Source organism: Corynebacterium kroppenstedtii DSM 44385, assembly GCF_000023145.1.
Lineage (GTDB): Bacteria > Actinomycetota > Actinomycetes > Mycobacteriales > Mycobacteriaceae > Corynebacterium > Corynebacterium kroppenstedtii.
Genome location: NC_012704.1, coordinates 57,672 through 173,014 on the forward strand (window position 1 = coordinate 57,672; position 115,343 = coordinate 173,014).

General features: G+C 58.2%; 77 protein-coding genes and 3 rRNA genes (2 of these 80 cut by a window edge). 47 read left to right on the forward strand and 33 right to left on the reverse strand.

Annotated features, from left to right (window positions below; all coding sequences use genetic code 11):
* Together gltB and CKROP_RS00260 are read left to right on the forward strand one after the other, a co-directional pair.
* On the forward strand, positions 1–4,379 hold the 3' portion of the coding sequence (gltB, locus tag CKROP_RS00255) for a glutamate synthase large subunit (RefSeq protein WP_012730735.1). The gene continues 235 nt to the left of window position 1, outside the view; only the last 4,379 of its 4,614 coding nucleotides appear in the window; its start codon lies off the left edge, out of view; the stop codon is at positions 4,377–4,379.
* Complete coding sequence (locus tag CKROP_RS00260) at positions 4,379–5,917, forward strand: glutamate synthase subunit beta (RefSeq protein ID WP_012730736.1); 1,539 nt, start codon at positions 4,379–4,381, stop codon at positions 5,915–5,917. The genes gltB and CKROP_RS00260 overlap by 1 nt, the downstream gene beginning before the upstream one ends.
* A 16-nt stretch (positions 5,918–5,933) precedes the next feature.
* Here CKROP_RS00260 and CKROP_RS00265 read toward each other — a convergent pair whose 3' ends face one another.
* Positions 5,934–6,542 carry a malonic semialdehyde reductase gene (locus CKROP_RS00265; protein ID WP_012730737.1) on the reverse strand — a complete coding sequence of 203 codons (609 nt, stop codon included), beginning with the start codon at positions 6,540–6,542 and terminating at the stop codon, positions 5,934–5,936.
* A gap of 177 nt (positions 6,543–6,719) precedes the next feature.
* Positions 6,720–7,322: an ArsR/SmtB family transcription factor gene (locus tag CKROP_RS00270; protein ID WP_237698427.1), complete on the reverse strand. Its 603-nt coding sequence runs from the start codon at positions 7,320–7,322 to the stop codon at positions 6,720–6,722.
* Between the two features lie 265 nt (positions 7,323–7,587).
* On the opposite strand from CKROP_RS00270, the gene CKROP_RS00275 reads away from it, so the two are divergent.
* From CKROP_RS00275 to CKROP_RS00305, 7 genes are all read left to right on the forward strand, one after another.
* On the forward strand, positions 7,588–8,964 hold the full coding sequence (locus CKROP_RS00275; RefSeq protein WP_148209595.1) for an MFS transporter: 1,377 nt from the start codon (positions 7,588–7,590) through the stop codon (positions 8,962–8,964).
* A gap of 626 nt (positions 8,965–9,590) precedes the next feature.
* A complete protein-coding gene (locus tag CKROP_RS10425) occupies positions 9,591–10,022 on the forward strand; it encodes an alpha-amylase inhibitor (protein WP_052292299.1) in 432 nt (143 codons plus the stop codon).
* Positions 10,023–10,045: 23 nt separating this feature from the next.
* Positions 10,046–10,384 (forward strand): hypothetical protein, encoded by a 339-nt coding sequence (locus CKROP_RS00285; protein WP_041628703.1) that lies wholly within the window; start codon positions 10,046–10,048, stop codon positions 10,382–10,384.
* A 27-nt stretch (positions 10,385–10,411) separates the two neighbouring features.
* Positions 10,412–10,852, forward strand: a complete 441-nt coding sequence (locus CKROP_RS00290; protein WP_012730740.1) for a hypothetical protein — start codon at positions 10,412–10,414, stop codon at positions 10,850–10,852.
* Between the two features lie 273 nt (positions 10,853–11,125).
* On the forward strand, positions 11,126–12,517 hold the full coding sequence (locus tag CKROP_RS00295) for an FtsX-like permease family protein (RefSeq protein WP_012730741.1): 1,392 nt from the start codon (positions 11,126–11,128) through the stop codon (positions 12,515–12,517).
* 5 nt (positions 12,518–12,522) lie between these two features.
* Positions 12,523–13,245, forward strand: a complete 723-nt coding sequence (locus CKROP_RS00300; RefSeq protein WP_012730742.1) for an ABC transporter ATP-binding protein — start codon at positions 12,523–12,525, stop codon at positions 13,243–13,245.
* Between the two features lie 26 nt (positions 13,246–13,271).
* The gene (locus tag CKROP_RS00305) at positions 13,272–13,661 is read left to right on the forward strand and encodes an SdpI family protein (protein WP_012730743.1); all 390 of its coding nucleotides are present in this window, start codon (positions 13,272–13,274) and stop codon (positions 13,659–13,661) included.
* Between the two features lie 548 nt (positions 13,662–14,209).
* Here CKROP_RS00305 and CKROP_RS00310 read toward each other — a convergent pair.
* A complete protein-coding gene (locus tag CKROP_RS00310) occupies positions 14,210–15,799 on the reverse strand; it encodes an ABC transporter ATP-binding protein (protein WP_012730744.1) in 1,590 nt (529 codons plus the stop codon).
* Between the two features lie 1,847 nt (positions 15,800–17,646).
* On the opposite strand from CKROP_RS00310, the gene CKROP_RS00315 reads away from it, so the two are divergent.
* The 3 genes from CKROP_RS00315 (at position 17,647) to CKROP_RS10430 (ending at position 19,079) form a co-directional block, all read left to right on the forward strand.
* Positions 17,647–17,874, forward strand: coding sequence for a hypothetical protein (locus CKROP_RS00315; protein WP_041628705.1), 228 nt, complete (start codon positions 17,647–17,649; stop codon positions 17,872–17,874).
* A gap of 69 nt (positions 17,875–17,943) precedes the next feature.
* On the forward strand, positions 17,944–18,237 hold the full coding sequence (locus tag CKROP_RS00320) for an RNA-binding S4 domain-containing protein (RefSeq protein WP_041628978.1): 294 nt from the start codon (positions 17,944–17,946) through the stop codon (positions 18,235–18,237).
* Entirely contained in the window at positions 18,237–19,079 is an 843-nt protein-coding gene (locus tag CKROP_RS10430; protein WP_012730747.1) for a VOC family protein, read from the forward strand. Before CKROP_RS00320 ends, CKROP_RS10430 begins: the two co-directional genes overlap by 1 nt.
* A gap of 1,593 nt (positions 19,080–20,672) precedes the next feature.
* Here the strand turns inward: CKROP_RS10430 and CKROP_RS00330 are convergent.
* The gene (locus CKROP_RS00330; RefSeq protein ID WP_052292300.1) at positions 20,673–22,298 is read right to left on the reverse strand and encodes a sugar transferase; all 1,626 of its coding nucleotides are present in this window, start codon (positions 22,296–22,298) and stop codon (positions 20,673–20,675) included.
* A gap of 430 nt (positions 22,299–22,728) precedes the next feature.
* Between CKROP_RS00330 and rfbA the strand changes: the two genes are divergently transcribed.
* Positions 22,729–23,628, forward strand: a complete 900-nt coding sequence (gene rfbA / locus CKROP_RS00335) for a glucose-1-phosphate thymidylyltransferase RfbA (RefSeq protein WP_012730750.1) — start codon at positions 22,729–22,731, stop codon at positions 23,626–23,628.
* 33 nt (positions 23,629–23,661) lie between these two features.
* Here rfbA and CKROP_RS10435 read toward each other — a convergent pair whose 3' ends face one another.
* Positions 23,662–24,141 (reverse strand): hypothetical protein, encoded by a 480-nt coding sequence (locus CKROP_RS10435; RefSeq protein WP_169302933.1) that lies wholly within the window; start codon positions 24,139–24,141, stop codon positions 23,662–23,664.
* A gap of 118 nt (positions 24,142–24,259) precedes the next feature.
* Here CKROP_RS10435 and CKROP_RS00345 point away from each other — a divergent pair, with 118 nt between their 5' ends.
* The 6 genes from CKROP_RS00345 to CKROP_RS00370 all read left to right on the forward strand — a co-directional run bounded on the left by CKROP_RS00345 (position 24,260) and on the right by CKROP_RS00370 (position 32,264).
* Positions 24,260–25,291 (forward strand): glycosyltransferase family 4 protein, encoded by a 1,032-nt coding sequence (locus CKROP_RS00345; protein ID WP_012730752.1) that lies wholly within the window; start codon positions 24,260–24,262, stop codon positions 25,289–25,291.
* Between the two features lie 168 nt (positions 25,292–25,459).
* Positions 25,460–26,752 (forward strand): hypothetical protein, encoded by a 1,293-nt coding sequence (locus CKROP_RS00350; RefSeq protein ID WP_012730753.1) that lies wholly within the window; start codon positions 25,460–25,462, stop codon positions 26,750–26,752.
* Positions 26,753–28,639, forward strand: a complete 1,887-nt coding sequence (locus CKROP_RS00355) for a polysaccharide biosynthesis tyrosine autokinase (RefSeq protein WP_012730754.1) — start codon at positions 26,753–26,755, stop codon at positions 28,637–28,639.
* A gap of 15 nt (positions 28,640–28,654) precedes the next feature.
* Entirely contained in the window at positions 28,655–29,239 is a 585-nt protein-coding gene (locus CKROP_RS00360) for an arsenate-mycothiol transferase ArsC (RefSeq protein WP_012730755.1), read from the forward strand.
* A gap of 49 nt (positions 29,240–29,288) precedes the next feature.
* Positions 29,289–29,867 (forward strand): YdcF family protein, encoded by a 579-nt coding sequence (locus tag CKROP_RS00365; RefSeq protein WP_012730756.1) that lies wholly within the window; start codon positions 29,289–29,291, stop codon positions 29,865–29,867.
* Between the two features lie 189 nt (positions 29,868–30,056).
* Complete coding sequence (locus CKROP_RS00370) at positions 30,057–32,264, forward strand: PTS sugar transporter subunit IIABC (protein ID WP_012730757.1); 2,208 nt, start codon at positions 30,057–30,059, stop codon at positions 32,262–32,264.
* Between the two features lie 74 nt (positions 32,265–32,338).
* On the opposite strand, the gene CKROP_RS00375 is transcribed toward CKROP_RS00370, so the two are convergent.
* A complete protein-coding gene (locus CKROP_RS00375; protein ID WP_012730758.1) occupies positions 32,339–34,630 on the reverse strand; it encodes an MMPL family transporter in 2,292 nt (763 codons plus the stop codon).
* 287 nt (positions 34,631–34,917) lie between these two features.
* On the opposite strand from CKROP_RS00375, the gene CKROP_RS00380 reads away from it, so the two are divergent.
* Positions 34,918–36,234 carry a hypothetical protein gene (locus tag CKROP_RS00380; RefSeq protein ID WP_012730760.1) on the forward strand — a complete coding sequence of 439 codons (1,317 nt, stop codon included), beginning with the start codon at positions 34,918–34,920 and terminating at the stop codon, positions 36,232–36,234.
* Positions 36,235–36,285: 51 nt separating this feature from the next.
* Here the strand turns inward: CKROP_RS00380 and CKROP_RS00385 are convergent, their stop codons facing one another.
* Together CKROP_RS00385 and CKROP_RS00390 are read right to left on the reverse strand one after the other, a co-directional pair.
* A complete protein-coding gene (locus CKROP_RS00385; RefSeq protein ID WP_012730761.1) occupies positions 36,286–37,527 on the reverse strand; it encodes a hypothetical protein in 1,242 nt (413 codons plus the stop codon).
* Between the two features lie 71 nt (positions 37,528–37,598).
* Positions 37,599–39,776, reverse strand: coding sequence for a M13 family metallopeptidase (locus tag CKROP_RS00390; RefSeq protein WP_012730762.1), 2,178 nt, complete (start codon positions 39,774–39,776; stop codon positions 37,599–37,601).
* A gap of 306 nt (positions 39,777–40,082) precedes the next feature.
* Between CKROP_RS00390 and CKROP_RS00395 the strand changes: the two genes are divergently transcribed.
* The 4 genes from CKROP_RS00395 (at position 40,083) to CKROP_RS00410 (ending at position 44,785) form a co-directional block, all read left to right on the forward strand.
* Positions 40,083–40,919 carry a hypothetical protein gene (locus tag CKROP_RS00395; protein ID WP_012730763.1) on the forward strand — a complete coding sequence of 279 codons (837 nt, stop codon included), beginning with the start codon at positions 40,083–40,085 and terminating at the stop codon, positions 40,917–40,919.
* Positions 40,919–41,833 carry a PrsW family intramembrane metalloprotease gene (locus tag CKROP_RS00400; protein WP_012730764.1) on the forward strand — a complete coding sequence of 305 codons (915 nt, stop codon included), beginning with the start codon at positions 40,919–40,921 and terminating at the stop codon, positions 41,831–41,833. The genes CKROP_RS00395 and CKROP_RS00400 overlap by 1 nt, the downstream gene beginning before the upstream one ends.
* Positions 41,834–41,991: 158 nt before the next feature.
* Positions 41,992–43,416, forward strand: a complete 1,425-nt coding sequence (locus CKROP_RS00405; RefSeq protein ID WP_012730765.1) for a glycoside hydrolase family 25 protein — start codon at positions 41,992–41,994, stop codon at positions 43,414–43,416.
* 46 nt (positions 43,417–43,462) lie between these two features.
* Positions 43,463–44,785, forward strand: coding sequence for a glycerate kinase (locus tag CKROP_RS00410; protein WP_012730766.1), 1,323 nt, complete (start codon positions 43,463–43,465; stop codon positions 44,783–44,785).
* 47 nt (positions 44,786–44,832) lie between these two features.
* On the opposite strand, the gene CKROP_RS00415 is transcribed toward CKROP_RS00410, so the two are convergent.
* The 3 genes from CKROP_RS00415 to CKROP_RS11850 all read right to left on the reverse strand — a co-directional run bounded on the left by CKROP_RS00415 (position 44,833) and on the right by CKROP_RS11850 (position 52,565).
* A complete protein-coding gene (locus CKROP_RS00415; protein WP_169302934.1) occupies positions 44,833–48,414 on the reverse strand; it encodes an arabinosyltransferase domain-containing protein in 3,582 nt (1,193 codons plus the stop codon).
* A 60-nt stretch (positions 48,415–48,474) separates the two neighbouring features.
* Positions 48,475–50,571: a galactan 5-O-arabinofuranosyltransferase gene (locus tag CKROP_RS00420; protein ID WP_052292301.1), complete on the reverse strand. Its 2,097-nt coding sequence runs from the start codon at positions 50,569–50,571 to the stop codon at positions 48,475–48,477.
* Between the two features lie 74 nt (positions 50,572–50,645).
* Positions 50,646–52,565: an NYN domain-containing protein gene (locus CKROP_RS11850; RefSeq protein WP_012730769.1), complete on the reverse strand. Its 1,920-nt coding sequence runs from the start codon at positions 52,563–52,565 to the stop codon at positions 50,646–50,648.
* A gap of 247 nt (positions 52,566–52,812) precedes the next feature.
* Here CKROP_RS11850 and CKROP_RS10445 point away from each other — a divergent pair, with 247 nt between their 5' ends.
* From CKROP_RS10445 to CKROP_RS00475, 10 genes are all read left to right on the forward strand, one after another.
* The gene (locus tag CKROP_RS10445; RefSeq protein WP_012730770.1) at positions 52,813–53,718 is read left to right on the forward strand and encodes a hypothetical protein; all 906 of its coding nucleotides are present in this window, start codon (positions 52,813–52,815) and stop codon (positions 53,716–53,718) included.
* A 7-nt stretch (positions 53,719–53,725) separates the two neighbouring features.
* A complete protein-coding gene (locus CKROP_RS00435; RefSeq protein ID WP_148209597.1) occupies positions 53,726–54,622 on the forward strand; it encodes a hypothetical protein in 897 nt (298 codons plus the stop codon).
* A gap of 665 nt (positions 54,623–55,287) precedes the next feature.
* Positions 55,288–56,808, forward strand: a 16S ribosomal RNA gene (locus tag CKROP_RS00440).
* Between the two features lie 409 nt (positions 56,809–57,217).
* A 23S ribosomal RNA gene (locus CKROP_RS00445) occupies positions 57,218–60,292 on the forward strand.
* Positions 60,293–60,400: 108 nt separating this feature from the next.
* Positions 60,401–60,517 (forward strand): 5S ribosomal RNA (rrf, locus tag CKROP_RS00450).
* Together the 16S, 23S and 5S rRNA genes form the textbook arrangement of a ribosomal RNA operon.
* A gap of 161 nt (positions 60,518–60,678) precedes the next feature.
* The gene (locus CKROP_RS00455) at positions 60,679–61,107 is read left to right on the forward strand and encodes a DUF2871 domain-containing protein (RefSeq protein ID WP_012730773.1); all 429 of its coding nucleotides are present in this window, start codon (positions 60,679–60,681) and stop codon (positions 61,105–61,107) included.
* Positions 61,108–61,399: 292 nt separating this feature from the next.
* Positions 61,400–63,031 carry a peptide ABC transporter substrate-binding protein gene (locus CKROP_RS00460; RefSeq protein WP_012730774.1) on the forward strand — a complete coding sequence of 544 codons (1,632 nt, stop codon included), beginning with the start codon at positions 61,400–61,402 and terminating at the stop codon, positions 63,029–63,031.
* 36 nt (positions 63,032–63,067) lie between these two features.
* Positions 63,068–63,994, forward strand: coding sequence for an ABC transporter permease (locus CKROP_RS00465; RefSeq protein ID WP_012730775.1), 927 nt, complete (start codon positions 63,068–63,070; stop codon positions 63,992–63,994).
* On the forward strand, positions 63,987–65,072 hold the full coding sequence (locus tag CKROP_RS00470; protein WP_012730776.1) for an ABC transporter permease: 1,086 nt from the start codon (positions 63,987–63,989) through the stop codon (positions 65,070–65,072). The genes CKROP_RS00465 and CKROP_RS00470 overlap by 8 nt, the downstream gene beginning before the upstream one ends.
* Positions 65,073–65,149: 77 nt before the next feature.
* Positions 65,150–66,907 (forward strand): dipeptide ABC transporter ATP-binding protein, encoded by a 1,758-nt coding sequence (locus CKROP_RS00475; protein WP_041628994.1) that lies wholly within the window; start codon positions 65,150–65,152, stop codon positions 66,905–66,907.
* Between the two features lie 1,029 nt (positions 66,908–67,936).
* Here CKROP_RS00475 and CKROP_RS00485 read toward each other — a convergent pair.
* Genes CKROP_RS00485 through CKROP_RS00500 form a run of 4 tightly spaced genes read right to left on the reverse strand, consistent with a single transcriptional unit; the run spans position 67,937 to position 74,757 of the window.
* Positions 67,937–70,555 carry an ABC transporter permease gene (locus CKROP_RS00485; protein WP_012730778.1) on the reverse strand — a complete coding sequence of 873 codons (2,619 nt, stop codon included), beginning with the start codon at positions 70,553–70,555 and terminating at the stop codon, positions 67,937–67,939.
* The gene (locus CKROP_RS00490) at positions 70,552–71,319 is read right to left on the reverse strand and encodes an ABC transporter ATP-binding protein (RefSeq protein WP_012730779.1); all 768 of its coding nucleotides are present in this window, start codon (positions 71,317–71,319) and stop codon (positions 70,552–70,554) included. Before CKROP_RS00490 ends, CKROP_RS00485 begins: the two co-directional genes overlap by 4 nt.
* 8 nt (positions 71,320–71,327) lie before the next feature.
* Positions 71,328–73,622: an arabinofuranosyltransferase AftB family protein gene (locus tag CKROP_RS00495; protein WP_012730780.1), complete on the reverse strand. Its 2,295-nt coding sequence runs from the start codon at positions 73,620–73,622 to the stop codon at positions 71,328–71,330.
* Between the two features lie 52 nt (positions 73,623–73,674).
* Entirely contained in the window at positions 73,675–74,757 is a 1,083-nt protein-coding gene (locus tag CKROP_RS00500) for a pseudouridine synthase (protein WP_052292302.1), read from the reverse strand.
* Positions 74,758–74,941: 184 nt separating this feature from the next.
* Between CKROP_RS00500 and CKROP_RS00505 the strand changes: the two genes are divergently transcribed.
* The 3 genes from CKROP_RS00505 (at position 74,942) to CKROP_RS00515 (ending at position 78,044) form a co-directional block, all read left to right on the forward strand.
* Positions 74,942–76,102 (forward strand): LLM class flavin-dependent oxidoreductase, encoded by a 1,161-nt coding sequence (locus CKROP_RS00505; protein ID WP_012730782.1) that lies wholly within the window; start codon positions 74,942–74,944, stop codon positions 76,100–76,102.
* A gap of 241 nt (positions 76,103–76,343) precedes the next feature.
* Positions 76,344–77,243 (forward strand): universal stress protein, encoded by a 900-nt coding sequence (locus CKROP_RS00510; RefSeq protein ID WP_012730783.1) that lies wholly within the window; start codon positions 76,344–76,346, stop codon positions 77,241–77,243.
* A 180-nt stretch (positions 77,244–77,423) separates the two neighbouring features.
* The gene (locus tag CKROP_RS00515; RefSeq protein WP_012730784.1) at positions 77,424–78,044 is read left to right on the forward strand and encodes a TetR/AcrR family transcriptional regulator; all 621 of its coding nucleotides are present in this window, start codon (positions 77,424–77,426) and stop codon (positions 78,042–78,044) included.
* Between the two features lie 39 nt (positions 78,045–78,083).
* Here CKROP_RS00515 and CKROP_RS11395 read toward each other — a convergent pair whose 3' ends face one another.
* Positions 78,084–78,236, reverse strand: coding sequence for a hypothetical protein (locus CKROP_RS11395; RefSeq protein WP_012730785.1), 153 nt, complete (start codon positions 78,234–78,236; stop codon positions 78,084–78,086).
* A gap of 12 nt (positions 78,237–78,248) precedes the next feature.
* Complete coding sequence (locus CKROP_RS00525; protein WP_012730786.1) at positions 78,249–79,214, reverse strand: class E sortase; 966 nt, start codon at positions 79,212–79,214, stop codon at positions 78,249–78,251.
* A gap of 217 nt (positions 79,215–79,431) precedes the next feature.
* Here CKROP_RS00525 and yidC point away from each other — a divergent pair, with 217 nt between their 5' ends.
* Positions 79,432–80,775, forward strand: coding sequence for a membrane protein insertase YidC (gene yidC / locus CKROP_RS00530; RefSeq protein ID WP_012730787.1), 1,344 nt, complete (start codon positions 79,432–79,434; stop codon positions 80,773–80,775).
* Between the two features lie 39 nt (positions 80,776–80,814).
* Here the strand turns inward: yidC and CKROP_RS00535 are convergent, their stop codons facing one another.
* The 3 genes from CKROP_RS00535 to CKROP_RS00545 form a co-directional block, all read right to left on the reverse strand.
* Positions 80,815–81,471 (reverse strand): DUF2020 domain-containing protein, encoded by a 657-nt coding sequence (locus CKROP_RS00535; protein WP_012730788.1) that lies wholly within the window; start codon positions 81,469–81,471, stop codon positions 80,815–80,817.
* A gap of 145 nt (positions 81,472–81,616) precedes the next feature.
* The gene (locus CKROP_RS00540; protein WP_012730789.1) at positions 81,617–81,985 is read right to left on the reverse strand and encodes a histone-like nucleoid-structuring protein Lsr2; all 369 of its coding nucleotides are present in this window, start codon (positions 81,983–81,985) and stop codon (positions 81,617–81,619) included.
* A 519-nt stretch (positions 81,986–82,504) separates the two neighbouring features.
* The gene (locus CKROP_RS00545; RefSeq protein WP_012730790.1) at positions 82,505–83,131 is read right to left on the reverse strand and encodes a DUF6474 family protein; all 627 of its coding nucleotides are present in this window, start codon (positions 83,129–83,131) and stop codon (positions 82,505–82,507) included.
* Positions 83,132–83,337: 206 nt separating this feature from the next.
* Here CKROP_RS00545 and CKROP_RS00550 point away from each other — a divergent pair, with 206 nt between their 5' ends.
* Positions 83,338–85,299: a ribonuclease H-like domain-containing protein gene (locus tag CKROP_RS00550; RefSeq protein WP_052292304.1), complete on the forward strand. Its 1,962-nt coding sequence runs from the start codon at positions 83,338–83,340 to the stop codon at positions 85,297–85,299.
* Here the strand turns inward: CKROP_RS00550 and CKROP_RS00555 are convergent.
* Positions 85,292–88,201: a multicopper oxidase domain-containing protein gene (locus CKROP_RS00555; protein ID WP_012730792.1), complete on the reverse strand. Its 2,910-nt coding sequence runs from the start codon at positions 88,199–88,201 to the stop codon at positions 85,292–85,294. The two genes, CKROP_RS00550 and CKROP_RS00555, sit on opposite strands and share 8 nt — an antisense overlap.
* A 115-nt stretch (positions 88,202–88,316) precedes the next feature.
* Between CKROP_RS00555 and msrA the strand changes: the two genes are divergently transcribed.
* Entirely contained in the window at positions 88,317–88,979 is a 663-nt protein-coding gene (gene msrA / locus CKROP_RS00560) for a peptide-methionine (S)-S-oxide reductase MsrA (RefSeq protein ID WP_012730793.1), read from the forward strand.
* Here the strand turns inward: msrA and CKROP_RS00565 are convergent.
* Entirely contained in the window at positions 88,956–90,191 is a 1,236-nt protein-coding gene (locus CKROP_RS00565) for an MFS transporter (protein WP_012730794.1), read from the reverse strand. The two genes, msrA and CKROP_RS00565, sit on opposite strands and share 24 nt — an antisense overlap.
* 162 nt (positions 90,192–90,353) lie before the next feature.
* Entirely contained in the window at positions 90,354–90,959 is a 606-nt protein-coding gene (locus tag CKROP_RS00570; RefSeq protein WP_012730795.1) for a superoxide dismutase, read from the reverse strand.
* Between the two features lie 486 nt (positions 90,960–91,445).
* On the opposite strand from CKROP_RS00570, the gene CKROP_RS00575 reads away from it, so the two are divergent.
* From CKROP_RS00575 to CKROP_RS00590, 4 genes are all read left to right on the forward strand, one after another.
* Positions 91,446–92,432: an L-lactate dehydrogenase gene (locus tag CKROP_RS00575; RefSeq protein ID WP_012730796.1), complete on the forward strand. Its 987-nt coding sequence runs from the start codon at positions 91,446–91,448 to the stop codon at positions 92,430–92,432.
* Between the two features lie 42 nt (positions 92,433–92,474).
* Positions 92,475–94,514 carry a pyruvate kinase gene (locus CKROP_RS00580; RefSeq protein ID WP_012730797.1) on the forward strand — a complete coding sequence of 680 codons (2,040 nt, stop codon included), beginning with the start codon at positions 92,475–92,477 and terminating at the stop codon, positions 94,512–94,514.
* A 38-nt stretch (positions 94,515–94,552) separates the two neighbouring features.
* Positions 94,553–95,296: a glycerophosphodiester phosphodiesterase gene (locus tag CKROP_RS00585; protein ID WP_012730798.1), complete on the forward strand. Its 744-nt coding sequence runs from the start codon at positions 94,553–94,555 to the stop codon at positions 95,294–95,296.
* 99 nt (positions 95,297–95,395) lie between these two features.
* Positions 95,396–96,316: a DUF5926 family protein gene (locus tag CKROP_RS00590; RefSeq protein ID WP_012730799.1), complete on the forward strand. Its 921-nt coding sequence runs from the start codon at positions 95,396–95,398 to the stop codon at positions 96,314–96,316.
* 61 nt (positions 96,317–96,377) lie between these two features.
* On the opposite strand, the gene CKROP_RS11620 is transcribed toward CKROP_RS00590, so the two are convergent.
* From CKROP_RS11620 to CKROP_RS00610, 4 genes are all read right to left on the reverse strand, one after another.
* A complete protein-coding gene (locus CKROP_RS11620; protein ID WP_012730800.1) occupies positions 96,378–97,835 on the reverse strand; it encodes an LCP family protein in 1,458 nt (485 codons plus the stop codon).
* A gap of 10 nt (positions 97,836–97,845) precedes the next feature.
* A complete protein-coding gene (locus CKROP_RS00600; protein ID WP_012730801.1) occupies positions 97,846–100,824 on the reverse strand; it encodes a glycosyltransferase family 87 protein in 2,979 nt (992 codons plus the stop codon).
* Positions 100,825–101,061: 237 nt separating this feature from the next.
* Positions 101,062–101,832 carry a CPBP family intramembrane glutamic endopeptidase gene (locus CKROP_RS00605; RefSeq protein ID WP_052292307.1) on the reverse strand — a complete coding sequence of 257 codons (771 nt, stop codon included), beginning with the start codon at positions 101,830–101,832 and terminating at the stop codon, positions 101,062–101,064.
* Positions 101,807–103,270 carry an amidase gene (locus tag CKROP_RS00610; protein WP_012730803.1) on the reverse strand — a complete coding sequence of 488 codons (1,464 nt, stop codon included), beginning with the start codon at positions 103,268–103,270 and terminating at the stop codon, positions 101,807–101,809. Before CKROP_RS00610 ends, CKROP_RS00605 begins: the two co-directional genes overlap by 26 nt.
* Positions 103,271–103,384: 114 nt before the next feature.
* Here CKROP_RS00610 and pheA point away from each other — a divergent pair, with 114 nt between their 5' ends.
* From pheA to CKROP_RS00625, 3 genes are all read left to right on the forward strand, one after another.
* Complete coding sequence (gene pheA / locus CKROP_RS00615) at positions 103,385–104,572, forward strand: prephenate dehydratase (RefSeq protein WP_081429365.1); 1,188 nt, start codon at positions 103,385–103,387, stop codon at positions 104,570–104,572.
* 100 nt (positions 104,573–104,672) lie between these two features.
* A complete protein-coding gene (locus CKROP_RS00620) occupies positions 104,673–105,599 on the forward strand; it encodes a histidine phosphatase family protein (RefSeq protein ID WP_012730805.1) in 927 nt (308 codons plus the stop codon).
* A gap of 75 nt (positions 105,600–105,674) precedes the next feature.
* Positions 105,675–106,343: an aminodeoxychorismate/anthranilate synthase component II gene (locus CKROP_RS00625; RefSeq protein WP_012730806.1), complete on the forward strand. Its 669-nt coding sequence runs from the start codon at positions 105,675–105,677 to the stop codon at positions 106,341–106,343.
* A 105-nt stretch (positions 106,344–106,448) separates the two neighbouring features.
* On the opposite strand, the gene pknB is transcribed toward CKROP_RS00625, so the two are convergent.
* The 6 genes in view from pknB to CKROP_RS00655 are tightly spaced (at most 14 nt apart) and all read right to left on the reverse strand, a layout consistent with a single transcriptional unit that may run on beyond the window.
* Complete coding sequence (pknB, locus tag CKROP_RS00630) at positions 106,449–108,590, reverse strand: Stk1 family PASTA domain-containing Ser/Thr kinase (protein WP_012730807.1); 2,142 nt, start codon at positions 108,588–108,590, stop codon at positions 106,449–106,451.
* A 3-nt stretch (positions 108,591–108,593) separates the two neighbouring features.
* Positions 108,594–110,480, reverse strand: a complete 1,887-nt coding sequence (locus CKROP_RS11555) for a serine/threonine-protein kinase (protein WP_012730808.1) — start codon at positions 110,478–110,480, stop codon at positions 108,594–108,596.
* A 3-nt stretch (positions 110,481–110,483) separates the two neighbouring features.
* Entirely contained in the window at positions 110,484–111,947 is a 1,464-nt protein-coding gene (locus CKROP_RS00640; RefSeq protein ID WP_012730809.1) for a penicillin-binding transpeptidase domain-containing protein, read from the reverse strand.
* The gene (locus CKROP_RS00645) at positions 111,944–113,401 is read right to left on the reverse strand and encodes an FtsW/RodA/SpoVE family cell cycle protein (RefSeq protein ID WP_012730810.1); all 1,458 of its coding nucleotides are present in this window, start codon (positions 113,399–113,401) and stop codon (positions 111,944–111,946) included. The genes CKROP_RS00640 and CKROP_RS00645 overlap by 4 nt, the downstream gene beginning before the upstream one ends.
* Complete coding sequence (locus CKROP_RS00650; RefSeq protein ID WP_012730811.1) at positions 113,402–115,060, reverse strand: PP2C family protein-serine/threonine phosphatase; 1,659 nt, start codon at positions 115,058–115,060, stop codon at positions 113,402–113,404.
* Between the two features lie 14 nt (positions 115,061–115,074).
* Positions 115,075–115,343, reverse strand: partial view of an FHA domain-containing protein FhaB/FipA gene (locus CKROP_RS00655; RefSeq protein ID WP_041628708.1) — the 3' portion only. It continues 232 nt past the right edge of the window; 269 of the gene's 501 nt are visible here — the last part of the coding sequence; its start codon lies beyond the right edge, outside the window; the stop codon is at positions 115,075–115,077.

Genomic DNA, 115,343 nt, shown 5'->3' on the forward strand with positions numbered 1-115,343 from the left:
CCAAGCAGGACATTGAACTCCCACCCGCCGGCCAATACGCCACCGGCATCGCCATGCTGCCGGCTGCCCGGATGGCGGCGCTCGACGCAGTGCGCTACGTCGAAGACATCATTAAAGAAGAAGGCCTAACGCTCATCGGTTGGCGCGATTGCCCCGTCGACGATTCATCCATCGGCGCCATGGCCAGGGACGCGATGCCGCTGTTCCACCAGGTTTTTATTTCGGGAACCAAGGATGACGGCACCCCCCTCGAGGGCATTGACCTGGACCGGGCCGTGTGGTTCGTCCGCAAACGCGCCGAACGCGAACTCGGCAGCAAGGGTGCTGGTGCCGGATCGGGCGAGGACACCGTGTATTTCCCCTCGTTGTCCGCCCGGACCGTTGTGTATAAAGGCATGCTGACCACCCCGCAGTTGCGGGAATTCTACCTTGACCTGCAGGATCCCGAGGTGGAGTCCGCCATTGCGGTGGTCCACTCTCGTTTCTCGACGAACACATTCCCATCGTGGCCGCTGGCCCACCCCTACCGCATGGTCGCACACAACGGCGAGATCAACACGGTCCGCGGTAACGAGAACTGGATGCGCGCCCGTGAATCCGTGATCGATTCCGAGGTGCTGGGCTCTATCGACCGGGTCCTCCCGATCTGTGATCCGGGCGGTTCCGACACGGCTCGTTTCGACGAGGCCCTGGAGCTTTTGCACCTGGGCGGGCGTTCTCTGCCCCACGCGGTGCTCATGATGATCCCGGAGGCCTGGGAGCACAACGCCGATTTATCCGACGACGTCCGCGCCTTCTATGAGTACAACTCGTGCCTGATGGAACCGTGGGACGGCCCCGCCGACGTTGTCTTCACCGACGGCACCGTCATCGGCGCTGTATTGGACCGCAATGGTCTGCGCCCTGGTCGTATCTGGATTACCGACGACGGCCTGGTCGTCGGCGCATCCGAGGCCGGAGTCCTGCCCATCGACCCAGAGCACGTGGCGGAACGCACCCGCGTGAAGCCGGGCGAGATGTTCTTGGTGGACACCTCCCAGGGCCGCGTTGTCCTGGACGAGGAGATCAAAACTGACCTCGCGTCCCAGGCGCCCTATGGCGAGTGGGTCTCGCACAACCTTGTGCGCAAGGAGGATCTTCCTGACGCGGATTACCACTGGATGCCTCACCACCGGGCCGTGTTGCGCCAGCGTGTGTTCGGTTTCACGCAGGAGATCGTGGACATCATCGTCAAACCCATGGCCCTCAATGGTGCAGAGGCCATTGGTTCGATGGGCACCGATACGCCGATCGCGGCGCTCTCCGACCACCCGTCATATCTGTTCGACTTCTTCAAGCAGCGGTTTGCGCAGGTCACGAACCCGCCGCTGGACTCCATCCGCGAGAAACTCATGACCTCGCTGTTCACTCACTTGGGTGCGCAGCGGGACATCATGCACCCGGATGCGGACGCGGCGAAGCTCATCCACCTGGACGACCCCATTTTGCGTAACCGCGATTTGGCGCGGCTGGTTCACGCCAACGATGGGGGCGAGTTCCCGCAGTTCGACGTCGCCATTATTTCCGGGTTGTATGCCGTGGCTCACGGTGGTCGCGGAATTCAGGAAGCGTTGCGACGCATCCGCCGCGAGGTGTCGGACGCCATTGCCGACGGTAAAACGCTGATCGTGCTGAGCGACCGCGAGTCGGATGAGCGGTTTGCGCCTATTCCGTCGCTGCTGTTGACCTCCGCCGTCCACCAGCACTTAGTGCGTGAGCGGACGCGTACTCGGGCGTCGTTGATCGTGGAGGCGGGCGATGTCCGTGAGGTCCACGATATCGCCATGCTGATCACTTTCGGCGCCGACGCCATCAACCCCTACATGGGCTTTGAGACGATCGATGAGCTGCGTAAACAGGGCTCCTTGGGTGATATGGACCTCGAGACCGCGTTCGATAACTACACGAAAGCGGCGGTCAAAGGCCTGCTGAAGGTGATGTCGAAGATGGGCATCGCCGCGGTCGCGTCGTATCGCGGCGCGCAGCTGGCTGACGTCGTGGGCCTGAACCAGGAATTTCTGGACGAGTACTTCACGGGTAGTTTCGCCCCGATCGGCGGCGTTGGTTTGGAGGCCATTGCGGAGGCCGTCGGGGACCGCCACCGCGAAGCGTTCCTGCCCCGCCCCGAGGAGCAAGCACACCGCGAGCTGGAATTGGGCGGCGAGTACAAGTGGCGTCGTGAGGGTGAATACCACCTGTTCAACCCGGAGACGATTTTCACCCTCCAGCACGCGACGCGCACGGGCCGCTACGAGGTCTTCAAGCGCTACACCGAGAAGGTCAACAACCAGTCCAAACGGTTGGCCACGATCCGCGGGTTGTTCAAGTTCAACCCCAACCGTCCGCCGGTGGATATTGACGAAGTTGAGCCCGTGAGCGCGATTGTCAAGCGCTTTTCGACAGGTGCGATGTCGTACGGCTCGATTTCTGCCGAGGCCCACCAGACCCTCGCCATCGCGATGAACCGCCTGGGCGGCATGTCCAACTCAGGCGAAGGCGGCGAGGACTCCGACCGCTTCACGAAGGACCCGAACGGCGATTGGCGTCGTTCCGCCATCAAGCAGGTGGCGTCGGGCCGGTTCGGCGTGACAAGCCACTACCTGAACAACTGCACGGACATCCAGATCAAGATGGCCCAGGGCGCCAAGCCCGGCGAGGGGGGGCAGCTGCCCCCGCACAAGGTGTACCCGTGGATCGCGGAAGTGCGCATTACCACTCCCGGCGTCGGGTTGATTTCGCCGCCGCCGCACCACGACATTTATTCCATCGAGGACCTCGCCCAGCTCATCCACGACCTGAAGTGCGCCAATCCGGATGCGCGCATCCACGTGAAGTTGGTGTCGGAGCAGGGTGTCGGCACGGTTGCCGCGGGTGTGTCCAAGGCGCACGCGGATGTGGTGCTGATTTCCGGCCACGACGGCGGCACCGGCGCCTCTCCTCTGGGGTCCCTGAAACACGCGGGTGCCCCGTGGGAGCTGGGCTTGGCGGAGACGCAGCAGACCTTGCTGATGAATGGTCTTCGCGACCGGATCACCGTGCAGTGTGATGGCCAGCTGAAAACCGGCCGTGACGTCGTCATTGCTGCCCTCTTGGGCGCGGAAGAGTTTGGTTTCGCGACGGCTCCTCTGGTGGTTGAGGGCTGCATCATGATGCGCGTGTGCCACCTGGACACCTGCCCGGTGGGCGTGGCCACGCAGAACCCGGACCTGCGGGCGAAGTTCAGCGGCCGCGCCGAGTACGTCGTGAACTTCTTCCAGTTCATCGCGGAGGAAATCCGCGAGTACATGGCGGAACTCGGTTTCCGCACCGTCGACGAGATGGTGGGCCACTCCGAGATCCTGGGCGTGAACCGTGAAGTGGCAGATAGGCACCCGGATGCGGCGAAGCTCGATCTCTCGCCGATTTTCGCGCAGCCGGACAGCCCGTTCATGTATCAGGACAAGCACTGTACGAAGAAGCAGGACCACTCGCTGGACAAGGCGTTGGATAACCAAATCATTCGCGACGCGCGCGAGGTCATCGACGCGAAGAGTGAGTGCGAGCCCCTCGAGCTGTCCTACCGGATCTCCAACGTGGACCGCTCTGTCGGCGCCATGGTCGGATCGGAGATTTCCCGCGTTGGCGGTGCCGACGGCCTGCGTGAAGGCGCCTTGACCGTGGAATTTGAGGGATCGGCAGGTAACTCCTTCGGCGCATTCTTGCCCCACGGAGTCACCCTGGCCCTAACCGGCGACGCGAACGACTACGTCGGTAAGGGACTGTCGGGCGGACGCATTGTCGTGCGTCCCGACCCGCACTATGTCTCGGCGGTGGAAAAAGCTGGCCGTGACGTGTCGGGCGACATCATCGCCGGCAATGTTATTGGTTATGGCGCGACCTCGGGCGAGTTGTTCGTCCGCGGCACGGTGGGCGAGCGGTTCTGCGTGCGCAACTCGGGCGCGACCGCCGTCGTCGAGGGCATCGGTAACCATGGGTGCGAGTACATGACCGGCGGCCGCGTGGTTGTCCTTGGTCATGTGGGCCGCAACTTTGGTGCTGGTATGTCGGGTGGCATTGCATTCCTTCCCGACGACGGAATCCCCGCTGGTCAGGGCGGTATCCGTGACCGTATCGATACGGCGCTGGCTGATATTGAGGAGCCTACCGCGGAGGACGTGGCCTGGCTGGATCAGACTGTTGCAAGTTATCGGGAGTGGACTGGTTCGACGACACCAGTCGGCACATTTGTGAAGGTGATGCCACGGGATTACCGCCGTGTGCTCACGATTATGGAGAGTTGTCAGGCTCAAGGACGAGATGAGGCAGCAACTGCCGAAGCGATTATGGAGGCTGTGCACTGATGGCTGACCCACATGGATTTCAAAAGTATTCCCGCCACGACAAAGCCCACCGGCCGGTTCCGCTTCGGCTACTGGACTGGCACGAGGTGTACGAAAAGCAGGACTTAACCGATCTGCGCCAGCAGGCAACCCGGTGCATGGATTGCGGGATCCCCTTCTGCCACGACGGTTGCCCGCTGGGGAACATCATCCCCGAGTGGAACGACCTGGTCCGTTTGGGCCGGTGGCGTGAAGCCTTCGACCGCCTTCACGCGACCAACAACTTCCCGGAGTTCACGGGCCGTTTGTGCCCCGCGCCGTGTGAAGGGGCGTGCGTTCTGGGCATCAACGATGACCCCGTCACCATCAAGAATGTCGAGTTGGAAATCGTCGAATATGGCTTTGAACATGACTTTGTGAAGCCCATTCGCCCTTCATTCTCGACGGGCCAGTCGGTCGCCGTGGTGGGCTCCGGCCCTGCCGGGTTGGCGGCCGCGCAGCAGCTCACCCGCGCCGGCCACGACGTCACCGTGTTCGAGCGTCACGACCGCCTGGGTGGTCTGATGCGCTACGGGGTGCCTGAGTACAAGATGGAGAAGAAGTGGATCAACCGCCGCCTGGAACAGATGGTGGCGGAGGGAACCCAGTTCCGCACTAACATTTCCCCATCCGTGAGTGACCTGCAAGGCTTCGACGCCGTCGTGTTGGCGATCGGTTCGACCATCGGCCGCGACCTGCCCATTGAAGGCCGCGACTTAGAAGGCGTCTACCAGGCGATGGAGTACCTCCCGGAGGCCAACAAGGTCCAGGAAGGTGACAGAGAAGTATCGATGATCGACGCCCGCGGAAAGAACGTCGTGATCGTTGGTGGTGGCGACACGGGCACGGACTGCTTCGGAACGGCATTGCGCCAGGGCGCGAAGAGCGTCGTGCAGTTCGATATCGGCCCGAAGCCACCGCGGCCACGGGCGGCATCGACCCCGTGGCCAACCTTCCCCCGCAAGCTTCGCGTCGCAACGGCCCACGAAGAGGGCGAGTACGAGGTCTCCGGCGAGGAAGAAAAGGAACTCGTGGAGAAGCTCGGCCTGGACGCCCGCGTGAAAGGGCACCCGCTGGGCAACCGCCAGTGGAAAACGAACACGGTGGAGTTCATCGGCACCGACGGGAAGATCACGGGGCTGAAGGGCACCCTGGTGGACCGCACCCCGGAGGGCACGATCCCCATCGAGGGGTCCGATTTCGAGATCGACGCGGACCTGGTGCTGCTCGCGATGGGATTCGCATCTGTGGATCGCGCCGGGATTGTCGACGAGTTGGGGCTGGAGATCGACGGCCGCGGGCGGATTGTTCGCGACGAGAACTTCCGCGCGGAGGTGCCGCTCACGGCTGGATTCCGGGCGCCGGTCTTTGTTGCTGGCGACGCGGGGCGCGGGCAGTCCCTCATCGTGTGGGGGATTTCGGAGGGCCGCTCGGCTGCAGCCGCAGTGGATCGCCAGCTCATGGGCGAGTCCAGTTTGCCGACCGCTATCGTGCCGACGGACGTGCCGATGCGGGCGTAGCTGCCGACTAGTCGGACTAGTCGGCGATGCGGAACACGTCGGCGTCGTCCATCCGTGGTCCGCGCGGGTGGTGCGCGTCGGTGTCAGCCGGGACCCCAGCGATGATGACCATGATGGCCTGTTCGCCGTCGCGAAGGAATTCCTTGGTGACGGCATCGGCATCAAAACCGCCCATCGGGCCGACGCCTAGTCCGACGGCGCGGAGGCCCAAGATGAAATAGGCCGCCTGCAGGTTGGCGGACTGAAGAGCGACGGCGGTGCGCACCTCTTCGTTGCCCTCGAACATGTCGCGAGGGCCATCGCCGCCGGCGGGGAACTGCTGGGGCAAGTGGTTGTGGAAGTTCGTGTCTGCGGCCAAGACGAAGGCGAGGGGTGCCTTTTCGGTCTTGGCTTGGTTGTTGCCCATCATGTGTGGGACGAGGCGGGAACGCTTGTCCTTGGGGACCTCGATGATGCGCAGTGGTTGCCCGTTCATCGACGTCGGGCCCCACTTGACGAGGTCACGTACGGATTTAATGACCTCGGGGTCGATGCTGGTGTCCTCAAAAGCGCTGGTGGTGTGGGCGTCGCGGAAGAGGACGTTGAGGGCTTCGTCGTTAATGATGAATGGTGCTGTAATTGACATGTCATTTATGACTACGCGGGTGGGGAGGGCGTGTCAACTGGAATATTCCCTGGAGGACGATCGCGGGTTTGTGATCGTGAGTTTAAAAGGGAGTATCTTCCAGCCGAATTCCCGCATGCGCCAGGGTTGCTCGGCCCGAGTCAGTTAAACGAACAGCGCGAGTCTCCTTAATACGTTTCACCCACCCATATCGAAGAATGTGGTGCACAATTCTTTACCAAGGGACCCCGCGATATGGAAGCGTCGCTCGGTCGAGTCCATGCACGGAGTGGCAGTCAAGGAATCCGGGTGGGGAAGTTCCCATGTAGACAGCAATTCGCAGCCCGTGGGCGTGAGCTCCCATGTCTTGGTTAGATATTCCCGGCTGGAAAACTGTTCAGCCAGCTCTACTCCAAGTCTGCCTGCGAAGTGCTTATAGCACGTGCGACCAGCCCTGAACCGATCAGCTGAGTTGGAAGCCCGGAGGCTGTGTGCAGTATCAAGCTTTCTCTGAGTGAGGACCCCTAACTTCTCGATGGCATGGGCAACCTCATCGCTAGCAAGCCGGACATAACGATGTCGTCCTTGGTGGATATCAACCACTAGCCCCTGGTCAGCGAGGATGTTGACGTGTGCCGAGGCAGTGGAACGTGCAAGGACACAGTAATTAGCTAGTTCCCCTACAGTCCATGCGCGCCCATCCATAAGAGCTGCACACATAGCTGCACGGGACGTGTCAGCTAGCGCACCGGCAGTCTGTGAAATATCCGGAAGAGATTCAGGGAACGTGCGCATATCCATCGCTCCAGTGTGGGGCTCAATTAGTTCGGTGCTCGCCGAACTGTTCCTAGGTCACACTTGACCGTATCAATTTCGACGAAAACCAGGGGAGTGATGACGGTGAGCACGCAAGGTTCGCGGTACAGGGACACTTATGACGGCAGCTTCTACCTGGGCTTACGAACTTATTACAGTGCGCCACCTCAACGCTCAGCGCCGTAACACCGCTGTTCGAGCTATTTATCACTAAAAGAAATCGTCTGAGATGACATGGAAGGGGCAAGCGGTGGCCGTACAGCGAAAAACCGGGGCATTGGTGTCTGTGGTACTGGGATTTTTTATCGTCATGCTCGACACCACCATTGTGAATGTTGCACTTCCCAACATGGCCACTTCGTTGAATACGAATGTGGTGACGCTGCAGTGGGTCGTCGATGCCTACACATTAGCTTTTGCCGCACTCCTGCTGTCTGCGGGTGCTGCTTGCGATCGCTTGGGAGCTCGCGCAGTCTACGTCTTCGGACTGGTCGAATTTGGGGTGCTCTCTCTTGTTTGTGCCTTGTCATCAAGCGGGGGTGTCTTGATTATTGCTCGGGCACTTCAAGGAATCGGTGCAGCGGCTATCGTGCCCGGTTCACTGGCATTATTAGCAACGGTCTATCCTGACCCTGCTGAGCGCGCACGTGCGATTGGTCTCTGGGGTGGAGCCGGTGGCATCGCTTCCGCGTGTGGTCCGGTACTTGGTGGGTTGCTTGTATCTGCGGTTGGGTGGCAGACAGTTTTCTGGGTTAATTTACCGATCATTGCATTTGGTTGCTGGTTGACCTTTCACAGTATCGATGCTTCCCCTCATGATCGCACGCATAGACTGGATCCCGCTGGGCAGGCGCTTTCGATTGGCGCGCTCGTGGCTATTACTTACTCTGTTATCTCTTCTGGGGAGCGGGGATGGACGCAGGAGCAACTCCTGGTCCTCTGGATCGGCGGTGTACTGAGTCTACTTTTCGTATGGGTGGAATATCGTCATCCAGATCCCATGCTGCCCATCGGTCTCTTTCGGAGCCCACGGTTTTCCGCCGCAACTCTTGTCGGCTTCGCGTTGAATGTCAGTTTTTTCGGGCAGCTATTTGCTCTCTCATTATTTTCCCAGACTTATCGGGACTATGAACCGATTATCGCCGGGCTTGCTCTAGCTCCTCAGGCCTGCAGTGCCGTAGTCGCTTCTCCCTTGGGTGGCCGGGTGGCAGCCCACATTGGTGCATTTCCAGCTATGTTCATCGGGCTTCTGATTGGAACAGTTGGATTCGGAAGCTTAGTCATTTTGTCCTCGACAACGCCATATCTTTTAATCGCCATCGTGTCCTTCATTGCAGGTTTTGGTATGGCATTCGCGATGCCTGCTGCTACATCCGCAGCTGTGACGACGGCACCGCCTTCATACACAGGTGTCGCTGGTGGAGTCATTAATGCTGCCCGTCAGACCGGCAGTGTTTTTGGTGTCGCAGTTCTAGGCGGCATGATTGCTGGAAAAGATACTTTTCTAGCCGGATTTCATCAGGCTGTGGGAACCGCAAGTGCCGTATTTGCTGTAGCAGCTGTACTGGTCCTCATTTTTCTGGCAACAACTCGTGCGCCAGTATCGAACAAGGCTCGCACCCATTGATTTCGTGATGTCAGGTATTATGGCTTGGACAAGACCGGTTCCGCTGACCAGAGGGTAGCCCAGGGCCAATCCTCATTTTTCTTTCGCTTCCCGACTTTGGAGGTTACACGAGGAACAAGGGGCGAAAAGGAGGTGTGGCAACGATGTCGTAGGAAACATCATGCTCGGTACGAACTTCAGGATTGCGTGCGCGCAGGATAGCTACTGCGATTTTTGAACGGTTTCGGTTCGATCTCAAACGCCGCCGCTTGCTCGGTTCGTTCTTCGACGGTCCTGTGCATCGCGAGGTCATCGGTGGTTCTTCTAACGGCGTTATAGCTCATTCGATTAAGGAACCCGTTAGTGTTTACCCATAGACTGTTCACTATCTATTGCTCTGGGTAGAAAGACTCGTTATCTCCACGAACATCAACAACAATAACGGTAACGTGTTCATTCAGTCTGGCAAACTTATCTGCGGTCTAGGGGTGTGGGGCACGTTCGTCAACTTAGAGCTGCCTGACAGTATTGGTAACAAGGTCCCTTGTTTAGAGACAAGCTGATAGCCTGGACCTCAACTGCTCCATACCCCTAGTCCAAGCGGCCACGTTCATATGATCGTGTCCCCAAGTACGAGGAGATCGACGATGAATATCTTTCATTCAACAGCTGTAGCAGCTTTAGCTCTAGCGGCGACGGTAGTCGTTCCGGCGAATGCTTACGCTAGTGAGGCACCTGATGCACTATCGGCAGATTCCGTAAGAGAAACAGTACTGGCTCCAGGCGAAAGCGCTGTTTTTCAAAAAGGCGACATTGCTAGGGTTGAACTAATCCCATCTGATCTGTCAAGGAAAAGGCAGGCTAGATCGGCTGATTTAGCGACGGCGCCGAACTGTATTGTCGCGAAAGCCGAAAAAGGATTTGTTCAGGTGTATAACAATTGCGGTGGGAAAGAACCCCAACGCATTAAAGTCAAGTTAGCCTTTGGCCCCGACACGGCATGTAAAGCAATCCAGCCTGGTACCCGTTCTAACGTCGGCCCTGCTATTGGTCGGGTCGACGGAGTCTACCTCTGCTAGAGAGTAAAGATCAGGAAGAAGACATGAAAACACTACGCAGTAAAATCGCTTCCGGAGTGATTGTGGCTCTTACTTTTTCCACATGTTTCGTGCCTCAGGCTGGCGCATTAGGGAAAAGCGATCCCCGTCACAAGGATAGTATCGGGACATACACGGTAAAATGTCAGGTGCATGAGAATGCTCCGGGGAACCCCGTCAGTGGTTTTGTATTCGGTAATCACTCCAGCGATCCTGATGAAGCCGAGAAGGATGCCGATCTGTTCGTCTCTAAATTCGGCTCAAATCATACAAAGCGTCATTGTAAGACGCAGAAGAAATACCAGCCTCGAGGCGCTTACACAACGTCTATGGATGTCATGTAGTCCCTCATGCTAGAGAAAGGAAGTGGCATGGACGAGGTTGAAACGTGGTGCTTTTTTACCAAATTCGTATGCCGCTACGACGATCTTGATCAGGCAAAAGCACGGCATCAAAGATGCGTCGATGCCCTCCGCATAACGAACACGGTGCATTTCTCCTCCGAGGACGCCTATCAAGCCGGTCACACTGAACCGACTTTTAGACTCCTGTTAACAGAGATCATTCCACCGGGCAAGGAGATCACCCCTGAGAAAAAAAAAGAATATAAAGAAGAATATTCAGTCTTTGTTTTTGTCACAATTGTGGATATCCCCAACACCCCTGATTCAGACGGTGATGAAGTGAGGATTGTCGGCGAGAAATTAGAGATCGATTTCGAGGAAGGACTTCCTGCGAGATTCCCCAGCCGAACACGTGGTATCCGAGTCAGCCGAACCGGGAATGAAATTAATGGCTGCATCTACCAATAGCTTATGTAAAAATTTCGCAATGTATTCGCGTACACACCGGATACTACCTTCACATGGATATAGCTTCATAGCCGCTTACGTCCAATGGGTTTAGGCTAATGTTTGCTTAAACCGTTTTCGGTGTTGCATCAGGCCTTCTGTAGCCTATTGGTGATTTGAGGAGCAAAACGCGGGGGTGCACTTTTTGGACGTGTCACGTCATCATAGTCTGTGGACGTGTTCGTTATGTTAGTCTAATTAGTATTTGTTGTTTGCTTTTCTATTGGTCTGTATATGGAGAAAGCTTTCACTGTGCTCAAAGAGCTGAGAGATCTGCACCCGATGGCGGCGTCAATCCTCATTGTGACTGCGGTGTCCTCCTGGATGCTCACGCTGTCATTAGGTTTGACCATTGTTGGCGCTCAAGCTTCAGGGACTGACGCTGGGGAACAGTTCGCTGCAATAGGCGGCTTGCAGATTGCCTTAACGTGTTTGTCCGTCATCTTGTGTGCTCCCAGTGTGGTCCGCCTCGCGATTCGTCAAGATTCCCGGCGAGTGGCATTGTGGCAGGTTATCGGAGCGTCACCGCGTCAAGCCCGGTGGCGCTATGTGCTCTTGGCTTCTCTGTCGTCCCTAGTCGGATCGTTGCTAGGTGCATTTCTCGGTTATGTTTCGTGGCCTGCCTTCACTGATCTGGTGAGGCGGACCGGTTTCTTACTGACGCCGGGGTTAGAGTCGAAGTCGATTAACATCGGTGCCCTCCTATCTGGCCCCCTGAGTGCCTTCGGAGTTGTCCTCTTAGCGACACTCTTTGGATCGGCAGCTATGTCTAAGATCGATCCAGTTCAAGCTGTTGCAGAAACTCCTGAGCAACGAGGCAAAACCGGGTTCCTACGCTTATTCCCTTCGATAGCGATCGTTGCTGGTATAGCTGTCGGCTATATAGCAATCGCTAATACCTCACCGGTCACCAAGCCAGATAGTTTAAGTGGCCTGATTTCTGCATATTGGGGAGCGGCCCTCGGCTTACTGTTGGCATATGGCATCTCTGACAAGGCGTTGGTCCATCCTGTTGTGAGACTTGTCGGGGCTTTGTTTTCATTTACGAAGTCCGATTCGTGGTTTATTGCTAAGACATCCGCGTGCCGACGATCGATTGTCTCAACGTCGGTGATTACCCCGTTAGTTGTTGCTGCTGCCTCTGTTGGGTCTGTATTTGGCATGGTCGCTCAAACCAAGAACGTTTCTGTCGCCCTCGGTCAAAGCGAGGAGGATTTACAAGTTAGCCCTCCCGGACAAATTATTTTAGTTTTCGGCCTGCCAGTGATTATTGCTGCCTCGTCCGCGATTGTCTCTGTATATTTGACAAGCCGACTGAGAAATCATGACATTACACTTCTTGAGGTCCTCGGAGCCCGGCCCTCAACAATCCGTGTTGCAGCAGTCTGTGAATCGCTCATTTATTATTTATCTTCGACTGTCATAGCATTCCTCATGCTAGCGGTTAACGCGTTTTTTATGGGCAAGGTACTCGCTGCAGGTCCTGTTCCACATGCGTCTCCAGTTTGGTTCGGGAGCGAGACGTTTCTCTTACTCACCGCAAGTTTCATACTCTTGTCGATTTCAATAATTGTACCGACCATGCGAAGCTCTTCAGAGTTGAACGTCACGACATTAACGAGGTAAATCCCATGATGAATAGTCTCGTAGAGGTTTCAAACCTCAAGAAATCCTTCCAGATAAATAGACGGGATTATGACGAAATTCTCAAGGGGATTAATTTCTCCGCGGGGGAGGGTGAATTTGTTTCGATAGTTGGCCCGTCGGGTTCAGGAAAATCCACGTTTTTGTATTGCATATCTGGATTAGAAACGTTTGACTCCGGAAAATCAATACTCTGTGGTAATGACCTTGGCTCTATGTCGAGGAACGATCGAAGTCGTGCACGCCGACGCAATGCTAGCTTCATATTCCAGGATTACAACCTCATCGACTCCATGACCGCACTTGAAAATGTGGAGTTGAGTCTAAAGTTCTCGAAGAAACGAGTCTCCAAGAGAGATATCCGAAGAGAATTTGAGCGTTTTGGGATCGACGACAAGCTCAAGTTTTATCCAGCACAGCTATCAGGTGGTCAGCGGCAGCGCGTGGCGATCGTTCGAGCTCTCCTTGTCAGACCGCGTGTTCTTTTTGCTGATGAGCCCACCGGCGCGCTCGACTCATCGTCCACCAATGTGGTGATCGGTGAGCTTTCTCGGCTGTCGTCTCGGGGTACAACGGTGATCATGGTTACTCACGACCTGGAAATTGCGGCTCAGGCAGACAGGGCAGTCGTCATCTCCGATGGAAAGCTCGTTAGGAACTTGGTTTCGCCGACAGCTGCGTCGTTGTTCTCCGCAATCGAATCCAGATAAGTGAGTGAGAGGACAAGAGGAACAACATGCCAGTGGTAGCAGCTTTGATCGCGTCGGTTGGTCTTGTGATCGTGAGTATTCTGTGCTTGACCATCCCCGAAAACGCGGTCTCGGGAAAGGTTCCGAGAAACTCGGCGATCGGTATCAGAACGGCAGAAACGAAAAAGTCTGACGAAGGTTGGGATGTTGGACACCGTGCAGCAGCACCGATTCTCAAAAGAACGGGCATCGTCGCATTAATTCTTACAGCAGCACTTTTCTTGTCTTCTTTCTTCGGAGGTGAAATGAGCGTCGTGGCCGTCACTTGCGGAGTGCTTGGCTACGCCGTGATCATTGGTGGGCTGTGCTGGGCGGCTGTAGTCGCCAACAACGCAGCCAAGGAGATCAACGACCAAATGGAAGCGGAGGGGGTATAAGTCGTCTGCTTCCGTCACGGGGCTTAGACGCGTGTGATTCTTCGCTTGCTGGGCTCTCCGAACGTGAGGGCTCCATGTCTGTCAGGGATGACGATATTATTCACTAGTGTTAAACACCGGGTTTACGTCACACACTGTCTCACACAACTCACTATTATGTCGTGCATAAATCCCCGTAGCCGCAAAGAGAACCACGGATGGAGATAATCGTTTTACTCTCGGGTTCCGAAAGGTAACCAGGATAATACTGACAACGTTCGGCTCATCTCTCACGCGATGGGGCACAAAAACCCTCAGAGAGGGAGGGCTTTTATGACGACGTGGAAAGCTAGCAGCGGTACTTCTTTTACGGACGAAGATCTTGAAAAGTGGGCCAGGATTCAGGAGTCTGATGAGCCGTTTACTGGAGGACACCTTGGCTCTTCCCGTCCGGGTAGCCTAGTAAGCATTGGTAATCAGACATTTCCGGATAGTTACCTGCCCTGAGATATCGGAGCGCGAGGATACCCATGCGAATGCCGCATCATAACCCTCCCGCAATAACCGGGTTATTCATTAATACCTTTCTCACTTGCCGGAACGTCGTCTTCGACAAGTTTGCCACCGGTAAGTCGTAGAACACGGTCCGCTCGTTTAATGACATTCCTATCGTGCGATGCGAAGATGACCGTCGCATCAATGTTTAGGAGACGTTCCATTGCCAGCTCTGCTGAACTTGCGTCAAGAGCTGATGTTGGCTCATCGACCAAGACGACCGACGAGTCTTGCAAGATTGCACGGATGATTGCTACCCGCTGACGCTCGCCTCCTGATAGACCGCTGTTGCTATAGCCCACTGGGCGGTTCAAGCCGTCGGAACTGGCGAATTTATCTAGCCCGAACTGCTCGAGCAAGGTGATTAGGGTGTCATCCGAGGGAGCATGATTTGTTCCCAGAATTAAGTTGTTCCTTAGGGATGTCGGCAGTAGGTCAGGTTCTTGCTCGACATAAGTTATCGCCTTCCGCAAATCCCGCATACACCAGTCTTTGAGGGAACGGCCACCCACACGAATGTCACCGGCGGACGGATCGTAAAAACGAAGGATAAGTCCGAACAAAGTGGTTTTTCCGCTCCCGGATACCCCTGAGAGTGCTATCTTTTCACCGCGTTTAATCGCTGCGGATACGTCATTCAGTATTGTTTGGCCGTTACGAAAATAAGAGACAGATTCGAATTCAACGGCGCCTTCGACGCTGACATCACGCGAGCGGGTGAAACCATCCTCATCCCGATTTTCGATATCGAGGCTGAAAAGATCGTCGATTCGTTCCAGAGCCCCCTTAGCCTCGAATAAGGTGCCAAAAGACTGGGTTACCTGCGCAACGGGAGCGAGCATTAGAAATAGAGCCGTAACGAAGATAGTAAGGGTCTCTGCCGATAAATCTCCGTTGTTCAATCGGATCGAACCGACGAGAGCAACCGTGACGAGCGCTAAGTACGATGCGACCGTACTGAGGGGCTCAAGGACGGCCTCGACAAGGCTCATTTTTCGCCGATGCTGGTAGGCATGGTCAATCTCAACGGATATGTCTCTCGCAACCTTCGATTCAGACCGAAAGGCCTTAATCGTGCGGAATGCCGATAGAGCCGGCTGCAATATATCTCCCAGGGCGGCGAGGTGATCTTGCACTCTCGATGAGAGGCTCCGGAGGGAACTCGAAACGAGCACGATGATTACCAAAGCTATCAGGAGAACCGCGATGACGACGAGAAGTAACTTCCAGTCCACAACCGCCATGTAAACGAGCGAACCGATGATGACTGTGAAGCCACCAACAAAGTCGATGACCGTCGACGAAAAGGCGGTGCTGACGATCGAGGTATCCGACGTAATACGACTAGTGAAACTGCCGGCCCCTCTTTTCTCAAATTCGCTCATTTTCAAATAGAGAAGATGATCTGTGATCTTCTTGCGCATGTCACGGACAGCTCGATCTGCCGCAATAGAAGTCACATAGGTGGTCGAGGCTGTAAACACTGATGTCGCCAGAAGCGTCAGCAATAGTGGTGTAAGCGGCTTATAGAAATTACCTTCACTCACGCTAGACAGAAGCTGACTGACGAGTGCGGCAAAAGCAGAGTTGTTGCGGTGGCGCATAATGAAAGAGCAAGGCCCAGCGTTAATAGCCCGGCAATACCTCGAAGGAGAGAACTAATCGTCATAGATTTATATTTCCTTGGCGATCTTTGTGGGAGTGTTTACGTTGGCCTCACGCCGAAGTTGAGTGATCTCGTTTAGTACTGCGCAGCGGATGTCGAAAGTGGACTATTTCTGGTGTTCATAACGTGCGCAACAAACGCGCAGTGCGTCTTGCTCTTAAAGCATCATTATCCCCCGGTCAACGATGAACGCCTGTATGAGCCGGCCCGTGTGGAAAAGCCTCGATGGTGTGTAAAACTCATACTGACCAGTGTCTGGACAGTAACGGAGTTCAAAACTCGAATCTCCAGGCAGAGTGAATCTGCACATTGACAGGCGTTGCTCTCAAGGCAATTGTGGTAGTAGCAGATGCTGCCGTTATTCGTGACAGGAACTTACAATCTGGCCCCATTCACGATTTATCCAGAGCAAGCGCTTAAAGCTACCGTGTATGCAAACATATACCACATCAAGGCAGGGCTTTAGAGAAATAGTTACTGAGGTTAGGTGCAGCACAAAGGGTACGGCGGAAGATGAGAAGCACTAGGTTCGGGCTACCTCTGATGTGGCCGCGGAGTCCCACTTAGGCCATTAATTCATGGTTTCCTTGAGGTCGTCTCCACATCCGGCACCGATTTCTCGGCTTGGTGGCAGCAGTCCGTCATGCGGCAGGATTAGGGTCTGGCTATAGCGGAGTTCTGTCGTTGGTACAGGGGATAGGTGAGGCAAGTGGCGAAATTGGGGAGGGTGGCTGCTTCTTCATAGTGTCGGTGTCAATGGCAGGCGACTTCGAGGGCGCTAAGAAGATAATTTTATGAACGCCGCTCCACCTTGAAAACCAATTCGGTGATTGATGCGCGATTACTTATTTTCTATTGAGTGAAGCTAATACCTCGACTATCCTCCTCACTGAGGGCGATTGATTAGAATGTATTCGTTTGTGCAGGCACCCTTGTCGTGTGGCCGTGGATGCTAGGCCTCTTCAATGGCCATAAGCCATCCCATTGGAGGGAAGACATGAACCGCGGAAAACTTTCTCCAAACGCCATTATTGTTCTACTTTTCGGAGTAGCTATATCCCTTTATCTAGGGTTTTCCCATCATTCCGTTGTGGGAGCAGTCATATTTCTCGTCATCACTGCTATAGGAGCTTTCCTGGTAAATAGGTCTAAAACAGGACGAGGATGAGATCGGGAGCGGTCCACTCGTCTTCGCTGTAGGAGACGTGCGCGGGGCCTACCCATGTCTGGAGGAAGTGACATCCTGGTGCCGGCCACTACTACCACACGACGTTTGCGTAAATTAAAACAACAAGCTAAACAGCAAGAGAAACAGCCAAAATAACAGCGACGGCAATAAGAAGCGCCACAACTACATTTTTAACGTTCAGCCTTTCCTTTGATGCAAAGAGGCTAATTAATGCTACTGCCATGCACGGATACACAATTTTAACGTAATTGTCATGGACCCATCCGGATTGTGAAAAACAGTCGCGAATACAAGGCACACCAAGGCTAGAACGAATATGAACCGACGTATATTATCGCTCGTAAATGTTTGAGTGCTCGTACGATGATTTATCAATGGTTTTCCTTCCTCAGTGTCCCTAGGTGACGGCTGCTGGTTAGTGGCAGTCAGCAGCTCACAGAACCCAAGTATAGGCTACACAATATTAAATTAGTATAGTTTGCGAACGGGTTTTTGGTTAGCATGTACATCAGAGATGGCTACTGCCTTAAATATCACCCAACCGGGTTTCCGGCCTCACCACACATAAGAGAGACGGACAGGAAAGGATGCGTACTATGAGCAACCAATCCAACCATCCACCCGCGCAGCGGATTACTCGAGCAATGCTCTTAGTCCTGGTCATCGCCGTGGGCGTTATGGTCATTGAGTGGTTGTTGCTCAGTGCGCTGAACGTCGGGAACCGCGTCACGGTTTTCGTCATCGTGGCGGCTATTACCTCAGTAACAATTGGATCCGTTGTAGGGCAATGGACTCGAAAGCGGTGGCACAAAGAAAAAGCCTAAATACACTCTTGCAGGAGTCTAGTGCGGCACCATCTCTGCCACACGCACGTGCTCGCATACACTAGCGGCATGAGTTCTTTTCCGGTGACGGCTATTCGCGATTCGTCAATTAAGCTCGGTCAATTCATTAAACTGGCCAGCCTCGTTGAAACCGGTGGTGAAGCAAAGGAAGTGATTTCCGCGGGGCGCGTCGAGGTCAACGGCCAGGTTGAAACCCACAGGGGGCACACCCTGCATCACGGTGACGTCGTCACTATCGGTTCTATAGGAGCAGAAGTGGGTGGCCCCGATAACGAGGATGACTACTTCGATGAAGCCACCGCCGACGACGATTTCGACCCGGAAAAGTGGAGGAACATGTAATGCCCGCCTTTTTCGCTAGTGAAGGCATGCCCTTCTGGAACGAATTGCGCACGTATGACCTCGAGCGCTCCTCGGACTTTTACCGCGGCTTGTTCGGCTGGGAGATCGACAGCGCGGACAACAGCGCAAACAGCAGCGGCTACTACTACGCACGCAAGCAGGGAATGCCCATCGCGGGCATCATTCCGGTGGCATCAGACATCGGTAGCACCGCCCAGCATCAACCGAACCAATGGATGCTGTCTTTCCTTACCGACGACGTTCGCGCGGTAGCCGACCGATCTCGCGAACACGGCGGAACCGCCGGTGAGCCGGTCGACGGGCCGCGGGGACCGATGGTGGCCGCGACGGATATCGTCGGCGCACAGTTAGGGTTCATCCATCCGGCGTCGGAACCATTCATCGCTGGCGGGGAGCCAGGCACGCCCGTGTGGCATGAGCTCGCGGCCATTCTCCCCGACGGGGTGAGCATCGATGACGTCGCGACGTATTACACGCAGGTGGCGCGGTGGAACACCATGCGTCACGGGGAGGGTGCCCACACGGTCATCACTGCCGTGAGTGAAGGGGGCGCCTACGCCGGGGTGTGGTTCCCCGGGGAGCAAGGAGCCGCCGAGTTGAATGCGTCGGGGTCCCGATGGACGACGTATTTCGGGGTCGAGAACATTGTCGACGCCGCCGAGTACGCGCAGGCACACGGTGGGGACATCATCGTCCAGCCGCAAAACACCGAGTTCGGCCAGATCGCGATCCTGGCGGACCCCACTGGCGCTGCGCTGACAGTATGCGAGGCCCCGGAGCATGTGGAGGAACCGCATGAAGGGGACAACATTTTCGGCTAACTAAAATGCGCGGAGCCTCCGCCCGCATGTCCCGTTGAGGTACACCTCAATGAGGTAGATGACGTTGGGGGTGCGTGTTCGGGTGGCGGTCGGGACCTAGACCTAGACATGGCAGCGACGGAAGCTCGGCGACGATGGCGATGCATTCTTGGTCATTTTCCGACCAGGACACGTGGTAGGTGTATTTGTGGATATCCACCTAGATTGGGTCTGTTCCCCAACACTCAGGGGCACTTTACTATTGAGTGTTACAGGGGTGCAGGTTTACGGTGCACTTAAAGTTGTAAACCTGTAAAACTCCCACTGGTACGGTAAAAGACATAGCCCATGATTAGCGACTTAGTGACGATCAACGCGAAAAACGGCTTGTGAAACCCCCAACTGTGGATATGGCGCGGAAGCTCCCTAAAACGCTCGATACGTGCGTCTGCTCACCTATCAGCAACTTCGGCCAAAGAGAAAAGTTAACACCAGGAATAACGCCACCGGATAGGCGCGCCAGCGACTAGTCTCGGCGGGCTTGGTGGTGGATATAGTGAGGTGTCTAATCGGCGGTACTGCACGTTGGCGCCTGAATCAAGAGGTCACGGCATTTTTCTTTGGTGTTCTTCGCCGAGGTTGCGGATCGTTATCTCGGAGAAACAGATCCTAGAGGGAACCCTCTGCCATCGCTTGACAAATTGACGGCGTTTACGTGACTGGTAAATTCCCTAGGTACTGTCTCTTCACCCAAAGCCAAGTCATACCATAGCCTGGATACATTAGCTCCTTCGCTGGCGGGTTCGTCAACGTCTTTAGCCACACATGAAAGGCTATATAAACCCCATTCAGATTCATCAAATGGGTAAGTGCCAAAGTCTCGCATGTCCCTACGGAAATCTAGCATCATGACTTCGCGATATAATTCATCTCCTCCACGTGTAATCTCGTCAGTTACATAGAGTATCTCTGTGATTTCTCGAGCCTTATCTATCCTTTTTAAATACTGTTTATGAAATCGTTCAAGGTCAGACTCTCGAGCGAGGAAATAGGTTGTAAAAAGAAGGGTTTCGCCTAGCATATTAAATCGGATCACCGCCTACAGTGAAAGCTCCAGAATTTGTATACCTAGACTGAGTTTGACAGTGCCTTTTATGCGCATTTTTTCCGAATTTATTCGTGTATAAATCCGCATCTTTCTCAGCTTTTTTAGCACTCTTAGGATGATTACCGTAAATCAATCCTACTTTTGGGTTTCCTGGTCCGTTCTTCACTACTTGGCACTTCACTGTGTACATGCCCAGTTCATTTTTTGTCTCAGCCGAGAAAGCTGGAGCTGGGCTAACGAGCGGTAGCGAAATGGCAACCGGAATAGAGATAATCCACCTGGAGGTTTTAGACATACTTCTTAGCAAAGTTCTACCCTATCTACTCTCAGGTTTCCGCGGATGATCCATTTAACATTTGACCTGATACCTGGAGCAATCGTCTTACAGACGCTGTTTTTAGCGCCCAAAATCGGTACACCTTATGCGTTATTTACCTTAGGTTGGTCGAAATCGACTATGTCTGTGGAAATGATGGGGTACATTCCCACTCGCACCTCGCCTGAACTCAGTACGCCCCGTCGGAGGTGAGCACGGCCCGTCCCGTCTTCCACAGAATCATCAGGTCTGCCATGAAGCTCCAGTTCTCGACGTAGTTGAGATCCAGCGACACTGACTCTTCCCACGAGAGGTTGGACCGTCCCGATACTTGCCACAGGCCAGTCATTCCGGGGAGGACCAGCATCCGGTTGCCCACCAGTCCGGTGTACTGCTCGACCTCACGCCGCAGCGGGGGACGTGGCCCGACCAGGCTCATATCGCCCCTCAGAACGTTAAATAGCTGCGGCAGTTCGTCGATACTGTAGCGACGCAAGAACGAACCCACCCGCGTCACTCGCGGATCATTTTTCATCTTGAACAGCACGTCGTTGCCGTCGCTCTGGTCCTTCAACTGGGCCACCATTTGATCCGCGTTCTGCACCATCGACCGGAACTTGATCATCCCGAACGGCTTGTTGTTCTTGCCCATTCGTTCCGCGGTGTAGAAAACCGGGCCGCCGTCGTCGAGCTTGATAGCCAGCGCACAGACCAGCAGCAGGGGAGAAGCCATTAGCAGCAGAAGGGCAGCCACCACGCGATCAAACACGATTTTCGCAACGCAGTGCGTGCGCGCGTGCTGGGGGTGCTCCAGCTTGAGCAGCGGGACCCCGGCAATAGGCAGCATCTGGACGCGTCGGCCCGTGACATTGGCAACCGCCGGTGCGACCAGCAGCTCAAGATTAAGGCCATCCAGGCGCCACATGAGTTCGCGCATATCGTTCATACCGATCTGGTTACTGACGGTGACGATCACGGAATCGGCCTGCAGCAAGGACACCATGACGTCAATCTGATGCCAGTTATCGTGGATCTCCGCGTCAGGGAAACGACGCTTGAGCTCCGCGAGCTGCTCCTCACTGTGCTCATCCGACTGTGTACTGCAGAACCCGACGATGTCGAACCTATTGTCCAATTGCCGACGGAGTGTGCCGTACACCTCGGAGATGGAGTGCGGGTCGCCGATGAAAATGACCCGCTGGCTGAGCTTCTTGTGATCCAGCTGCCAGCAGTAGACCCGACGCCACCCGTACCGGATGAGCCGCAGCGTCACCAGGCCGACAGGGTAGGTGAAGACGAGGAACCGGAAGCCGGAGGTGTACTGAGTCAACTCGCACAGGATGGCGAAGAGCCCGAACGCGAACGTCGCCGCCCGGGCGATGCGGGAGTACTCCAACGCACCCTGGCCCAGGACTGCTATATCTGTTGTGCGCATCATGCGCCCAACCATCATCCAGAGAGCGAAAAGAATGACCTCAGGGACGAACATCGGGACTGTGCCCGTGCACGACCCGAGAGCGAACGCGCGCGCATTATGAGCCGTGAACGGCAGGAAATCGGCGGCCGCAATGAGCAACACCATAGCGATTCCCTGGCTGATCAGGATGAATGTCCCGATTCGCGATGCGTGCGCACATCGTATCGACTCCCGTTCGGAGGGGGTATCGGTCTCGACGCAGTCGTCGGCGCTGGACGCTGGAATTTCGTGGTGGGGCACGCGCAGCTCAGGTCTAGCGGAATGCTCGTCAGTGTGGCGTTCTCGGGCGCGGGTGGGTCGTTCCGCGAGACGAAGGCCAGTGATGTGTAACAGGCTCATGGGCACCGCCGATAGGGAGGGTAGGAGTCAGGAGCATTGCAATGGGGAGCGGTGGGTTGATCCTCATAACAATTTGATAACGCCCATATAGTAGGACCTATTGGTCGAGTTTTCATGCTTCTGGTTCTGTTGTTAACCAATCCTTTACATAGGGGCTTCATAACGACGAAAAAACAGCGATCCTGCCGCTCCATCTGCACGTCGCGGGCTATTTTTTGCGACATTGCGTCCTATGTAGTTGGTGCTGTTAATGCCGATTTTTAGATGCGGATTAGTGGATCATCGAGGGTCGCTTGGGGGCATTATGAAGATAATTCTATAAATTATCGACGCCCATTTGTGAGGTTGGCCACAATGCGGTTGTGGGGGCTGCAATATAGGTGCAATATTCACCAAACCCTAACTACGGAAGCTAGGTACGCTGGTAACTGTGAAGGGCATCATTTTGGCGGGCGGGACCGGAACCCGCCTACATCCAATTACGTTGGGCACGAGCAAGCAGCTCACGCCCGTCTACGACAAACCCATGATCTACTACCCGCTGTCTACCCTTATTCTGGCGGGTATCACTGACGTCCTCGTCATCACCACCCCTCACGACGCCACCGCGTTTCACCGACTCTTAAACGACGGATCCGCCTTCGGCATTTCGATCTCCTACGCGGTACAGCCCTCACCAGCAGGCATTGCCCAAGCGTTTGTCCTGGGGGAGGAACACATTGGCAATGAGCCCGTGTGCCTCATCCTCGGGGACAATATCTTCTACGGGCCAGGCATGGGCACTCAGCTCCGGAGGCACACCGCACCTGACGGCGGCGTTATTTTCGCCTACTGGGTGAAAGATCCCACCGCATATGGCGTCGTCGAATTTGAACATCAGGGTGATGCGCCCCGTCAGCACACGTCGGTCTCGCAATTCCGCGCCCTGGGGATCGAAGAAAAGCCAGCGCACCCGAAATCTCACTATGCCGTCCCTGGCCTCTACTTCTATGACAACGATGTCGTTGATATGGCTAAGGACCTTGCTCCGTCGGCCCGTGGGGAGCTGGAAATCAGCGACATTAACCAGCGATATCTGGATGCGGGGCGGCTTACGGTCGAGGTTCTTCCTCGGGGGACGGCGTGGCTGGACACGGGCACGCACGATTCGCTCCTGGATGCGGGGAACTTTGTGCGCACCATTGAATCGCGGCAAGGGCTGAAGATCGGTAGCCCGGAAGAGGTTTCGTGGCGGATGGGCCATCTGACTGACGATCAACTCCGCGAGCGGGGCGAAGCGCTGGTTAAATCCGGATATGGTTCCTACTTGCTGGACCTACTCCGCAGGTAGCTTACGCGGATAGCGCTGATTGCTCCCGGTCGCTTACGCAGATAACTCGTGCGCGGGGATGCCCACCAGCACGGCCTCCGGGCGCTCGCACGACTTTGTCACCACAGCATTTGCTCCGACGGACACATCGTCGGCAAGTGAAAGAGGCTTGATAATCCGACAACCTGCACCTAAACGGACATTGTTGCCCAGGACCGTCTCCTGTCCGCGCGGGGCCTCGGAGATTGTGACAGAGGATTGCACCTTCAGATTGGCACCGGCTTTGACCCGACGGCCCATCACAACGCCGGTGGGGTGGTACAACATAAAACCGGGTCCGACGGAGACTTCCCACGCCAGGTCGGCGCCCGTCACGACATGATTAATTTGCTTAACCACAGACCCCAAGAGAGGTACACGCTTCCCCGCAACCTGAGAAAGCCGAAATATCACGACAGCAAGAAAACCGACATTGAGCAGACCGTGCAACCCATTTTCGGACCTGCGTGCTGGTGCATCCTGGAAGATGAACATATCGAGGATCATACGTGAGTACGCACTGCACCTGCGCAACTATCAGCCCCGCCATGAACGCGGGGAGCAGCCCCGCCACCTGCCCAGACCGTAACGAGAACCCCACGAACCAGAGAACATGAAAATACTCCACGTCACAGAGTGCTTCGCCGGAGGCGTCGCCACGGCCATCAACATGTATGCGTCACTCGTGCCCGAACACGAGCACATGGTGCTCCACACCGCCCGTCGCGCGAATTCACCAGCCGACCCCGACCCGGAATTATTCAGCCGGTCGTGGCGCCTTCCGGACGAGCACCGGGCAGCCATCGACACAGTTCGACGAGTGCGCGACGAGATTGCGCCGGATGTGATCCACGCTCATTCCAGCTTTGCCGGCGCGTACGTCCGCCTCGCCCGCTTGCGCGGAAGTAGGCGCCGCACACCCACGGTGTACACACCCCACGGTGTGGCCTTCGCGCGGAAAGACATCTCGGCGCTACACCGCGCGGTGTTCTATTCCGCCGAATGGGCATTGTCGTGGGGAACTTCTGTCTTCGCGCCCTGTGGCCAGTGGGAAGGCGACGTTCTCCGGCGGCTCAACCGCCGAATACCGCAGGTCGTGATACCTAACGCCACGATGCCTACCGGGGTGACATGGAACCCCACCGGCGCCCCCACGGTGGGGATTTCCGGGCGCGTCACACCCCAGCGCAGCCCCGAACTCTTCGCCGCGATCGCGCGCCGGGTGCATGAAGAGCGGCCCGACGTCGAGTTCCAGTGGCTCGGTGGTGGGGACGCTGACCTCACCGCGTCGTTGCAGCGCGCCGGGGTTCACGTTACGGGCTGGCTCGATAAAGACGATCTGTATTCGCGCCTGGCGGGGGTTAACGTCGGACTTCATACAGCTTTGTGGGACGGGTACCCCATGGCCGTGCTCGAGATGAATGACATCGGTGTGCCTGTCCTGGTTCAAAACATCCCTGCTCTTCGGGAGTGCCCGGCTGAGGCGCGTTTCGATGGGGTTGACGACGCTGCTCGCAAAGTTATCAGGGCGATCGACGAGCCCGAGTCACTTCGGAATGCGTGGGAAAAGGTCCAGGACAATCACAGCGTGGCGACTCTCACGGACGCGCTCCATGTGTGCTATTCGAAAGCGGGGGGAAATTAAGGGTAGAATTACCATCGGTTTTCAGGTAAATAAAACTTATTAATTACCGCGTACCGACGTTACCGACCCAATTCACCCCCGATATCCGCCGCGATCCGAACCTACGCATGAGTACGACGCGCGATATCCGCGCTAATAAATATCCATTAATAACCGAAGGACACGAGAATGCGGGCTGCTCCCTCCACTGATCTCGGTGGTCGTCGCAGCTCTACGCCTCGAAGCCGTGTTCGCGACAATCACATGTTTTTTTCGCCCGAGGACATCATTGTGCTCTGGTTCCTCGGGCTTCTGTGCTCCTTGGTCATCAGTGGTTTGCATTCACATTTATTACCGCCGAAATTCGACCGCGACGCACAAGTCATTCAGAACCTCCTGGCGAAACCAGGCCTCGTGAGATACGAGGACTACGGATCCTTTGCCACCATCACGTCGGTGTATCACGCGCTCGGCTTAGCGAACTCACCGACGCTGGCGGGATTCTTTGGCGTCATTATTGCGCATTGCGCATTAGCCGTCGTCCTGTGGAGGATGAGACCAATCCGTGTGACCGCCTTTAGCGTCTGTGCGCTTGTTCTCTACTCGCTCCTTGTGGGCGTCTACCAGGGCGTTTATACCAAGGAAATTATTATCAGCACCGTGGTTATCGTCGTCGCGGCCGTGCCGACGGGCCTACAGTCAGCGTGGATATGGGACTGCGTTCTCGCCGTCGTCATGGCTGCGTTGGGCCACTATTTCCGCCCATATTGGGTGCTCATCGCCGTCTTCTTCTTTGGGCTCCGACTCTTCGTCTCTAACACCGCGCTGTCCCGCCGGTGGATCACAACCCGCAGATTCGTTCTGCTGATGGTGGCGTGTTCCTTGGTGGCGTCGTTAGTCATTGTGGCTCGTGGTTTCCCCGCGGACCACTACCGCACCTTGGTCAACGCGGGCCGAGGAGCCGACACCGGGTCCCTGATCGGCCGTTTTGTCGAGCACCCCGAACCGATCGCGGGAATAGTCAATGTTGTGCTCTCGACGGTCATGCTGATGTTCCCCGTGACCCTGGCGGCCAAACTATCGCCCTACTACCTGGTGATTTTCGTAGTCATCGCCAGTTTTTGGGCGAGCTACTTTTACGCCGTCCGGCAGTGGCTGCGCAGCGACCACCGGCCCCCGCTCGTGGGGCGGGCAGTGTGCCTGATCGCCGCATTCGCCGTTGTGCAGGGGCTTTTCGAGCCAGACTACGGGTCCGCACTCCGCCACCTCACGCCACTGATCCCGTTGTTCTTCATTGTTGCGGCAGGGGAGCGAGGCGCTGAACGTGTGGCAGAGCACGGTGTGCCAGGCGGCAGTCGTGCCGGACGCGGTGTGACAAGTCCACCATTGCCGACGCCAACCCAGCTATCGCCGCCAGCCCACCCTCCTTCACCACCCAACCGACCGAGTGACCACCCTTCAGCCCGTCAAAGTGAGAGCTAAATGACTTACCCGCAGTACAGTGACCACGCCGATGCCTACCCACACCCCGCGGGTGTCGCTATGCCTCCCGAAGAGGATCGGACTCAGATCGTCCTACGAATATGGGCAGTAATCCGGCGTAACACCTGGATCCTTGCGCTGTTTATCGTCCTGGGTGTCGCCGGCGCATGGGGTGTCTCCATGCTGATGCCGACGAAATACACGTCGACAGCGTCGGTTTTCGTCTCAGTGGATAGTGATGGATCTATTTCCGACGCCTACCAAAGCACCCAGTTCGCTGAACAAAGAATGCAGTCCTATGCGCAGCTCGTCAGCGGTGACGTCCTTGCCGAGCAGGTCATCAAAGACCTCAACTTAGACATGACGCCGCGGGACCTCACCAAGGAACTCGAGGCGACCGTCGTTCAAGACACCGTGGTCATGGAAATCTCTGCCACGGACACCGACGCTGCGCAGGCGCAAAGAATCGCGTCGGATGCCGTGAAGGTTCTCTCCAACCAGGCCGAGCAACTCGAAGCGCGCACCGACAACAACGACAACGGGAATTCGAGATCGCGTACGTCGTCGAACCAGCAGTCCACGACGACCCCCAGGATCTCTCTGATCAATAGCCCCGAAAAAGCGACGCAGCCATCGTCGCCAAAAATGGCGATGAACCTGATTCTCGGTGGTGTGCTTGGGTTCCTGGTGGCGTGCATCCTTGTTGCGCTGCGGTTCTTCCTGGATCGCTCGGTGCGGTCGAGCGAGGAACTCGAGCGGCGAACGGGCCTGCCGAAGCTCGGGAGCGTGCCCGTCATTCCAGAAGCTCAGCGCACCAAGCCCCTTGACTTTAACGACGATCGCGTCCGGCCGGCCGAAGCATTCCGCGAGCTGCGCGTTAACGTGCGGTTTGTCAATGTGGATAACCCGCCGCGCGTGATTTCCGTGACGAGTGCGCAAATCGGCGACGGCAAGTCCATGACCAGCCTGAACCTGGCAGGGGCTCTTGCCGCTGACGGCGACACCGTGTGCCTGGTTGATGCGGACATGCGACGCTCGAAGATGACAACCTACTTCGGTGGTGCCATCCACAGTTCCGTGGGACTCTCGACAGCGTTGGCTGGCGACGCCGACGTGGCCGATGTGCTGCAGGAAACCGAGATCACGGGCCTGGACGTCCTTGCTGCAGGTGTGACACCCCCAAACCCTGGCGAGCTTCTGGGCAGCCAAGCATTCCGCCACATTCTCGACGAACTACGAGAGCGCTACGACTGGGTGATCGTGGATACGCCGCCAATCCTGCCTGTGACCGATGGTGCATTGGTTGCTACCACTGTCGACGCCGTTATCGTCGCTGTTCGATACGGGAAGCGGAACTACGATGACGTCACCCGCACGCTTGCGTCTTTGCGGGCCGTGCACGCGCCGATCATCGGTACTGTTCTAACGGCCGTGCCGCAAAAGTCCGATGAAGGGCGATACGTGGGGTCCTACTCCAGGTATGAATCGGGAAGCGACCATAAGGCTGTGGCTGCGGCTCCTGCATCTTCGACGACCAGCGTCGGGGATGAAGACAAGTCTGAAAAGGATAAGTCTGACGTTGTTGAGCAGCCGGATGTTGACGAGAGCAGTACCGCTGAGGACGATGCTGTTGGGGATGGGACGAGTGCCGACGAGGGCGCGGCGGGTGCCGACGTTGATGAGGATGCTGCCGACGAGACCGTCAAGGCTGACACGAGTGAGGACACCGCGGAGGCTGAAGCCAACGGGAGCGATACCGTCGACGACACCGCGGAGGCTGAAACCGCTGTGCAAGTAGACACCGAGGCCACCGACGACACGTCCACGGACGACGCGGCTAAAGAGGGCACCGAGGAAGCTAAAGAAGACGACGGGAAGGACGACTGACTAGGGTAGAGGCCTATGAAGATCGTCTTCGTCTGCACCGGCAACCAATGCCGGTCACCCGTTGCCGAATATGTCGCGCGTTCGTTTGCCAATGAACTCGCCGCCCAGGCGAAGACAAAGGGCCCGCAACTAGCCGATTCGTCCTCACTGACACTCGAATTCGCCAGCGCAGGAACACACGCCCACCGCGGAACGCCCATGGACCCACGGGCCTTGCGCTTCCTCGCCGCAGAGGGCATTAACTCCGACGGCTTCTCCTCAACGCGCCTCAATAGGGCAGCTCTCGCGGGCGCGGACATCGTCGTTGGTATGGAAACCGCCCACGTCGAACACGCACTCCGGATCGCACCCACGCTCCTCAAGAAAGCAGCCACACTGAGGCAACTCGCAGCTTGGTCAACGATCGATTCAGTCCACTTCCCGGACGACATCGCACACCTTCGCGCTACCCGCGCCGGCAAAGAGATACTCGATGCCCACGGCCCTGACATCCCAGACCCTGCGGCAGGGAACGACGACGACTTCATGCGCATCAGCCGTGAAGTCCGCGACGACATAAAAGCACTGGTCAAGGCCTTTGTTAATGGCCAGAATGCCTAGTTTCACGCCCGCTGTTTCACGTCCGCCCCAAACACCAAGCCGAGGTTGAATGCGCCCGTCTCATCGTTCCCACATACGGCGGCACCACCCCGTACGCCGCGCTATCGCGGTTATCGCTGCGATCGTCGTCGCATGGTGCGTTTTCGCATCGCGCTTTTTATGGTTCCCCCACGTCGATAAACAACCCGCCCACGTCGACGCCATTGTGCAACTCGGCGGCCCCCACGGTGGCGTCGATACTTATGAAGCAACACGAAATATGGCGCGTGAGTACACCACGAACCTCGTCATTTCAGACCCCTATACCGAAAAACCCGATCTCGGTGCACGGATCTGCGCACCCGAACCCGGCGTCGCCGTGTACTGCATTCATCCCGACCCGAGTACGACGCGGGGCGAAGCGCAGGCCATCGAACAGCTCGCCGAGGAACATGGGTGGTCGCACATCATGGTGTACGCGACCGGGAAATACCACGTCGCCCGCGCTCGGATGATCATCGGACGGTGCTACAACGGCGATCTAAACGTCGGATATCATAAAACCTCTCTGAGCTGGAAAGACACCATATGGGAGTGGGCATATCAGACCGGGGGCGTCGCAAAGGTGCTTGTTTATCGAGGGTGCTAATGCGTGCTGATGGGCATCGCCAGAATACGTGACGACGGCGCACTACTGTGCTTACCTCACCGTGCTCGCGTAACCGACACTGCACTGTGTCCGCCCCAAGACCGGATGCGAGGTCAGAGTGCCACGTTGTCTATGGGTAAGCTGGCAGAGACAAGTCTAAGAAGGCTCATTTATTCAGGAAGTAGACACATGACAGATACTCCTTCCGAGCGCCCCTCCGAGGACGTCACGACATCGCAAACCGCGCCGCACAAAAGCGCGACGGGGAAAGACAATGTCGTTGAAATCGTTGCTCCCGTGTCCGGACGAGTCATTCCCATTGAAGACGTCCCCGATCCCATGTTCTCCGAAAAAGTCGTCGGAGACGGACTAGGAATCTCCAAGCCGAAAAGCGGGAAGATCCTAGCGCCCGTATCGGGGAAAGTCATGATGGTCGCCAAAACCGGCCACGCATTCGCGCTCAAAACCGAAAACGGGCTTGAAGTCCTGGTCCACCTAGGGATCGACACCGTCGAGCTCAAAGGTGAACCCTTCGATATGACGATCTCCCGAGGTGATCAGCTCCACGCTGGGGACAAAGTCGGCATCATGGATGTCGACGTCATTAAATCGGCGGGTAAAGACACCACCGTCATTGTCGCGATCACCAACACGGCGAAGAAGCTCGACGACCTCAAAGTTACGCACAAGGCCGTCACATCAGGTGACCCCGTTGCTGCTGCCACCCTGAAAAAGCCGAAGTCTGCCGAGAAATCGACGACGAGCGGTACGCAGGGAAGTAGTGCGGCCGGTGCGGCTGGGGGAGCTGCAGCAGGATCCACACCGGCATCCGTACCCGCAGCATCCGGCGAGGGTGCCGACGCCGAACAAGGCAACGCTGCTGAACAGGGCAACGTTGCCGCCGAACGTCCCGCTGATCTTTCCGGCTACGACGCCACCGCATGGGACGTCATCAACAATATTGGCGGAAAAGAAAACATCAGCTCGCTGACGCACTGCATCACGCGAGTGCGCTTTTACCTCAAAGACGAATCCAAAGCCAACGATGACGCCGTCCGCGACACCGATGGCGTGATCGACGTCGTCAAAGCAGGTGGACAGTACCAAGTTGTTATCGGCCCCGCCGTCGAAGATGTCTACGATGCTGTGACCAAGCAGCTCGGGGACGTCGAAACAACAGACGCAGCCGATGCCGAACCCAAAGAACGCCCCACCACTCTCTGGGGCTGGGCCAAACTGGGCTTCAGCTCACTGATCGGCGTGATCACGGAATCCATGATTCCCGTTATCGGCCTGTTGGCTGCCGCCGGTATTTTGAAGGGCATCCTTGCGCTATTAGTGCAGGCAGGGTGGGTAGATGACAGCACCCAGACCTACATCATCATTGATGCTATGGGCGACGCTGTCTTCTACTTCCTGCCCATCTTCGTCGGGTTCACCGCCGCCCGAAGACTTGGATCAGACCCCATCATCGTTGCCATTGTCGGTGGTGTTTTGGCCTATCCGACGTTGGTAGACATGGCCTCAAAGCCAGGGGATAAATCTCTGCTTGGGATGTCGCTGAATGCCGAATTCTTCGGTCTGCCATTCCACATGGCGTCGTATAGCTACTCGATTTTCCCTATGATCGTCGCCGCGTGGCTGGCATCCATTGTGGAACCGTGGCTGAAGAAGGTCATTCCGACTGTGCTGCGCATGATCTTCGTCCCGCTGTGTGAAGTCGTTATCGTATCGCTGGCCATCATGTTGATTCTTGGCCCAGCCGTCATGTTTGTCTCGGAAGGCATTGCGTCGACTCTGATGTGGATCTACCACCTCTCGCCCACGATTTCTGGGCTTATCATCGGTGGTTTTTACCAGTGCCTCGTCATTTTCGGTCTGCACTGGGCGGTTATCCCGATTGTTACGGACCAAGTTTCCGGCCCTGGTGGGGATTCCCCGATCAACGCGATCATTTCCGCGACCATGGTCGCCCAGGGTGGTGCAGTGCTCGCCATCTTCCTGAAGACCAAACTCCTCAAGATCAAAGAGCTTGCAGGTCCGGCAGCGATCTCCGCGTTCTGCGGAATTACCGAGCCGGCCATGTACGGTATCAACCTGAAATACGGCCGCGTGTTCATTATGGCTTCAATCGGTGGTGCAGCGGGCGGAATTCTGACTGGCATGTTCCACGTAACCATGTACGCATTCACCGGTGCGCTTGTTGGTTTCCCGTCGTTCCTCCCGCCGGGCGTGGGTATCGGCGCGAACTTCTGGGGTTACCTCATAGCCTCGGTGACGTCACTGGTCGTCTCGTTTGTGCTGACGTACTTCTTCGGCTTCAAAGACAGCGACGTCGAAAATGGTCGCGAAGTCAAGAAGGTGCGGCTTGGTCGTCGTGACCCGGTGCAGAAATAACGCGGTACATCGATAGGCTGGCGCTGGAGAGACCCAACGTAGGAATGCCCCAGCGCCGGAATCGGGAACGTGCATTAGGCCGACGTGTCCGTGGTCGTACTGCCTGACTTCCGTGACAGGCGGGACGGCCACCACACTCGTCGGCCAATTAATTCGACAATCGACGGCACCAAGAACGTCCGCACGATAAACGTGTCGATAAGCACGCCCAACGAAATGATGATCGCCAGCTGAACCAGGAACTGAATCGGGATCACGAAGAGCGCGGCAAATGTGGCCGCCAGCACAAGCCCGGCACTGGTAATCACCCCGCCCGTGGAGACGAGCGAACGACGCATACCCTCGCGAGTGCCGGCACCAGGAGCTTCCTCGCGGACCCGCGTCATCAAGAAAATCGTGTAGTCAATAGCTAGCGCCACTAAGAAAATGAATCCGTACAGTGGCACCGTCGGATCTGCGCGATCCAAACCCACGGCCGTGAACAGCAACGACGCCACACCAAGCGCCGCGCCATAACTCAGCACCGTGCACAGCACCAGGACCAGCGGTGCGAGCAGCGAGCGCAACAACGCAGCGAGCAAAATTGTGATCAACGCCAGAACAATCGGAACAATCACTTTCCGATCATGTACCGACGTTGCGTTGGTATCGACGTTGATCGCGGTAGTGCCACCGACTTCTGCATTCATGCCTTTCAATTCGTGACGCAACGTCGTGACCGTCTGTTGCGCGTCATCCGAATACACCGGCGACGTTAACGTGGCCGATAGCAAGACGTAGCCATCAACGACAGTGGGCGAACCGGACTGGCTAGGTTGAGAATTCGCTGTTCCTGCATCCATTGTTCCCGCCTGCACTGTCCCGTCGGGGGAAAGAGGGAGCGAGCCCGACGGAGAATCCGTACTCGACACCGATACCGATTCAACCCCCGTCGTTCCCTGAATAACGCGCACTGCAGACGCCATCTTTTCTTCGGGAACCACGACGTATGCTGGAGAGCCCGAGCCTCCCGGGAAGTGCTCATCCAGCACAGCCTGGCCGTCGCGTGCCTGGCTGTCGCCCAACACGAATTCACTTTGGGGGACACCGTCGGCATGAAGCGTCGTCACCCCCACACAGCCGGCGGCCAACACGACCGATACTCCCACAGCCAACTGCCACGGGCGGCGCGACACAGTTTTCGCGACCCACGACCACACTGGTGACGCGGCGTCAGCTTTGCCCTCGGACGGCGTCGGCACGCGAGGCCAGAACACACGGCTGCCCGTAAGGAATAAAACAGCAGGTAGGAACGTCAATGAGATGACCATGGCGCAACCGATCCCGACCGCCGCGACCGGGCCCAGACCAGAGTTCGAGGCCAAGTCAGAGAACAGCAAGCACAGCAGGCCGGCAGAGACCGTCCCGGCCGAGGCAAGAATCGGACGCCACGAACCTAGCCACGCAGCGCGCGTCGCTTGCCATGCCGACCCGAGACGCGTATCCGAAGGCGGGAGCTTGCGTAATTCCTCCCTGTAGCGGGCGGTGTATAAAAGGCCGTAATCCGTCGCCGCGCCGATGACCAAAATGAAGAGAATGCCCTGGATCTGGCCGTTAATCATGACGACCTCCGACGACGCCAGCGCAACGTTAACCCCGACCGCGGCCGCCAATGCGATCATGGAGCCGAGTAGGACGAGGAACGGGAGGAAGGGCGACCGGTAAACGGCCACCAAAATGACCAACACGGCGGCCACCGTCACGAGCAGAAGTAGGCCGTCGATGCCGCTGAACGCGTCCGATAGATCAGCCGTATAGCCAGCTGGGCCCGTCACCCAGCCTTTGACGTCGGAGGGAAGATCGGACTTCAACGTCGATGTGAGGTCTTCCACCGCATCCGTCGGGTTGCTGTCGGATGGAAGCAGAACGAGCATTTGAGCAGCGGTTTTGTCGTCAGACGGAATGAAAGGGCTCGCCGAGTCGTCCCCTCCCGCAGCATCACGAAGTTGTTGAGTAACCGGACCCAGTGCGGAGATATCCAAGGGCTTCCCGTCGGACTGCTCAACAACAATGATCGCCGGGAGCCGATCTTGATCCCCGAACTCCTTGATCTTCTCCTGGACCTGCGCAGATTCCGACGATTGCGGCAGAAATGACGACTGGTCGTTCGTTGCAACGTTGCTGAGGTTGCCGAATTGTGGCCCGCCAAAGGACGCAATTCCCAGCCAGATCGCAATAATGATCACGCTGAGAGCGACGAGCTTCCCGGTTCGGGGCGATGTGCCGTTCTTTCCTACCGACGAGCTACCCCGCGCCGGGGTGGCCGGTGAAGTGGTGTCTCCCTCGGAGCGCGGAGAGCCGCCTGGGGAATGTGGAGTTGTCTTCATGTGGGCCGACCTCGGGAAACTGGGGGATATAGCTGGGGAAACGCGGGTGAATAGCTCTGGGAATGCGGAGACTACGGTCATCTTTCAAGCAGTGGTTCCCAGTCTAGGGGAGATGGTTAGGGAAGATGCCTGAGTCCAGCGTCGACAATAAAAAAGTTGGTAGGAAAGATAGAGGGGATAACGCACAGCAGTCACTGTCGTGGGCAGTCGCTGCAGGCGCATAAATTAGTTACACAAGTTAAGCCCGGCGCTGGACTGCAGGGTGCTGAACGAAGGAAACGGATAATATGACCATTCCCCGAGATAGAACGACGCTCCGCCGCCGCCTTACGAGCCTTTTCCAAGATTGGCGGTGGGACGGAACCTGGTCCCTGCGCACGATTCCCACCGACGGGCGTGCTCCTTTATTTGGCGACGACGCACAATGCCAACGCCACCGTCGCGTGATTACCGACATGATCACGGAAGGCTTCCCGGGGACCGACGTTCACTTTGTGAACCTAGAGAGTTCAGCGGCGGAGCCGGATGCGTCCGATGACCCAGCCGCGCCTGCCTGCCTCATCACCCTGATGTGCCACGACCTCGCCGACAAGGACGAGCGGCCGCTGACGCAGATCTTTGTGTATCAACTCGGAGTGTGGCGGGGGTTCGCGATCCACCACATGTGGGGCGACGGGCCCACGATGCGGGATCGGCTCGGGAGTGTGTATGCATATGTGGGATCCCTATGGCCGTGTGGGCGTTTTGCCAGCGTCGGCCATGACCAGCCGGAAAACGGCAAGCCCACGGTGGCACCGCGAAAACTTACCCGTAACGATGCCACCTTCCTCATGCAATTCGGTGCGTGGGTGGAAACGCTGATCAGACGACCGCGAGCAACGTTGCGCAGCGTCAAAGATGTTCTGAGCGCTGAAAAAGCGTCGTCGGATAATCACGCGAACGACCAGCAGGCCATGAACCGGCAGCCGGTGGACGCGGGCCCGGCGGAGTTACTCACCACCACCTTGACGTACACATGGGAAGGTCAGGAGGGAGAGAAACCAAGGGCTATTCCTCTGGCGTGGGATTGGTGGAATGAGCTGAACAACCAGCTTGATGAGGGCGACGGTTATCTCGATCCCAACGAGTTTTGGCTCATCGTTGGGCTGCGTCGCAACAGTAAAATTCTGGCTCACCGCGGCGGGAATCTCCTTGTGAGATCGCGGATTACCGTTGGGGGTTCACGCGATACCGACATTGCAGCGACAAAAGAACGCTTGAAATCGCCGTTCGCGGTCACCCGCGCAGCTCTGAGCGCCGCGCCACAATTAGTGAAGCAACTTCTGCAGTTGCCGCGCACGGTTTCTTTGCCCCCGATGGATATCCGATCCGCTACCAGCCCGTCCTCGATCACCACCATGTGGACCTATAACCGTCTGGCCACCGATGAACCCCAAGAAGTCGCCGTCGGAACGCAAGGGCTCGGAACCCTACTGGTCGGCAGTTTTGAAGAAGGCCACACTTATCGCGTCATCATTTCTGGATTCGTGTCCCAGAAAGTGCACCGCGCCGGGGTGGAAGCGTTGGATCGCGTCGTAAAAGACGCAGGTTATACGCGGGTATAACGGGCCGCCGCGGTACGCGCTCAGCCTGCACGCGCCACGCTACGCTCCCCCTCAGACCTGAGCGTGCCGCCCCTGCGTCGACACTGGAGAACACAAGTATGGCACCGCGACAATGCTCACCGTCATAATCGCGCAGAACAGATAAACAACCGGCCCACCGTGTAACACGAGCGGGGCAAGCATGAATAACACGGCGCGAGCACCGCTCCACACCATGTACCCTCGCTGTTTGCCCACGATAACCGGGTACTTCGAAAGCATCGCGGAGACCATTCCCGTCGTCGCGTACAACGAAAGCGCAATAAACAGTGGAAGATAGTCCGCCCCCAGGTACGCGCGATCATTCCACACAATGGCCGCATACTGGACCAAGGCCGTCCCCACACCGAGTACCACGGCCACAATCGTCGCAATGCGCAACTGCACGCGGTAACCGTCGGGGTCGTTGTTGCGGATCGCCTTCGACGCGGGAGCCTCAAAGCTGGGGGAGACAACCTGCTGTGCCAGCGTCAAGAACCCACCGTAGAGACGGACAACAATTGCCCATGCGTTCGCATAGGAACCCAGGACCGGCGTGACCATTCCCTGAATCTGGAAGCCGATATCGCCGAAAAAAGTGCCTGTTGTCGCTTCCTTGTGTTCCCGGATGTAGGACCGCAAGGGCGAGGCAAACACCGACGGGAACGCCACCAATGACGACCACTCCCGCTTAATCGCTGCCCCCACCTGCTGGTTCGTCGCCCGGGCCAATAACACCGCGCCCACCACGTAGTTCAGCGCGGCGACATAAATGAGGCCCTCACGGACGGGGACGAGGAACACAACCACGCAGGTCGCCACAATGTTCACTACGCCGTAGAGAAAACGAACCCGCGAATACACGTCCATTCGGTCTTCGCGAATCGTGATCGCCACGTACATGTTGTACACAGTGATCGCCACGGTCGCGAGCATCGCCCACAGCACCCGCGCCGACCACGCAGGATGGAGCCACATCAGCGCAACGCCCACAACACCCAGCATGACCGTGCCAACCATCGCCATAAAACCCGAGGCAGCCGTCGAAAATGACAGTCGGTCGTCGGGAAGGCGGAGATACACACTGTGGTAACTCAACGTCATCGTGCGGGACACGATCATGCCCAGGGACACCGGAAACAGCATGTAGGCCACCATCCCCGGCTGCTTGGCCACCACCGGCACCACCATGGCCACGAAGTTCAGCGCCTGGCCGATGAGGGCTGGGCCGAAGCGTGAATACAGCTGCCGAAGACGCGTTAAGGCGTTCCCCATCCGTCACCTCATTATTTCTTCACTCGCCATCGACAACCGTTGAGCTCACAGCGGTACGCCACCACAGACGGCTACCAAATCTGGACGCGGTCCTTCGGATCCAGCCACATTCCATCGCCTGGGTGGACGTCGAAGGCCTCAGCAAATTCGTTGATATTTCTGGCTATGACATTACATCGGAACTCAGACGGCGAGTGGGGATCGATCGCCAAGTACTGAGCGCTCAGCTGCGGACGGATGGCGGTGCGCCACACGTTTGCCCAGGCCAGGAACAGTCTCTGCATGGCCGTGAAGGTGGGGGCGTCGTCGTAGTTCATGCCCGTGTCCCCGTCCGACTCCTTGCCCAGCGGTGCCAGGGCGGTGCCGTCGGTAAGAAGGAAGGGCATCTCCAGGGACGTTTCGGGTGTGAGCCCCTGGTCCTCGAGGTACAGGCGGTAGGCCACCACAGCAATGCCCAAGCCACCGAGGTCGCCGATGTTCTCGCCGAGGGTGAAACGACCATTGACGTGCTGGGCAGTCAGCCCGCGCTGCCCAAGACCCTTCGGGATGAGCGGGTTGAACTGATCCACCAACTTCCCTGTCAGCTTTTCAAAGGCTTCGCGATCTTCCGACGTCCACCACGAGTTCAAATTGCCCTCGCCATCGAACTGGGAGCCTTGGTCGTCGAAACCGTGGCCGATTTCGTGGCCGATCACCGCGCCAATACCGCCGAAATTCTGGGCCATATCCGCGTCGGGATTGAAGAACGGCGGGCGAAGGATCGCAGCAGGGAACGTGATGTCATTGACCACCGGGTTATAGAAAGCGTTGACCATTTGGGCCGGGGCCACCCACTCGGACCGGTCCGTCGGGTTCCCCACCTTGGCGATCTCATACCGGTGGCGCCACGCCGCCGCACGTCGGGAATTAGCTACTAAATCCTCGCCATGAGGGGAAAACTCCAGGTTGTCGTAGGTTTTCCACTGATCTGGGTAAGCAATTTTCGCGCGGAAAGTTCCGAGCTTCTCCAGCGCGCGATCCCGCGTATCCGGCGTCATCCAATCGAGGTTGCTAATTCGCTGGCGGTACGCCTTCAGCAGGTAATCCACCAGGGACAGCATCTTCTGCTTGTGCTCGGGTGGGAAATGGCGTGCGACGAACTCCCGGCCGATATCGTCGGAAATGCTGCCATCAAGGAAGGACACCGCTCGCTTCCACCGGGCCCGCTGCTCGGTCGAGCCCGACAACACGCGCCCGTAGAAGTTAAACGACTCGCGGCTCACGTCCTCGGCCAGCAACGACGCGCGCTGCGTCAAGATCTGCCACCCGGCCCACAGTTTCAGCACGGACAGATCCGTTTCCTGGGCCAGCGTCGCCACATGCTCCAGGTAGCTAGGTTCGCTGACCACGATCGTGTCCGTCGACAATTCTGTCGCTTCCAGCCATGTTTTCCACGGGAAACCGGTGGGCAAATCGTCCACGGGGGTGGGGTTATAGGTCTTGAGCGCGTCGCGAGTGTCCTCCACATTCCAGTGCCCCTTCGCGAGGCGCGTCTCGAAGTCAATGATCGCCTCCGCCAACTTCTCATTCGACTCGTCGGCGAATTCTGCCGGGACCAGGGGAGAGTCCTGCCACTCTGGGCCGCTGGTGGCATCGCGAGCCATCGTCAGCATCGTCGCAATGTGCTCTTTGAGCTTGTCGACGATGGGCCGGTGAGCGTCTTCGCGGTAATAGGCCTCATCGGGAAGGCTGAGCCCGCCTTGATTCAAATAGGCCGCGTCGACGGGGGAATCCGACGCCTTCGCCACGTAATAACCGGCTAAACCACTAATCCCGACGACGTCTAACGCGCCGAGTGCCCGCGCAAAATCCTCAAGATTATCGACGTTGATACGTGTGAGATCCTCCTTCATCGGAGCAAACCCGGCCTGGTTGACGCTCTTGTCGCCGTCGACGTCCATGAAGCTTGTGAATCCCGCGCCGATCCGCGTGGTGGGGTCGGCGTCTTTGATAATCGCGTTGACATCTTCTTCTGCCTGGTCGCGGAGGGTGTGGAAGGTGCCGTCGACGGGGCGATCGTCGGGGATGGGGTGGTGCGATAGCCAAGGGCCGGACACGTACCGGTAGAGATCGTCGCGGGGTGAAGGACGAGAAGCTGGGACCTCTGAAATGTTGTCAGGAATCGATGTTTCGCTCGCGTGGTTGTTCTGCGACGGCTCGTTCTGTGCTGATGCGTTGCCCGATGGTGCCGTGGGCTCGGGATTGTTCACGGTTATGACCTTCCTTTCATCTGTGAGGAACGATAGCGGGCGGGTGGGACATGCAGACACGCAACCATAGTGGGTAACGCGGCCGGTCTGGGGTTGTCGACATCCGTTTATGGTGAGTTGTGGGCTGCACAGCCCAGGTGATTTTGGTTACAAAACAGGATTTTATTAGCTATAAGAAGTGGGGAAATGGGCAGGTCATCACCCAGATACTACTCACCGGTCGTCATTCTGTGGTGCTTTCCGTACAAAAACTACGCGCGCAGGCACCCTGATGTCTCACTGTGCTGTTATTGTCTTTCGTCATGAGTGGCGAGAATACACACGACATACCGCCGTGGGGGGGAAGCACCGCAAGAGGGGCAGCCACCCACGAGCAGCTCCGTCGCAGGCGTCGACGGAGGCGTCGGGGAAGGTCAAAATCCTGACACTGCCGGCGACCTTGACACGGCCCGGGAGCTTGACGCCGACGCATCCCGTTATCAACCCCTTCCGCAGGGGTCCAAGAAAACCGCTATTTGGGCAGCGTCGTTAATCATCGTCGGAGGGCTACTAGCCGCACCGGTCATTATCGATAAAGGCGCACCCGGTGACTACCCCGGCGACAAACACGGCGGGGATATCACCGTCGGAATGAAGGACAGTACGAACTTTACCGGTCCTAACCTGGGAGAATGCTACGACCAGTCGGACGATAACCCGTACGGATCCACCTACAAGTGCGGCAATGTCAACATCGATACGGCCACGATGACGGGCAACGACGATGTCGACCACGTGTTCCGCCGTGGAATCCGGGCTACCGCCCACGTCAAAATCAACGGCGACCTGCCCACCACGGAGGCCTCCAATGGCGAATGGGACGCGCGCGTGACAGCCCTGGAGCCGAAGGAATCCGTCACCAACCCGAATGCGAAGAAAGTGGTGTCGGCGGCTTTCACCAAGAAGGACGATAAGTCAACAACAATTATCGCCACCGTGAGCAGTGCCGACGACGAGGCCCTAGCTAACACGATGAGCAAAATTGTTTCCGCGCGTGGCCTAAAAACCGATGCCGTGCGCATGGCGCTGACGAAGTCGGCCACCAGTGACAATGACTCTCGCGGAGAGTCCGACGAACACTTACCACACACGGGGGAGGCGTAATGCGAAAAGACGTATTCACCTGGACATACATCGTTCTGGCGGTGGTATGCCTGGTCGCTGGCGGTCTCATGTCTGCCATGACTCTCGCGGAAACACCCGACGCTGTTGCAGTAGGCGTGGTGGGAGCCGTGATCTACCTCACTGTGTTCTTCGTCATCATGCGATTCCTGCCGATCTGGAGAAAAGGCAGCCTGATCTGGGTGATCGTGAGCCTCTACTGGGGAGCGTTCATGGTCATCTCGACGGTCATGATCACGGAGCTCGCGTTCTCTGACATCCTGAAGGAAGCGGGCTTGGGTCGGTTTGAAGCCTCCGCAACCGGCGCGATCCCGGAGGAGCTCGCCAAGGCGCTCGGCGTTTTCGTCATTCTCTTTATGGCGCGACGCGTGTGGGATAGGCCGTGGCACGGACTGTTGGCTGGTCTTTCTGTCGGCATGGGGTTCGAGGTCATGGAAAACTTCGTCTACAGCGGTGGTGGAGCCCTCTATAACGCGACATCCGACGTGCAGGGTGCCACCGAAATCTGGATTCTCCGCACCGGGTTGGGGTTCGGCTTACACCCCATGTGCGCAGGTCTGGCCGGTTTTGGAATGGCCAGCGCCCTCATGCTGACCAACAAATCAATGCTGTGGCGGTTGATGGTGGGCATCGGCAGTGTGCTCGCCGCGATCGCGTTCCATGGATGGTGGAACTTCCAATGGCCGAGTTCACTCCAGCTCGTCGCCGTCATCGCCGATTGGCTTGTGCTGTTCGCGGTGACCATCGTCATTCTGGTTAAAAACTGGTCGAAGGCGAAGAGGGATAAGAAACGACCCCTGCCTAGCCATAAGGAAGCGTGGGATCTGATTCCTGTGCGCGACACTCCATATCCATCGGTGCCGGATCCATCAGTGCCGACGAGCGCTGCGGAATAGTGCTGCATAATGAGGCGGAAGGCGGTGCTTTCGTCGGCACTTGTTGTGCCATGTCAAGCACCCGCTATGCCATGTAGAGAAAGTGATGATACGCAAGTAGTCGCATGAGTAGCGTGTTTCGCCTGTTGTTTATGTGTCTAATGAGTTAAAGTGTAGCCATGTCTGACTTGCGTAAGCCCTCCGTCGCACGTTCGCGCACCCGGTTTCGTCGAATCATCCCGGGGCTCAACCCGTTCCCGAAGACGATGAAGCACCGGAGATTCGCCGGCGCAGCCCTTATGACAGGCTCATTACTGACGACGGCCGCCCTCGTGTCCACAGCGACAGGGTTTACGCCAGCCGATGCCCTCAACGGCATCGACGTCTCGAGCAACAACCACTTCGGTGGGCAGGCGATCGACTGGGATTCAGTGGCTAACGACAACCAGTCGTTCGCGTTCATTAAGGCCACGGAAGGTACGAGTTACACCAACCCGTACTTCGCATCGGACTCGAAGAAAGCTAAAGCCGCTGGCCTGACGATCGGTTCGTATCACTACGCCCGGCCCGGCGGAGATCCGCGGCAAGAGGCGCAGTTCTACACGAAAGAACTAGCCAGCCAGCCGCAGCCGTCGCTGCCCCCAGCTCTAGATCTGGAAGAAACGGGCGGTCTGAGCCCATCCCAGTTGCAAAAGTGGGTACTTGACTGGGTTGATGAGGTCGAGAAGCAAACCGGCCGCACACCGATCATGTACACCTACTACAGCTTCTGGATTAACAACATGGGGAACACTACCGAGTTCTCCGACATGCCACTGTGGCTGGCATATTACGAGGATTCCTTGCCATCGACGATCCCCGGTGGCTGGAACCATGTGACATTCTGGCAGCACTCCGGTTCGGGGTCCGTCGACGGTGTTAACACCGAAGTCGATTTGAACAAGTACGACGGATCCGACTCCGAGCTCGCGTCGCTGGCGAAGAGCATGAAGGAAGACACTCCAGTTGGCGGCGTGGCCACCACGGTGAAACCAGCCGTCGACGCTGATGTGGCGTCGGCAAGCGTGTCCAACGACATCCAACACCAGCTGCAGACCAGCTCTAACCCGGTTCTCAAGACCATTGGCAATTCGTTTAACGTTCCCATCCCGGATTCGGTTCTGGTGGCGACGCTGGGCGTTGCGGCTGGAACGGTGTCGCTGTCACAGCTGTGGGACACGATCCGTGAAGAGGGTTTCGGCGGCCAGCTTGCCGATCAGCTCGTGCGGGCCGTGAGCGAAGTATCTCAGAACGGCGGGCTTCCGAAAGACAAGCTCCAAGGGCTGTTGGGCGAGAATGCGGGGACCACCCTAGGACAGCTAGAAAAGGCACTGTCTGATGCGATGGTTGCCCTGGGCAGTGGCGGAGCGCCCGATAGCGACGGTTCCGATGCGAATTCGTCGGGATCGTCGGGAAGTGCGGATGCTTCGGGAAGTGCGGGAACGAGTTCCAGCGGTTCAACTGCGGGAAGTTCCGACACTTCGGGTAGCGCGAGCGGTTCGACTGGTTCGACTCAGCTCGACCAGGGGCAGCAGGTTCAGTCCGTTCCTGGCTCAAATTCATAGCCTCACCAGCAGCATTCGGTAGAACCCGGTTAACACAGGGACGGCCATGATGCGCGTACTGATAGCCCCGGACAAGTTCAAGGGATCACTCACCGCTGCGGAGGCAGCTGAGGCCATGGAACGCGGGGTGAAGCGAGCTTTACCGCGAGCCGAGTGCACGACAATTCCCGTGTCCGACGGCGGCGAAGGCCTCATCGAGGTGGCCCTGTCAACTTCCCGACGAGGTCGTGTTAGTGGTGGAGATAACGCGCATGCTGGTCATGACGGTGGCTCGGCTTCGTACGCTGATTACGACGCTGACCTGCGTGTAACGCGAGTACGCGGCCCACTTGGCGACGACCACGACGCACGTTGGGTCCTTATAAAGCCCGCACACTCCAATGGCTCTCACGCGGGTCGAATAGATGAATTCACCGAGTCCTCTGGTAGTCCCGACGGAAACGAAGGCCACGATTCCATTGCCGTCATCGAAATGGCGGAAGCCAGTGGATTGGCATGGATCACCCCAGGGCCAGATGCTTCTCTTAGAGCGGACAGTTACGGTACGGGTCAATTAATTCGTGCGGCGGTGGACGCCGGTGCCACAACCATTATCTGTGGTATTGGTGGATCTGCCTGCACCGATGGTGGAAGTGGAGCACTCCGAGCGCTCGGCGCCCGGATCCTCGATGGCGACGGCAATGACGTTGCATTCGGAGGTAAAGGCTTGTGCGACGCCAGCGTGATTGATACGTCGAACCTGATCCCCGACCTTCGCCTCCGCCATTCCGACTCCGAAACTCATCAGGTCCGCATCATCATTGCCACGGACGTCTCCAACCCTCTCCTAGGAGACGACGGCGCGGCAGCCGTTTATGCACCTCAAAAAGGTGCAGGGCCCGAGGAAATAGATGCACTGGAGAAAGGGCTATCCCAATGGGCCACGTGCCTATCTCGCTTCAACGCAGACTTTGACCCGGCCAATGAAGGAATGGGCGCGGCGGGCGGTTTCGCGTCCGGCTTGACGGCGCTGTGCTCTGCTGTGACCGTTCCCGGTTTCGACGCCGTGGCCCAGCTCAACGGTTTTGACGACGCTTTAGGAGCCGGAGCTGATCTTCTGATCGTCGGCGAAGGGTCCCTAGACAAACAGACGTTGTCGGGGAAAGTCCCCGTCGCAGCAGCGCGCCGGGCAGAGGCGCGTGGCATTCCGGCGGTGGCTGTTGCAGGAGCAGTGAACGTTCAGAAGGACGAGCTTGCGGACGCCGGAATATCGGATGTTATCGGACTCGCCGAGATATCAGACCGAGCAGGCGACAAGGACGACACCATTCAGCACGCCGCCGAGTACGTCGAACGCGCTACCGAAAAGCTTGTCCGACGGTTCCAGTAGGGTGGCACACACCCGGCCGGCACACACCCGGGCTACACACACTCGGCTTAGGCGGATGATCCCTGGTCTTTGTAATTCATCGGGCCAGGGGTCCATAGACCGGAACGGGTTTCGGTCTTTTCGGTAATGTGCCCGGGTTTAATCTGCTTCTTCTTCGAGTTAGCAGGTGGCAGGAGTAGGTCGAGCTCACCCCAGTCACGTCCCCAGTCATCCCTGAAGTAGGTCGGCAGAGCCATGGGAACGGTGGTTGTTTCGACGAGGCCGAGGGATCCACCCCCGCTGTAGTCCATCCATCCACTGTTGGCGCGTTGCGAGTCATAGCTAGGCGCTATCCGGTACTTCGGCAACTCTGTGACTCCTGCCCAGTGATCATATTGACGCTGGCAGGGGAACTGCAGCGGTGTCTCCCATTCGAGGAACACCGGGTCCTTGCGTCCCACGTAGGAGTTGAGGGTCTCAAGTTGCGGCATCCGCGGCGGTGTGAACGCTAGCCAGTCCCGCCGCGCTAGTTCTTTATCTTTAGCGTGTAGGCGGAGCACATTAGCGTCGTCGGGAATGTCTGAAGTGAGGAACCGGAGGTTTCGCCACATAGGGGCCGGGCCGGGATCAATGGGGAGGAGTTCACCCGTGTTGGTGACTTTGCCGCTGTCATCTCTATGGCCGTACTCCAACACTAAGTCGAGGCCCGGCTGGACAACTCCGTTGCTGTCGATGTGCTTAATAGATCCCGCAGCCGAAACGACGATCAGTGGCGATGTGCGCTCGTCCAGCTTGTACCACGAAGTTTTGGTTTCAGCGGGCACCTGGATGCCACTGCTGTATGAGCCGACAACAGGGATTTTCTTGGGATCAAGTCCGAACGGAAGTGCAGCTGCAGAATCATTGATCCCGCGTGTGTGCTGGGTGCCGCCCTTTGTGCCAGCGGAGCTCGTGGTATTGGTGGTTGAACTGCTAGATCCTCGAGCATTCGCTTTTTCAGAGTCGCCGGCCCCCGCTTCTCCGCGGCTTGTTCCTGATGTTTGTGAACCGTTGGTCGATTTATTTGTACTCTGGTCGGAACTATCCGTGTCGGTTGAGTTGTTAGTCGAGTTCCGTGACTTGTTGTTCTCCGCCTTTTCTTTTTCCGCAGCATCGACGGTGTCGACTGTGTTGAAGTCGATGTCAGGGTAGATGGCTGCCGGAATATTATTCGCGCCGAAGTTTTGGTTGTTGTCGGCGGTCAACGAATCCTTAAATTTGCTGCCGTCGGCAGTAGAGAGCATATTGCTCGACGGGTGTTTTTCTACCTCAACATAGTCCGCCATTTGGCAGGTTTTCCCTGCGAGAGTGCGGATATTTCCTAGCCCGACGGAGTACGCGGGGTATTGCTTGATAAAAGCTTTCCCCATAGCTGCACAGTTAAAGACGACGACGACCGCGCAGAGAACAGCAATGGGTGACGACGTCAAAGCAGCGAACCGTTGTGCTCGCGCGCGTTCACGTTTTTCTAGTGCTTCGCTCTCTGAGTTGGTTTCGGCCAGTGTCTCTTGGATGTCCAACCGGAAGGATTGAATAACTCCCCACGCCATGATGAGAAGCGCAATCACCAACACAATGGTGGACACTTGGGTGTCTTTGATCGAGATGGGTTTGTCGTACCACGGGACACCCAGCGAGGAGACATACCACCAGCCGTTAATACCCGCCAGCGCGAGGGCTCCCAGGAAAACTGTGATACCGAGGTAGAGGAACCGGTTACGGACGGATCGCGCGGCAAACTGCGACGCGGCCACCGAGGCCAACGCGGCAACGGCAGCCCCCACCCCTGCGTAGACGCCGAAGTGGTGAGTCCATTTCGTCGGCGTGAATGCCATGAAGAACGCTGTTCCGATAACGACGAGGACGAGCCGCTGTGCCGGCCCAGGTCGTGCGCCCAACACGGTTTTGTGGCGCAGCATGGCGGCGAGCACCGTGCCGAGGGCCAAAATCACCATGAAGATGGGGAATCGGCGTGAAAAAGATCCGTTTTCTGTCGCGGAAAAGAGCGCTTCGTAGCGAACCGACTCTTCGTACCAGTGGAGTGATGGGCCGATAAACCCTCGCAGTTTGATCGATTGCATCACGGTGGAGAGAGTTTGATCTCCGAAGACTGCGACGAGGATCGCGGTCCCCACTGCGAGGAATGGGGCTAGTAATGCTGTGACTCCTCCAACAACCGCTTTCTTGCTCGATGACTTCGGGGTACCCAGCGCGTCAAGGCGGTGGATGACGATGCGGAAAATGCCAGACAATGCGGCCAGGAGTGCAGCCACAGCCATGAGCCCGGTTGGTCCCGCAGCGAGTGAAATCGACGCCACGATAACGGCGAGGGCTGCCGGGGCCAAGCGGTCTGTGCAAATGGCCCGTTCCAGAAGGACCCATGTCAGAATTGCACCGAGCGCGATGACTGGCTCGGGGCGCAGACCGTTGTTGTAGGCCATCCAGACGGCCAGGAACACGAAGCCCGCGGTCCAGTAGGGGACTTTTCGGCTCGCGATTTCTGGCCCGAATCGGGGGATGACACACCGTGAGAGCAAGAACCAGGTGAGGAATGCGGCAATAATTTCGGGTAGCCGCATCCACGTGGATGTTGTACCGACCCGGGCCATGAGACCGAGAAGGTCATAGTACGGTGCTCCGAACGGAGATTCCGGTACACCAAACCACCGGTAGTAGTTGGCCATGTAGCCGGAATGTTTGGAGGCCCTCGCCATTGTGAGCAGGTAGCCGTCGTCCGACGTATTCGCACCGAAGAAGTACCAGTAGATCAGTACGGTGCTGACTATGCCGTCGAGGGGGGTGAACTTCTTCCAGTTTTTCGGCAGTAGCGGCACACGGTCGTGCGTGCCGACCTTATCTAGTCTGCAGAGTGCGGCAAGGGAGACCAACGCCAAGACGAGTCCCGCGATCATCACGACGTACTTCACCAGGGTCGGCCGCGACGTAAACCGCGAATCGATAGTCGCATGCGCATGGAATCCGGCGTTAATCGCGTCATTCTTGGCGCTCGACGAGACCTCGGTGTAGACACCGGTCATCTGTGGGCGCCTGTCCCCGTCGACAGTTGTCGATAGCTTTTTCCCATTCTTGTCGGTCTGTCCGGGCACATCAACGGTGGTCGACGTCGCGTCGGAGTGAACCTTGAGGGTGGCGTCGTCGGGCAGCGAGTCCAGTGTCGAGTTCGTGATCTGAAGGATGACCTGGCTGCGGTTAATGACGTCAACACCGTCGTCAGTGGCGCGAACAATCAGCCCTCGTGACGCGACGAATCGTGAATCGTGCGGGAGGGTGGAGAGAAGGTCCGTCTGGTTGTCGTTGAGGTTGTCAGCCAGGGAAAGCGGGACCGTGAAGTCGAGCGACTCGGGGGAATAAGAAATCAGGGGTGCGACAACGGAGTTAATGTTGTCGTTCTGCGGCCAGTCAATGGACGATTGTGTCTGTTTGACCGGCAGGAGGGGGGTGAGGATGAACAGCAGGAAGGCGGCAATACCGGTGACCGCCGCCACTATTTTGGTACGTCGAATACGGGAGTCGCCGCCTGAGCCTTCATTGTCTGGCTGCTGTGAGGCGGGACTGCTTCCTTTATTGCCGTCAGTTTTCACCCGTGACACGTGTTGGGAGTCTACGTCACGTTCCTGTGAGGAGACCATTCTGGTTACATCACCTGACATCTATTGGGGTCTAACAGCGACGATAAATGGTCCGACTTGTGTCACTGTCCAGTCACTGAATGCTTCGGGGTGGAAGTGTATGGAGCGGAAATGCACATTGGGGTCGCTGGGGTACACATCATCAGCGACGTTCAGCGCCCAGTCGTCATCGTCGACGGAGCCGCGGAAGAGGATGGCGTCGGGTTTCCTCCAGGGCATGTCGTCCATGGCGGAGTTGAGTTCCTCGGGGGTTTCGGCCTCTGACCACTTCTCGATGGCTGCGTTCCGTTGCACAAATTCGCCGAGCGGGTTGGCGTAGTGAGCGGTCAGTGCCTGGAAGTCCAGGTAGGGGCGGTACGCCATGAAGGCCTGTTCGTCTGCAAGAAGAACCGTGTCGGTGGGTTCGCGTCCGATGGTGTCGGCGACTTTCTGGTAGTAGGTGCCGGAATCTGCGGGGACTCCGTCGTTGCGATGCCCGTCGCCGTCGGTGTCGGAGTAAGCGGAATTGATCGAGTGGGAGATGGACCAGGGGATTGTTGCCGCGAATTCGGTGGCTGCAATCCCAACGAGTACGCCGATGACCAGCGTGATTGTGGGTGCCGCGGTGGCAAACCGCTCGGGGTATATAGTGGGTATTCCATGTGCGAGGGCGTCACGGAGTCCGAGCACACCGGCGGTGGCGAGCAGCATAGTGATCGGCGGTTCCATGCGGAACCCCAGCAGCGTCGTCCCGTGGAGTGTGGCGGCCATGGAGAGCAACACCCAGGCGTAGTAGGTCAGCACAGCGATGGCGATCGGCATGGCAATGGGATGGGTGAAGCGCACGATGAGCCAGACGACGCCGACGAGGCAGAGGAACCCCAGAATGGTCATGTGGAACATGGGCGTCGGGATTTGTGTCCCGTCGGCAGGCAGGTAGTGCTGCGCTGTATCCGTGCTGCCATGTGGTTTGGTCAGCAGGTCCTTGATATAGGGAGCCCAGACCGTCGCTGCGATCAGGAGGGAGCCCATGCCAATGCCCGCGAGCCGGATGATCGGTAAGAAAGATTTCCGACGGATGGCTATGACGAGCCCAATAACGACGATGGCGAGGGCGTTGACACCGGTGAACAGGGTGTAAAGGGTTGCCGATGCGCCGAGGAAGAGCGCTGTTGCGAGGGCTGACCAGCGGGCTCCGTTGATGGCCCGCCACGCGAACACAGCCGCGGCGGGGATCCCCATGCCGACGATGGCCGCGTAGGGTTCGAACGATGACAGGGACAGCATGATGGCCGTGGTGGTCAGCGCAATAGTGGTGGCGAGCGGCAGGCTGCCGGTGATGCGCTGCCATACGGGCACGAGCATGCACGCTGTTGCACTGAGCGTAATGATGGCCCACGGCTGGAATGCGGCCCATCCGGCGAGTCCGGTGTAATGGGCGAACCGCCCGCCCGTGATGAACCAGCCGGCGGGGTAGAAGGTGGGGATGTCCGGGTATGCCATGTCGTGGAGGCCAAATTGCGCGGTCATCCGGGTGAGGAATTGCGTCCGAAATGCCTGGTCTACGGAGATTCCGTCGAGGTACAGGCGGGTCGCGGACAGGGGGATGGTGAGCACCGTGCCTACTAGTCCGGCGGGGGACATGTAGGTGATGATGTATGTCAACCAGACTCGCCATCGGGGGCGACGAACAGCGGGGGAGTCGGCTCCATTTCTTGCACTGGAGTTTTTCGCACCGTTGTTCGTGTCGACGCTGCCACGTCCGGCTTGTTTTTCGTCGTGAACCCACCAGATAAGGAGGGCAGCAACGACCACAATGAGAATGGCCGAGGTCAGCGTGGAGAGCGCCTTGAGAACGTTGGAGTTGCTAAACGCCGGATAGTGCGTGGTCTTCATGAGGCGCCAGAAAACCAGCGACATGATCGCGCCCCCGACCACCGCCAGGGCCATATTTATGAGGGTCCGACTAAGCCCAATGTGGTCGGCGGTGCGGTTTGTAGCAGGCAGAATGGGATCTGCGGATGCGGCTGCGTCGGCGTTATCGACACTGTCCGCGTCATGGGTTGTCGTGGTGGAATCCGCAACTGGCGTGGATGCTGGATCCTTGTGCGACGTATCGCTCCCCTTTTTCGATGCCATGGGGTAGATCATGGCATATCGGTGGGACAGAGGGGATATTGCCACGCGTCCTCGTCGGCAATCCCCGTCAGCGATTAGTCGTCGCCAGTGATCAGGATCGCGCGAATTCCGGTGTGGAACCCGTCGCGCAGGCTGACGCGCTGCGATTCACTCAGCGTGTATTCGTGCAACGATTCGCACGCGAATTGCAGGAGCGGACGATCCACATTCGGCGGGAGCCCTCCGCCAGAGAGAACGTGCGCGCTGTCACGCTGTTCCTCGGTCGCGACGTGATGGAACCACCATGTCGCATACTGTTGGCCGACATCAAACGGCGTCTGGAATCCCGTGGTCGTCCAGATCTCGTTGGGCAGCGGTACGTACCGAGACCGGAGCTTCCGCCGTGGCGCCATCATCGACGGCTTCGGCGCAGGCTTGGACTGCGGCGCGGGCGTTGCAGTTTCGGAAGCATTGTCATCGTTCGAGCCATTGCCTGAATCTCCGCCTGACGTGGCGTCGGCACTCCCATCCGATGCCTGCTGTGATGCCGCAAGATGCGCTGCTTGATGCCGCGCAGCGACACTCCCCGGGGTTGCAACAGTGGCCGGTCGATCCGCCGATCGCGGATCCTCAGGTTTGCTGTCGTCCTTCGGCGCCGGGGTATCGGCAGCCTCCGTAGTGGAGCCTTCATTTGCCGCCAAGGCTCCCCCGACTGCTTCAGCCGGTTGAGTGGTTCGTTGCTTGCCGACGCTGGACTCCGGAATTCGTGTCGCGGGTGCTCCTCCCGACGGCGAATGCTCCGTTTGCCCTGGTACCGCCTGGTCAGCGTCGGCGGCGCGGGTCTGTGACGGCGTGGTGCTGGCGTCGGGTCCGCCATTTCCATTGCTCCGACGATCCGCTGCGTTAGCGCTCCGTCGGGCACAGGCCATCATGTCGGCCGGCGTCGGACGTGATGGAGATGACTCCGCTGAGTGGGATTCGTGTGCGGATGTTGAGTGGTCACCGTGCTCGCCATCGGCGGCAGCGTTATTTCCGCGCACGCGCCGGGATGTCCACGTCTCGTCGCTGGTGTTCGCAGGTTGGCCGCCCTTTCCGTGCCGATCGGCCTCATGAGCGTTCGCCTCATGGGCATGGTTGGAGTCCGGGCATGAGGAATGGTCCTCGTCACCCTTGTTTTTCGCCAGCTGGCCGTTATATCCTGACCGCCCATTGCCACTGGGCTTTCCAGCATTGACGTGGGTTTCGGCCGTGGACGATGTTCGTGTACCAGACGTTGAGGTGCCGGAATCAGAGACGTCGGTCCCGGCCTCAGAATCACCGTTGCCATCGGTAGCTTCACCCGAAGCGTCCCCGGCCGAAGCATCCCCATTCGTCGCGCCACCGGACGTCTCATTTTCCGCTGTGTGTCCGTCGACAATCGGATCCTGCGCCTCCAGCGGGCGCGGGGGAATGGACGGCGGAATGGGCCCCTCGAGCGGCTGGATCTGCATGGTATCGGCGAAGTCTTCGCGCGGGTCCAGCACGGTGATCGAGTCGCATTTGTGCCGGAGCGCGTTGGACATCGAGTCCCAGCTGAACCCGTAGAGGTGGACCCGCACTCCCATCGCGGACGCTTCAACAACACCGGGGATCATGTCTTGGTCGCCGGACACAAGCACCATGTCGGAACACTGTTGGCGGACCGCCGCCAGAATCATATCGGCAACGAGCCTGGTATCGACCGCTTTTTGCGTGCGCCGCTGCCCAGTCTCGATCAGCAGCCCCGCGCGCAGCTGAACCCCGTCGACTGTCCGGAGTGCGCGTTGGTACCGGTGAGGCCCGGAATCTGGGATGCCGTCGTACCAATTTTGTCGCTGTACAGGCTGGCCAACATGTTGCGTAATCATTCGGTCGAGCACTGAACAGACTTCGGGTAGATCAATTTCGAGCTGTGTTCGGGCACCTTCCTCCCATGAGTTGTAAAAGCTTGCTAGAAGATAAGAGGTATCGACGAAAACTAAGGTGCGTTCGAGCATCGTTCACGGTTTCCTAACTAAAAATTTATCTAACTTTTTGTAAGAGGTTCTGGGACTCAGGTTAGCGATTTCTAGTCACTAACGCCGACTCACGCGCCCGCATTCTAGTGCATTTTACGGGGAGCCCCCACTGTATTGGTTCCCCCAACTATCCAATAGTAGTTCGCTATGTATCACCTTAACGGGGGCTTGTCGACGCTCAATGTCGGGTTTCTCCGCGCGCCCGTAGTGGAAAAGGTGGTAAAGAGTGGAAGGTATGGACTTGCGTTCGACGGACCCGACGGCAGATGCGCGCGATGGTTCTGCTGGAGAGTGGCGGGAATGGGATCCCGCCGACGCTCCGATCGCGTGGATGCGGAAGGCTATGGTGGCTGAGGCCCGCCGCGTCTGGTCCGTGCCGTGGGAGGCTCGGCGTCGCAAGGATGCTTCGGTTCTCGTGCGAGACTGCAACTTAGCGTTGCACGAGGGCTTGATCTATTCATTCGTGGGGGACGCTGCGGCTGGATCCGCTGGTAGCCGGACCACAGCCGCTCCCACCGCAACCAGTAGCCCGACCACCACCAGCAGGCCGACCACCGCCACTCCGAACGTAGCTACTCCCAGCCCGTCGGCGTCGGCAGCCAGTATTTTGCATGTCCTCGCTGGTCAAGAGGGCATTTCGGGCGGAATCATCTCCGTTTTCGGCGAGGCCCCCTACGACAACGCCCGCACAATGGACAGCACCGTCATGGCCGGGATGTCGGTTCGGTACCCCGCCCAGTGGCGTGTCGACCGGGTGCTTCGCACTGCGGCGCGTCGCTACCCAAACTGGGACGACGATTATGCGGAAATGGTGTCTCGTGCATTCCAGCTGGATCTCTCTACCAAGGTCAACCACTTATCGACGCAGGCCAGGACGCTGTTGTCGGCGGTCGTGGCTGTGGCGGCGCGTGCGCCGTTGACGTTGTGGGATAGGCCGTGTGAGGGGCTGAATCCGGAGCGTCGGAAGTTAGTGATGCAGACTCTCGTGGCTGATTGTGCTGCACACCCGAGGACAGTGGTGATGAATCAGGCAGATCGTCGTGCCGACAACCTGGTGCATGCGTCCGCGGATCGTCTCCTCGTTGTCTCTGGCGGCACGATTGTCGGGGACTTTCCAACGGATGACGCGTAGGGGGGGTGTGATGCAGGTTCGTGACCGTTTGTCCTTGGCCGATGTGTCAACAGGTACCCGATGGTTAGTGGACCTGATGGTTGTCCTGGCTTTATGGATGGATGCGTCGCAGCCCGTGTTCGGCGTGGCGACGGCGATGGTGTGGTGCATCCTCACGCCGTATGGGAACCCGCGCTTGTTGGCCTATCGAGCGTTTGGCCTGACCATTTCCCGCTATGTCCGCGATTATGTGCTGGTTGCCGCGGTTCGTTCGGTGGCTTTGGTTGCGGTTGGCTGTCTGATCGGTGTCCTTGTCCGACGCGGCGTCGCAGGGTGGAGCTTGCCGCCTTTCCTTGGTTCTTCCCAAGCAGAATCTGTGACTCCATTTATCGTGTATCTGCTGGTCGTGGCGTTTGCCGGCGTTGTCCTGGGGCTCGGCTTTAACGCATTCGCGGGGTCGCGGACGATGTCGATGCGGCAGTATCCGGGGCTTGGTGGCGAGCAAAAGTTGGACGGCGACCGCTATGCAGAATCAAGATTCGTCGGCGAAGGCGCAGGGTTATCGGATCTAACGGTGGAGTTGTGGGGCGGACGTTCTTCGGCTGAAACACCTCGTACAGAGGAAGAGCAGCATAACTTGACCTGGCACTTCCTACCTACGCGCGAAACCTGTTGGGGAGTTTTCGCTGTAGCCTTGCTTCTATGCGGCATCAGTTTCGCGACTGGCTCGATGATCGTTGTCGTTGTCGGCCTCCTTGTGACCTGCGTCCTTGTTGGGCTTGTGCTCGTCGCCATCGCTCGGAACGCAATTAGCTTCGGCGTCCCGCGAGCCATTATGTGGAGAAAAAACTCAGTTCTCGCCCTCGGTCAAGCCGTGTGGATAGCTGTTCTGTTCATCATCACCGCAGTGTCGATCGCAAGCTAACTCTTTCCACCACCTCACCGCTTGCCTGGCACGCAGCTCACAGTTCCCCCTCCGCCTTTAGCTCACGGCCTTAACTCGTGGACTCACTGTTTCATTGCCGACGATGGAGCGAACGGAAAGGGATCGCGTGTGCGGTCCCTTCTTTTGTTTTCTGTTGGTGTGTTTTGTGGTGTTGTGCTGGGGGTTTGTGGTGTGTGGGTGGGGTGTGTAGTGTTCTTTGTCGTCGCCGAGACAGCCGCCGGGTAGCTGGAAAGTTAGTTGCTTGGTTGTTGGTTGTGTTGGTGGTTGGGGTGGAGATTCTTTCACTTTTTGTTGGCTGGTTTCAGATTGCGTGTTTGCGTCTGGCTGGTTGTGGTGTTAGGGTTTCTGCTTGCTGCACATGCTGGTGCACTGATTGTGGTGTGCTTGGTGTTGTGTGTGCGTGTGTTGTGTGAGAACTCGATAGTGTGCCAATGTACTTTTGTGTTGGTCGCAGCAGGTGCCACAGTGTTGTGGTGGTTGCTTTGATCATCATGACAAGACTTTTAACACCTAATTTTTTGGTGTGCTTGTGGTCTGCCTTCCCCGTTGGTGGGCTGCAACAACTATTTTTTCGGATTCCGATACGGGATTTTTTGTGTCGGGGTTTGTTTTTTGCTTGGTTTTCAGGCTTTTTGTGCTTTGTTTGTATGGAGAGTTTGATCCTGGCTCAGGACGAACGCTGGCGGCGTGCTTAACACATGCAAGTCGAACGGAAAGGCCCTGCTTGCAGGGTGCTCGAGTGGCGAACGGGTGAGTAACACGTGGGTGATCTGCCCCTTACTTTGGGATAAGCCTGGGAAACTGGGTCTAATACTGGATAGGACCATGCTGTAGGTGGTGTGGTGGAAAGATTTTTTCGGTAAGGGATGAGCTCGCGGCCTATCAGCTTGTTGGTGGGGTAATGGCCTACCAAGGCGTCGACGGGTAGCCGGCCTGAGAGGGTGGACGGCCACATTGGGACTGAGATACGGCCCAGACTCCTACGGGAGGCAGCAGTGGGGAATATTGCACAATGGGCGCAAGCCTGATGCAGCGACGCCGCGTGGGGGATGACGGCCTTCGGGTTGTAAACTCCTTTCAGCCATGACGAAGCCCTTGTGGTGACGGTAGTGGTAGAAGAAGCACCGGCTAACTACGTGCCAGCAGCCGCGGTAATACGTAGGGTGCGAGCGTTGTCCGGAATTACTGGGCGTAAAGAGCTCGTAGGTGGTCTGTCGCGTCATTTGTGAAAGCCCGGGGCTTAACTCCGGGTTGGCAGGTGATACGGGCATGACTGGAGTACTGTAGGGGAGACTGGAATTCCTGGTGTAGCGGTGAAATGCGCAGATATCAGGAGGAACACCGGTGGCGAAGGCGGGTCTCTGGGCAGTAACTGACGCTGAGGAGCGAAAGCATGGGTAGCGAACAGGATTAGATACCCTGGTAGTCCATGCCGTAAACGGTGGGCGCTAGGTGTGGGTTTCCTTCCACGGGATCCGTGCCGTAGCTAACGCATTAAGCGCCCCGCCTGGGGAGTACGGCCGCAAGGCTAAAACTCAAAGGAATTGACGGGGGCCCGCACAAGCGGCGGAGCATGTGGATTAATTCGATGCAACGCGAAGAACCTTACCTGGGCTTGACATGCACTGGATGCGGCCAGAGATGGTTGTTCCCTTTGTGGCTGGTGTGCAGGTGGTGCATGGTTGTCGTCAGCTCGTGTCGTGAGATGTTGGGTTAAGTCCCGCAACGAGCGCAACCCTTGTCTCGTGTTGCCAGCATTTGGTTGGGGACTCGCGGGAGACTGCCGGGGTTAACTCGGAGGAAGGTGGGGATGACGTCAAATCATCATGCCCCTTATGTCCAGGGCTTCACACATGCTACAATGGCTGGTACAGAGAGTTGCGATACCGTGAGGTGGGGCTAATCTCTTAAAGCCAGTCTCAGTTCGGATTGGAGTCTGCAACTCGACTCCATGAAGTCGGAGTCGCTAGTAATCGCAGATCAGCAATGCTGCGGTGAATACGTTCCCGGGCCTTGTACACACCGCCCGTCACGTCATGAAAGTTGGTAACACCCGAAGCCGGTGGCCTAAACTCGTTAGGGAGCCGTCGAAGGTGGGATTGGCGATTGGGACGAAGTCGTAACAAGGTAGCCGTACCGGAAGGTGCGGCTGGATCACCTCCTTTCTAAGGAGCTTTTTTCTTTTGTGTGTTGGCGCAAGCGCTGGCCGGTGGCTGGTGTGCGCCAATTGTTTGTTTTTGTGGGTGGATGGCTTGCTTCGGCACGCAAGTGTTGCGTGCGGCGCCACAATCATCGGGTATTGGTATCTGGTGGTGGGTGGTGTGTGGCTGACACAGAGTGTTGGGGTGCGTTGGTGCATTGTTGGGTGTCTGGGATGGCACATGGTTGTTGTTCCTGGCCCGGCTACATGTGGTTGCTGTTTTGTGGTGGCTTTGTGTGGTGTGGGTGTGTTGTGTGAGAACTGGATAGTGGACGCGAGTAATCTTTTCTTTTTGTATTTTGTCTGGTTTATTCTTACTCCGTCACACAGACAGTGCTTTGTGTGTGTGGTGGGGTAGTGTGTTGCCTTTTTGTTGTTGTTTGTTGTAGGGGCGCACGGTGGATGCCTGGGCACATTACGCCGATGAAGGACGTGGAAGGCCGCGATAGTCCTCGGGGAGTTGTCAATCAAGCGTTGATCCGAGGGTGTCCGAATGGGGTAACCTTGCCGTAGTTGTGTGCGGTGACCTGCTGGTGAATGTATAGCCGGTGTGGGGGTGACGCGGGGAAGTGAAACATCTTAGTACCTGTAGGAAGAGAAAATAATAATGATTCTGCGAGTAGTGGCGAGCGAAAGTGGATGATGGCTAAACCATATGCGTGTGATACTTGCTAGGGGTTGCGTGTGTGGTGTTGTGGGGCCGTGGTGTTGGGTGGCTAGTGACGCCCTCCTGCGTGTGGTGTGTTAGCGGAAGTGGTTTGGAATGGCCTGCCGTAGACGGTGAGAGTCCGGTACGTGAAAACACATGGTGCGTGGGGTGCTGTGGTGCCCGAGTAGCAGTGGGCTCGTGGAATCTGCTGTGAATCTGCCGGGACCACCCGGTAAGCCTGAATACGTGATGTGACCGATAGTGGATAGTACCGTGAGGGAATGGTGAAAAGTACCCCGGGAGGGGAGTGAAAGAGTTCTTGAAACCGTGTGCCTACAAGCCGTCAGAGCCTCCTTGTGGGGTGATGGCGTGCCTTTTGAAGAATGAGCCTGCGAGTCAGCGGCGCGTCGCGAGGTTAACCCGTGTGGGGTAGTCGTAGGGAAACCGAGTCCTAATGAGGGCGTGTTAGTGGCGTGTCCTGGACCCGAAGCGGGGTGATCTACCCATGGCCAGTGTGAAGCATCGGTAAGACGTTGTGGAGGCGCGAACCCACGTAGGTTGAAAACTGCGGGGATGAGTTGTGGGTAGGGGTGAAAGGCCAATCAAACTCCGTGATAGCTGGTTCTCCCCGAAATGCATTTAGGTGCAGCGTTGCGTGTTTCTTGTTGGAGGTAGAGCGACTGGATGGTTTAGCGGGACTATCATCTTAGCGACATCAGCCAAACTCCGAATGCCAGCAAGGTGAGAGCGTGGCAGTGAGACTGCGGGGGATAAGCTCCGTGGGTCGAGAGGGAAACAGCCCAGATCGCCGGCTAAGGCCCCTAAGTGTGTACTAAGTGGAAAAGGATGTGGGATCGCGAAGACAACCAGGAGGTTGGCTTAGAAGCAGCCATCCTTGAAAGAGTGCGTAATAGCTCACTGGTCGAGTGGTTGTGCGCCGACAATGTAGTGGGGCTTAAGTGCACCGCCGAAGCCGCGGAAACCATGCTTTTGTGTGTGGTTTGGTAGGGGAGCGTTGTGTGCTCGTGGAAGCTGCCAGGTGACTGGTGGTGGAGGGTATGCGAGTGAGAATGCAGGCATGAGTAGCGAATGACAAGTGAGAATCTTGTCCGCCGGATGACTAAGGGTTCCTGGGTTAAGCTTTTCTTCCCAGGGTGAGTCGGGGCCTAAGGCGAGGCCGTCAGGCGTAGTCGATGGATAACGGGTTGATATTCCCGTACCCGTGCATGCGCGCCCATGGTGAATCAGTGATACTAACCGCCCTGAAGCACGTGCAATGATCTTTTGGGTTGTTGTGTGTGTGGATGCGTGGGGCCTGATCTGGTAGTAGTCAAGTGATGGGGTGACGCAGTGTGGTAGCCGAGCCACTTATTGGATTGTGGTGTAAGCGTGTAGCCCGGCATCTAGGTAAATCCGGATGCTGTTGTGGGTGAGGCGTGATGCGTACCCGTTGTGGGGATGTTGGTGATCCATTGCTGTCGAGAAAAGCCTCTAGCGATGTGTGTGTGCGGCCCGTACCCGAAACCGACACAGGTGGTCAGGTAGAGAATACTAAGGCGACGGGTGAACTGTGGTTAAGGAATTCGGCAAAATGCCCCCGTAACTTCGGGAGAAGGGGGACCACTGCTGGTGACAGACTGGTTGAGCTGGTGGTGGTCGCAGAGAGTAGAGGGAAGCGACTGTTTACTAAAAACACAGGTCCGTGCGAAGACGTGAAGTCGAGGTATACGGACTGACGCCTGCCCGGTGCTGGAAGGTTAAGAGGACCTGTTAGGCCACGTTGTGGTCGAAGCGGAGAATTTAAGCCCCAGTAAACGGCGGTGGTAACTATAACCATCCTAAGGTAGCGAAATTCCTTGTCGGGTAAGTTCCGACCTGCACGAATGGCGTAACGACTTCTCTGCTGTCTCAACCACAGGCCCGGCGAAATTGCAGTACGAGTAAAGATGCTCGTTACGCGCGGCAGGACGAAAAGACCCCGGGACCTTCACTATAGCTTGGTATTGGTGTTTGGTTCGGTTTGTGTAGGATAGGTGGGAGACTGTGAAGCGGCCACGCTAGTGGTGGTGGAGTCGTTGGTGAAATACCACTCTGATCGTATTGAGCATCTCAACCTCGGCCCATGATCTGGGTTAGGGACAGTGCCTGGTGGGTAGTTTAACTGGGGCGGTTGCCTCCTAAATGGTAACGGAGGCGCCCAAAGGTTCCCTCAGCCTGGTTGGCAATCAGGTGGTGAGTGTAAGTGCATAAGGGAGCTTGACTGTGAGACTGACGGGTCGAGCAGGAACGAAAGTTGGGACTAGTGATCCGGCACTGGCTTGTGGATGCGGTGTCGCTCAACGGATAAAAGGTACCCCGGGGATAACAGGCTGATCTTCCCCAAGAGTCCATATCGACGGGATGGTTTGGCACCTCGATGTCGGCTCGTCGCATCCTGGGGCTGGAGTAGGTCCCAAGGGTTGGGCTGTTCGCCCATTAAAGCGGCACGCGAGCTGGGTTTAGAACGTCGTGAGACAGTTCGGTCTCTATCCGCCGCGCGCGTGGAAACTTGAGAAAGGCTGTCCCTAGTACGAGAGGACCGGGACGGACGTACCTCTGGTGTGCCAGTTGTTCTGCCTGGGGCAGGGCTGGTTGGCTACGTACGGGAGGGATAACCGCTGAAAGCATCTAAGCGGGAAGCCTGTTTCATGATGAGGTTTCTTTTGAGGTTCCCCAGAGATGATGGGGTTGATAGGCCGGATCTGTAAGCATTGTGAGGTGTTGAGGTGACCGGTACTAATTGACCGAACTAAACAACAACAAAGTCTTGTGGCGGAATACGATGGTTTGTTGGTTGCTTGCGTCTGCTGTTTGGTGTCTTGTGCAGCACACCACCCGGTGTTGGGTGTGTGTTGTCCCTATAGGTTGTGTTGGTGGTTAGTGCGGTGGGGTCACGCCCGGTCCCTTTCCGAACCCGGAAGCTAAGCCTGCCTGCGCCGATGGTACTGCACCTGGGAGGGTGTGGGAGAGTAGGTCGCCGCCAACCGTAACGTAGTTAATTTAATATGTTGTGTGTGTTTGTGTGTGGTGCGGCCGAACCCGGTGGGGGTGGGCCACACCACACACTTCCGTATATCTAGACGGCTTCGTCCGTCCCTTCTTATCCGAATGAATTCCTCATAGAAAGCTATTGCTAGCCTGGGGGCTATGAGGAAGTTGTATATTGCTGCCACCGTTTGGCTGGCGATCGGGCTCATCGCCGGAGTGTTTTATCGCGAATTCACCAGAGCCCATGATTTCGAAGGAGCCACTCAACTATCTGTGGTCCACACGCACTCACTTATTCTTGGGATGACAATGAACCTTCTGTTCCTTGTCTTCGCCCTGTTACTGCGAATCGACAAAGATCGGCGCTTCACCGCGTTTTTCTGGGTCTATAACGCGGGAGCCGCCTGGACTGTCGGATTTCTCGCTTTTCACGGCATCTGCCAGGTTCTTGGTCAAGACTTTCCCGAATCCTTGGCCATCGTCGCAGGTATGGGCCACATTATTATTACCGTTGGATTCGTCCTCTTCTTCGTCATCTTGAATAAATATCTCAAAAGGTGGCAAAAGAAAAATAACGTATCGCAATAAGTCGGTCGTTTTCTGACCAGGCAATTCCAGCTGGTCAAGCCGAGGTATTCATCCTTTCGGGTGTGATGGAAAGTTTCCTGGACGTTAAATCTTCCCAACGAGATAGGTAATCACGGCAATTACACGTATTCTAAGTTCCGTAATTAAACAATCTCGTTCGCCGTTACCCGCGGCCACCATCGTCGTTTATAAAATTCATACAAAACTGCCGCGTTTAAGCTATCCGGTTCTCTCGAAGCCCGCGCGTAACTTAAAAGTGGCTTTAGCTGTGCTGTTTAAAGGAGCCCTCATTATGCGTCTACGTTCAGTGGCTGCAGCTATCGCAACTCTGGCGTTATCCGCAACCGGCCTTGTTGCCTGCGGTGATGGGGGTGGAGCTACTCTCGACGGAGCGGGCGATCCCAACATTGTCCGGACCGCGGCATCAGAACCCCAAAACGGACTCATCCCCACCGATACCAACGAATCAAATGGTTCCCAGGTCCTCGAGCTTCTGTATCGCGGCCTTGTGTCCTACGGCGAAAATGGTAAGTCGCATAACCAAGTCGCTGACTCCATCACAGCTAATCCAGACAACACAGAATTTACCGTCCGACTCAAAGACGGTTGGACGTTCACCGATGGAACACCCGTCACCGCGGATTCCTTCATCGACGCCTGGAATTACGGCGCAGCTGGTAAAAATGCCCAAAAACAACAAGACTTCTTCTCAAATATTAAAGGGTTTGACGAGGTCAAAGATCCCAGCAGTAGCGTCGAAAAGCTGTCGGGGGTGCAGAAAGTGAATGATAAAGAATTCACGATTACGCTCTCCGATCCGGACTCCCAGTTCCCCATCAGCCTCGGAGCCACGCCATTCTTCCCGCTCCCGCAATCGTTCTTCGACGATCCGAAGAGCTTCGGTGAGCATCCCGTCGGCAATGGGCCATATAAATTAGACGGCCAAAATGCCTGGACTCATAACAGTTCGATTCGAACGGTAGCGAACGACAAATACGCTGGTGACGATAAGCCGAAGAACGGCGGTGTCACCTTTAAGCTGTATGAAAACCTCGATACGGCGTACACCGACCTGCAGGCGAGCAACCTAGACATCATCGGTCTCACCGTCCCGCCGACGGCGATGCAAACCTTCAAAGATGATTTCCCGTCGACGCACCTGATTAAATCGATCGCTTCTAACGGCGGCTTCGTCATTCCGCAATGGCTGGACCACTTCGGCAACGATGAAGAGGGGCACTTACGTCGGCAAGCGATCTCTATGGCGATTAACCGGAAACAAATTTCCGACAAAATCATGAACGGTACGCGCGTGCCAGCGAAGGACTTTACCGCGACCACGCTCGGCGACGTACCGAACGTCGAAGGCAATGAAGCCCTGGACTACAACCCCGACAAGGCCAAAGAACTGTGGAAAAAGGCCGATGAGATCAAACCGTACAGCGGGAAACTGGAGATCGCGTACAACTCGGACGGCGGCCACAAGGAATGGGTCGAAGCCGTATCAAATAGTATCCACAACGTGTTGGGAATCGACGCCGCGGGCAAGGCGTACCCCAACTTCAAAGCACTCCGAAACGAAGTATCGAGTGGGTCGATTCACACCGCTTTCCGAAGCGGCTGGCAGGCAGACTTCCCCTCACAAGCGAATTTCCTCCAACCCCAATTCGCGACGAATGGAGCGTCGAATGACGGTAAATACACCAACACGGAATTCGACAATCTCCTGAAAGATGCGTCGAAGGAAAGCAACCCAAAGAAAGCGCAGGAAATCTACGCGAAGGCGCAGGCGATTCTCATGCGGGAGCTCCCCGAAATCCCGCTGTTCTACTACACCGCGTCTGCCGCGTGGACTACCTCGCTGTCGAACGTGAATTACGACTGGAAAGGCGTCCCCATCTTCACGGATATCACGAAGAGCTGACCCATTGATAAGGCTCCCCCACGATAAGGACCCCTCATGTTTTGGTATATCGGAAAACGATTATTACAGATGGTGCCCGTCTTTCTCGGCGCAACATTTCTCATCTACGCCATGGTGTTCCTCACCCCCGGCGACCCCGTCGCAGCACTTGCAGGGGATAAACCCCTGAGCCCAGAGATTATCCACTCCATCCGCTCGCAATATCACTTAGACCAGCCATTTATCGTCCAATATCTCCTGTACCTCAAGGGGATTTTTACCGGTGACCTGGGACAAACGTTCTCCGGACAAAGCGTCGGCACCGTTCTGGGAAATGCCTTTCCTGTCACGATTCGGCTGGCGCTGATGGCCATCGTTATTGAAACCGTATTTGGTATTGGTTTCGGTGTCCTCGCCGGTTTGAAGAAAGGTGGGCTGTTCGACTCCACCGTCCTCGTTATCTCTCTGTTCATTATCGCGGTGCCGATCTTCGTCATCGGTTTCGTCGCCCAGTTCCTCTTCGGCATTAAATGGGGAATCTTGCCAGCCACCGTCGGTGCGCAAGGTGACTTTAAACACCTCCTCATGCCCGCATTCGTGCTGGGGCTTGTGTCCTTCGCCTATGTGTTGCGTTTGACCCGATCCGAAGTAGCGGAAGCATTGGGCCGGGACTTTGTGCGCACCGCGTATGCCAGGGGAATGAGCAAACCGCAGGTCATTCTCCACCACGTTTTGCGGAACTCGATGATCCCCGTCGTGACGTTCATCGGTGCTGACCTCGCAGCGCTCATGGGTGGGGCGATCGTCACCGAAGGCATCTTCAACATCAATGGCGTGGGCGGTCTGGTCTATCACGCTGTGATGTTGGGCGAGGCGCCGACTGTCGTGTCCGTCGTCACGGTCTTAGTCATCATCTTCGTCGTATCGAATCTCCTTATCGACCTGCTTTACGCACTTCTTGACCCGAGGATCCGCTATGCCTAATCCATCACACACACCCGCTCACAGGTCATCAGCAGGGAAAACATCGAGAAAATTGCCGACGTCTCACGGGGCGGATTCATTGGCAGCGGAAACACCCTCGCCGACGGTGGGACGCCATGAGGGCCACGGGGCCGGGCTGGTTACGTCGTCACGAACGGAACGGTGGGTCGCTGAAACAGTCGCCGCGGATGAACCATCGCGTGACGATCTCCTGGCGGACAAAAAACCACTGAGCACGTGGGCGGAAGCCTGGCAGCGATTGCGGCGTCGGCCCCTGTTCTGGGTATCAATGGTGATTATTCTAGCGGTGCTGTTGGTCACGTTCTTCCCCGGGCTGTTCACGTCGACGGACCCGAAAACTGCTGATCTGAGTAAATCGCTGGAGGGGCCCGAAGCCTCGCACCCCTTTGGTTTCACTCGACAGGGTTACGACGTGTATTCCCGCACCTTGTACGGTGCGCGTGCCTCGGTCGTGACCGGTGTGTCCGTCACAGTTGTTATCACGATTCTGGGGACGATCATCGGGTCGGTGGCCGGCTATGTCGGCGGCTGGTTGGACGCGGTGTTGTCCCGCCTGACCGATATTTTCTTCGCGATACCGCTGATCCTTGCGGGCATCGTTCTGATGCAGCTGTTCAGCGAACGCAACACACTGACCGTTATCTTGGTGCTGTCTGCATTCGGTTGGCCACAGATGGCGCGTATTGTGCGCGGCGCCGTCATGACGGTGAAAAACAACGATTATGTCATGGCGTCGCGTGCGCTTGGTCTTTCGCAGTGGAAGATTCTGCTGCGCCACATCATTCCCAACTGCCTCGCGCCCATTATCGTTATGGCAACAACGTCGCTGGGCATCTACATCGTGGCGGAAGCAACGCTGTCCTACCTGGGCATTGGATTACCACCGCAAACGGTGTCGTGGGGCAATGACATTTCCACGGCACAAAACACCCTCCGAGCAGCGCCGTCGACCCTGTTCTACCCCGCGGGCGCCCTGGCCATCACGGTGCTGGGCTTCATCATGCTGGGGGATGCGTTAAAAGATGCCCTCGACCCGAAGGAGCGTACGGCCTCATGACATCGATCCCATATTCCGCACCCCGACACTCCGCGGAGGCGCAATCGGTGGAGACACAATCCACGACGGCTCGTTCGGTGAAAGCAGAATCCACGAACAAACCGAAGCACAGCGTCGGCACGCAAAATTCCAGCGACGATGCCAGTCCGCTGCTGCAGATGCGTGACGTCGATATCGCCTTCGGCGGAAAGAAGCGGCCGATACCGACGGTGTTCGGCGTCAACCTCGACATTTACCCGGGGGAGACTGTCGCGATCGTCGGTGAGTCTGGGTCGGGTAAATCCACGACGGCGCATTCGATCATCGGTTTGCTCCCTGGTGGGGGGCATGTCACTGGCGGCACCATCACTTTCGACGGTCGGGATATCACGCACGCGTCCCCTAAGGAGCTGACAGCGCTGCGCGGTGCGGACATCGGTTTAGTCCCGCAAGATCCCATGTCGAACTTGAACCCCGTGTGGAAAGTAGGTTTTCAAGTTAAGGAGGCTCTGAAGGCCAACAACGTCGCGACGGGGTCCGCTGCCCACAAGCGGGCTGTTGAGCTGCTTTCGGAGGCTGGACTACCCGACGCCGATAAGCGCGTGAACCAGTACCCGCACGAGTACTCGGGTGGCATGCGTCAGCGCGCGTTGATCGCGATCGGTTTGGCGGCGCGTCCGAAACTACTCATTGCCGACGAACCGACGTCGGCACTGGACGTCACCGTGCAGCGGCACATTTTGGATCACCTGGATTCGCTGACCCACGAACTGGGAACAGCCGTGATGCTGATTACGCACGACCTCGGTTTGGCGGCCGAGCGCGCGGACCGGATCGTCGTGATGAGCCAGGGGCGCGTCGTGGAATCGGGCCCTGCGCAGGAGATTCTTCAAGATCCTCGGCACCCCTACACGCAAAAGCTGGTGGGGGCGGCTCCGTCATTGCGGGCGCGGCGTCATGATGTCATCGAACAGCGTGAAAAAGTGGCCCACGAGGCCGAAGAGAGGGCCCTCGAGCGCACCACTGGACCGCACGCGGCGCAGGACGGCGACGTCGAGCACATTATCGAAGTCCACGACCTGGGGAAGGATTTTCCGATCCCGGGTGGCCCGCCGTGGAAGAAGAGCATGTTCACGGCTGCTGCGGATGTGAATTTCTACATCCGACGCGGGACCACAACGGCGCTGGTGGGGGAGTCTGGTTCAGGCAAGTCCACCGTGGCGAAGATGATCCTCGGTCTGCTGCAGCCGACGCGGGGTTCGGTCACGTTTAATGGGCGCGATGTCACCGCTTTGAACCGAAAGCAAGAGCTTGCCTTCCGACGCAGGGTGCAGCCTATTTTCCAGAATCCGTTTGGGTCGATCGATCCGATGTATTCGGTGTTCAACACGATCGCGGAACCGCTGAAGATTCACAACATTGGGAATCGAGCGAGCCGCGAAAAGAAGGTCCGCGAATTGTTGGACCGCGTGGCCATGCCGGCGGCGATGATGCACAGGTTCCCGTCGGAACTATCCGGCGGTCAGCGGCAGCGCGTTGCAATTGCGCGCGCATTAGCCCTGGATCCCGACGTCGTCATCTGCGATGAAGCGGTGTCTGCACTGGACGTGCTGGTGCAGTCCCAGATCCTGAACCTGTTGAATGAGCTGCAGGCGGAGATGGGGTTGAGCTATTTGTTCATCACCCATGATCTTGCGGTGGTCAAGCAGATTGCCGACGACGTGCTGGTGATGCGCCAGGGGCGTTTGGTGGAGCGCGGAACAACGGATGAGCTGTTCGACCATCCGCGTGAGGAATACACGCGTAGCCTGATTGATTCGATCCCGGGCGGGAGTATCGACCTGGGCGGTGCGTAGCGGGTGCGGGCTTTCTCTGGTCATGCACCCGCCTTGTAGTGGGGGGTTAAATGAAGGCAGCTTTCAGAGTGCTTGTTGCGGGTGCTCTCATTTCCGAGATAGCAGTACTCGTTCTCGTCAATACGGGGGTGGGCTTGGCGAGCTGGTGGGCGCTGGTCCCCATCGGCTTGGTTGGCGTAGCGCTCTCGCTGCTTTATGGGGGTATGTGGCGGGATTATCGCAACAGTGAAGGCTCGTGGGCAGCGTCGCTTCCTACGACGGCCCGGAGATTTGGGGTACCCCGTAAAGCGTTAGCGCTACTTGTTTCAGAGGTTGGCTACCTTGTTTCTGCCCCCAGTATCTTTAGGCCCTTTAGTGGTACTCACGATGGCAGCAGGGTCTATACCGCCCATAAAAATCTTCGGACCCTGGTTTTTATGGTTTTAGGTCTGAGTGTTGTAGAGATTACCGTCGTTCATCTGGCTGTTTCTCATAGGTTTTGGCGATGCTTTTTTCTTATTATCAGTATTTACGCTGTCATTCTTCTGTCTGGCTTTTACGTATCCGTCCGAAACAGACCGCACTTCATAACCCAACAGGGAGTAGTCATCCGATATGGAAAGAGGCTTATTTGTGAGATACCGTGGTCACACTTGAGGAGCGCTAAACCCACAAGCGCAGGGCAAGGAGGAGACATAGCATTAGACGAAAATGGTCGCCTTAGGATCCCCGTGCTGAGCGAAGTCAACGTGAAGCTTGAGGTAGAGCCCCCAGTCTTAGTAGAAGATCTTCACAAAGGGTGCATCAGAGCTTCTTCTATTGAGATCTACTGTGATGACAAAGATTCATTCCTCAATGACCTTAATAATCGGCAATCGTTATGTTCTTGATTGACCCATACATATTTGTTGACAAGCGGGGGCCAAAACTCGGCTCTCGGGGTGAAACTTCCCTAATGAAACCTCTGCTGTCGAATTCATCGCCGAGTTTCATCACTAATTAGTTATTGTGAGATTCAATAATCTCCTCAGATGACTTTCACTCCCTTTTTTAATCGGCGATGGCGTCGAGTGGGCTAATGCGCGAGGCGCGGATACCGGGCCAGACCGCGGCGATGATGCCCACGAAGGCGGATGCGATGAGCATGGCGATGATCTGTTCCCACGGAATGACAATTTGCGTAATGCCTTGCGTTTTCATGACGTTCATGAACATCCACCCAATGTAGAGCCCAATGATCACCCCAATAATCGCACCATAGAGGGACAATTGGATGCTTTCGAGTGTGATCATGCGGCGTACTTGCCCGCGCACCATGCCCACGGCTCGAAGCATCCCGATTTCTTGCCGACGCTCAACAATGCTGAGCGCCAGCGTGTTGATAATCCCAACAATCGCGATGACCACCGATAGGGCCAGCAAACCATAGAGGATGGACAAAAGTTGGTTAACAAGTTGTGCTTGTTGGCCTTTGAATTCGTCCCGCGTTTGCACTTGGACAATGACGTAATGCTTGACCTTCTCTTTGATCCTTTTCTGCATGGTGACGTCGTCGACGGTGTGATCGGTGCGGATCGTGGTCATGAGACTGCGCCACGTGTGTTTATCAGGACTGATCTTGTCGATATCCTGCTGTGACACCAGCGCGGTGGGGAAGAGTTTGCTGTCCATGATCCCGATGACGGTGGAGGTAGCGTGCGCGTCGGCGGGCGCTCCCCCTTGCGATATAAGCACGCCGGCGGAACCCGGGCTAGCGGCTGTGAGTGCGTCGATGTCGACGGTGTCGCCCACATGGAGGTTGTGTTTCTTAGCAAAGCTGGCGTGAATAATAGTTCCGCCGCGGGAAAGGTCCTCGCTCCCCTCTTTCATCTTGAGATCGATGTAACCGTGCGGATTGTCGGGCGTGAAGATCACATATCCACGGTTCTTGTCGTCTCCCCGCAGCGTGGCATTGGCCAGTGTGTAGAAGGGGGCAACTCCGGTGACCCCGTCGACGGACGCGATGTCCTTGTTCACACCACCGGGCAGAGAAAACATGCTCCCCGTCGTCGCGCCAGGTGGCGTTGCGACGAGGGCCGCGGTGAGTTCATTGTCAACAAGGTCCGACACGGTGCTTTTCATGGAGGCACCGATCATGCCGACGGAACTCACCAGGGCGAGCCCAAGGGTGAGGGCGAACGCGGTAGTCGCAGTTCGTCGGGGGTTTTTCGACGAGTTGGTCGCCGCGAGCTTACCGACGGAGCGCCAGGGCAGTCCGAGAACGCGCCCTATTCCACTAACAAGCGGAAGGGAAAGCGCGGCAGAAACAGCGAGGGTGCCGACGATGATGGCTACGGCCCCGATGCCGAGGATGATCATGCGGTTCCGTGTCGCGAAGTCGTCGGCGTAGCTTCCCCACCACGCGAGGGCCGCGCCCCCACCAAGGACGATGAGCCCGATGAGCGTTCGCCGGAGCAAGGGCGCGGATTGCGTCGTGGCGTTCATCGATTCGACAGGTCGCGTGGAACCCGCGCGCCAGGCAGGCGCCCACGCGCTCACCAGGGTGACAATGATGCCAATAACCAGTGGCCACGCCATCGACTGCCACGTGAGAGGTATCGAGGAGTCGGGCATGTCAAGTCCTGTTTTGCTGAGCCCCGACACAAGGAGATGAACGAGCCCGAATCCAGCAGCGATGCCAATAAGTGACCCGACAATGCCGACAATCAGAGCTTCGATGAGCACAGAGCGCGTGATCTGTCCCCGCGACGCACCCAGCGAACGCAGGAGTGAGAACTCACGGATCCGTTGCGCCACGATCATGGAGAACGTGTTCGCAATAATGAACGTGCCGACAATGAGGCCGATCGCCCCGAACGCCAGAAGGAAGTAGTTGATGAAGGTCAACTGGTTGGAAATGCTTGACGTCATCTCTTTGGACGCATTCTCGCCAGTTTGAACCGTGCTGCCGGGGACAGCGCGAGAGATGGCCGCCATGACCTTCTGTTTATCCGCGCCGGGTTGGATGGCGACGTTGTAGGAGCTGATGCTGGTGCCGGCGAGTTCGCGGAATTGGTCGGGGTTCATGGCGACGCCGGCCCACCCGCCGAAGTTCGTCGACGTCGTATAGAACCCGACGATGGTGACGTCGGTACGCATGGTGGGTGTGGCGACGATGAGGTGATCGCCGAGGGAAATGTTGTTCTTCTTAGCCGCATTGCTGTTAAGAGTGGCTTCCCCCGACTTGGTCGGTGCGTGCCCTTGGGTAATGGACCACGCGGTATTGGCTTGCTCGTCATCGGGGTAATTGGGGAGGATTTGTGCCGTTGCTCCGCCAGTATCGATCATGGTGCCGTCGTCATGGGCGACGGCGACATTCATGTCGGTCATCTCATTGGTGGCGCGGACACCGGGAATGTTGTTGATAGTGTCGCGTTGGTGGGCGAAATCAGTGGCATGACCAGGTTTGACGGCGATGTCGACGCCGTCGTACATGGTAGTGACGATCTCGGTGAACGCCTTGTTTAGCGTCGCGGTGAAGATGAACGATCCAGAGACGAACGCTGTGCCGAGAATGACGGCGAGGACAGTGAGCGCGAGCCGAACCTTGTGCGCGCGGAGGTTACGAAAGGAGAGCGTCCACATGGGATGGTGGCGCAGCTGATTGTTGGGTGTGGCGGATGCGTTCATGAGGCCTGGTTATCCGGGTTGTCGATGGTGGCCATGGTGCTGAGGATGGCTTCTGTGGTGGGGTCGGTGAGTTCATCGACAATGTGGCCGTCGGTGAGGAAGATCACTCGGTCCGCGTAGGACGCTGCCCGGGGGTCATGGGTGACGGTGACGACGGTTTGGTTGTAGTCATCGACGACGGATCGGAGGGTGGTCAGGACCTCGGTGGACGAGTTGGAGTCGAGGTTGCCGGTGGGTTCGTCGCCGAAGATGATGTCGGGCCGGCCGATGAGTGCGCGGGCGCAGGCGACGCGTTGTTGCTGGCCCCCGGAGAGTTCGGAGGGCCTGTGATCAAGGCGCTTCGTGAGGCCGAATGAGGTGACGATGTGCGTGAACCATTCCTTGTCGACGCGGTGGCCACCGATGTCCATGGGCAGCGTGATGTTCTCTGAGGCAGTGAGCGTGGGGACCAGGTTGAAGGACTGGAAGACGAAGCCGATGCGGTCGCGTCGGAGCCGGGTGAGTTGTTTGTCGTTGAGGGTGGAGAGGTCGGTGTCGCCGACGAAGGTGGAGCCTTCGCTGACGGAGTCGAGCCCTGCCATGCAGTGCATGAGGGTGGATTTTCCTGATCCGGAGGGCCCCATGATGGCGGTGAATTCCCTGGTTCGGAATTCGACGGAGACGGAGTCGAGCGCGGTGACGCGGGTGTCGCCTTTGCCGTAGTACTTGGAAATGGCGTCAGCCCGGGCAATCGGGGCGTTGGCGTCGGCTGGAGTAGAGGACATGAGTGAGCCTAGGGGTATATGGTGTGGTTTTCTTCGGTTGTTTCTGCGTCGGGGAAAACAGTGGTCTTCGGCGCGGTGTAACCAGGTTGGAGGGAACGGGGCAAGCGTTTATCGCTGTCGAGTTTGGTCTTGTGTCCCCATTGGATAACGGGGACGGAATTGGGTTGTGTGTCGTCCGTGGTGGTTTTTGTGGTGTAGTCACTGGGTTTCGAGGAGAACGCGAGTGAATTCCCCTTGGTCAGCGCGAATCCGATGTTTTTGAGGAACCGGGACGGCGACATCGGCGAGCGGTATGCCTCGAATAGTGCCACAAAATCGGAATCGTGGAGCGCGATTCGTGCTGCGTGAACCTTCTTTTCGCTATCCCAGAACGGAGTGTCTGCCACCGGCGTAGCGCTGTCGGCAAGTTGCCAATACAGCGGTAGTGATTTGTCGTGCCCGATACGCGCGTTAGATTGTCGCGATTGGCGGGCGGCGAGTGGGTTTGCCAACCCCATGGGGTCCACGACCCGGACGTCGAGCGGCGCATTCATGCTGGTCATCCCCAGGTTGATGTAGGAGACCGTGACGGGGGTGTTATCTAGTCCGCTGGCTGTGCGGAGCACGTCGTCGTAGTGGCTGGTGGCGTCATCGACGGTCGAAGACTTCTTGCCAAGCTTTGCCAAGGCCTCTTTTTCTTCAGGACTGGTGAAGTTGGGGACGGGGGTCCAGACGAACCGTATGTCTTTATAGGGTTTGGTGGGGACAGAGGCGAAGGGCTGGACGCGGGGGCCGTCGGTAGTTAAGTCCTTATCTGGTGTTCCGCTGTGAGAAGAGCTGTCCACGTGGGGAATAGTTCCTTCCAGCGAGCCCGTGTAGTTGATCATGGTGGGCGCAGCCAAAAAATCTTCCGCCTTGGTGAGAGGGTCATGCGCTGAGTGTCCAGTAAAAGTAGTCCAGAATTCGCGTTCATCGACAATGTCGAGGTGCTTAAAATCTGCGACGGTCGTTGGCTGGGTAAAGGGGTGACCAGCGCATAGGCGGATGATCCCCCATATTCCAACACTTGCGCATCCCGCAATGATGATGATTGCCGACGCCGCCAGTGGCTGCTGCGTCGCGCGGGAATGTTCGTGGCGCTTTTGCCATGTGTGCCCGTCAACCGTCGGGAGTTGTGCTTGTGTGGATGACGCACGCGCGAAGCGGATGGGGACAACGGCGATGGGCATGGCCAGGGCGAACAGGGGGAGAAGCCACATGCGTCCGTGCATGAAGTCGCCACCGATTCTGATGACGTAGAGCACGTGCAGTATCCCGCAGGACACCATGATGATCACGGGGAGCGGAGTGCGGCGCCCGTCGGCCCGGAACACTGCGATACCGATGATGATCGCAATGGGAATGATGAGCCACAGCCAATACGGGTTAGCGAAATCGACGACATAGCGCCAGCCCTGTTTCCAGTCGGAGCCGGAGGCAGATTTTGCAACCGCAGTGTTGGGGACCAAGAGGCCGTAGTAGCCTGCTCGGAAAATCTCGTAGAGAAGGGGAAGTGGAACTGCCCACGCGAGAAGTGTCCAGCGTCGATGAATAATAAGGAGTACGACGATGGTGGCGGCTCCGTAGAGTGCAAGCTCGGGGCGGACTAGCCAGCTCAATCCAGTCCAGAAAGCAAGGGCATAACTCGAGCGAGGAAGACGGAGCCGAGAATGACCCCCAGGTGTTCTCGCTGGTGTTGCCTCGTCGCGTGCGTTGTTCCAGTACGCCATCAGGAACCACAGTACAGCGATCCAGAAGATGGAGAGCCCCCACTCCAACCCCGAGGTCGCGAAGTCACGTGCCGGCGGGAGGCAGATATAGAGCAGTAGCCCACAGGGAACGAACAGGGCCGCCGGTGAACGGTGAAGAGCAGCCGATCCCAAAGCGGCGATCGCGACCGCGAGAACCGAGAAAACCAGGCCTGTGTAAATGGCTATGGTCTCTAGGCGCGCTGATGAGACCGCGGCAATGGCGTAGATAATGTATTGCCACACAACGGATGTATTGGCCTCGACGCGCTCGCCTGCATTAAAAACAGGGCCATTACCAGCGAGAAGATTACGGACGGTACGCAAGACGATGAGCCCGTCATCGCTAATCCACCGTCGCTGCCACCCGCCGATAGCGAAGATCACAGCGAGTGCCAGTGCACTCAGCCATGATGTGATGAAGGAGACCCGAGCGCCCGCGGACTGTGCCGCACTATCTGTGACAGGCGTCTTTTTGCCCTCATACCCGGCGGTTTTAGCGTCGGATGAATGCTGCTCGGGGTCCCTCGTGGCCATGCCAGGATACTAACACTTGGGCCGGACATAGTTGGCCGCGATGATGGCGCAGCTATCCACTCAGCCCCAGTGTGTGAGTCAGATCTGGCGCCGTCACGGTGATGGGCCGATGGAGGTTGGGATCGGTCCAGCTCAGTTGCGTGGATCGCAGGCATAGGGGCTGGTGCCATGCTTCATCAACATGCTGGTGAGCGTCGATAGCTTCGGGCAATATCCGCGGATAGACCTGGTCGCCCACAATGGGCACTCCCAGGGAATTAAGGCACATTCGCAGCTGGTGGGTCTTCCCCGATAGCGGGTGCATGGTGTAGAGGGCGTAGCGAGTGTCACACAATGGATCCCCGAACCAGTTGTGATAGCCCTCCCGAAGTGCGCGTTCATCGTCGTCCGTCAACATGCGTATCGACGAAATGACGGTCTCGGCATTGGGCTTTCCGGGTTCCAGCCGCGCCTGGATAAAACCGTGTGTCTTTTCCATGCGTTGGTGGACGTGAATGCCGTCGTCCTCGAGGCTGATAGTGCCGGAGTCGATGGCGACATGCTCTATCTCGGCGCGGTCAGTGCTTTCCGCGAGAACAGGGTGGTAGGGGGCGATCGCCTGGTATGTTTTCCGGACTTGTCGACGCGCGAACAGCGTTTGGTATGGCCCGCGATAGCGAGGATGAGTAGTGAACAGTAGAAGTCCAGAGGTCGGGCGGTCGAGTCGATGGGCTGGAACGAGGTTGTCATTGCCGGTGGCCCGTCGAAGACGGACGGTGGCTGTTTCCGTGATGTGCCGGCCCCTGGGCATCGTCGCTAAAAATGGTGGCTTATCGACGACGAGGATCCCCGGTGACGAAAACACCGGCGTGCAATGCCCGGGAACGGGGGTTTCGTAGGCAGGTATGCGGTAGAACCACATCTCGTCATGTGGTTGAAGCAGGTCAGTGGGGTTGAGGACGCGTCCCCGGCCATCGCGAACGAGCCCGGCGGTGAACCGTTCCGCGCGGGCAGCGGCGGTGTCGGAGGGGTGGCGATGCCGCTGAGAGGAAATCAGGTGCTCGAGGAAATCATCGGCCGTAATCGGCGCTGCACCTGCCGGTACACGGGCATGTGAAGGATTAAGCCCGTCACGAATTCCAAGAGCACGAACCATGCAGACCAGCATAAAGGGCGCGCGCAGGGTGCCAGTAGTGAGGCTCGCGGGACCACGCCTGACGGCACGGAGTGAGAATCATGGACGGAATTGGCCGTCACCGTTGTTATGGGTTGTAGAGCGAACACAACAAAGAATCTCGATAGTTAGAACTTCGATAGATAGAACCGTAGGAAGGGTGTTCATGGTTAACCCAGATAATCCGTCATCAGACCAGGTGACGGCGGGCCACGTACCATCAGACCAGCCGTCCGATGCCAGCACCAACGACCTCCGCAATATCGAACTTGGTCTTCTTGACCTTGTCCCGGTGAGCGAGGGCATGACAATGTCGGACGCTCTCCACGCGACGATCCGTTCAGCCCAAGCGGCGGAACGTGCTGGCTACGACCGCTTTTGGCTCGCCGAGCACCACAACTCAAAGTCGTTGGCGTCGTCGGCAACCACGATCATGATTGGGCAAGTGGGGGCGGCTACGCACTCTATTTCGGTCGGCGCGGGCGGGGTGATGCTGCCTAATCACGCGCCTCTTCACGTTGCGGAAGAGTTTGGCACCTTAGACGCTCTCTACCCGGGCCGGATTGAATTAGGGTTGGGGCGTGCCCCAGGCACGGATCCGATGACGGCGCAGGCTTTGCGTCGGGGGAAGTCGGATGTACGGGATTTTGAGCACGATCTAGCCGAGCTGCGTCGTTACATGGGTCCGATGGCGCACCGCGTCAATGCCTTTCCGGGACTGCGCAGCCACGTGCCGTTCTTCATGCTGGGTTCGTCGGAAAATGGTGCGATGATCGCGGCTCGCGCGGGTCTCCCGTTCGTGTTTGCCAGCCATTTTGCTCCTTTCCGCTTGTCGACGGCACTCAAGACGTACCGCAATAACTTCGTTGCAGGAGCTTATGGCGATACTGTCGACGGCGATACTGTCGACGGCGATACCTCCGATGGTGGCGTCGGCAGTAGTGCTGCCAGGAGCAGTGCCGTGTCGGGTTCGTCGTTGAGCACGCCGCACGTCACTGTGGGCATCAATGTGATGGTGGCAGAGACCGAGGAGAAAGCTCGCCACCTGTTTACAACCCATGAGCAGAGCTTTTATGGGATTGTGACGGGAACGCGTGGGCTGTTTAGGCCGCCGAAGGACGTGCGGGACGGCAATGTGATGGCATGGCAGCAGGTGGATGCGGCTCTGCAGGTGAACGCCGTGGGAACACCTGATCAAGTGAGGGATAAGATTGCCCGCATTGTTCAGGCGACGGGGGCGCAGGGTGTTATTGCCTCTATTTACGCCTTTGACGTGGAGGATCGGCTGAGGGCGATTGAGATGCTGGGGGAGGCGTTGAGGTCCTGACATCTGCTTTCCGAGCCTTGTCAGAAAGCAACTCCATTTCGGGGGTAGTATCGTGCACCTCGGGGGTACACCATTGCGAGTTATGGGGGTACCGTGAGAGGTGGCAATGGTGTTGCCCGTCGGCTGTGATAATCGGTGTGTCGGCAGCAACATTACTGCACAGAAAATAGTTTCGCCTTAGTAGCGCAACGCATTGTGCGGGCAATAACGCTCGCATGAGTGACCTCGAAAGTGGGATGTCATGGTGAAGCAAAACGTTATTGTTGTTGCCGTTGATGGCTCTGCCGCCTCTCAGACGGCTACCCGGTGGGCTGCGAACACCGCACTGAAGCGGAAGGAGCCGATCCGCCTGGTCAGCACGTACTCTATGCCTCAGTTTTTATACGCGGAAGGCATGGTTCCTCCGCAGGAACTCTACGATGACCTCGAAGCAGAGGCCATGGAAAAAATTGATACCGCACGCAAGATCATTGCGGATTTCGACGAGTCCATCGAGGTCAGCTATCAGGTGGAAGAGGGCAACCCCATCGATATGCTGCTCGATATCTCCCAAGACGTCACCATGATTGTCATGGGGTCGCGTGGCCTGGGCGGTTTTTCGGGCATGGTCATGGGCTCCGTCTCAGCCGCCGTCGTCAGCCACGCGAAGTGCCCCGTCGTCGTTGTACGTGAAGAATCCGACGTATCGACGGCGACGAAGTACGGTCCCGTCGTCGTCGGAGTTGACGGTACGGGAGTTGCTGAGAAGGCTATCGAAATGGCATTTGCCGAGGCCAGTGCCCGTAAGGCCCCGTTACGTGCGGTTCACACGTGGATTGATATGCAGGTTCAGGCTTCCCTTGCCGGGTTGAATGCAGCCCAGAAGCAGTGGGAAGAGATTGAAGAAGACCAGAAGCGGCTGCTCGCTGAGCGGATCAGCGGTTATAAGGATAAGTACCCTGACGTGGAGGTCGAGCAGATTATTACTCGCGACCGCCCAGTCCGGGCACTTGCCGACGCTTCCGAGGATGCGCAATTGCTCGTCGTTGGTTCCCATGGTCGCGGTGGATTCCGCGGTATGTTGTTGGGATCGACGTCGCGCGCCCTGCTGCAAGAAGCTCCGTGCCCGCTGATGGTCGTCCGACCTGAAAGCAAGGTGTAGGTGCGATCCCGGCACCTACAGCGGGACTGCTACCTCGGTCGCGGTGTCGTGTGGCCTTGGGAACACGTTAAGTAGTAAGTTGGTCGGTTGATGGATGTAGATGCCATCAGGACCCTTACTCATAGGCCATTGGGCTCTAGGCCCCCCACGACACCAGTAGACAAGGAGAGTGACGGCGAGGTGCCAGCTGCAAAAACAACGACTCGTCGTCGCCGCGATCGGCCGAGCCCTCGTCAGCGATTGCTTAAAGCTGCCACCCGTCTATTCACTACCGAGGGAATCCGGGTTATCGGTATTGACCGTATTCTCCGAGAGGCCGACGTCGCTAAGGCCAGCTTATATTCTTTGTTCGGGTCCAAAGATAACTTAGTCATTGCCTGTTTAGAGCAGCTAGACGAACAATGGCGGTCGAGCTGGCATGAACTCGCCGATCAGCGCGAAAAACCGCAAGACAAGATTCTGGCGTTTTTCGATATCTGTATTAGCGAGGAGCCGGGGAAGAATTATCGGGGGTCCCATTTTCAGAATGCGGCGAGCGAATACCCGCGCCCGGAAAATGATGGGGAACGGGGAATTCGCCAAGCAGCATTGGAACACCGTCGGTGGTGCCGCGACACGATGGCGGAGCTGCTGACCAAGAAGTACGGCTACGCGTCCCGGACTATTGCGGAACAGATCATGGTTTTCTTGGATGGGGGCCTAGCAGGGGCGAAGATGAGCCGCGACGTCGTTCCGCTTCAAATTGCCCGGGAACTGGCACGGCAGCTGCTATCTGCACCACCCGGCAATTACGTCATTTAGGCCCTCTATGTAACGAGTGCGTGGCGCCCCACGCACTCCCTACACGCGGACGTCGTTATATGGCATCCAGTCGCTGATCACAGGGAACACAAACTGCATCAGAATCAGCACGACTGCCGCGATGAGCACGAGTGCCTCAACCACGCGAAACCAGGTGGGGCCGGGGAGGTGCCGCCAAATCCATGCGTACATGTGGTGTTCTCCTTAGCTTTCTAATTCGGCTGGTGTTTTGTTGCCATCTTTCGTTTCGACGCGGTCGAGCACAGCGTGAATCACCATGCGCTCGGCATTGGAAAACTGCGGATGGCACGTGGTCAACGTGATCATGGACAGCCCCGCGGACTCCGGCGTGGAGTCCTCTTTCCCAGGCACCGGGGCGATCGTGCTGATATTGCTCGGAGTCGTAATGTAGAGCCCACGAACGGAGGCATAATCGCCCGTCGTCGCCTGTTTAGCTACCGCCGGCGATGTGCAGTGTGCCAGGGCAGTTTCACGGTCGGCGCCTTTTTCGTCGATGGGAAGAACGCGATACACGTACCAGGATTCACGGGTTTCGATGACGATTGAGTCGCAGGTTTTGAGGTACCCCAAGTCATTAAATGGAGCGCCACGGCTGACACGGTGCCCGGCGAGTGCGAAGTTTCCCTTGTCCCCGGGATTTTGAGTTCGGGTGTAGTGCCCGGGCCCGCGGCTAAGGTCACTGGCCGACGTCCCCTGGATAATCGCGTAGTTCCAGTCCGAACCGAATGTAGGGATGCGCAGCTTTCCCATGGCTTCGCCCTCGTCGGCATTGAGGGTGTTGCGCGCGTTGGCCCATTTGTCGTCGAGCTGGCTTTTGGCCTGTGACTGTTCGTGGTCGGATTGGATATTGGTCCAGTAGGCTTCGTAGATCACAAACAGCATGATGGCGATGCCAATGGTAAGGATGAGTTCTCCGCTGACACCTAGAATTTTCGACGCCGTGCTGGTCTGACGCCGGCCGGCGCCGGCTGATACCGATCCGCCTGACGATGTCGTGGCGTTATCCAGAGATGGTGCAGTGTCGGCGCTGGCCTGTGTAGCGCTGGTGCTGGAATGTGTATCACCAGTATCGGCCTGTTCGGATTGCTGCGCGGCAAGTTCGCCGGGCGAGACCGGAGACGTGACTGTTTCCTTACTATGGCGAACCATAGACGGCAGTGTACGGCAGATAGAAGCACTTCTGCGAAAATCCTTGTGTGAGGCAGCTGCGTTCCGTACCGCCCGCTGCCCGGGTAACTGATATCCCTCTCAAGGTAGGAACGCTCTTGGTGGAACGCTATTGTCTTATGGTGGTGTTCCTGACTAGTTAATAGGAACGGTTCAGGAATTGTTGTGGCCCTCACGCAGATAAATTGAGAGGTAGTGCATGATCTACAGTCTTTTCGCGTATCCGGTTTCGGGAGTGATCAAACTGTGGCATGTGCTTCTGACGGCGCTCGGTGCAGATCCAATTTCGTCATGGATCGCTTCTTTGTTTTTGTTAGTCATGACGGTCCGTCTTATTCTGCTTCCCTTTGCATATGCGCAATATAAGTCGACCCGCATTCAAGTGAATCTGCGCCCGGTCATTAATCAAATTCGGGAAGAATATAAAGATAAGCCCGGGACTGCTGCCCGGAAGGAACGCATAGCCAAGGAACAAAAGGCGCGAAAAGACGCTGGTTACCGGCTCAGTGCTGGGTGTTTACCGGTCTTTATCCAGTTGCCCTTCTTCTTAGGTTTATATCGCGTCTTGATCCATATGGCTCGGCCCAAAGGTGGTCTTGGGACGACGGAACACCAGCCCATTGGTTTCTTAACCAGTCAAGATGTGGGGCAATTTCTTCAAGCTAAGGCTTTTGGTGTTCCTTTGCCGGCCTATGCGGCTATGGCGTCGGAACGTTTACAGGCAATGGGCACGGATAAGTCAACGATTTATACCTTGGCCGTTCCGCTCGTTCTTATCGCGTCGACCTTTACGACGATTAACATGTCGTATTCTACGTACCGCAGTTATCGTCAGCTAGAGCACGACAATCCCATCGCTGTGAGGATGCAGAAGATCATCATTCCTATGGCGATCATGGGTAGTGCCAGCCCCTTGTTATTCGGCCTGACGAGTCCGGTTCCGGTGGCCATCTTGTTCTACTGGGTGGGGAATAACTTGTGGACGATGAGCCAAAACATTTTGCTCTATCGAACAATCGATAAAAAGTATCCCTACACTCAGGAATTTCGTGAACATTTTGCACGGACGAAGGCTGAGCATGATGAGAAAAAGCACGCTAAGAAAGAGAAAAAGCGCACCCTGAAGCGAAATAAGTGGCGCCGTCGGGGGAGGGGATTGATACGACCTTGGCGGATTCCGGCCCTATGGTTGGAAGGCCATCGAGAGAAAAAGGCCTATAAGCAGGAGAAGAAACAGGCGAAGCTGGATAAGAAGCGGGAGAAGCAGGAGAAGAGAGCGGCTGATCGAGAGGCCGATAGACAAGCCCGGCAGGCCGCGGCGGCGGCAGCCGCGCGTGCGAACAGGCCCCAGATTAAGGCGATTGAGACTGGCCGGCATGCTCTGAAAGAGACGCTAGAGACCCCAGAGCTGGATGAGAAGCGGAAGAAAATCGTTGCGGCCCAGACGCATGGAGCGATGGTGCCACAACAAATAGCGCATACTGCGAAAAAGCCGAAGAAGCGCCGTGGACCGTCGTATTCGGGTTGGGGGCCGCGCGAATAGACCGCGTCAATAGGCCGCGGCTTGTCTGCGCTTCAATGACTAGAGCTGTAAGTGTTCAATCACTGTTTCGGCAATCTTCTGTGTTTTCACAGTCTGGGTTTGATCGGAGTGGACAATAACGACCACTGGCCCTTTGCGAATGGCATACACTGCCGAATTCTCCGCTTGAGCGCGATACCCCTCCCACCCCGTCGGTTGGTTGGTGTGTTCAACGTCGCCACCGCTGACGGAATTGTCTGCATTCTTTGTAATTGTTGCGCCATCATCCGTCGTTCCCGGGTGAGTGATAGCCGCGCTGATCATATCGATAGCTGCTTGTTCGTTTTTAGCTGTCCGAATGATTGTTTGCGCTTGGGGCGTATTTCCGTAAGAAAGCCATTGGCAGGCTGGGGGATTAAACCGCTTATCGACGGACACCCCGGTGACGCGTTGGCCGTTCAGGTCTGCCATGTCCTGATTGGCCAAGTACGGGCACGGCGTCGAGTCTGAAGCGTCAGAGGAGGGTCGGGCATCGATGGGGAGGCCGTCGGCGGCCACCTCGGCTGAGACGGCCTGAGAGCTGGCTGTAGAGCCATCTGAGTCCGATCCGCTCGATCCGTCGCTAGAACATGCAGCCAGCGATAGTGCGGTGATGGCGGCAAGGACGGTGGAGAAGGCCACACGGGAGCTCTTGTGGCGTGTGAGGTGTCGTTTCATGCGTCGATTGTGGTTCGTGTATTTGTTGCAGGCGTTATCGGAACCGAAATGTCGGAATCGATATGTCGTGAAAAAAGCGATGAACACCGCTGTGTGCGGTATCCATCGCGGTCAGGATTAATAACCGGAAACGGAATGTTTCGGTTTAGGAATCCTTGTTCACCGGGTGAGCGCGATCGTAAGCCTCGATGATTTCTTTCTTAATCTGGCCACGAGGTGCGACGTGGTAGCCATTCTCATTGGCCCACTTACGGATTGCGCGGTTGCGAGCCTTGGTGGCCTCCGAGGAAACATTGTTGCGGTACGAGGAACGACGACGTCCACGGCCGCTTTCTTTTGTTGCGGAGGAAATGAATGGCTCTAAAGCCTCGTGGAATTTACGGGCGTTGTCTTCCGAAACCTCCAGCATGTATGCCGTGCCGTCAACGCTGAAGTGAATTTCTGTTGCGTCGGACTCGGTAAGTTCGGTTCCATCTAGGTCGTCAAAAATTTGTGGAACGTATCGACGTGCCATTGTTATCTCCTTATATCAATCTTTTCTTATGGTGAAAGAAGCTAGCCGCGGTGAACTCTACGATCACACACCATGATTGAGCACTGTCACGCGGCATCGTACGACACGATGACATCAAATGGATGACATCAAATGGTCGTAACCATATGTCGATAACACCATATGCTACACCATTATGCGTATATATTCGGCGAAAGTCTACTCGTGCGCACCATTAATTTCTCTATTTATTGGAAAGCTTCTTTTACAGCACTCAGCCAGTCCTGAACACTATTAATGCCGTACCAACAGATATTCCTGAGGCGATTTTTCACCACTGTCAATCAGTTTTTACTACGCGTTTACACAGGGTGTTTTGATCTGTTGGGCATAATCCCGATCCAACTGCCAGCAAAACATAAGGAAGGCAAAGAGCTTGTAATAGAAAAGTAGTCCCACCACGCCAGCCACTATCCTGCCCACAAAGAAAAACCCCCACAGGGTAAACGACCCTGCGGAGGGAGGAATGAGTGATGGGTATTAATGCGAGATCTTGTGGTGGATCTCCGATTGCATGGCATCCAGCTCAGCCGATGCCTTCGATAGCGCGCGGTTACGCTGCTGCTTCGGCATCTTCTCTGCGCTCTCAATGTTATTGAGCAGAAGATCGAGCCGCTTATTGACATCCCTGGCGAAACCGGACGGGGCGTCCTTCGCCTGAACTCGCACATTCTCTACACGAGCTTTCAGCGGGGCCCCATCGCCGCGGAACCGAGACAAGTCCTGAGCAGATAGCCCCAGTTTCTTGGCTTTGTTCGCTACGCTCCGGCCCTCAATTCCATTGACCGCTCTGTAGATCAGGGGGATAACTACCGGAGCCGCCACGCGAAGCGCACCAGCCCACTTTGCAGCCTTAGCGGGCGAGAAACTCCGCTCACGAATTTGCTGCACAGCGGCCTGTGCAAGGTCCTTTTCATGCTTGCGTTGGTCCTTGCGGTCCTTCGCATCCTGCTTCATGACCTTTTTGGCGGTCTTGTTCAGATATTTCTCTTTTTTCGCGTTGAGCTTCTTTTCATCCTTAGCGCGGGACTTCGCCTGACGCTTCGCGATCTTTTCAGCTAATTTACGGTCGCGACGTTTTTGACGTGCTCGCTTTAGTAATCCCATGATCCATCCTTGTTGAGTTCAGAGCTAATGCGCTGGCGCGTAACCGACCGGCACTTGCTCTGCGCTACCGTGTTGGAATGCTCAGTAGTTCACGTAAATTTTAACTACTTCTATCGTCTTCTACTCTAACGGTTATCCTGCCATAGAGCGTTAATTGTGGTGCCCTCACCAGATTTTGCGCGAGCCCGCCTGAAATAATGAACCTAATGACTGCACCGAGACCCCATCCCACGGATACTCCCGTAGAGGCTACAGAGCTATCGGGATGTCGGTATCGTATTCGCCAACGCCGCACCTTCGATCGTGAAGGCCACCCTCGCCCACCACGCGAAGCAGCTCGAGCACGTCAGGCCCGGTCGGAACTCGAACGCACTCTGGTATTCGGGCAGCTGAGCGACGACGGAGCCACCGTACCCGGCGTCGGCAATAAAAAATCACTCACGATGACGATCGCTGATTGTGTTCAGGAAGCTGGATCGACGACCGATGCCGGATCGGCGACGGCAGCCGAGACCCAGGCGGACCGCGATCATGCGGGGACGCAACCCACATCCCAGGATCGTGAGGAAATGTGGGATGCCCAGGAGTGCGCCACCCTGGAGGCCCTGGCTGAGGGCGTACGAGTGATTATCAACCCGCGGCTCACGGCGCGGATATCCATGGCAGAGCTGCAAAGTGCGCGCCCCAGTGTGGACGTGGCGAACCCGTGGTGGTTGGCTGACCCCACCGATCCAGCGCTGAACCCCACGGATGACATCATTATCCGTACCGCGCCTGACTTGCTGGTTCGGGTGGATTCATCGGCGCTTCCGCATGAGGCTCGCTACATGCCGGTCACCGTGAGCACGCACCAAGGCATCGTGCCAGACCCCACGCGGCGCATTATGTCGGTTTCCTTACCGAGATTGGGCACATCGGCTCCCCTGTGGCGATCGGGGCGGGCCAAAACGCACTCCGGAGACATTCATCCGCTGGTCGCGGCGCATTATGCTCTTCGCGACGTCGGATTGTCGTCGGATCTGATCGGGATTGTGGGGCAGGGGGCTCATGATGTCGCGGTGTGGCCCGTCGGCACGATGACCGACGGCTTTGTTGATGCAGTTCGCGTGCCTATCTCTACGCAGCCGCGAAAAATTAAAGCGTGCAGCACCTGCCGCTTTGAGCGCGATTGCCACGCAGAGCTGAAGCAGATGGACGATATCAGCCTCGTTCTTCACGGGGCGCGGGCGGACAAATATCGCCTTGCCGGCATATCCACTGTTCATCAGCTTGCCGACGCTGACTGTGGCGACGCCAGCATCATGGCGTACGCGTACACGCAAGGGTGGACAGCGGTTCATCGCCCGGACAAGGTGCGGCAACGTCGGAATAGGTCGCGTGAGAACACGGCGGATGAAAACACGGCGCGCGTAAATGGAGTACGGACGGGCCTTGCACGTGGTGATGCCGACGTTGTCCGCAGGGCAGATGTCGAAATCGATGTGGACATGGAAGCGTACCTCGAGCGCGGATGCTACTTGTGGGGAACCTGGGACGGATCCACCTACCGGCCCTTTGTGACGTGGCAGCATCTGAACTCGGATGCCGAAGCGCGAAATTTCGCCATGTTTTGGGCGTGGCTGATGGATCAACGGGACCGTGCTCATGCCCGGGGCCAGAGCTTCGCTGCCTACTGTTATGGGGCGCAAGGGGAGAACATGTGGCTCAAACGGTCTGCTCAGCGCTTTGGCGGGCTCACCTTCAGCACTGCCGCCTCCGAGGCGTCGGAACCAGCGCCCGCCCCCGCAGCAACGGTCACTGTCCCCACCGTCGCGGAGGTCAACCAGTTCATCCGTTCGCCAGAATGGGTTGACGTGTATGCAGCCGTCAAAAGCGAACTCGTGGGGCCGGCAGGATTGGGCTTGAAAACCGTCGCGCCACTTGCCGGTTTTCACTGGGAAGACGCCGACATGGACGGGGAAGCATCATTATCGGTGTTTATGCAGTCAAAAGGGGTTGATCCGTTAGCTCCCATCCCCACGGGAGTGACGAGCAAACACGACGCCCGCGCACTACTTCTCCGCTACAACAGGGATGACTGTCGCGCGACCGCCGTCGTCAGGAATTGGCTCACGGCAGGCGCGCCGGGCGCGCACACCATGCCCGCCCCACACGCTGCTCTTAACTGACCTTGATTTTGCCCATCGCGCCGCGTTCAGCGTCGGCAAACTGGTGGTTAACCATCGTGTAGGTACCGGCCTCGGGGAAGTCGGCTTCCACAAAACCGCCCTGAGCGGCCAAAAGATCAAGCGCCTGAGAGCCTCCATCGTCGACACCGAAGGCGTCACGCCCATGTCGGAGAGTGTACGAACCCTCCTTGTAACTGGTATCAAACTGCGTTCCCACAATGTGGAAGGACTCGGAAATATTCGGGCCCGCATTGAGCAACCAGAACCGTGCACGCTCACCGTGCTTGAGCTCGAGAGGCTTTTGGACGTACTGATTCTCCAGGCCGTTAAACACCACCTTGCTGGGCTGTTCGCTGTGGAGCAACGCGGAATCAACCGGATTGTCCTTGTCCTTACCCAGGCCATACAGCTCCGACTGAACCATGATGTATTCATGATCCACGGGGTCCAGGTCCGGCGGATCAATAATCACAGCACCGAACATGCCGGCAGCAATATGCATACTGATCGGAGCCGTACCGCAGTGATACAACCAGATCCCGGCGTGCTCGGCACGGAACCGGTACTCCAGCGACTCACCAGGCTTGATGGACCGCATGGGCTGGTCAGGGCTCACCATGCCCGCGTGGAAATCAATCGAGTGACTAATAGAACCATCATTCTTCAGATGGACGACGAACTCATCGCCGACGTGACCACGCAGCACCGGCCCCATGGGCGCGCCGTTGAACGTCCACGACGCGCGCTTCGTGCCGTCCTCCCGGATTGTCCGGTTAACCTGCGAGACCGTCAAATCAATATTGTGCGTTGTCCCCTCGGGTGCAGGATCCACTGACGGATCGCGGATGACCTCGGGTTTCAGCGGACTATCCGTATTCGTCGATGCCATGGAGTGCCCGCTGGCGTGAACATCATCCTTATCCGACGCAGCATCGCCGCTGGAATCGCTGTCGGTGGAGTTCGCTCCGGCGGAACCGTTTGAGCCGCCCTTGGTGTTCACGGTCAGTTCCATACCGCGCATTTGGTGGCCGGGGATGGTGCACCAACCTTTGGTCTTCTTCGTAATCACGCCCGATGTGAACGTTTTGCTCTCTCCGGGGTCCACTTTCCCCGTTTCGATGCCATCGGCCAGCTTGAGGTCGTGGACTTGGTCGCCGTCGTTCTTTAACGTCACTTTGAGGCGGTCACCAGCGGGAACGTCAATGGAATTGGGGCTGAAAGACATGCCTTTGGCCGTCACGGTGACCGACGTGGTATGCCCGGTCGCTGCAACGGTGGAGCCGTCGGAATTGTCCGACGAACCACTGCCGGTCCCGGTTATGGCGAGAGTCGCGCATGCAATGAGCGCGATCGCCGACATCGTGGCCGCAACCTGGGCAAGCGGCGACCGTGAATGCGGCGGGTTCGGGGGAATCGCGCGGGCAGCGTTGGCACCGGCCTCGTCGGCAGGTGAAGCAGACGACGTCGCCGACTCATCGGCCTTTTTACGACGTGCCGCAGCCTGGGCTCGAATCGCCTTAACCTGGTTTTTAGCTGACACCGCCGCCAGCGGAACAAACATCGCTAAACCAATACCCGCAGCAAATGAGCCCACAATGTGAAGCCATCCGCCGACGGGAAGAACCCACAGGATCAAGCCGACGTTCACCATCGTCGTCCGCGCAGGCCCCATGAAATCCAGCGTCGCAAGCCCCTGTGACACGGCCTTACCGCCGCCGCCCATCGTCGAGGGAAGCAGGTAGCACATCACACCAATGAGTAATTGCGCGCCGAAACCAACCACCAGAGGAACCGTCGGCGTCGAAATAATCTCGTCTGGGTTCAGGATCTGGCTGATCCCTGCGACCAGCATCGTGCCGATGACCCAGACCACTGCGAAGGCTACCGACGAGCGCGCGAAAATTGCAGGTGGTTCGTGGGAGACGCGCCGGGAATTCCGGACGATCCCCGCCCACGGGCGTGCGCACAGGATCCAGCCCGCCCCGTAGACCACCATGCCGATGCCGACGAGCTCGAAGCGCCCGGAAATCGTGCCGATGCTCAGGACCAGGATGCCGGCCAGCATCGCGGCAAGCGTCGGAACTGGGCGGAATGCCGATACGCGCGCACGCCAAATAGCTGGGAAAAGAATGGTCAGCGTGCCCGCCGCGGTCAGGCCGACGAAGCCGAGCACATTGACCGCCATGTGCATCACAATCAGCCGATCATGCCACGTCCCCGGAAGAGGATGGGCCAGGGTCGCGCCCAAGCCCGCGCCAATGGGCAAGATTAACGACGCAGCGATGTAGAACATGACGATCGCCGCGTAATCTCCCAGTTCAGAGCCGGATTTCGCAGCACCGCGACGTGCCTTCACCCATTGCGAAATGAGCGATATCGCGTGGATCGCCACGGCCACACCAACGATGACAGCTCCCACGGTGACGACGATCCACGCCCACCCCTGCGCGCCGCGTGCAGCGTCGTTAAATGCCTGCCCAATGACGCAGAGGATAACGCCCACGTTGAGGGCATAAATTAAGGCCACCTGTCTCGGCCGGGAGGAGTCGGGGAGTCGCTGGTGGAGGAATTTTTCGGTGAAGTGCTGCGACCACACCATAATCGAGTTCATCAGTGCGCCGAGGGTGAAGAAATGCACCATCATCCAGCGGTTATTCGGCACAAATGGGTGCGCCAAGGCGAGGACGATGATGGCGGCGAGCCACAAGCTCACCGGGCGGGAGGCGCGTCGGTGCCAGGACTTCGCTGATGTCTTCGAGGACGATGACTCGCGCGGCCGGCCGGAAGTAGGCCCGTGGGACCGGCCGGGGCTGGTCTGCCCAGCGGAATTGTCGTCGGTGGAGTGAGAAGACCGAGCCGAACTATCAGGGGAGACGGGGAGAGATTCATCGCGGGAACTCATAGTGATTTCTACGCTATTCCACACCGAGGACAAACGGGAAAATGGGCATCGAAAATGTGCATATAATCATGCTCTGAGCCTTTCGAACCCCACCGCTTCGGTCTACCCTGTGCTCATGGGATTTCTTTTTGGCACTCGACCCACACCAACAAGCATCGTGAACAGGGAAGATGCGCTCCCCGGACGCGATGAACCTATCCTGCCTCACCCCGCGCCACACACTGTTCTAGGAACTCCCATCGACGGGCCCTGGAAAGACGGGCAGCGGAGCGTCGTTGTGGGGCTCGGATGCTTCTGGGGAGCCGAAAAACTCTTCTGGCAGATCGATGGCGTAGAAAGCACGGCGGTCGGTTACGCCGGTGGGTACACGCCGAACCCGACCTACCGGGAAGTCTGCACAGGCCGAACCGGTCACGCCGAAACTGTCCGCGTCATCTATGACCCACAGGAGGTGTCGTTCGAGGACCTCATCCGCACATTTTTTGAGGCGCACGACCCCACGCAGGGTTTCCGCCAGGGGAATGATGTGGGCACCCAGTATCGCTCCGTGATTTACGCACAGACCGACGATGAAGTGCAGAAAGCGCGCGAGATAGCGGAGTCCTTCTCTCACTCACTGGCCGACGCCGGCTACGGGGGCATCACCACCGATATCTCTTTGCTCAGCGACACACCGACGAAGACGATGTACCTCGCTGAAGATGAGCACCAGCAGTACCTGGATAAAAATCCGAATGGCTACTGCCCGGTTCACTCAACGGGAGTCGCCTGCCGGTGATGGCGTCGCCCGCGTCGATGGGGTGGTTCGCGCGATGAACAGCGCAATCACCGTTGCGATGGCCAGCCCGGTAAGGAGCCACACGACGAGCCCACCCCACTCCCACGAGTGCAGGACATGGCCGGAGAGCCAGCCCACGATCGACGACCCCATGTAGTAGCAGAACAAATACATTGACGACGCTTCGGCCCGGTTGGTGGTGGCAACCACCCCGACCCAGCCAGACGCCACAGAATGGGCCGCGAAGAAACACGCCGTGAACAGCAAAATCCCGAGGATGCTGCTGATGAGCTCGGGGGAAAACAGCACAGCCATGCCGATCATCATGCCGACGATCGACCCGACGAGGACGTGTGCGCGACCGAATTTGTGGACCATCGTCCCGGCCTGCGTTGCACTCCACGTTCCGGAGAGATAAAGGAAGAAGATCGCGCCGGCGACGCCCTCGCTGAGGCCAAAATGCCCTGTCAAACGGTAGCCAACATAGTCATACAGCGACACGAAGGCGCCCATAAAAAGGAAAGCAAGGGTGAATAACGCACTCAAGCGCGGGTTTTTCACGTGCTGGGCAATGGCGCTGAACTCTGAACGGAACGTCAGCCGCTTGGGCTGAAAACGCTGTTGATCAGGAAGCGCCCATGACGTGATGAAGGCAAAAATAATGGCTACCGCGACAGTGGCCGCGAGAGCCCACCTCCATGACGCAAATTCAAGCACGCCAGAGGGGATAACGCGGCCGGACAGACCGCCGACCGATGTCCCCGCCACATAGAGCCCCATCACTTGAGGAACGTGTTTCGGGTGAATCTCCTCCGACAGATACGCCATCGCCGTCGCCGGAACCCCCGCAACAGCGATGCCCTGCAGGCCACGCAAGATAATCAGCATGCCGACCGACGTCGATAAGGGAAGAAGAAGGCCGAGCAACGTGGCCGATAGGGCACTGAGCATGATGACTCGCTTGCGCCCGAATCGTTCCGAAATGATCGACGCCGGAATGATGGACAGCGCGAGCATCCCCGTCGTCGCGGAAACGGTTAATGATGCTGTTGCCGGTGTGACATGGAGATCCTCGGACAGGACGGGGAGGAGAGCCTGTGTGCAGTACAGGGCGTTGAACGATGCCAATCCAGCGCCCACCATCGCCAAGATGACTTTGCGGTACATGGGCGATTGCGGGGTGTACCCGTCAGGTAAGCCCTGAGTGGCCATAGTGTGACACCTGATTTCCCGGCTCGACGCTAGATGTACCTGACGTTAGATCACCGCATGAAAAGAAGAGACACCCGCGGGTGCCTCTTCTTATAACGCTATTCATCGTGGCCGTCTATTTACCGTGGCCACGTGTGTGACCGGATACCCGGCCACAGGACTTTACTTGGACTTTGCCCGTGCGTAGCGCTCTGCAACGTCCTCCCAGTTGAAGACGTTCCATACGGCCTTCACGTAGTCAGCCTTCACGTTCTTGTACTGGAGGTAGAAGGCGTGCTCCCACATGTCCAGCATCAGCAGCGGGGTGAAGTCAACGGAAACGTTGCCCTGCTGGTCGGTCAGCTGCTCGATAATGAGGCGACCAGCGATGTGGTCGTAGCCGAGGACGGCCCAGCCGGAGCCCTGAAGGCCGGTAGCAGCCGCGGAGAAGTGATCCTTGAACTTCTCGAAGGAACCGAAGTCGCGGTTGATGGCCTCGGCCAGCTCACCGGTCGGCTCGCCGCCACCGTTCGGGGACAAGTTCTTCCAGAAGATGGAGTGGTTGGTGTGGCCACCAAGGTTGAAGGCGAGGTTCTTGGAGAGTGCACGAATCTCGTTGGCATCTGCCCCTTCTTCTCGGGCCTTCTCTAGCTTCTCCAGAGCAGTGTTGGCGCCAGCAACGTAGGTTGCGTGGTGCTTGTCGTGGTGAAGCTGCATAATCTCGCCAGAGATGTGAGGCTCGAGAGCGTCGTAATCGTAGGGGAGGTCAGGAAGTTCATACACAGCCATTTCAGTACCTTTCGTTACTAGCTAACACGCGCCGCTAAAACATGGCGCACTGTGATTTTTTCAACATTGTGACTCGCACAACTAATTTGTGCGTGAAACCCAGTGTTGTGGAAGCTCCGGGGTTTCGCAACCTTTAACGTGAAGAAATTTCTCTTTATTCCGAAATAGATGAGGCAAAAGGGCGCAGGTTGGCACCATAATGGATGAAAAATCCCTATTAATCAGGGTGAATCCATAAGATTTAGGTAGGTTGTGGGTGTGTAGCTGGTCGTGCCCTAGAAAAGGGGGAGGGGTGGCGCGGAGCGCTCATATCGAAACAAAAGAAACCCATATTCAATCAATCAGAACCGGGGGTAAGTATTTGATTGCTTGTCAAAACACTAGCGTATTCGGGCAAAACCGGGCACAATAACACTGAAGAATAAACCACGGCACATATGCGCCGTCGCACCATCTTTTCAGATCTCATTCCTTGGAGGAATTCTCATGGCAGATCAAGAACACCGCCGCCTTGGTAACAAAATCGTTCTTATCGGCGCTGGCGACGTCGGAATCGCCTACGCCTTCGCCCTCATCAACCAGGGTGTGTGCGACGAACTGGCCATCATCGACATCGACGAGAAAAAGACCGCCGGCAACGTCATGGACCTCAACCACGGCGTCGTGTGGGCGTCCAGCCCGACTAACGTCAAGGTAGGCACCTACGACGACTGCGAAGACGCCGCCATGGTCATCGTCTGTGCTGGCGCTGCGCAGAAGCCAGGTGAAACCCGCCTGCAGCTCGTCGACAAGAACATTAAGATCTTGAACAGCATTATTGGTGATGTCATGAAGCACAACTTCGACGGCATCTTCCTCATTGCGTCGAACCCTGTCGACATCCTGACCTACGCCACCTGGAAGATCTCCGGCCTGCCCAAGGAACGCGTGATCGGTTCGGGCACGGTTCTGGACTCCGCACGCTTCCGCTCCATGCTGGGCGACATGTACGACGTTGCCCCGAGCTCCATCCACGCCTACATCATCGGTGAGCACGGTGACTCGGAACTTCCGGTGCTGTCGTCGTCGACCGTCGGCGGTGTGTCGATGCGCAAGAAGCTCGAGAAGGACCCTGAGCTGCACGGACGCTTGGAGAAGGTCTTCGAAGAGACCCGCGACGCCGCCTACACCATTATCGACGCTAAGGGCTCGACCTCATTCGGTATCGGCATGGGCCTGGCTCGGATCACGCGTGCTGTCCTGCAGAACCAGAACGTCGTTCTTCCTGTCTCCGCATACCTGCAGGGTGAATACGGCGAAGACGACATCTACATCGGCACCCCGGCCCTCGTGAACCGCGGCGGAATCCACCGCGTTGTTGAGCTGGAGCTCGATGATCACGAAGCTGAGCAGATGAAGGCATCAGCTGCGCAGTTGCGTGAAATCAAAGACCGCTTCTACGGCCCGAATGCCGATCAGGAAGCAACGAAGTAGTATTCGGTCGTACGAGAAATCCGCCGCTCCGGAGGGCACATAGTGGAACAGAATGGTCATAACGGTGAACTCAACGATGCCAGCACGTCAGGGGCGTCGTCGTCGAAGGCAACTACGACAAATTCAGCGACGACCTCACTGAATGAGTTGATCCGTGGTGTCGATAGCCTCCTGACCATGCTCAGCGAGGTTGACCAGGATAAACGCGACCGTATCGACGCCGCAGACGCGGAACACCGTGAGGGGGTTCGCAATGTGCAGCACTTCGCGCGCCTCCAGGCCGATGATGCCCGCCACATTGTTGCCCAACTGCGGGCGGTAGGGATTCGTGTATCTGACCAGGCCCCCGTTGCCGACCAACTCCGTGCGGCGAAAACTCTGCTGCAGAACCTGGGTGGACAGTCCAGTGCCGACCGTGCTGCCGAGGGTGAAAGCTACGATATCGCCCGTTTAGCTGCAGCGATTGAGCGTTCTCAGGAGCAATTAGCGTCCAACAGCTCTGCTCTGTTGGGTGAGCCCCGGGATGGCATGCCGAGCTGCGTTATGGTGACTCTCCCCACTGAGGCAGCCGACGATCCCGACCTCGTCCAGTCCTTCGCCGACGCGGGGATGGACATCGCCCGGATCAACTGCGCGCACGATACTCCCGAAGCCTGGCGCGCAATGGCAGCGAACGTTCGTGCCGCCAGCGCACGCGTCGGCCGCGACATCAAAATCTCTATGGACCTGCCGGGTCCGAAATTGCGGGTTGGGGCTATCGAACCCGGCCCGCGGATCGCGCGTACCCGCGTGACCAGGACGAAGACCGGGCGGATTCTGACTCCCTCCAAGTTGTGGATCACACCCTTCGACCACAACGCCACGACACCCGCGCCCGTACCCGAGGGTCTTCCCGGCCGTCCCACGCTGGCCATCCAGGTTGATCCGGAGTGGCTGCAGACGGTCAACGAGGGCGACGAGCTATCCATGCTGGATGCTCGCGGATCCAAGCGCTATATGACCGTGCACAAGGTGACCGACGAGGGCGTCCTAGCCTACGGACGCCAGAACGTCTACCTGGCCAATGGCAGCCTGGTTGCATGCCAATACATCAAGACTCGAATCCATGGGATCGGGCGCTCTGAGCAGAGCGTTCACGTCGACGTGGGATCACGTCTGACGCTAACCAGCGACCCCACACCCACCGACCCGACGGACGATATCCCTGCCGTCAACTGTGGTGAGCCGGAAGCTATCCGCAGCCTGGGCGTCGGTTCCAAGGTCCTTTTCGACGACGCGAAGATCGAGTGCGAAGTCACGTCCGTCACCCGCGCCGGTGAGAAGGATTCAGAGGGCAACACCGCGGAGTACGATTCCGCGGAACTCGTCGCTCTTCACACCCGTGAAGGTGGCAAGAACCTGCGCGAAGGTCGCGGGATTCACTTCCCTGGCGCTCACGTCCGGCTTCCCGCGATGACCGACGAGGACCGTGCCATCCTCCCCGAGATCGTTCGCACGGCGGACATCATCGCGCCGAGCTACGTACGTTCCGCCGAGGACCTCACGGAAATTCTCGGCGCCATCGAGAAAGAAATCGACGTAGCAGCGTCGGAAAGCGACTCTCACAGCGTAGATGCCACGGATACCGCTGGTGGCAGCGAGGACCCTGCTACAGTCAGCGCGCGCATCCGGAACCTTGGCGTTATGCTGAAGATCGAATCCGAAGAATGTTACAACGACCTACCCAATGTGGTGACCGAACTGCTCCGTCACAGGAACTCGGGCGTCATGATTGCCCGTGGTGACCTCGCGATGGAACTCGGCTTCAGCCGCATGTCCGAAGCCCGCGAACAGATCATGGACGTGGCGAATGCCGCTCACATTCCCACCATCTTCGCGACGCAAGTCCTTGAAACCATGGCGAAATCCGGGCTGCCCTCACGCGCAGAAATCACCGATGCCGACGTTGCGCTGCGTACCCAAGGCGTCATGCTGAACAAGGGAACGCATATCCCGGATGCCATCAACATCCTGAACAGCATCGGTACAGCGCTCAACACCAGTGACAATTCTCTAGATTCACGAAGCCGAGGACGGGCCTGAGGAGCACACGGCTGGCTCGGCGGAAAGAAAGAGAACCGATGGAGATCATCGCCCACCGCGGGGCCAGCTGCAACCACCCCGAACAGACACTCGCTGCCTACGATGCCGCGCTCTCCGAGGGGGCCGACGGCATAGAATGCGATATTCGTCTCACCAAAGACGGGCATCTCATATGCTCACACGACCGAACATTCGAACGCGTCGCGGGAGATAAACGCCCCATTGCAGAACTTACTCGGGATGACCTTCCTAGCATCAACGTCGGCACCACTGCGGAGCCCCAACAACCGCTGCTTTTCGACACGCTTCTGGACCTCGTTGAGGGCACCGACTGCGGACTATTCGTTGAGACGAAACACCCCTCCAGATACGGCGCCCAGCTAGAAAAGACGCTGGTCTCGGTGCTTCGTGATCGGGGGCACGTCGACAATCCCCGGCTGCACGTCATTTCATTTTCCGCGATGTCGCTCGCGAGGATGCGGCATCTCGAGCCCTCGGTGCACCGGATTCTATTGCGGCGTGAAATTCAACGCCCGCTTGGCCCCATCCTCTGGCGGATGGATATTCCGCAGGCGTATGGCCCGTCCATCATCAACGCGAAACTGCGCCCTGGTCTGATTCGACGCGGCGACGGCTGCTACACGTGGACCGTCAACACGAGAAATGACGTCATGTGGGCAGCTCAGCACGGGATCGACTGGTTGGCCACCGACAAACCACGCCAAGCGCGCGAGTGGATGGATGAAGCATCGGCCCAGGCTGAGTATCCGACGGCAAGCTGAGTGGGGGCGCTATCCCACGTAGAAAACGCGGGTCCAGAAACTCCGAATCTCCTGCAATGAACTAGCTAGCCGGGGGAGTGGCCGGGTAGCCTAGGCCAGGTGTCAAGGAAGAAAAAGAAGAATGAGAATCTGCCCGAAGGAATGACCCGTCGCCAAGCGAAGTTGGCTAAGCGGGCCGCCGAACGTGCAGCACTAGAGCGTGACCCGCGACCATTCGGGGGTTTTGCGTCGGAAGCAGATCTTATTGCCATGCAGGAATTCGCCCCCTCCGCACGGGCGAAAATCTCGGTGAAGGGCGTGGACTACCCCGTCTACCTCGTGACCGTCCTGCCCGGAGCGACTGCCGCTATCGTGCGCGACACCGACGGTGACACTCCGCCCACTGCATTCGTCGCTCTTCAGCGGCAGCATCGCGGACCGAACCCCCACAAAGATTTAGCGCACACCCTCGCGTGGTTGCAGACCGCTCAACCAGGGCAAACGCTGGGAACATCCATTGCCGACGGCACCGAGCCGGAGCTCAGCGAGCTGATGGACCCCACTCAGAAGCTCGACGTGCAGGTCGAGAAGGACTTCGACTGGTGGCTCCCGGAAGGGCAAACCATTGATCCTGCTATGCAGCAGAACATGAAGCAGGTCAATGAGTCGATGCTCCCGACCGAGAGAGTCGACGTATCCGCGCCGGGCGCGGTCTGGTGGACCGATGGTGGCGACAAAGGCTACATCCGTTGGATCCGACAAGACGACGAAGACGCGTTATTTACCGCGCTGGCCCGCCTGTACGCCGCCGGGGACTTGACCTTGGGCGAAGGCACACGCTTTGCCGGGGCGTTCCGCACCCACGGTGTTGCGGTGCCCGTCTTTGACGTTGATCCCACGGTGACGACGCAAGAATTCCAGGAGCCTATTCAGAAACTCGCTGTTGCGCTGGAAAAAGCGTTGGCCGTGGACACCCCGTTGACTGCCGACGAACGCAAGGCGCGGGACACGATCCGTTCCCGCCAAGTGACTATTCGGTAGGTGGTCCGTCGGTAGTGGGCCCCGCGAACATCGGGGGCAGCGGGGCCCCGCGACTAGCCGGCTAGCGCAGCGACTTGAATAGTTCCTGCGCTCCGTCGTCGTCCCACACGTCGACGTCTCCGACATCTGTGGATTCATACGATGCGATGGGGATCGTTTCGTTACGCGGTGACATGCCCAACCCAATGCCCAAGCGCGCGAGATTCCACACGTGATCGTGCTTGTCCACCGTGAAAGAATCCGTCATACGGCTGACAAACGGGAAGAAGCGGAACGGGTTGAGGAACGTGGTGGGGGATAGCGCCTTCTTCACCAGCGCGGCGAGGAAGGTCCGCTGGTTCCTGGCACGGCCGATGTCGCCGTCGTCCATCGAATGCCGTGATCGAACGAACCCCAGGGCGGTGGGGCCATCAAGTTTTTGACACCCCGGCTGCAGATTAATTCCCGCGAGCGGGTCATCCATGGGCTGCTCGACGCAGATTTTGACGCCGCCCACGGCATCGACCACACCGGCAAACCCGCCGAACCCGATCTCCGCATAGTGGTCAATGCGCAGGCCAGTTGCCTGCTCCACCGTCTGCTGGAGGAGCTGCGGGCCGCCCAGCGCATACGAAGCGTTGACCTTGTCCTTCCCGTGACCAGGCACATCGACGTACGAATCGCGGGGGATGGACACCATCGTCGCCTTCCCCACGAAGGGAATGTGCACCAGGATGATGGAATCGGTGCGTCCGCCGCCCGTATCGCCGCCGGTGGACAGCTCAGCCTGCTGATCCTCAGAGAGGCCGTCGCGTGAATCAGAGCCGACGAGCAGCCAGTTCGTTCCCGAACCGCCGCTGGGGCGGCCGCCGTAATTGGTAAGAGCATCAACGCGATGGAGCCGAAGATCGACCCACACCATCGTCCCGAGGGCAACGAGTATGAGGACTCCTAGGAGAGCTCCTAGCTTGCGTCCCCACCCGGACGATCGCCACCGACGTCCACGGCTCGGGCTGGATGGAAGCCATCGACGGCCTCGGCTCGCACCGGACGGGCGGCTCTTATCGGAAGGTCGGCTGCCGGCGGGAGGATAACTGGGCGCGCCGGTGCGTCGGTTATGTTCCTCGATCCCGCGAGGAGGCAATGGCTGAGAGTATCGACGGGAGCTCGAACTGTAGTCCCCGGAACGTTGTTCATCACGACGGCGTGGTGATTGAGGGGAATCGGTTCGTTCCGACTGCCCGCTTCGGTATTTCGCACGGGACGACGCCGGCCCCGGTTGTGCGCGAAAGTGCTGGTATTCGTGCTTCTCGTGCCGCGCAGGAGAGCTCCCCCCGGAGTAGTCGACGTGGGACTCGTTAGCCCAGTCGCTGCCAGTACGCCTACTGTCTGCTTCGTGACGGTGAGCCCCACCACCAGCACCGTTGCCCGACGATGTAGTGTTTTTCCCCGACCGGCGTCGGATAGGCCGCCCGTAGCGGTCGACGATCGGACGGCCATCAGGACCGCGGAGGTAATCGTCATCGCTAGTGGTATTCATGTGAATAATGTTACTGGGTGTGGCGTCGGCGCACGTGGTGGCGTCCACTCGATGCCCGCGGAGCATCAGTCACAACAGGTAGCGGCGCTGTCATATCATTGCGATACCTGTGGGACAGCGATGGCCCCGATGACCGCAGCCATTCGTCGTCACGATCATGTGCCTGTTGCCACTGAGTGATCCGCGACCGTGTGCGCGGCGGAAGAACCGAGCCGGGCAGAAGAGCCATGATGCACATCAGCAGGATGAGTCCAATGAGGGCGATTAAGCTACCGGACTGAACATGTACCCTCGCCTGGGCCGCGGAACCGACCACGTCGGAAAGAGGCGGGACGAAGAACAGGCCCAAACCGATAGTGAGGAAACCAGCTAGACGACGACGCTCCGCCAGGACGACTGACCCGAAGGCGGGGAGTAGCGCAACCTGGAAATAGTGGGTCCACACCAGCCCAGAGCAAGCCGTCGCGATGCTGGTAATTCCCACCATGAACAGCGGGAATGCATATTCCCGACGCACATACGCGGCCGCGAGGACCAGAATGGCGAGCAACGCTGCCAGGATGAGCGGAATCACCACAACCCAGGTCGGTGGATTGCGGATAATGGGGACCCAGACGTTGTCGTCGTCGCCAAGGTGGCTTCTCAACATGATCGACGCGAAGCTCTGGCTCTCCATGGCGACAATGCGGGCAGACGATAGATCGCGAATGACACGAACCCAGGTGCGGAAGATCTCCGTCCCTAGCGTGACTAGTGACACGAGGAAAGCCACCACAGTAGTGACGACGGCGATGCCGGCCGTTCTGCGTGACCGACGGAAAAGGAACATTGCGGCGATCAGAGCGAAAGGACTCAGCTTCACGACGCTGACCAAGCCGAGCACGATGCCCGCCGAGCGGGGGCGAGTGCGCGCAGCCGCGATCGCGTAGGCAATACCCGCGTAGATGAGCGGGCTTGTTTGGCCCAGACGAATGGCCATGGAGAACGGCGCTGACAACCAGGCCACCACAACGACGGGCAGCAGAAGAACGAGTGGAATCGGCCGTCCCACCCAAACGCGATAGGCGCAGGCGACGGTGATCACCATGGCCCAGCCGGAGAAAAATCCCAGCAGCAGCGTCGAAAAGTCGTAGCTCATGATGCGGGTGATGAGGCTCATCACTTCCGCAACGATCGGTGCCTGAATGAATGGATGAGGCAAAGGCGACGTCACGTGCTCATTGGCAAATGGCGCCCAGTATTCACCAGCCCAGCGCGCAAAATCCTGACGGTTGTAGTCGTAAATATGCGGTGCATCGCCTTGTGCGACGAGCTCGCCGGCGATCCACAGAGAGGACCAGTCATCTGTCTGTCGGTGGGAGTTCCACGCCAAAACGGTGATGAGGCCGGAGATCACCGCAACGATATGACCCATCTTGCCGACGATGTGGCCGCGCTGACGCGGCGATGAGCCAGAGATGAAGGTGGAGTGGGGTGAACTCGCGTGGGCGAACCAGCGGGTGACGGTGGAACGTGCGCCGACTCGCGGGATAGAGCGCCTGACCACGGGCGCGGTGGTGTGCCCGGATGTCCGCCCGGACGCCGATGCCCTCGCGCCCCACGGCGCCCGAGACTCCGGTGCAGAGTTGGGGAGCCCAGCGCTAGTCACTCGATGGGCGGGCACCACGACGGCGGCTGCCAGCAAGAACAGCATGATAATCGTCGCCATCAAAGCCCCGCCAGGGACATAAAAGACTGTTTGAGCAAAATAGCGGTTATCGTGTTCCGCTGAAATAACGTCGGAAAGCGGTGGGAAATAGAGGACGCTGACCATCGCAATGCAGGCTACTGCCCACTTGCGGCGCGCCGTCAGCGCGAACACACCGAAGGCCGGCAATACAGCAATGATGAAATAATGTGTCCACACGAAGCCGGAAAAACACGTGGCCACGCACATGGCGCCCACCATGAGGATCTCGAAGGCGCGGCCGCGGCAGCGATAAGCCGCGATGGCCAAAGCCAGGGCAATCACGGCCGCGAGCATCATCGGAGTGACCACCATCCAGCCGGGCGTGTCCTGGATAATCGGCGCGCCCGCGGGCCCCTCGTCGATAAGATGGCGCTTCATGATTGACACGAAGGTCTGGCTCGTCGGCGCGATCACTTTGAACGTGGAGAACATGTGAATCCGCGCACGCCAGATTTCGTGCAGTGGCCACCCCACGGTTAGTACGGAGAAGCCGAAGCAGAGGGCCGTTGTTGCGATAGCGATGAGCGACGTTCGACGTGACCGACGGAACAGTAGCATCAGTGGAATGAGAGCTAGCGGCGTGAGCTTAATGACGCTAACGACCCCTAGTACGATGCCCGCTGACCAGGGACGACGGCGCGCTGCCGCGATGCTATACGCGATCCCAGCGGTGACCAGGGGCGTCGTTTGCCCTAACGTGATTGACCACTGAAATGGGGTGGAAAGCCACACCACCAGTGTGACGCCGACCAACACGCCCATGGGGATCGGGCGGTGAAACCACACATAAAATGCACCGGCCACCAGCACGACTAGCGCCCACCCCGACGCCACCGTCAAGAAGAACACCGACGTGTGGAAAGACATTACGAATGTCAGGGCCTCGGCCATTTGAGCAACGAATGGTGCCTGAACAAACGGATGTGGTGAGGCGGATGTGACATCTTGCTGGGCGAACGGCTGCCAGAAAGGGCCTGCCCAGGCAGCGAAATCGTCAGGGGCGTAGTCATAGATGTGCGGGTCATCACCCTGGCGGAGGAGCTTGCCGGCGATCCACAACGCGGCCCAATCACCATTCTCACGTGGGCCGTGCCACACTAATTGCGTTAGAAGCCCCACGAGGAGGCCCAACACGTGGGCCGGCCACCCGATAATCGCAGCCGAGCTGTTAGCTGAACTGCGGCTGTGTGCTCTGCTTAGTGCTTCACGGGCACGGCCGGTACCAAACCGGCTACCACTCCGAAGCAACAAAGCAGGCACAAAATTTCCTTCCGACAAAAGTATCGCTTACCAGTGATAACGTTGGCAGCACCCCGGCGACGGCAGGGGATGTTCGGGCCTAGCGACAGACGCTCAGGCTCTGGGGCTGCGCTCGCCCAGTTCGCGCACATCCGGCTCCGCGGAATATGCAGGTGACGCAGCTATAGGTGAAACCAAGCGTTGAGTATATCGAAACGCGTGGGGCTAGAGTTACACGGCCTTGTGGGGGCACATTATCTACAGCCCCAGCCACGGCAGATGGCCGGCTAGCAGCGCTGCGCCCACGAAAGCCACGCAGTCAATAGTCGCATGAGCAATCATCAGCGGCCACACACGGCCTGTGCGTTCGAAATATGTCCCGAAAACCAGGCCCATGATGGCGTTGCCCATGCCCGCGCTCGGGCTCTGGTATACGTGATACAGGCCTCTCAACAGGGCCGACGCCGCCACGCGTGGCGCCCCCGACACACCACACTGAGCCAAGCGGGTCTGCAGCCACCCCACTACGACCACTTCCTCGGCCCAGGCCGTCGCGCACGCGGAAATGACTAGCAACACGTAGGACCACCAGGCGCGGACCCCCGCCGCAGGATCAACCGTCGCCGACAAACCACACGCGCGAGCCACGCCATAAAAGCACAACCCGGGCAGACCAATCGCCGCAGCAGCCGCCAGCCCGTGCCACACGTCGGACAGTCCGGACCATCGCAAAAACCACAGAGGATTCGTCGTCACGGGATGAACCCACAACATATACACAGCCAGCGCGCCCCAGGCCACCAAGGTCCCCGCCGACAACACCTGCAGCGACACATCAAGCCACGCCGCTGGTGCCTGCGACGGATTCAACTGCGCGGTCTGCCCCTTCAACGGCGTCGGGGAGACCAGGGCCTCCACCAGGCGCAACGTTGCCCGCAGCCCTGACATACCAAATGTCACGGCCAGGACAATGACGATTTCCCAGCGCAGCGTCGCGGTGACACTACTTTTCGACGATGAGCCCGACACCAAGAACCTCCCACGGCGACACACGATCCCCCACAGCGCCCACGTGCATACTCACCGGCCACCCGTGCCACGGTCCCTCAATCGCCGTCGTCACGACGGGGACGGAAAGCCCAGACCAGCCCGTCAAATTCCACAACGTACACCACGGGGTCCACGCGGTTTGGGCCGCGAAATCTTCCTCCGGAGGCAAGGCCGCGAACGTGCCCACCGGCGGAGGCGGATACGCAATGGTCGGGTTCAGCACAAGATCTACATTCGCCGCATCAGACCATTGGCTGAGCACCAGATCCGGGAGCTCTCGAAGTCGGGCCAGCGTATCCTTATACTGCTCGGCTGTGATCGTCGTGCCCAGGTCACGGAAATACGTGCTCAACGGGGACAACGCGCCATCAAGATTCCTGCACCGGTAGGCCAGCACGATACGCAGCAGCTCAATCGTCTCCGGCGGATACGGGTTGGTCACGGGAACAACATCATGGCCCGCTGCCCTTACACGGTCGGCCGCAATCCGAAGTGCGCCCATCATCAGGGAATTCGACGCCGGACGGGGTGCTGGGTGCGAAGCACCGTGGGGTGCTGGGTGCGGCGCATTCTGGCCCGCACTATGCAGCGGTTTCGTTAAGATTCCCACACGCAGACGTCGAGAAGGAACACCTACATTCGACGCCCCCGGAACCCACTCAGTCCGAGTCACCCGCGGTTGACCAGGGAAAGTAATTAACGACGACGCTACCGCGACATCCGCAACCGTGCGCGCCAGAAAACCATCCGCGCGGAGCTGCCCATCGGTCGGATCGTGCGGGGGCTTAAACCCGACGATCCCACAACAGGCGGCAGGGACGCGGATCGAGCCACCGCCGTCGCTCCCATGCGCCACCGGGACGATGCCGCGCGCAACCAACGCCGCCGCCCCTCCCGACGAACCACCTGGTGCGCGACCGGACAGCGCCGGATTAACAACCGTCGGCAGATGGGTCGGTTCCGTGTAACACGATAAGCCCAGCTCAGAGGTTGCCGATGCTCCGAAAATGGTGGCGCCGGCGTCCAATAACGCCTCCGCCACGGGGTCGTTCTTGTCCGGCACAGACACGCGATCGGCCGAACCCTGTGTGCAGGGAATCCCCCGTACAGGAAGTAAATCCTTAATCGGAATGGGCAAGCCGGCGAACGCGGCGCTCTCGCGCTGAGCGCTGGGATAGGTCACGGGAATGTCGTCCAGGGCAAATCCCAGCTCTTGTGTGCTTAGCCCGGTGGACTCCCGGGCGGCCTGCACACGGTCCCGCGCGAGGCCCGCCAACACGTCCGGGGAAAGACGTTGGTCACGACCGTGCTGGTCAGAAGGTGTAGCGACATCTTCGGTTCCGACGCGACGACGCCCACCGCGCACCATAGCGAGGATATCGGCCAAAGGGGCGTCCAACACGTCGTGGAAATCCATACCTGACAGCCTACGGGGAGGCGGATATGGTTGCGCCACCACCACCTTGTCTATCTGATTCTTGATTCCCGGTGGTTTAGGGTTGAAGAGAACACCACGACATAGGCAGGTGGAATGAGCAGCGAGCAGTCAAGCAGCGTGGGCGCGCACCAAACCAGTCACACATCCGACACATCCGAGTACGACATTCCTGTCGTCGCATTTCTTGGACCGTCAGGGACGTTTACGGAAATGGCCATGCTGGAATTCGCAGGTCATGGGTGGTGCGATACGCCGCCCCAGGGTACTAGAGCGTGGGCTGCCGGGGCGGAAAACACCGGCGTGGATGCCACCGAGCCAACCGTCGCCAACGATCACCGCATAGTTCCGCTCCCCGTCGATTCACCTCAACACGCTGTTGACGCCGTTATTCGTGGCCGTGCCGATTGGGCGTGCGTCGCCATTGAAAGCTCAGTTGAAGGCCCGGTCACCAGGACTTTCGATGCGCTCGCGGGGTCGCACCCGCTGCAGATCTACCGTGAGATTGCCATCCCGATCGCCTTCTCTATCCTCGTCCGGCCGGGCACCCGCCCCCAGGACATCGCCACCTGGAGTGCGCACCCTGTTGCCCGTCCCCAGGTGACATCGTGGGTTGATGACCACCTTCCGCCGGCCGAGTTCGTTGCCGCCCATTCCAACGCGGCAGCTGCAGAGATGGTTGCTCGAGGAGAGGTCGACGCCGCCGCAGCGCCTGCTCGCGCCGGGCAGCTGTATGGCTTGGACTCACTAGCCGATGGCGTTGCCGACGTTGCCGGCGCGCAGACTCGCTTCGTGTTGGTGGGAAAGCCGGGCAAACCCACAGCTCACACGGGTCGTGATCGCACGTCGGTCGTCTTTAACGTCCGGAATGAGCCGGGTGCGCTGGCTCGGACGCTGACGGTGGTGTCGTCGAATGGTGTGGATTTGACGCGCATCGAGTCCCGCCCCACGCGGAAAGCGCTGGGAGAATACCGCTTTTATATGGACATGAGCGGGCATATCTCCGATCCACATGTGGCAACGGCTTTGCAGCATTTGCATAGAACGGTCCAGGTGCTGCGCTTCCTCGGCTCATGGCCGATCGACGACGGACCCCACGTGGCGACGACGTCGGGCCAAGCGGTTGCGTCCGATACTGTAACCGCGTCCGATGCTGTGGCTCCGTCGTCGACAATGAGCCCGGATAAACCGTCGACGGCAACTCCCGATGAGTGGTTCACCGCGCAGGAGTGGATTGCTCATCGGGCGAAAGGTACCGCCCCGGATACAGATGTCCTGTGGTAGAGCGATACAACGCTGGGTCGTCGGCACGGCGGCACGGCGGCACGCGGTGAGCGAGTACAGAGCGAGTACAGAATGATGACAAACGGCTGGAGGAAAACAGGTGAATAACGTGGGTACAACAGTCAACAGTGGCACATCAAACAGCGGCGTATCGGGGGAGAAGCAGCAGAACGCACCCCGCGGACGGCTGATTCTTTTCCGCCACGGGCAGACGACATCCAACCTCATCACCGCTCTCGATACCGCTGTGCCTGGCGCCGATTTAACGTCAATGGGGGTTGAGCAGGCTTTTACCGGTGGCGAGCGAATTGTTGCCGACGGCACCCTCTCCGGAGTAGGTGAGGTGCAGGAAGGTGATGCCCCAGCGGGCTCACCGCGCCCGGTCATTATCAGCTCGGAAGCCCTCCGCGCCCGGAAGACCGCCCGGTTTGCCGCGCAGGGGATGGTGAACCAGGGCGCGTCGGTGTTTACCGCGTCGCCGTCGACAGATGGTGTGAAGACCGTTCCCATCACGGCGGAGCTGGATGATCCCACTGTGCCGACGGCGATCCCGGGTTTGACCGAGGTCACCGCCGGTGATCTGGAAATGAACACCGACATGGAGTCGATACACACGTACCGCTACACCCAGTTGCAGTGGTCGTCGGGAAAGATGGATATGCGTATGCCCGGCGGGCAGTCCGGATGGGAAACGCGCCGTCGCTTCCTGGAGGGTATTACCCCGATGCTGCCGCTCCTTGTCCCCGGTGCGGTGCGGTCGGATACGGCTACGCCCAGTGACCTTATTGTGGTTGTTCACGGGTCGGTGATGCGCTTTATCGCTGGTCAGCTGGCCGGTGTGGAGGCCCATTTCGTGCAGGACGGCTATGTGTCGAATTGTCGGTGGATTGTGTTGGATTCCCCGGCATCGCTGGACCTGGCTGCGGCATCGTATTCAGACGTTGATCAGTCGTGCGGCTCGTGGCGGGTGAAGCAGTGGGCGTGGTTGCCGGGTGATCGTGTTCGGCTGAAGGGGTCTGTTCAGTAACGGTCGGTAACAGGTGGGGCCAGTGATAGCTAGGTAGCTACGCTGCGGGTTCGGTGTGCCGTTAGTATTGCCGGTATGCGGATTCTCGTCGTCGATAATTATGACAGTTTTGTGTACAACCTTGTGCAGTACATCGGGCAGCTGGGGGAGACGTGCACGGTGTGGCGTAACGACGACGACCGTTTGGTGGATTCCGCGGAGGATCGAGCCGCGGGCCGGTCGGTTGTTCAACGTTTCGACGGCGTGTTGATTTCGCCGGGGCCGGGGACTCCGTCGGCGGCAGGTCAGTCGATTCCGCTGATCAAAGCATGTATCCGTCATGAGGTGCCGATGTTGGGTGTGTGTTTGGGGCATCAGGCGTTGGCTGAGGCTTTGGGCGGTTCGGTTGTCCGTGCGGACGAGTTGTTGCACGGGAAGACGTCGCCGGTGTGGCATGACGGTACGGGTGTGATGCGTGGTTTGCCGGATCCCGTGACGGTGACGCGATATCACTCGCTGACGGTGGATGAGGCGTCGCTGCCGGAGGAGTTGGTGGTGACCGGTCGGTCGGATTCGGGGATGGTGATGTCCATGCGGCATGCGTCGCTGCCTTTGCATGGTGTGCAGTTCCACCCGGAGTCGATCATGACGAGCTGCGGCCATCGGATTGTGGCGAATTGGATGGGATGCGCTGGTTTCCTTGTCGACGAGGAACGCGTGCGTGAGCTGGAGAATCGGCATAACGCCGTCTTGTCGGGCCTGTAGGTCGCGTGAAAGTGACCAGGCAAGGTTTTTCCTCAACCTGGTCCTGGTTGTGGCGAATTAGTGAACCGTATATGCGGTTGTGCACTAATTCACCAACCCCCCGTTTTATGGCAGGAGGCTAAATGAGCCGACGCCGACGTCGATCGTGGAGTCTTTGTCGACGGCCTGACCAGCGGGGATCGACTGAGTCATGATCTCGTTGATCTTGGTGAGATCGTTCGTCTTTTGATCGTGCGTGGTCAGCCGGGCGGTCCCACCGGTCCATCCAGCCGAGCGGAGCGCGGATAGTGCTTGGCTCGTGCTTTGCCCGACGAGGTTGGGCATGGTCAGCTGGTTGCCGCGGGAGACCTGAAGTTCGATCGTTGCTCCCTTGGGCATCTGATTGCCTTCGTTGGCGGTGCGGAGCACTGTGCCTTCGGGGCGGGTGGAATCGACTTCGGTGACCGTCACTTTGAACCCGGCACCTTCGAGGTTTCCGCGTGCGTCGTCGATCGATTGACCAGTGACGACGGGCACCCGGACGCGTTCGGGCCCGGTGGACACTGTGATAGTCACAGTACTTCCCTTGGCGACGTGAGAACCCGACGCCGGTGTTTGCTCGATAATTCGGCCGGAAGGCACGCTGTCCGATGGCGCCTCTTTCACCGTTTGGTCGAGCACGAGCCCGGCCTCTTGAAGCAGCCGTGAAGCCTCTTGCGTGTCCTTCCCCGTCAGGTTCGGGACGTCGGTTTGCTCTTTTCCGGTGGAAATCGTGAGCGTGACCTGGGTGCCCTTGGGCACTTGCGATCCCGCCGCGGGGCTCGTGTCAATGACATGCCCCTTTTCGACGTCGGCATTGGACGCTTCCCGCGTTTTCACCTTGAAACCAGCGTCTTCGAGTTTGGCGATCGCGTCGTCCTCAGTGAGGTTCCGCACGTCGGGGATGCTGATCTTCTTGTTGTCGTTAGTGTCGACGTGGGGGAGGCTGCTGCTCGTTGTGTTGTCGTGGTAGTAGGACCATGCGACGGCGCCACCGATTCCGAGAACGGCGAGGATAACGAGTGTCCAGATGATCCGTATCCATGTGGACAGTGCACTGCGTTTCTTTTCGCCCTGCTCGGAGTGCTTGCTGGCGTGTTTGCCGCCGGAGTTCCGCGTGGCGGTGTCGCTCCCTGCCGGTGCGACGGCCGCGTGTGCTCTTTGCGCTTGGCCGGGGGCGTCTTGTCCAGGTTGGGCTGCGTGGGTGCCCGGCGTGGCCGCGCTGTGCGCGCCGCTTCCAGCTGCGATTCCGGCGGCTCCAGCCGCTCCCGCGGCCCCTGCGGCGGGCATAACGGTGGTCGCGACGTCGCTGGGATCGTTCTGGTGGGGCATCGGGCTGTAAGGATTGGTCCGATGCTGTGCGGCCAGCGGTGTGCGGTGGCTAGCCAAACGTCGAAGGTCGTCGGCGAAATCGGCGGCATCGTCATAGCGGTCAGCTGGATCCTTCGCCATCGCTGTCATGATGACGGCGTCGACGTTGGTGGCAGTGGTCGGATTGAGCCTGATGCCGTCAACGTGTGATGGTGGCACCGGTGTGCTTTGCACGTGTTGATACGCGACGGAGAAGGGCGATTCGCCCTGGAACGGCGGCTGTCCCGTGATGAGTTCGTAGAGCACGCACCCGCTGGCGTAGATGTCGGACCGCGGGTCGGCGGAGTGCCCGCGCGCCTGCTCGGGTGAGAGGTATTGCGCTGTTCCGATGACGGCAGCGGTCTGCGTCATGGAGGACGTCGCGTCGCCAAGTGCCCGCGCGATGCCGAAGTCCATGACTTTGACGGACCCCGTGGCCGTAATCATGATGTTGGCGGGTTTGATGTCGCGGTGGACGATGCCCGCTTCGTGGGAGAAGTGGAGTGCGTCGGCAACGTCGGCCATGACGGTGGCGGCGTACTCGGGATCCAGGGGCCCGTCTTCGCGGATGATGTCCCGGAGCGTGCGTCCGCGGACGCGTTCCATGACGATGTAGGGAACGGAGCCGTCGGCTTCGCTTGTCTGCCCGGTGTCGTAGACGGCGACGATGGCGTGGTGGTTGAGCTTGGCTGCGTTGAGCGCTTCGCGGCGGAATCGTTCGAGGAACGTGGTGTCGCGCGCGAGGTCGGGTCGCATCATTTTCACGGCGACGTCGCGTCCGAGGAGGGTGTCGGTGCCGGCGTAAACGTCGGACATTCCTCCTGTGCCGATGATTTCGGAAAGTGTGTATCGGCCCCCTAGTAGGGTGTTTGAATCCATCGTTTAGACCCCGCTCCGAGCGCTGTTTCCGTTACTGGTTCCGTTGTGGGAGCTGTGGCCTTGCCCGGTGGTTCCTCCTGTCCCGGTTCCTCCGTTGATGGCGGAGTTTTGTTGGTTGGTGTTGCCGGATCCGCTGTTGCCACCGTTGCTGTTTCCGCGGCTGCCGTTGTTTCCTGCGTTTCCGGACCCGTTGTTGGTGCCTCCGTTGGAGTTATTCCCTCCGGTGTTCGTGTTGCCGGAGTTGCCGTCGGTGGTCCCGTTGTTTCCGTTCCCGCCTGTGGTGTCGTTGTCGGTACCGGGGGTGTTATTCGTCCCCTGGTCTCCTGTTTCGGTCGGCTGAACAGGCCGGATTTCAGTGCCGGGGTTGGTTTGTTGTTCCGTGCTGGTCCGCTGCGGAGGCTGGTAGGTCTCCGCCGGCGCGGTGTCATTGTCATCGTTCTCACCAGGGACGACGGTGGTGATGACGCTGGTGACAGTTTCGCCAGTTTCGTCGCGCCCGCCATCGCGGTGAACACCGAAAGCCATCCATGCCCCAATAGCGACGACGATAAGGACGAGGAGCCCAATGAGCGTCCAGAGCCACCGCGTGGCCTTGGAGTTGTTGTTCTTGTTGGGCGCCGCGCCTTTGTTGGTGTTCCGGGCGGGGCTTTGTCCGCGATTGGGCGTGCCACCAGGGCGGTTAGCAGCGGCTGCTGCCGCGCCGGGGGCTGCAGCGTTCTGCTGGGCTGCCGGGCTTATACGTGTGCCGTCGGAGGGGCCACGGTTAGTTGCCGCTCCGCCGAGTGATGGGTGGACGGTGCCGCCGGGTTGCGGCGCTGGCCCCTGGACCTTGGGAGCAGGGGTTTGAGGTTGTTCGGTGACCTGCGCAATGGATTCACCAGGCGCTGTGGGCGAGACGAATTGCGCAGTCGGCTGGGGCTCACCATTGGTCGCGAACATGGCGGTCGGGGCGTCGGGCCCGCCGGGGGTCACCATGCCGTCTTGGTTAATTTGTTGATGAAGCGTTTCAGGCAGTGGCGGCATGTCGCCGTTGCGAACGTGGGCGACGGCCATGGTGAGTTCGGCACCATTGGCGTAGCGTGCGCGTGGGTCCTTGCGCAGAGCCGTCGCAATGAGCTCCCGCGTGTTCCGCCCGATGCTCTCAGGCAGAGCAGGCGGCGTCGTGTTGATATGCGCGATGGCGACGGACACCGTGGAGTCGCCCCGGAACGGCCGCTGACCGGTCAGCATTTCGTAGCCGACAACGCCGAGCGAGTAAATATCGCTGGCAGGCCCCACTTTCATCCCCTGGGCTTGTTCAGGGGAGACATATTGCGCGGTGCCAACCACCATGCCGGTCCGTGTGAGCGGCACCGCTTCGGCGGCTTTGGCGATGCCGAAGTCCGCAACTTTGACGGTGCCATCGGGTGTGATCAGCAGGTTGCCGGGCTTGATATCGCGGTGAACCATGCCGGCAGCGTGAATGGCCTGCAACCCGAGCGCGCTTTGCTGCAGCACGTCGAGTGCGAGCTTTTCGGGAAGTTTCTTTTCGCGCGCGAGGACGTCGGCAAGCGATTCGCCCCGCACGTATTCCATGATGATGAAGCAGAAAGTCAGCCCGGCATCGAGAACTTCGCGATAAGCGTGGGTGTGAACGACATTGGGGCTGTCGATGAGCGATGACGCGTTGGCTTCGTTCCGGAAGCGTTCGCGGAACTCGGTGTTATCGGTGTACTCGGGTTTGAGAACTTTGATGGCGACGGGGTCGCCGGTGTCGTTGTCGGTGGCGAGCCACACGGTGGACATGCCGCCTCGGCCGATAATCCAGTTGAGGCGGTAGTGGGTTCCTACGAGGCGTTGAACGCGCTCAATGTCTGATCGATCCGGTTGGAGATCGTTGTCATTGGTCATGTTTTACACCCCGTCCTTGAGTGCCTGGGCGATGACGGCGCGGCCGATGGGGGCTGCGACGGATCCACCCGTTGCTGCTTGTCCTCGGTCACCACCATTTTCGACGACGACGGCCACGGCGACGTCGGCGTTCTGGGAGGGCCCGAAGGCGACGTACCAGGCGTGTGGTTTGGAGGACCGTGAGTTTTCGCCGTGCTCGGCGGTACCGGTCTTGGATGCGATGTCGGCGCCGGCGTACCCGCTGGTGCCTTTTTCGGATCCGATCATGAGCTGCGTGATGCGGTTCGCGATGTCTTCGTTGACCGCGGTATTGACTTGTTCAGGTTTCGTGGTTTTGATGGGCTTGAGGCTGGAGTCGGTGATCTGTTTGACCACGTAGGGCTTCATCCTCTTGCCTTTGTTGGCGATCGTGGCGGCGATAATGGCGTCCTGCAACGGTGTGATGGACACGTCGCGCTGTCCGATAGAGGACTGCGCCAGTGACGGCTGGTCAGCAATTTCGCCGACGGTGGACGTCTGGACGGGCAGTCCGAAGTCATCCACGCTCTCACCCACGCCGAATGCTTTAGCGGTCTTCTTGAACTGCTCGGTTCCCGCAGCCATCCCGAGCTGGGCAAACGCCGTGTTGCAGGACAGAGTGAACGCGGTGGACAGCGTCGTCACAGAACCACTCCCGCAGCGCTCGCCATCGTAGTTCTCCATGGTCGTGTAGCTATCCGGCAGCGTGATCTGCGGTTCCGCGGTGACCGTGGTGTTGGCGTTGACGTTGTTCTTCTCCATGGCAGCAGCCGTGGTGATCAGCTTGAATGTCGATCCGGGCGGAAGCGTCTGCTGCGTCGCGTGGTTGAGCAGCGGCGATTCCGGGTTGTTGTTGAGGGCAGCCCAGTTTTGTTGTGCTTCCTCAGCATTCGGGGTCACGATGCTGCGCGGGTCGTAACCAGGGGTGGAGGCCATCGCGAGCACTTCCCCGGTGGAGGGGCGGAGCGCAACGACGGCACCGGTGTATCCACGGCTAGTCATGGCGTCATAGGCGACGCGCTGCGTCTTGGGGTCGATGGTGAGCTCGACATTGGCACCCTGGGTTTCCTTGCCCGTGAGGGTGTCGGTGAACCGTTTGGTAAACAGCGAGTCGTCGGTGCCGTTAAGGATGTTGTTCTGGCTGGCCTCGATACCTGCTGTCCCGTACCGGTCAGAAAGGTAGCCCTCGATGGGCCCAAACGCGTCGGGGTCGCTGACGTATTCGCGGTTGTACATGTCGTTAGCGCCCTTGACGGAGTGTGCCAGGATTTCGCCCCCGGCGCTGATTTGTCCGCGTTGGCGTGACTTCATGTCGTAGTACTGGCGTCGGTCAAGCGAGTTCTTGGCCAGGTGGTCGGTCTGGAACCCCTGAATCCAGGTGAGGTTGGCGACCATGGCAACAACGAGGAGGAGGCAGAAGATGGTGACTGCGCGGATGGACCGGTTCACTGTTGTGCCTCCTTCTGGTTGGTGCTGGCTTGCTGGTTGGTTTTGCGGTTCGCTGTTGCGGCTGACCCGCTAACGCTAGCTGGTTGCCGCGCGGAATTGGAAATGCGCAGGATGATGGCCAGCAGCATGTAGTTGGCAAGGAGCGACGATCCACCGTGGGCGACGAATGGCGTCGTCAGTCCCGTCATCGGCAGCAGTCGCGAAATCCCTCCGACGACGACGAACACCTGGATCGCGATGGTGAGCGACAGCCCAGAGGCGACGAGTTTGCCGTAGGTGTCGCGGGTCTTGAGCGCCGTCTTCATACCTCTGGCGACGAAGATGGCGTAGAGGACGATGAGCGCGGAGAGCCCAACGAGGCCGAGTTCCTCACCGATGGCGGCGAGGATGAAGTCGGAGTGCGCGACGGGCACCTCTTCGGGGTATCCGCGCCCGAGCCCGGTACCGGTGATCCCACCCCACGACAGGCCGAACAGTGCCTGCGAGAGCTGGTATCCGCCTTCGTTGTAGTGGCTGATGGGGTCGATGAAGTTGTCGACGCGTGTCTGGATCTTGGCGGAGATGTTGTAAATTCCGACGGCCCCAATGGCGGCAAGCCCAAGTCCGATAATGATCCACGACGGCCGCGACGTGGCGATGTACAGCATGCCAAGCACGGTCCCGAAGAGGAGGAGTGCCGGGCCGAAGTCGTTTTCGCCGGCCATGATGACGAGGGCGATCCCCCACACAACCAGGATGGGTCCGAGGTCGCGCAGTCGCGGGAATCTCATTCCCAGGAATTTGGTGCCGGCGACGTTGAACAGCGCTCGCTTTGTGGTCAGAAGTGAGGCGAAGAACAGGAGGAGCAGGATCTTCGAGAACTCACCGGGCTGGATGGAGAATGGCCCGACCTGGACCCACACGTTGGCGTCGGCGTTAAGGCTGGTGGGCCACACCATGGGAACGGCCATGAAGACCAGACCAGCGATACCGAGCAGGAACGAGTAGTCCTGGAGGGATCGGTGGTCACGAAGCCCGACGATGACGGCGACCATCATGGCCACACCGATCACTGTCCACATGATCTGCGAGCGCACAAGGTTATTCCCCGTGGCCAGGTCCAGCCGGTAAATCATGACGAGACCGATGGCGTTGAGCAGGGCCGCGACGGGAAGCATGATTTGGTCCGAGTAGGGCGCTTTCCACAGAATCACGAGGTGGGCGACGGTGAAAATAATGATGAACCCGCCGAGGAGGTAGGCAACATCCGTGGTGAGTGGGTGGTTAGCTGCGATTTCCACGGCAATGACCGCCAGCGCGAGAATCGCGGTGACAGCTAGCAGCAGCCCGAGTTCGATCCAGCGCCGTGGCCGTTTGGGCCGCGCAATGGGTCCTGTGTTGTCGGTTGCTTGTCCGGTTGTCGTCGCCGGGTACGCGACGGCGTTTCCTGCCGTCGATGGGTGTGAATAGGTCATTTATTTCACCTCCCGGCATGTGTCACCAGGTGTGGTGAGGTCTCCGGGTTGCCCGTTGGCGGTGTCTCCCGAGGCGTTGTTTGCTGCGGATTCGCCAGCACTGGGTGCGCTCGGTGCAGGTTCGCCGCTGGTGGCTGCGTCGGAGGGCGCGGGTTCGCCACTGCGGTCGTCGCGGCCGGCATCGGGGTTATCGGCGTTGCCGTGCGACGATTCGCGGGTGACGCACACAGGGAGCGCTTGCTTAGCTAGCCGCTCCATTTGTGTTTGGACATCGTTGTAGTCCCCCGATGGCAGATTGTCTACGTTGGTCCGCGTCGATGGCGGAAGATCGGTCAGCTGGAAGCGGTGGCATTTCTTAGTGGAGTTCGCGTCCAGCAGCGTGAGGTTGCCCTTGGCGTCCAAACATGCGCGTTGGTACGTGCTGTGGAGCGTTTTCCCAAGGATTGTTTCGTCGGCACCTTTATAGACGACGAGTTCGTTGTTGTCGGTGGCGATGTAATAGCGGTTATCTAGCGTTTTCTTCCCCCACCATCCGCCGGCACCGATGATGACGGCGAGGACAAGAACAATGACGCCCACCGTGAGACCGATGCGACGCCCTTTTTTCTTATTGTGTTTTTCGTGGTTATGGCCGTGCCCTCCGGCGACGGCTGAACCGCCGTGGGCGGAGTCAGCGCGATCCCCCGCGCCACGCACAGGATCAGCGAGGTCACCCCGCGATGCCTGCGCTCCTCCGTTGTTGGAGGATCCACCGTTGTCGGGCGACGCTGGTTGCGATCCGGACCGCCCCCCAGGATTCCGTTGCGCCTGGGCCTCTTTATTCTGTTGTATGAGCTTCATGCCCACGGCACGGCCGGCGGCGGTATCGGGCCGGGCGACGTCGGTCTGCTCCGGATCGAGCGCGCCGACGAGGAGGGGCGCGGCCGGGGCGTAGTCGTCGTCGCTGGTGTCGACGATTTCTCCGAGGACGACGGTGACGTTATCGGGGCCTCCGCTGCGTAGAGCGAGGTCGATAAGGCGCTCGGCAGCTTGGTCGAGCGTGCCGCGGGAGACGATATCCGCGATGGTGTCGTGGCTGACGGGGTCAGAGAGGCCGTCGGAGCACAGGAGGTAGCGGTCACCGGGGCGGACCTCGCGGAGCATCAGGGTGGGCTCCACGGGCCGGCCTGTCAGCGCTTTCAGGATGAGGGAGCGCTGCGGGTGGTTGGAAACGTCTTCGGGTGCCAGCTGGCCTTCGTCGACAAGGGATTGGACGTAGGTGTCGTCTTTGGTGATTTGCTCTAGTTGTCCGTCGCGGTAGAGGTATCCGCGTGAGTCGCCGACGTGGCAGATGGCGAGGGTGTCGTCGTTGAAGAAGAAGGCGTCGAGGGTGCACCCCATGCCTTCGGTGGCGGGGTTGATATCGATTTGGTTGGCGATAGCAGCGTTACCTTCGGCCATCGCGTCAGCCAGCTGCCCGCACATGTCGTCGCCGGGTCCCACATCGTCGACGTGGGCGATGTGGGAAATCATGAGCTGGGAGGCTATTTCTCCCGCTGCATGTCCGCCCATGCCGTCGGCTAGTGCCAGCAGGTGGGGGCCTGCGTACGCAGAGTCTTCGTTATTTCCGCGGATCAGTCCTACGTGCGATGCGGCCGCGTAGGTCAGGGCATATGTCATCTAATGATCCCTTCCTACTGCACGTGCAGTGTGGTTCGGCCGACGCGGATGGCATCTCCGCGGGTGAGGGTTTCTAGCTGGTCGATGCGTTGTTCGTTGAGGTATGTTCCGTTGCGCGATTCTAGGTCTTCCACGAACCAGTCGTTTCCGTTGCGGATGAACCGTGCGTGACGGGATGAAGCGTAGTCGTCGCTGAGGACAAGTGTGCACGATGATGCTCGTCCGACGAACACTTCGGATTGCGACGTCAGGTCGATTATTTGTCCTCTCTGGGGCCCGTTGG

Bases quoted from the DNA above. Each gene is read 5' to 3' on its own strand.
- CKROP_RS00260 (WP_012730736.1), top strand. From the start codon at position 4,379: ATGGCTGACCCACATGGATTTCAAAAGTATTCCCGCCACGACAAAGCC.
- CKROP_RS00265 (WP_012730737.1), bottom strand. From the start codon at position 6,542: ATGTCAATTACAGCACCATTCATCATTAACGACGAAGCCCTCAACGTC.
- CKROP_RS00270 (WP_237698427.1), bottom strand. From the start codon at position 7,322: ATGGATATGCGCACGTTCCCTGAATCTCTTCCGGATATTTCACAGACT.
- CKROP_RS10425 (WP_052292299.1), top strand. From the start codon at position 9,591: ATGAATATCTTTCATTCAACAGCTGTAGCAGCTTTAGCTCTAGCGGCG.
- CKROP_RS00285 (WP_041628703.1), top strand. From the start codon at position 10,046: ATGAAAACACTACGCAGTAAAATCGCTTCCGGAGTGATTGTGGCTCTT.
- CKROP_RS00290 (WP_012730740.1), top strand. From the start codon at position 10,412: ATGGACGAGGTTGAAACGTGGTGCTTTTTTACCAAATTCGTATGCCGC.
- CKROP_RS00295 (WP_012730741.1), top strand. From the start codon at position 11,126: ATGGAGAAAGCTTTCACTGTGCTCAAAGAGCTGAGAGATCTGCACCCG.
- CKROP_RS00300 (WP_012730742.1), top strand. From the start codon at position 12,523: ATGATGAATAGTCTCGTAGAGGTTTCAAACCTCAAGAAATCCTTCCAG.
- CKROP_RS00305 (WP_012730743.1), top strand. From the start codon at position 13,272: ATGCCAGTGGTAGCAGCTTTGATCGCGTCGGTTGGTCTTGTGATCGTG.
- CKROP_RS00310 (WP_012730744.1), bottom strand. From the start codon at position 15,799: ATGCGCCACCGCAACAACTCTGCTTTTGCCGCACTCGTCAGTCAGCTT.
- CKROP_RS00315 (WP_041628705.1), top strand. From the start codon at position 17,647: ATGAGCAACCAATCCAACCATCCACCCGCGCAGCGGATTACTCGAGCA.
- CKROP_RS00320 (WP_041628978.1), top strand. From the start codon at position 17,944: ATGAGTTCTTTTCCGGTGACGGCTATTCGCGATTCGTCAATTAAGCTC.
- CKROP_RS10430 (WP_012730747.1), top strand. From the start codon at position 18,237: ATGCCCGCCTTTTTCGCTAGTGAAGGCATGCCCTTCTGGAACGAATTG.
- CKROP_RS00330 (WP_052292300.1), bottom strand. From the start codon at position 22,298: ATGAGCCTGTTACACATCACTGGCCTTCGTCTCGCGGAACGACCCACC.
- CKROP_RS10435 (WP_169302933.1), bottom strand. From the start codon at position 24,141: ATGTTCATCTTCCAGGATGCACCAGCACGCAGGTCCGAAAATGGGTTG.
- CKROP_RS00345 (WP_012730752.1), top strand. From the start codon at position 24,260: ATGAAAATACTCCACGTCACAGAGTGCTTCGCCGGAGGCGTCGCCACG.
- CKROP_RS00350 (WP_012730753.1), top strand. From the start codon at position 25,460: ATGCGGGCTGCTCCCTCCACTGATCTCGGTGGTCGTCGCAGCTCTACG.
- CKROP_RS00355 (WP_012730754.1), top strand. From the start codon at position 26,753: ATGACTTACCCGCAGTACAGTGACCACGCCGATGCCTACCCACACCCC.
- CKROP_RS00360 (WP_012730755.1), top strand. From the start codon at position 28,655: ATGAAGATCGTCTTCGTCTGCACCGGCAACCAATGCCGGTCACCCGTT.
- CKROP_RS00365 (WP_012730756.1), top strand. From the start codon at position 29,289: ATGCGCCCGTCTCATCGTTCCCACATACGGCGGCACCACCCCGTACGC.
- CKROP_RS00370 (WP_012730757.1), top strand. From the start codon at position 30,057: ATGACAGATACTCCTTCCGAGCGCCCCTCCGAGGACGTCACGACATCG.
- CKROP_RS00375 (WP_012730758.1), bottom strand. From the start codon at position 34,630: ATGAAGACAACTCCACATTCCCCAGGCGGCTCTCCGCGCTCCGAGGGA.
- CKROP_RS00380 (WP_012730760.1), top strand. From the start codon at position 34,918: ATGACCATTCCCCGAGATAGAACGACGCTCCGCCGCCGCCTTACGAGC.
- CKROP_RS00385 (WP_012730761.1), bottom strand. From the start codon at position 37,527: ATGGGGAACGCCTTAACGCGTCTTCGGCAGCTGTATTCACGCTTCGGC.
- CKROP_RS00400 (WP_012730764.1), top strand. From the start codon at position 40,919: ATGCGAAAAGACGTATTCACCTGGACATACATCGTTCTGGCGGTGGTA.
- CKROP_RS00405 (WP_012730765.1), top strand. From the start codon at position 41,992: ATGTCTGACTTGCGTAAGCCCTCCGTCGCACGTTCGCGCACCCGGTTT.
- CKROP_RS00410 (WP_012730766.1), top strand. From the start codon at position 43,463: ATGATGCGCGTACTGATAGCCCCGGACAAGTTCAAGGGATCACTCACC.
- CKROP_RS00420 (WP_052292301.1), bottom strand. From the start codon at position 50,571: ATGGCATCGAAAAAGGGGAGCGATACGTCGCACAAGGATCCAGCATCC.
- CKROP_RS11850 (WP_012730769.1), bottom strand. From the start codon at position 52,565: ATGCTCGAACGCACCTTAGTTTTCGTCGATACCTCTTATCTTCTAGCA.
- CKROP_RS00455 (WP_012730773.1), top strand. From the start codon at position 60,679: ATGAGGAAGTTGTATATTGCTGCCACCGTTTGGCTGGCGATCGGGCTC.
- CKROP_RS00460 (WP_012730774.1), top strand. From the start codon at position 61,400: ATGCGTCTACGTTCAGTGGCTGCAGCTATCGCAACTCTGGCGTTATCC.
- CKROP_RS00465 (WP_012730775.1), top strand. From the start codon at position 63,068: ATGTTTTGGTATATCGGAAAACGATTATTACAGATGGTGCCCGTCTTT.
- CKROP_RS00470 (WP_012730776.1), top strand. From the start codon at position 63,987: ATGCCTAATCCATCACACACACCCGCTCACAGGTCATCAGCAGGGAAA.
- CKROP_RS00485 (WP_012730778.1), bottom strand. From the start codon at position 70,555: ATGAACGCATCCGCCACACCCAACAATCAGCTGCGCCACCATCCCATG.
- CKROP_RS00490 (WP_012730779.1), bottom strand. From the start codon at position 71,319: ATGTCCTCTACTCCAGCCGACGCCAACGCCCCGATTGCCCGGGCTGAC.
- CKROP_RS00495 (WP_012730780.1), bottom strand. From the start codon at position 73,622: ATGGCCACGAGGGACCCCGAGCAGCATTCATCCGACGCTAAAACCGCC.
- CKROP_RS00500 (WP_052292302.1), bottom strand. From the start codon at position 74,757: ATGGTTCGTGCTCTTGGAATTCGTGACGGGCTTAATCCTTCACATGCC.
- CKROP_RS00505 (WP_012730782.1), top strand. From the start codon at position 74,942: ATGGTTAACCCAGATAATCCGTCATCAGACCAGGTGACGGCGGGCCAC.
- CKROP_RS00510 (WP_012730783.1), top strand. From the start codon at position 76,344: ATGGTGAAGCAAAACGTTATTGTTGTTGCCGTTGATGGCTCTGCCGCC.
- CKROP_RS11395 (WP_012730785.1), bottom strand. From the start codon at position 78,236: ATGTACGCATGGATTTGGCGGCACCTCCCCGGCCCCACCTGGTTTCGC.
- CKROP_RS00525 (WP_012730786.1), bottom strand. From the start codon at position 79,214: ATGGTTCGCCATAGTAAGGAAACAGTCACGTCTCCGGTCTCGCCCGGC.
- yidC (WP_012730787.1), top strand. From the start codon at position 79,432: ATGATCTACAGTCTTTTCGCGTATCCGGTTTCGGGAGTGATCAAACTG.
- CKROP_RS00535 (WP_012730788.1), bottom strand. From the start codon at position 81,471: ATGAAACGACACCTCACACGCCACAAGAGCTCCCGTGTGGCCTTCTCC.
- CKROP_RS00540 (WP_012730789.1), bottom strand. From the start codon at position 81,985: ATGGCACGTCGATACGTTCCACAAATTTTTGACGACCTAGATGGAACC.
- CKROP_RS00545 (WP_012730790.1), bottom strand. From the start codon at position 83,131: ATGGGATTACTAAAGCGAGCACGTCAAAAACGTCGCGACCGTAAATTA.
- CKROP_RS00550 (WP_052292304.1), top strand. From the start codon at position 83,338: ATGACTGCACCGAGACCCCATCCCACGGATACTCCCGTAGAGGCTACA.
- CKROP_RS00555 (WP_012730792.1), bottom strand. From the start codon at position 88,201: ATGAGTTCCCGCGATGAATCTCTCCCCGTCTCCCCTGATAGTTCGGCT.
- msrA (WP_012730793.1), top strand. From the start codon at position 88,317: ATGGGATTTCTTTTTGGCACTCGACCCACACCAACAAGCATCGTGAAC.
- CKROP_RS00565 (WP_012730794.1), bottom strand. From the start codon at position 90,191: ATGGCCACTCAGGGCTTACCTGACGGGTACACCCCGCAATCGCCCATG.
- CKROP_RS00570 (WP_012730795.1), bottom strand. From the start codon at position 90,959: ATGGCTGTGTATGAACTTCCTGACCTCCCCTACGATTACGACGCTCTC.
- CKROP_RS00575 (WP_012730796.1), top strand. From the start codon at position 91,446: ATGGCAGATCAAGAACACCGCCGCCTTGGTAACAAAATCGTTCTTATC.
- CKROP_RS00585 (WP_012730798.1), top strand. From the start codon at position 94,553: ATGGAGATCATCGCCCACCGCGGGGCCAGCTGCAACCACCCCGAACAG.
- CKROP_RS11620 (WP_012730800.1), bottom strand. From the start codon at position 97,835: ATGAATACCACTAGCGATGACGATTACCTCCGCGGTCCTGATGGCCGT.
- CKROP_RS00610 (WP_012730803.1), bottom strand. From the start codon at position 103,270: ATGGATTTCCACGACGTGTTGGACGCCCCTTTGGCCGATATCCTCGCT.
- pheA (WP_081429365.1), top strand. From the start codon at position 103,385: ATGAGCAGCGAGCAGTCAAGCAGCGTGGGCGCGCACCAAACCAGTCAC.
- CKROP_RS00625 (WP_012730806.1), top strand. From the start codon at position 105,675: ATGCGGATTCTCGTCGTCGATAATTATGACAGTTTTGTGTACAACCTT.
- pknB (WP_012730807.1), bottom strand. From the start codon at position 108,590: ATGGATTCAAACACCCTACTAGGGGGCCGATACACACTTTCCGAAATC.
- CKROP_RS11555 (WP_012730808.1), bottom strand. From the start codon at position 110,480: ATGACCAATGACAACGATCTCCAACCGGATCGATCAGACATTGAGCGC.
- CKROP_RS00645 (WP_012730810.1), bottom strand. From the start codon at position 113,401: ATGACCTATTCACACCCATCGACGGCAGGAAACGCCGTCGCGTACCCG.
- CKROP_RS00650 (WP_012730811.1), bottom strand. From the start codon at position 115,060: ATGACATATGCCCTGACCTACGCGGCCGCATCGCACGTAGGACTGATC.